Source organism: uncultured Cetobacterium sp., assembly GCF_945952365.1.
Lineage (GTDB): Bacteria > Fusobacteriota > Fusobacteriia > Fusobacteriales > Fusobacteriaceae > Cetobacterium_A.
The window spans coordinates 1-104,451 of the sequence record NZ_CAMFHX010000006.1; the positions used below are offsets into that span (position 1 = coordinate 1).

Annotated in this window: 92 protein-coding genes, 1 pseudogene and 3 riboswitches; of the genes and pseudogenes, 57 read left to right on the forward strand and 36 right to left on the reverse strand. The window is 30.3% G+C overall.

Translation table 11 applies throughout. The annotated features are described in order from the left end of the window. Positions 1 to 180 precede the first annotated feature (180 nt). Entirely contained in the window at positions 181 to 426 is a 246-nt protein-coding gene (locus Q0O83_RS02965) for a hypothetical protein (protein ID WP_294094049.1), read from the forward strand. Between the two features lie 46 nt (positions 427 to 472). Here Q0O83_RS02965 and Q0O83_RS02970 read toward each other — a convergent pair whose 3' ends face one another. The 4 genes from Q0O83_RS02970 to Q0O83_RS02985 all read right to left on the reverse strand — a co-directional run bounded on the left by Q0O83_RS02970 (position 473) and on the right by Q0O83_RS02985 (position 4,405). Further along, entirely contained in the window at positions 473 to 1,348 is an 876-nt protein-coding gene (locus tag Q0O83_RS02970; RefSeq protein ID WP_294094050.1) for an alpha/beta hydrolase, read from the reverse strand. An 18-nt stretch (positions 1,349 to 1,366) separates the two neighbouring features. Further along, the gene (locus Q0O83_RS02975) at positions 1,367 to 2,287 is read right to left on the reverse strand and encodes a calcium/sodium antiporter (protein WP_294094052.1); all 921 of its coding nucleotides are present in this window, start codon (positions 2,285 to 2,287) and stop codon (positions 1,367 to 1,369) included. 13 nt (positions 2,288 to 2,300) lie between these two features. Next, on the reverse strand, positions 2,301 to 3,656 hold the full coding sequence (locus Q0O83_RS02980) for an MATE family efflux transporter (protein WP_294094053.1): 1,356 nt from the start codon (positions 3,654 to 3,656) through the stop codon (positions 2,301 to 2,303). A gap of 71 nt (positions 3,657 to 3,727) precedes the next feature. Beyond that, positions 3,728 to 4,405, reverse strand: coding sequence for a flavin reductase family protein (locus Q0O83_RS02985; RefSeq protein ID WP_294094055.1), 678 nt, complete (start codon positions 4,403 to 4,405; stop codon positions 3,728 to 3,730). A gap of 155 nt (positions 4,406 to 4,560) precedes the next feature. On the opposite strand from Q0O83_RS02985, the gene Q0O83_RS02990 reads away from it, so the two are divergent. The 17 genes from Q0O83_RS02990 (at position 4,561) to Q0O83_RS03070 (ending at position 17,933) form a co-directional block, all read left to right on the forward strand. Next, positions 4,561 to 4,719 carry a DUF6693 family protein gene (locus tag Q0O83_RS02990; RefSeq protein ID WP_294094057.1) on the forward strand — a complete coding sequence of 53 codons (159 nt, stop codon included), beginning with the start codon at positions 4,561 to 4,563 and terminating at the stop codon, positions 4,717 to 4,719. A gap of 27 nt (positions 4,720 to 4,746) precedes the next feature. Beyond that, positions 4,747 to 5,085, forward strand: coding sequence for a YMGG-like glycine zipper-containing protein (locus Q0O83_RS02995; protein ID WP_294094058.1), 339 nt, complete (start codon positions 4,747 to 4,749; stop codon positions 5,083 to 5,085). A gap of 147 nt (positions 5,086 to 5,232) precedes the next feature. Further along, positions 5,233 to 5,410, forward strand: a riboswitch (cobalamin riboswitch). Between the two features lie 124 nt (positions 5,411 to 5,534). Continuing rightward, positions 5,535 to 7,022 carry a cobyric acid synthase gene (locus tag Q0O83_RS03000; protein WP_294094059.1) on the forward strand — a complete coding sequence of 496 codons (1,488 nt, stop codon included), beginning with the start codon at positions 5,535 to 5,537 and terminating at the stop codon, positions 7,020 to 7,022. Then, positions 7,019 to 7,966 carry an adenosylcobinamide-phosphate synthase CbiB gene (gene cbiB / locus Q0O83_RS03005; RefSeq protein ID WP_294094061.1) on the forward strand — a complete coding sequence of 316 codons (948 nt, stop codon included), beginning with the start codon at positions 7,019 to 7,021 and terminating at the stop codon, positions 7,964 to 7,966. Before Q0O83_RS03000 ends, cbiB begins: the two co-directional genes overlap by 4 nt. A 14-nt stretch (positions 7,967 to 7,980) precedes the next feature. Next, positions 7,981 to 9,036 (forward strand): threonine-phosphate decarboxylase CobD, encoded by a 1,056-nt coding sequence (cobD, locus tag Q0O83_RS03010; RefSeq protein WP_294094062.1) that lies wholly within the window; start codon positions 7,981 to 7,983, stop codon positions 9,034 to 9,036. Further along, positions 9,033 to 10,361 carry a cobyrinate a,c-diamide synthase gene (locus Q0O83_RS03015; protein WP_294094063.1) on the forward strand — a complete coding sequence of 443 codons (1,329 nt, stop codon included), beginning with the start codon at positions 9,033 to 9,035 and terminating at the stop codon, positions 10,359 to 10,361. Before cobD ends, Q0O83_RS03015 begins: the two co-directional genes overlap by 4 nt. Further along, the gene (locus Q0O83_RS03020; protein WP_294094065.1) at positions 10,349 to 10,993 is read left to right on the forward strand and encodes a precorrin-8X methylmutase; all 645 of its coding nucleotides are present in this window, start codon (positions 10,349 to 10,351) and stop codon (positions 10,991 to 10,993) included. Before Q0O83_RS03015 ends, Q0O83_RS03020 begins: the two co-directional genes overlap by 13 nt. Beyond that, positions 10,993 to 12,126: a cobalt-precorrin-5B (C(1))-methyltransferase CbiD gene (cbiD, locus tag Q0O83_RS03025; RefSeq protein WP_294094067.1), complete on the forward strand. Its 1,134-nt coding sequence runs from the start codon at positions 10,993 to 10,995 to the stop codon at positions 12,124 to 12,126. Before Q0O83_RS03020 ends, cbiD begins: the two co-directional genes overlap by 1 nt. Continuing rightward, positions 12,119 to 12,748 (forward strand): precorrin-6y C5,15-methyltransferase (decarboxylating) subunit CbiE, encoded by a 630-nt coding sequence (gene cbiE, locus Q0O83_RS03030; protein ID WP_294094069.1) that lies wholly within the window; start codon positions 12,119 to 12,121, stop codon positions 12,746 to 12,748. The genes cbiD and cbiE overlap by 8 nt, the downstream gene beginning before the upstream one ends. Before the next feature lie 5 nt (positions 12,749 to 12,753). Further along, on the forward strand, positions 12,754 to 13,329 hold the full coding sequence (gene cbiT / locus Q0O83_RS03035; RefSeq protein ID WP_294094070.1) for a precorrin-6Y C5,15-methyltransferase (decarboxylating) subunit CbiT: 576 nt from the start codon (positions 12,754 to 12,756) through the stop codon (positions 13,327 to 13,329). After that, on the forward strand, positions 13,329 to 14,054 hold the full coding sequence (gene cobI / locus Q0O83_RS03040; RefSeq protein ID WP_294094072.1) for a precorrin-2 C(20)-methyltransferase: 726 nt from the start codon (positions 13,329 to 13,331) through the stop codon (positions 14,052 to 14,054). The genes cbiT and cobI overlap by 1 nt, the downstream gene beginning before the upstream one ends. Then, positions 14,033 to 14,794, forward strand: a complete 762-nt coding sequence (cobM, locus tag Q0O83_RS03045; RefSeq protein ID WP_294094074.1) for a precorrin-4 C(11)-methyltransferase — start codon at positions 14,033 to 14,035, stop codon at positions 14,792 to 14,794. Before cobI ends, cobM begins: the two co-directional genes overlap by 22 nt. Beyond that, positions 14,794 to 15,780, forward strand: a complete 987-nt coding sequence (cbiG, locus tag Q0O83_RS03050; RefSeq protein WP_294094075.1) for a cobalt-precorrin 5A hydrolase — start codon at positions 14,794 to 14,796, stop codon at positions 15,778 to 15,780. The genes cobM and cbiG overlap by 1 nt, the downstream gene beginning before the upstream one ends. Further along, entirely contained in the window at positions 15,767 to 16,498 is a 732-nt protein-coding gene (cobJ, locus tag Q0O83_RS03055) for a precorrin-3B C(17)-methyltransferase (RefSeq protein WP_294094077.1), read from the forward strand. The genes cbiG and cobJ overlap by 14 nt, the downstream gene beginning before the upstream one ends. Continuing rightward, entirely contained in the window at positions 16,495 to 17,235 is a 741-nt protein-coding gene (gene cobK, locus Q0O83_RS03060; protein ID WP_294094079.1) for a precorrin-6A reductase, read from the forward strand. The genes cobJ and cobK overlap by 4 nt, the downstream gene beginning before the upstream one ends. 20 nt (positions 17,236 to 17,255) lie before the next feature. Further along, positions 17,256 to 17,537: a zinc-ribbon domain-containing protein gene (locus tag Q0O83_RS03065; RefSeq protein ID WP_294094080.1), complete on the forward strand. Its 282-nt coding sequence runs from the start codon at positions 17,256 to 17,258 to the stop codon at positions 17,535 to 17,537. Positions 17,538 to 17,696: 159 nt separating this feature from the next. Then, positions 17,697 to 17,933 carry a hypothetical protein gene (locus tag Q0O83_RS03070; RefSeq protein WP_294094082.1) on the forward strand — a complete coding sequence of 79 codons (237 nt, stop codon included), beginning with the start codon at positions 17,697 to 17,699 and terminating at the stop codon, positions 17,931 to 17,933. Between the two features lie 69 nt (positions 17,934 to 18,002). On the opposite strand, the gene Q0O83_RS03075 is transcribed toward Q0O83_RS03070, so the two are convergent. The 4 genes from Q0O83_RS03075 to glyA form a co-directional block, all read right to left on the reverse strand. Beyond that, positions 18,003 to 19,031, reverse strand: coding sequence for an aminotransferase class I/II-fold pyridoxal phosphate-dependent enzyme (locus Q0O83_RS03075; RefSeq protein WP_294094084.1), 1,029 nt, complete (start codon positions 19,029 to 19,031; stop codon positions 18,003 to 18,005). 69 nt (positions 19,032 to 19,100) lie between these two features. Continuing rightward, complete coding sequence (locus tag Q0O83_RS03080; RefSeq protein WP_294094085.1) at positions 19,101 to 20,030, reverse strand: DUF523 domain-containing protein; 930 nt, start codon at positions 20,028 to 20,030, stop codon at positions 19,101 to 19,103. A 131-nt stretch (positions 20,031 to 20,161) separates the two neighbouring features. Continuing rightward, positions 20,162 to 20,503: a zinc ribbon domain-containing protein YjdM gene (locus Q0O83_RS03085; protein ID WP_294094087.1), complete on the reverse strand. Its 342-nt coding sequence runs from the start codon at positions 20,501 to 20,503 to the stop codon at positions 20,162 to 20,164. A gap of 91 nt (positions 20,504 to 20,594) precedes the next feature. After that, complete coding sequence (glyA, locus tag Q0O83_RS03090) at positions 20,595 to 21,839, reverse strand: serine hydroxymethyltransferase (RefSeq protein WP_294094089.1); 1,245 nt, start codon at positions 21,837 to 21,839, stop codon at positions 20,595 to 20,597. Positions 21,840 to 21,963: 124 nt separating this feature from the next. After that, a riboswitch (purine riboswitch) is annotated at positions 21,964 to 22,061 on the forward strand. 57 nt (positions 22,062 to 22,118) lie between these two features. Between glyA and Q0O83_RS03095 the strand changes: the two genes are divergently transcribed. The 4 genes from Q0O83_RS03095 to thiM all read left to right on the forward strand — a co-directional run bounded on the left by Q0O83_RS03095 (position 22,119) and on the right by thiM (position 26,049). Beyond that, positions 22,119 to 23,513 (forward strand): amidohydrolase, encoded by a 1,395-nt coding sequence (locus Q0O83_RS03095; RefSeq protein ID WP_294094090.1) that lies wholly within the window; start codon positions 22,119 to 22,121, stop codon positions 23,511 to 23,513. 86 nt (positions 23,514 to 23,599) lie between these two features. Further along, complete coding sequence (locus Q0O83_RS03100) at positions 23,600 to 24,214, forward strand: hypothetical protein (protein WP_294094091.1); 615 nt, start codon at positions 23,600 to 23,602, stop codon at positions 24,212 to 24,214. Positions 24,215 to 24,236: 22 nt separating this feature from the next. Continuing rightward, positions 24,237 to 24,333, forward strand: a riboswitch (TPP riboswitch). Between the two features lie 92 nt (positions 24,334 to 24,425). Continuing rightward, positions 24,426 to 25,232 (forward strand): bifunctional hydroxymethylpyrimidine kinase/phosphomethylpyrimidine kinase, encoded by an 807-nt coding sequence (thiD, locus tag Q0O83_RS03105; RefSeq protein ID WP_294094093.1) that lies wholly within the window; start codon positions 24,426 to 24,428, stop codon positions 25,230 to 25,232. Further along, a complete protein-coding gene (gene thiM, locus Q0O83_RS03110) occupies positions 25,225 to 26,049 on the forward strand; it encodes a hydroxyethylthiazole kinase (protein ID WP_294094095.1) in 825 nt (274 codons plus the stop codon). The genes thiD and thiM overlap by 8 nt, the downstream gene beginning before the upstream one ends. A 19-nt stretch (positions 26,050 to 26,068) precedes the next feature. On the opposite strand, the gene Q0O83_RS03115 is transcribed toward thiM, so the two are convergent. Then, positions 26,069 to 26,854, reverse strand: coding sequence for an ABC transporter permease (locus tag Q0O83_RS03115; RefSeq protein ID WP_294094097.1), 786 nt, complete (start codon positions 26,852 to 26,854; stop codon positions 26,069 to 26,071). After that, positions 26,854 to 27,465: an ATP-binding cassette domain-containing protein gene (locus Q0O83_RS03120; protein ID WP_294094098.1), complete on the reverse strand. Its 612-nt coding sequence runs from the start codon at positions 27,463 to 27,465 to the stop codon at positions 26,854 to 26,856. Before Q0O83_RS03120 ends, Q0O83_RS03115 begins: the two co-directional genes overlap by 1 nt. A gap of 114 nt (positions 27,466 to 27,579) precedes the next feature. Here Q0O83_RS03120 and Q0O83_RS03125 point away from each other — a divergent pair, with 114 nt between their 5' ends. Further along, positions 27,580 to 28,092: a hypothetical protein gene (locus Q0O83_RS03125; protein ID WP_294094099.1), complete on the forward strand. Its 513-nt coding sequence runs from the start codon at positions 27,580 to 27,582 to the stop codon at positions 28,090 to 28,092. A gap of 28 nt (positions 28,093 to 28,120) precedes the next feature. Here Q0O83_RS03125 and malQ read toward each other — a convergent pair whose 3' ends face one another. Together malQ and Q0O83_RS03135 are read right to left on the reverse strand one after the other, a co-directional pair. After that, a complete protein-coding gene (gene malQ, locus Q0O83_RS03130) occupies positions 28,121 to 29,620 on the reverse strand; it encodes a 4-alpha-glucanotransferase (RefSeq protein ID WP_294094101.1) in 1,500 nt (499 codons plus the stop codon). Between the two features lie 81 nt (positions 29,621 to 29,701). Beyond that, positions 29,702 to 31,069, reverse strand: coding sequence for a carbohydrate porin (locus Q0O83_RS03135; RefSeq protein WP_294094103.1), 1,368 nt, complete (start codon positions 31,067 to 31,069; stop codon positions 29,702 to 29,704). Positions 31,070 to 31,304: 235 nt separating this feature from the next. On the opposite strand from Q0O83_RS03135, the gene Q0O83_RS03140 reads away from it, so the two are divergent. The 8 genes from Q0O83_RS03140 (at position 31,305) to Q0O83_RS03175 (ending at position 40,734) form a co-directional block, all read left to right on the forward strand. Next, positions 31,305 to 32,543 carry an extracellular solute-binding protein gene (locus Q0O83_RS03140; protein WP_294094104.1) on the forward strand — a complete coding sequence of 413 codons (1,239 nt, stop codon included), beginning with the start codon at positions 31,305 to 31,307 and terminating at the stop codon, positions 32,541 to 32,543. Positions 32,544 to 32,596: 53 nt separating this feature from the next. Continuing rightward, positions 32,597 to 33,487 (forward strand): sugar ABC transporter permease, encoded by an 891-nt coding sequence (locus Q0O83_RS03145; protein WP_294094105.1) that lies wholly within the window; start codon positions 32,597 to 32,599, stop codon positions 33,485 to 33,487. Next, on the forward strand, positions 33,484 to 34,341 hold the full coding sequence (locus Q0O83_RS03150; RefSeq protein ID WP_294094107.1) for a sugar ABC transporter permease: 858 nt from the start codon (positions 33,484 to 33,486) through the stop codon (positions 34,339 to 34,341). The genes Q0O83_RS03145 and Q0O83_RS03150 overlap by 4 nt, the downstream gene beginning before the upstream one ends. A gap of 12 nt (positions 34,342 to 34,353) precedes the next feature. After that, the gene (locus tag Q0O83_RS03155; protein WP_294094108.1) at positions 34,354 to 35,124 is read left to right on the forward strand and encodes a TrmB family transcriptional regulator; all 771 of its coding nucleotides are present in this window, start codon (positions 34,354 to 34,356) and stop codon (positions 35,122 to 35,124) included. A 19-nt stretch (positions 35,125 to 35,143) separates the two neighbouring features. Continuing rightward, positions 35,144 to 35,974, forward strand: a complete 831-nt coding sequence (locus Q0O83_RS03160; protein ID WP_294094111.1) for a hypothetical protein — start codon at positions 35,144 to 35,146, stop codon at positions 35,972 to 35,974. A gap of 19 nt (positions 35,975 to 35,993) precedes the next feature. Then, complete coding sequence (locus Q0O83_RS03165; protein WP_294094112.1) at positions 35,994 to 38,375, forward strand: glycogen/starch/alpha-glucan phosphorylase; 2,382 nt, start codon at positions 35,994 to 35,996, stop codon at positions 38,373 to 38,375. Between the two features lie 63 nt (positions 38,376 to 38,438). Then, a complete protein-coding gene (locus tag Q0O83_RS03170; protein WP_294094113.1) occupies positions 38,439 to 39,035 on the forward strand; it encodes a metallophosphoesterase in 597 nt (198 codons plus the stop codon). Positions 39,036 to 39,045: 10 nt separating this feature from the next. After that, entirely contained in the window at positions 39,046 to 40,734 is a 1,689-nt protein-coding gene (locus Q0O83_RS03175) for a hypothetical protein (protein ID WP_294094114.1), read from the forward strand. Between the two features lie 40 nt (positions 40,735 to 40,774). Here the strand turns inward: Q0O83_RS03175 and Q0O83_RS03180 are convergent, their stop codons facing one another. The 4 genes from Q0O83_RS03180 to Q0O83_RS03195 form a co-directional block, all read right to left on the reverse strand. Next, positions 40,775 to 42,190, reverse strand: a complete 1,416-nt coding sequence (locus Q0O83_RS03180) for a diguanylate cyclase (protein WP_294094123.1) — start codon at positions 42,188 to 42,190, stop codon at positions 40,775 to 40,777. Between the two features lie 98 nt (positions 42,191 to 42,288). Beyond that, complete coding sequence (gene mobB, locus Q0O83_RS03185; protein WP_294094125.1) at positions 42,289 to 43,374, reverse strand: molybdopterin-guanine dinucleotide biosynthesis protein B; 1,086 nt, start codon at positions 43,372 to 43,374, stop codon at positions 42,289 to 42,291. Then, positions 43,367 to 44,581, reverse strand: coding sequence for a molybdopterin molybdotransferase MoeA (locus tag Q0O83_RS03190; protein WP_294094127.1), 1,215 nt, complete (start codon positions 44,579 to 44,581; stop codon positions 43,367 to 43,369). The genes mobB and Q0O83_RS03190 overlap by 8 nt, the downstream gene beginning before the upstream one ends. A 120-nt stretch (positions 44,582 to 44,701) precedes the next feature. Continuing rightward, on the reverse strand, positions 44,702 to 45,802 hold the full coding sequence (locus Q0O83_RS03195) for a hypothetical protein (protein WP_294094129.1): 1,101 nt from the start codon (positions 45,800 to 45,802) through the stop codon (positions 44,702 to 44,704). Positions 45,803 to 46,401: 599 nt separating this feature from the next. Between Q0O83_RS03195 and Q0O83_RS03200 the strand changes: the two genes are divergently transcribed. From Q0O83_RS03200 to Q0O83_RS03225, 6 genes are all read left to right on the forward strand, one after another. After that, positions 46,402 to 47,757 (forward strand): AAA family ATPase, encoded by a 1,356-nt coding sequence (locus Q0O83_RS03200; protein ID WP_294094131.1) that lies wholly within the window; start codon positions 46,402 to 46,404, stop codon positions 47,755 to 47,757. Between the two features lie 2 nt (positions 47,758 to 47,759). Further along, entirely contained in the window at positions 47,760 to 48,425 is a 666-nt protein-coding gene (locus Q0O83_RS03205; RefSeq protein ID WP_294094132.1) for a hypothetical protein, read from the forward strand. Between the two features lie 34 nt (positions 48,426 to 48,459). Beyond that, positions 48,460 to 49,536 carry an FtsX-like permease family protein gene (locus Q0O83_RS03210; protein WP_294094134.1) on the forward strand — a complete coding sequence of 359 codons (1,077 nt, stop codon included), beginning with the start codon at positions 48,460 to 48,462 and terminating at the stop codon, positions 49,534 to 49,536. Between the two features lie 103 nt (positions 49,537 to 49,639). Next, positions 49,640 to 51,289 (forward strand): AAA family ATPase, encoded by a 1,650-nt coding sequence (locus Q0O83_RS03215; protein WP_294094136.1) that lies wholly within the window; start codon positions 49,640 to 49,642, stop codon positions 51,287 to 51,289. A gap of 25 nt (positions 51,290 to 51,314) precedes the next feature. Then, positions 51,315 to 51,992: a CpsB/CapC family capsule biosynthesis tyrosine phosphatase gene (locus Q0O83_RS03220; RefSeq protein ID WP_294094138.1), complete on the forward strand. Its 678-nt coding sequence runs from the start codon at positions 51,315 to 51,317 to the stop codon at positions 51,990 to 51,992. 21 nt (positions 51,993 to 52,013) lie between these two features. Beyond that, the gene (locus tag Q0O83_RS03225; protein WP_294094140.1) at positions 52,014 to 52,730 is read left to right on the forward strand and encodes a MurR/RpiR family transcriptional regulator; all 717 of its coding nucleotides are present in this window, start codon (positions 52,014 to 52,016) and stop codon (positions 52,728 to 52,730) included. Between the two features lie 12 nt (positions 52,731 to 52,742). On the opposite strand, the gene Q0O83_RS03230 is transcribed toward Q0O83_RS03225, so the two are convergent. The 3 genes from Q0O83_RS03230 to Q0O83_RS03240 all read right to left on the reverse strand — a co-directional run bounded on the left by Q0O83_RS03230 (position 52,743) and on the right by Q0O83_RS03240 (position 56,722). After that, positions 52,743 to 53,585 (reverse strand): sensor domain-containing diguanylate cyclase, encoded by an 843-nt coding sequence (locus Q0O83_RS03230; protein ID WP_294094141.1) that lies wholly within the window; start codon positions 53,583 to 53,585, stop codon positions 52,743 to 52,745. A 183-nt stretch (positions 53,586 to 53,768) separates the two neighbouring features. Then, a complete protein-coding gene (locus Q0O83_RS03235; RefSeq protein ID WP_294094143.1) occupies positions 53,769 to 55,094 on the reverse strand; it encodes a 6-phospho-alpha-glucosidase in 1,326 nt (441 codons plus the stop codon). 11 nt (positions 55,095 to 55,105) lie between these two features. Continuing rightward, positions 55,106 to 56,722, reverse strand: a complete 1,617-nt coding sequence (locus Q0O83_RS03240; RefSeq protein ID WP_294094145.1) for an alpha-glucoside-specific PTS transporter subunit IIBC — start codon at positions 56,720 to 56,722, stop codon at positions 55,106 to 55,108. Positions 56,723 to 56,922: 200 nt separating this feature from the next. Between Q0O83_RS03240 and Q0O83_RS03245 the strand changes: the two genes are divergently transcribed. From Q0O83_RS03245 to Q0O83_RS03260, 4 genes are all read left to right on the forward strand, one after another. Next, positions 56,923 to 57,906: a LacI family DNA-binding transcriptional regulator gene (locus Q0O83_RS03245; RefSeq protein WP_294094147.1), complete on the forward strand. Its 984-nt coding sequence runs from the start codon at positions 56,923 to 56,925 to the stop codon at positions 57,904 to 57,906. Between the two features lie 139 nt (positions 57,907 to 58,045). Then, positions 58,046 to 59,695: an alpha-glucosidase gene (locus Q0O83_RS03250; RefSeq protein ID WP_294094148.1), complete on the forward strand. Its 1,650-nt coding sequence runs from the start codon at positions 58,046 to 58,048 to the stop codon at positions 59,693 to 59,695. Positions 59,696 to 59,711: 16 nt separating this feature from the next. Next, a complete protein-coding gene (locus tag Q0O83_RS03255) occupies positions 59,712 to 61,346 on the forward strand; it encodes a PTS transporter subunit IIBC (RefSeq protein ID WP_294094150.1) in 1,635 nt (544 codons plus the stop codon). A gap of 3 nt (positions 61,347 to 61,349) precedes the next feature. After that, positions 61,350 to 62,141: an endonuclease/exonuclease/phosphatase family protein gene (locus Q0O83_RS03260; RefSeq protein ID WP_294094151.1), complete on the forward strand. Its 792-nt coding sequence runs from the start codon at positions 61,350 to 61,352 to the stop codon at positions 62,139 to 62,141. Here the strand turns inward: Q0O83_RS03260 and Q0O83_RS03265 are convergent. The 11 genes from Q0O83_RS03265 to Q0O83_RS11850 form a co-directional block, all read right to left on the reverse strand. After that, a complete protein-coding gene (locus Q0O83_RS03265; RefSeq protein WP_294094153.1) occupies positions 62,138 to 63,445 on the reverse strand; it encodes a bifunctional diguanylate cyclase/phosphodiesterase in 1,308 nt (435 codons plus the stop codon). The two genes, Q0O83_RS03260 and Q0O83_RS03265, sit on opposite strands and share 4 nt — an antisense overlap. 197 nt (positions 63,446 to 63,642) lie before the next feature. Next, complete coding sequence (locus tag Q0O83_RS03270) at positions 63,643 to 64,584, reverse strand: TDT family transporter (RefSeq protein WP_294094154.1); 942 nt, start codon at positions 64,582 to 64,584, stop codon at positions 63,643 to 63,645. A 22-nt stretch (positions 64,585 to 64,606) separates the two neighbouring features. Next, entirely contained in the window at positions 64,607 to 65,881 is a 1,275-nt protein-coding gene (locus Q0O83_RS03275; RefSeq protein WP_294094158.1) for an FAD-dependent oxidoreductase, read from the reverse strand. Between the two features lies 1 nt (position 65,882). After that, entirely contained in the window at positions 65,883 to 66,287 is a 405-nt protein-coding gene (locus Q0O83_RS03280) for a 4Fe-4S dicluster domain-containing protein (protein WP_294094161.1), read from the reverse strand. A gap of 11 nt (positions 66,288 to 66,298) precedes the next feature. Continuing rightward, on the reverse strand, positions 66,299 to 68,371 hold the full coding sequence (locus tag Q0O83_RS03285) for a molybdopterin oxidoreductase family protein (RefSeq protein WP_294094163.1): 2,073 nt from the start codon (positions 68,369 to 68,371) through the stop codon (positions 66,299 to 66,301). Positions 68,372 to 68,495: 124 nt separating this feature from the next. Next, positions 68,496 to 69,374 (reverse strand): ribose ABC transporter substrate-binding protein RbsB, encoded by an 879-nt coding sequence (gene rbsB / locus Q0O83_RS03290; RefSeq protein WP_294094165.1) that lies wholly within the window; start codon positions 69,372 to 69,374, stop codon positions 68,496 to 68,498. 33 nt (positions 69,375 to 69,407) lie between these two features. Beyond that, complete coding sequence (gene rbsC, locus Q0O83_RS03295; RefSeq protein ID WP_294094166.1) at positions 69,408 to 70,334, reverse strand: ribose ABC transporter permease; 927 nt, start codon at positions 70,332 to 70,334, stop codon at positions 69,408 to 69,410. Continuing rightward, complete coding sequence (gene rbsA, locus Q0O83_RS03300; protein WP_294094168.1) at positions 70,334 to 71,830, reverse strand: ribose ABC transporter ATP-binding protein RbsA; 1,497 nt, start codon at positions 71,828 to 71,830, stop codon at positions 70,334 to 70,336. Before rbsA ends, rbsC begins: the two co-directional genes overlap by 1 nt. A 1-nt stretch (position 71,831) precedes the next feature. Beyond that, positions 71,832 to 72,239, reverse strand: coding sequence for a D-ribose pyranase (gene rbsD / locus Q0O83_RS03305; protein ID WP_294094169.1), 408 nt, complete (start codon positions 72,237 to 72,239; stop codon positions 71,832 to 71,834). A 2-nt stretch (positions 72,240 to 72,241) separates the two neighbouring features. Further along, the gene (gene rbsK, locus Q0O83_RS03310; RefSeq protein ID WP_294094171.1) at positions 72,242 to 73,153 is read right to left on the reverse strand and encodes a ribokinase; all 912 of its coding nucleotides are present in this window, start codon (positions 73,151 to 73,153) and stop codon (positions 72,242 to 72,244) included. Between the two features lie 146 nt (positions 73,154 to 73,299). Further along, positions 73,300 to 73,476 (reverse strand): DUF1622 domain-containing protein, encoded by a 177-nt coding sequence (locus Q0O83_RS11850; RefSeq protein ID WP_366515947.1) that lies wholly within the window; start codon positions 73,474 to 73,476, stop codon positions 73,300 to 73,302. Between the two features lie 142 nt (positions 73,477 to 73,618). On the opposite strand from Q0O83_RS11850, the gene Q0O83_RS03315 reads away from it, so the two are divergent. The 3 genes from Q0O83_RS03315 to melB are packed head-to-tail and all read left to right on the forward strand — an operon-like array spanning position 73,619 to position 78,239. Continuing rightward, positions 73,619 to 74,644 (forward strand): LacI family DNA-binding transcriptional regulator, encoded by a 1,026-nt coding sequence (locus Q0O83_RS03315; RefSeq protein ID WP_294094172.1) that lies wholly within the window; start codon positions 73,619 to 73,621, stop codon positions 74,642 to 74,644. A gap of 12 nt (positions 74,645 to 74,656) precedes the next feature. Further along, positions 74,657 to 76,852 carry an alpha-galactosidase gene (locus tag Q0O83_RS03320; RefSeq protein WP_294094174.1) on the forward strand — a complete coding sequence of 732 codons (2,196 nt, stop codon included), beginning with the start codon at positions 74,657 to 74,659 and terminating at the stop codon, positions 76,850 to 76,852. 31 nt (positions 76,853 to 76,883) lie between these two features. Beyond that, a complete protein-coding gene (gene melB, locus Q0O83_RS03325; RefSeq protein WP_294094175.1) occupies positions 76,884 to 78,239 on the forward strand; it encodes a melibiose:sodium transporter MelB in 1,356 nt (451 codons plus the stop codon). A 39-nt stretch (positions 78,240 to 78,278) separates the two neighbouring features. Here melB and Q0O83_RS03330 read toward each other — a convergent pair whose 3' ends face one another. From Q0O83_RS03330 to Q0O83_RS03340, 3 genes are read right to left on the reverse strand one after another with little or no spacing between them, the layout of a single operon-like run. Then, the gene (locus Q0O83_RS03330; RefSeq protein ID WP_294094176.1) at positions 78,279 to 79,040 is read right to left on the reverse strand and encodes a hypothetical protein; all 762 of its coding nucleotides are present in this window, start codon (positions 79,038 to 79,040) and stop codon (positions 78,279 to 78,281) included. Between the two features lie 27 nt (positions 79,041 to 79,067). Then, positions 79,068 to 80,516: a polyphosphate:AMP phosphotransferase gene (pap, locus tag Q0O83_RS03335; protein WP_294094178.1), complete on the reverse strand. Its 1,449-nt coding sequence runs from the start codon at positions 80,514 to 80,516 to the stop codon at positions 79,068 to 79,070. Between the two features lie 20 nt (positions 80,517 to 80,536). After that, on the reverse strand, positions 80,537 to 81,451 hold the full coding sequence (locus tag Q0O83_RS03340; RefSeq protein ID WP_294094179.1) for a hypothetical protein: 915 nt from the start codon (positions 81,449 to 81,451) through the stop codon (positions 80,537 to 80,539). Between the two features lie 348 nt (positions 81,452 to 81,799). On the opposite strand from Q0O83_RS03340, the gene Q0O83_RS03345 reads away from it, so the two are divergent. The 3 genes from Q0O83_RS03345 to Q0O83_RS03355 all read left to right on the forward strand — a co-directional run bounded on the left by Q0O83_RS03345 (position 81,800) and on the right by Q0O83_RS03355 (position 86,231). Next, positions 81,800 to 83,113 (forward strand): sodium-dependent transporter, encoded by a 1,314-nt coding sequence (locus Q0O83_RS03345; RefSeq protein ID WP_294094181.1) that lies wholly within the window; start codon positions 81,800 to 81,802, stop codon positions 83,111 to 83,113. Between the two features lie 137 nt (positions 83,114 to 83,250). Further along, positions 83,251 to 84,594, forward strand: a complete 1,344-nt coding sequence (locus tag Q0O83_RS03350; protein ID WP_294094183.1) for an MATE family efflux transporter — start codon at positions 83,251 to 83,253, stop codon at positions 84,592 to 84,594. Positions 84,595 to 84,626: 32 nt separating this feature from the next. After that, a complete protein-coding gene (locus Q0O83_RS03355) occupies positions 84,627 to 86,231 on the forward strand; it encodes an AAA family ATPase (protein WP_294094184.1) in 1,605 nt (534 codons plus the stop codon). A 53-nt stretch (positions 86,232 to 86,284) separates the two neighbouring features. Here Q0O83_RS03355 and Q0O83_RS03360 read toward each other — a convergent pair whose 3' ends face one another. After that, entirely contained in the window at positions 86,285 to 87,577 is a 1,293-nt protein-coding gene (locus Q0O83_RS03360; RefSeq protein WP_294094188.1) for an AAA family ATPase, read from the reverse strand. 132 nt (positions 87,578 to 87,709) lie between these two features. Beyond that, entirely contained in the window at positions 87,710 to 89,140 is a 1,431-nt protein-coding gene (locus Q0O83_RS03365) for an amino acid permease (protein ID WP_294094190.1), read from the reverse strand. Positions 89,141 to 89,368: 228 nt separating this feature from the next. Between Q0O83_RS03365 and malX the strand changes: the two genes are divergently transcribed. From malX to Q0O83_RS03380, 3 genes are read left to right on the forward strand one after another with little or no spacing between them, the layout of a single operon-like run. After that, the gene (gene malX / locus Q0O83_RS03370; RefSeq protein ID WP_294094192.1) at positions 89,369 to 90,907 is read left to right on the forward strand and encodes a maltose/glucose-specific PTS transporter subunit IIBC; all 1,539 of its coding nucleotides are present in this window, start codon (positions 89,369 to 89,371) and stop codon (positions 90,905 to 90,907) included. A gap of 48 nt (positions 90,908 to 90,955) precedes the next feature. Then, positions 90,956 to 92,113: an aminotransferase class I/II-fold pyridoxal phosphate-dependent enzyme gene (locus Q0O83_RS03375; RefSeq protein WP_294094194.1), complete on the forward strand. Its 1,158-nt coding sequence runs from the start codon at positions 90,956 to 90,958 to the stop codon at positions 92,111 to 92,113. A 25-nt stretch (positions 92,114 to 92,138) separates the two neighbouring features. Then, on the forward strand, positions 92,139 to 93,413 hold the full coding sequence (locus Q0O83_RS03380) for a helix-turn-helix domain-containing protein (RefSeq protein WP_294094196.1): 1,275 nt from the start codon (positions 92,139 to 92,141) through the stop codon (positions 93,411 to 93,413). Positions 93,414 to 93,490: 77 nt separating this feature from the next. Here the strand turns inward: Q0O83_RS03380 and Q0O83_RS03385 are convergent, their stop codons facing one another. Further along, entirely contained in the window at positions 93,491 to 94,924 is a 1,434-nt protein-coding gene (locus tag Q0O83_RS03385; protein ID WP_294094197.1) for an HTH domain-containing protein, read from the reverse strand. A gap of 219 nt (positions 94,925 to 95,143) precedes the next feature. Between Q0O83_RS03385 and Q0O83_RS03390 the strand changes: the two genes are divergently transcribed. The 7 genes and pseudogenes from Q0O83_RS03390 to Q0O83_RS03420 all read left to right on the forward strand — a co-directional run bounded on the left by Q0O83_RS03390 (position 95,144) and on the right by Q0O83_RS03420 (position 104,391). Further along, complete coding sequence (locus tag Q0O83_RS03390) at positions 95,144 to 95,524, forward strand: hypothetical protein (protein ID WP_294094199.1); 381 nt, start codon at positions 95,144 to 95,146, stop codon at positions 95,522 to 95,524. A gap of 473 nt (positions 95,525 to 95,997) precedes the next feature. Beyond that, positions 95,998 to 96,924 carry a hypothetical protein gene (locus Q0O83_RS03395; RefSeq protein ID WP_294094201.1) on the forward strand — a complete coding sequence of 309 codons (927 nt, stop codon included), beginning with the start codon at positions 95,998 to 96,000 and terminating at the stop codon, positions 96,922 to 96,924. Between the two features lie 176 nt (positions 96,925 to 97,100). After that, positions 97,101 to 98,504 (forward strand): IS66 family transposase, encoded by a 1,404-nt coding sequence (locus tag Q0O83_RS03400; protein WP_294094203.1) that lies wholly within the window; start codon positions 97,101 to 97,103, stop codon positions 98,502 to 98,504. Positions 98,505 to 98,875: 371 nt separating this feature from the next. Beyond that, positions 98,876 to 99,346, forward strand: coding sequence for a VanZ family protein (locus tag Q0O83_RS03405; protein WP_294094205.1), 471 nt, complete (start codon positions 98,876 to 98,878; stop codon positions 99,344 to 99,346). A gap of 769 nt (positions 99,347 to 100,115) precedes the next feature. After that, a complete protein-coding gene (gene ltrA, locus Q0O83_RS03410) occupies positions 100,116 to 101,762 on the forward strand; it encodes a group II intron reverse transcriptase/maturase (RefSeq protein ID WP_294094207.1) in 1,647 nt (548 codons plus the stop codon). A gap of 102 nt (positions 101,763 to 101,864) precedes the next feature. Then, positions 101,865 to 102,653, forward strand: a pseudogene (locus tag Q0O83_RS03415) (UTP--glucose-1-phosphate uridylyltransferase); the annotation flags it as partial. A gap of 88 nt (positions 102,654 to 102,741) precedes the next feature. Beyond that, complete coding sequence (locus Q0O83_RS03420; protein ID WP_294094208.1) at positions 102,742 to 104,391, forward strand: AAA family ATPase; 1,650 nt, start codon at positions 102,742 to 102,744, stop codon at positions 104,389 to 104,391. Positions 104,392 to 104,451: the final 60 nt, after the last annotated feature.

The following is a 104,451-nucleotide window of genomic DNA, read 5'->3' on the forward strand; positions in this document are numbered from 1 at the left end:
CAAATTTTTGCTTAAGGTAAGAGGGAAGCTGTCTTAAATTGTTAACCCATTATAATAGTCCCTAAAGGTGATCTATTATTTAAAAAAATAGCGATTCTAATTATTGGAATATTAATATTTAGTTATGGTTGTTATGTCTATATATCAACTGGGTTAGGTTGTGGTCCAAGAGATGGATTGATGGTGGTTTTAACAAAAAAATCAAAATATCCACTGTGGAAAATTAAAACTTGCATAGAGGTAGTTGTTCTTTCAATAGGATATTTCTTAGGTGGAACAGTAGGAGTAGGAACGATAATATCCTCGATTTGTGTGGGACCATTGATACAATATTTCTTTAAGATGAATAATCAAGATATAAAGCTTTTAGAACATAGAAGTGTTATTAGAGAGTTTCAATTCTTAAAGAGGAAAGTTTTAAAATAAAAAAGGTTTGAGTTATCGAAAGATAATTCAAACCTTTTTTTTGTTTTTATGTCTGTTTCTTTATCCAATCTAAAATATCTTGATAAACCTCTTTTTTGTTTAATTCATTCAGAATTTCATGCCTACAATTTTTATAAAGTTTTAGAGATATATTTTTAAAACTAAGTGAGTTATAAAAACTGTAAAGTGATTTCACACCTTTTCCATATAATCCTATAGGGTCGCTATCACCAGATATGATTAAAATAGGAGTTTTTCTATTTACAAAATCAAAAGATTTTCTTTCGTATAATTGGGATAAAAAATCTAAAAAATTATAGTAAAACTTTGGGGTGTAACTAAATCCACAGCACGGATCATTTAAAAAATCTTGAACTACTTTTTTATCGCGGCTAAGCCATGAAGAACTATTTTTAGAAGATTCATTTATTTTTGAGTTAGCTCCAAGAAAAATGATATCATTAAAAATTTTTCTTGGATTTTTTGTAAGTAATGAGATCGATTTAAAAATGAATTTTCCTAAAAATGTAATCCCTTTTCTTTCAAAACAACTTCCCATGAAGATATAGGCGAATTTCTCTTTTGAATAAACCTTCATATGTTTTTGTGCTATAAAGGATCCCATGCTATGGCCCAAAATAAAAGTGGGTAGATTAGGATAAAGAGTTTTAATCTGTTCACTAATATTTACTTGATCAAAGGCCAAGGTGTCGAAAGATCCTGTAAACAATCCAAGAGAATTATTTTTTAAAGCTTTCTCACCATGGCCTCTATGATCAGATAAAATGACAATAAATCTATTTGCATTTAAAAATTCAGCAAATTCCAAGTATCTTTTAGAGTGCTCGCTCATTCCGTGAATTATTTGTACAACTCCGAGAGCAGAATTTTTATTATTATAGATTATTTGAATTTTAATCACTTCCTTTTTTTCAAAATTTTATTTGAAAAGTGAATATAAGTAAGTTGCGTAAACTGTTAAGAACAGTAAACCATGAATTCTATTTAGTCTATATTTTCTTAAAACAAAAAGTAATAATAAAAGCGAAGCAACTATGTTTAGAGTTAAATCGATAATAGCTCCAGAGCTGATATCAATAGGTGATATTACAGCAGAAACTCCTAAAATAAGGAATGTATTAAAGATGTTTGACCCCACAACATTTCCGATAGCAATATCTGTATTTTTTTTGAATGCAGCTATTACAGAAGTAGCTAACTCGGGAAGAGAAGTCCCTAATGAAACAACTGTTATTGAGATTACCCTTTCTGAGATTCCGAAATTTCTAGCTAAGTCTACGGCTGAATCAACAATAAATTTCCCACCGAAAACTAAAAGAACAAATCCAAGAATTGTAACAATAATAGAAATCGGTAAAGTGTAATTTTTTACTTCTAGTTCACTTTCCTCTTTATTTGTAACTGTTAAGTAAGTATTGTATAAAAGGAATAGAATGAAACATCCTAATAAGATGAAACCGTCAGCCTTACTTAAAACTCCATTCTTAGATAAAACATAAGTTAAAACAGCTGCAAAAAGAGCGATTGGAATCTCATATTTGACAGTGTTTCTAGCAACTGTAAGTGGATATATCAGAGCTGTAACTCCTAAAATAACAAGAACATTGATGATGTTACTTCCGATAACGTTCCCCAGTGTAATCGCTGATTTTCCATTTAAAGCAGAGATAACATTTACAACTAGCTCTGGTGCAGAAGTACCAAAGGCTACGATAGTCAAACCGATAACAATATTTGGAATGTTAAATCTTTTAGCAATCACAGAAGCACCATCGACTAAGAAGTTAGCTCCGAAAACTAAAAATGTAACACCCACAAGCAGAATAAATAATGATAACATGAACCCTCCTAAATTATACTAAGCTTTTAATCCATTTATACGAAGTTACACGAGGATATGACATAGCACATTTAACGATTTCTTCTAAACAGATTATAAAGTATAGTGTCGTTATAGATAATCCAGGGATAAAGTATATTGCAGCAAAAGCTAGTGGAATTCCAATAAACCAGATTCCAATCATCTCTACAGCGATTGCGTAAACAACATCTCCTCCACCTCTTAAAGTACCTATTACTTGTATAATAGCATAAAATCTTGCAGGAATAAAGAAAGCCATAGTTTTTAATACTACATTTACATTTCTAGCTGTTTCTGGAGTTATTTTGAAAATTCCAACAATAGATGGAGATATAAAGTAGAAAACAAAACCGATAACAATACCAAGTAAAACTCCAAATTGAGAGATTTTTCTAGAAATATCATAAGCTTCTTGTTTTTCGCCAGCTCCAATTTTATTTCCAATAAGTATTGCTGAGGCTGCACCGATACCGATACCGAAAATATTAAACATATTATTTATCGTGATAGCTATCTGCATAGTCGCAGTTGCATTTACTCCAAGTTGTGCATATGCTATAGAGAAAGTTGAAATCCCTAAAATCCACATAATATCGTTGAAGATAACAGGTGAAGCTATTTTGAAAAACTCTTTGAATTTTTCAACCGAAAGATTTCTGTAACTATTGAATTTTGTAGCAATAACATTGTCAAACTTATAGATAGCAAACAAAATAAACAGTAACTCCATAGTTCTAGAGATTGTAGTTCCGAGAGCTGCACCAGTAACTCCAAGTTTTGGTGCTCCAAATTTTCCAAATATAAATAGATAATTTAAAATTCCATTGAATACAATACCGACAATACTTCCATACATAGGTAGTTTTGTTTGTGCTGTACTTCTAAGAGCCATAGAGAAAGCTAAAGTTATAGATGAAAGAACATAACTTATAGCAACAGTTCTAAGATAGCTAACTCCAAGTTGTGTAACTGTTGGATCCTTTAGAAATATGTGTATTATTTTTTCTGGGAATAAAACAGCTATACTTGCAAAAAATATTGAAACAACTACAGATATAAGAAGAGATAAATCTAAAAATTCATGTATTTTCTTAACATCTTTTTTACCCCAAAGTTGTGACATAAAGATAGATGCACCCATTCCGATACCAGCAACTGAGTAGAAGAAAATCATATAAAATTGATTTGATAAACCAACAGCAGCTATTTCGCTTTCTCCAAGCTTTCCAACCATAATATTATCTAATAGGTTTAGAGAAGCTGTGATTAAACTTTGTAAAATGATGGGAATGGCTAAAGCCATTAACATTTTGATAAAACTTTTTTCGAACTTAAATTTTTGAATCATAAAAACACTCCTTTGTAAATTAAAGAGCAGATGGGTTATAAGCTGCCCATCTGCTCTTTTTATTTTAATTATTATTTTTTCTTTTTTACTTTAGTTTTAACTTTTTTCTTTGGTTTTTTTACACTTCTCTCATCTTTGTATTCAATATAAGATTTGATATGTTTATATTTCTCTATTAAAAGAGGGTTTTTAGCTACCGAGAATCCAAATTGTCCAATAGGTTTTTTAGACATTGGGAAGTATTCTCCGTGGCAGTAATTTATTAGGTTAGCCCATTCGAAATGTATCTTACCTTTTTCATCAATTATATTTTTATTGATATGAGATCCGACAACTTCTGCTAAGAATAGATCATGAGTTCCTAAAGGTATAATTTGCTTTACCTTACATTCAATATTTATAGGGAAATCCTCTATATAAGGTGAACTTACATGATGTCCTGGCTTTGAAGTTAAACCAAGGTGCTTTATTTTATCGATATCTCTTCCAGAGATAACACCGCAGTAATCAGTTTCTCTAACTTGGAAAGTGTTTGGAAGATTAACTGTAAACTCCATACTCTCTTTTATATATTCGTATGACAATCTTTCAGGTCTAATTGAGATTGAAAGCATAGGTGGATTTGTACAAATAGTACCAGTCCATGCAACTGTAAAAGCGTTTTCTTTACCATCTTTGTTTTTAGATGTAATAACTACAGCTGGAACAGGATTTAAAACTACACTTCCTTTAAATAGTTCTTTAGTCATTTTATTCCTCTTTCTTTAAATATTTTATTTTATCTTTTTATTATACAGTAATAATTATTCGCTGTCTAGTTTCTAGAAGTAAAAAAAAGCTTGTAAAATTAAAAGAAACGTTATATTAATATAGAATACTAAAAATAAAAAATGAGGTGATAAAAATGAAAAGATTAAGATGTGATGTTAGCTTTGGAGATAGTTTATTGTTTTTACTTGGATGGACGTTATTGGTTGTAATAACATTTGGATTAGCTTCGCCGTTCTTTTTATTCTCACTTATAAAGTTTATGATAAATAGAACTGTTGTAGTGGAAGAGTAGTTGTAGATGATAAAAGGAGTGAATGATATGAAAAAAGTATTGATGATATCGATATTTTCGATGTTAGTTTTATCGGGGTGCTCAAACGTGGGTTCTAATACGATAGGATCAACAACAGTTGGAGCGGGAGCAGGGGCATTATTGGGTCAGGCGATTGGTGGAGACAGTAAAGCTACTCTTTTAGGAGCTGGAATTGGAGCAGCAGCAGGAGCATTGGTAGGCTCAGTTCAAGATCAGACTCAAACAATAAAAGATGTAAATCAACAGCCAAATTATCAATATCAACCACAGTATACTCAGCCTCAATATAATAATCAGTATAACAACCAGCAGTCAACAAAGCCGTATTATAGTCAACCTTACTAAAAAAACCTCCAACTGGAGGTTTTTTTATATTATCTTAGGTTTTTTTGCATTGTTATAGATTTAAATGTATTTTTTTCAGTTTTATTTTTAAACATTAAATTTTAAAAATGATTGACTTGTACATTATCATTATGTATAATTATGATAAATATGTATAATATTAATGGTTCAAGAAGTTGATTAAAAGGAAAGATGAGTGAAAATCTCACACGGTCCCGCCACTGTAAGGAGGACGAAATTAGACTAAGCCACTGTAATTTTATGGGAAGGCCTAAGAGTAGGATGAATCTGAGTCAGGATATCTGCCATCAATATTTAAAAAATATAAAATCTGCGGTGAACAGATTTGTATTTAGATTTGTTTACATTCAATTCTAATTATAAAATTCTATTCATTTTCAAATATTTATATTTTCATAAAACTTCAATTAAAGTTAGGAGAAAGATATATGAAACATAAGAATATAATGGTTGTTGGGACATCTTCAGGAGCAGGGAAGAGTATAACAGTAACAGGCTTATGTAGAGCATTTTTTAAAGATGGACACACTGTTCTACCTTTTAAATCTCAAAATATGGCATTAAATTCGTATATAACAAAAGATGGGCATGAGATGGGAAGAGCTCAGGCAGTTCAAGCAGTAGCTTGTGAAGTAGAAGCTCACTATAGCATGAACCCAATTTTACTAAAACCTACAGGTGATAGAAGAATTCAGGTTATTGTAAATGGAAAATCTATTGGAAATATGGGTGGCTTAGAGTATGGAAGTTATAAAGCAGAGTTAAAAAAAGATATAATGCATGCTTACAATCATATAAAAAATAACAGTCAAATTGCTGTTGTTGAGGGAGCTGGAAGTCCTGTTGAATTGAATATAAAGCAGGATGATATAGTTAATATGGGGTTAGCAGAGATGATAGATGCACCTGTTATTTTAGTTGCAGATATTGATAGAGGTGGAGTATTTGCTTCAATCTACGGAACAATTTGCTTGATGGAGCCAGAAGAGAGAGCTAGAGTAAAAGGTGTGATTATAAATAAATTTAGGGGAAATGTTGATATATTAAAACCAGGTTTGAGTAAGATTGAAGAGCTTACAGGGGTTCCGATTTTAGGAGTTATGCCATACTTTGAACTAGACATAGAGGATGAGGATGGTGTCACAGAGAAATTTAACAAAATAAAAAATAAAAAAGGTGAGATAAATATTTCAGTTATAAAATTGAAACATATATCAAACTTTACAGATATAGATGCTCTTTCAATAAATGAGGATGTAAATATAAATTATGTTACGTCAGCTCATGAATTAGGAGATGAAGATTTAATAGTAATTCCAGGTTCGAAAAATACAATAGATGATTTGAAAGATATAAAAGAGAAAGGAATAGCTCAAGAGATTATAAAACTTTCTAGAAAAGGCGTTCCTATTATTGGAATATGTGGTGGCTTTCAAATTTTAGGAGAAAAAGTTTTGGATCCATATGGGATAGAGGGAGATATAAAAGAGCTACCTGGATTGGGTCTCTTAGATATAGAAACTGTTATGGAGAAGGAGAAGCTAACAACTCAATACTCTGGAGTATTAAAAGATAGTGGTGGCTTATTAGAGAATCTAGGAGATATTGCAATAAAAGGATATGAGATTCATCAAGGTGTTACTTCCGGAAAAGAGATTTCATGCACAGAGGATGATAGATTGGTTGCAACAGTAAAAGAAAATATTTTTGGAACATATCTACATGGAATTTTTGATAATACAGAGTTTTCTGATTTTATCTTAAATAAAATTAGAGAGAAAAAAGGTCTTCAAAGAAAAGAATCTGAAATAGATTTTGAGCAGTATAGGCTTCGTGAGTTAGATAAATTAGAGAAAATATTCAGAGAAAATGTGGATATGAAAGCTATCTATAAAATTTTGGAGGGTGAGCTATGAGCTTTCTATTAAAATTTTGGATAGCATATCTGTTAGATTTGATATTTGGAGATCCATATTGGTTTCCACATCCAGTTAGATTGATTGGTGGATATATAAATCTGTTGGAAAAAAATATTTATAAATTTAAAAACAAAAAATTCTGGGGAGCTTTTTTAGCTTTAGTTGTGATAGGAACTACTGCAGTAATCTCTTACTATATAGCTAAAACATCACAATATTTAGAGGTATTTTTCCTTTATACGACTTTAGCAACAAAAAGTTTAGGAGCAGAGGGAATAAAAGTTTATAAAATTTTGAAAAGTGGAGATTTAGAAAAAGCTCAAAAAGAGTTATCATATCTTGTAAGCAGAGATACAGGAGAGATGGATGAAGTACAAGTTGTAAGAAGTACTATGGAAACTATAGCTGAAAACTCAGTCGATGGGATAATAGCACCGATGTTCTATGCTTTTTTAGGAAGTTTAATAGTGATTGATGGAATCTCTTTAGCACTGCCTTTAGCTATGGGCTATAAAGCTGTAAATACTTTAGATTCAATGGTTGGTTATAAAAATGAAAAGTATATCGATTTTGGAATGGTATCTGCAAAAATAGATGACCTATTTAATCTTATACCAGCTAGGTTATCTGGTATTTTAATTATTCCAATAGCAACTTTTATTTTAGGAATGGGAATAAAAAAACCTTTGAAAATATTTTTTAGAGATAGAAAAAATCATTCGAGTCCAAATTCTGGTCATCCAGAAGCTGCTTTTGCAGGAGCTATTGGGGTTCAATTTGGTGGAAAAACAAGATATTTTGGAAAAGTTTACGAGAAGCCAACAATTGGAGATAAGTTAAAAGAGTTTGAGAAAGAGGATATAAAAAAGTGTTATAAAATTATGTTTATGACATCTTTGGTAGGGGTAACTTTATTTAGTGGTTTAATTTATTTAGTATAAGAGGAAGTGAGAGTATGGATTTACATGGTGGGAATATTTATAAATTGAAAAGAGAAAATGGAGTAGAGCTATTAGATTATAGTTCGAATATAAATCCCTTAGGAGTTCCAGAAAGTTTTAAAAAAGCTGTTATAGAAAATTTTGAAACTTTAGAGAAATATCCAGATATAGATTATGTAGAGTTGAGGCAATCTATAGCAGATTATAATGGTTGTTCAATAGAAAATGTAGTTGTAGGAAATGGAGCGACAGAGGTTCTATTTTTATATATGAAGGCTGTAAAAGCTAAAAAGGTACTTATAATAGCTCCTACATTTGCTGAGTATGAAAGAGCGGCAAAAGCAGCAGGAAGAGATGTTAAATTTTTTCCACTGAGTAAAGATTTCTCACTGAATGAAAATCTATTGATGGATTTTATAACGGATGAAGATATAGTTGTAATGTGTAATCCAAATAATCCAACAGGAAAATTCCAAGATTTGGAAAAAATAGAGAGAATAGCTGATTTTTTAGAAAATAGAAACAAAAAATTATTTATAGATGAGGCTTTTATAGAGTTTGTGGATGGTTGGAAAGAAAAAACTGCATTTTTATTGAAGCATAAAAATATTTTTATTTTAAGAGCACTCACTAAATTTTTTGCTCTTCCTGGAGTAAGATTAGGTTATGGTTTAACTTTTGATGAAGTTATTTTGAATGAAATAAGAGATATAAGAGAGCCTTGGAGTGTAAATGGTGTTGCAGAGATTGCAGGGAAAACTATGTTACTGGACAATTTATATATTCATGAGACAGAGGCTTGGATAAAAAAAGAAAAGATTCAATTTTATGAAGAGTTAAAATCTTTAAAAGGAATTGAGGTTACACCGACAGAAACAAATTTTATTTTAATTAAGTTATTAAATGATGATGCTAAAAGTTTTAGAAAAAAAATGATAGAGAATGGTGTGCTTGTTCGTGATGCGTCTAACTTTATGTTTTTAGATGAAAGTTACATTAGACTTGCCATAAAAGATAGAAAGAAAAATGAGCAAGTACTAAAAGCTTTGAAGAAGGTGTTGCCAGAATGAAAGGATTCGTTTTAGCTGGAACAAGAAGTGGAATAGGAAAGACAACGGTTTCGATGGCTCTTATGTCAGCCTTTTCAGATGTTTCTCCTTTTAAAGTTGGTCCTGATTATATTGACCCAAGCTTTCATAAGTTCATAACTGGAAATAGTAGTTACAATTTAGACCTTTTTCTAATGGGAGAAGAGGGAGTAAAATATAGTTTTCTAAAACATAGAAAAGAAATCTCTATTGTTGAGGGTGTGATGGGGCTTTATGATGGACTTGGAAACTCTTTAGATAACTATAGTACTGCACATCTTTCGAGAGTTTTAAATCTTCCAGTTATTTTAGTGGTTGATGCAGTAGGAAAAAGTACTAGTATCGCAGCAGAGGTGCTGGGATATAAAATGCTAGATACAAGAGTAAGAATTGCTGGAGTTATGATAAATAGAGTTAGCAGTGAAAAGTTGTATTTTATGTTGAAAGAAGCAATTGAAAGTTATACGGATATTCCTTGTATAGGTTATTTGAAAAAAGATGAAAGATTAGGAATTAGTAGCAGGCATTTAGGATTACTTCAAGCTGATGAGATTAAAGACTTAAATGAGAAAAAAGAGTTATTAAAATCTGAAATAAAAAAAACTGTAGATTTTGAAAAGTTGGAAAAACTTATTGAAGTAGAAACTGATTTTGAATTTGAAGATATTTTTAAAAAATTTGAAAATAGATTCTCAGGAATAAAAATTGGAGTAGCAAAGGACAAAGCATTTTCATTTTATTATGAAGATAATCTAGAACTTCTGAAAAGAATGGGAGCTGAGCTTGTAGATTTTTCACCGATAGAGGATGAAAAAATTCCAAAAGTTGATCTTTTATATTTTGGTGGAGGATATCCAGAAAATTATTTAGAAAAATTATCATCTAACGAATCGTTTAGAACCTCTTTGAAAGAGGTTCATGAAAATGGAGGTTATATCTACGGAGAGTGCGGTGGATTTATGTATCTGAGTAAAGGAATAAAAACTTTGGATGAAAAGTTTTATCCGTTAGCTGGATTGATAGATTGTAGCACGAAGATGACTGGTAGATTATTCATAAGTCGATTTGGATATGTGGATGTTGAATATAAAGATTTGAAAGGTAAAGCTCATGAGTTTCATTACTCGACAATTGATGAAGTTGGAGAGGATGAAAGAGCATTTAAGTTAAAAAAGTTAGATGGAAGAGAGTGGTTATGTGGGTATAGAAATAAAAATTTAATCGCAGGGTATCCTCATCTACACTTTTTTAAAAATTTAGAGATACTAATTGAAATTTTAGAAGGAGCAAAAAAATGTCATATATAAAAAAACCACAAGATATAGAGATTAGAAGTTTTGAGATAATAGAAGAGGAGTTAGGAAAAAAAGCTAATGAGTTTTCAGCCCAACATTTACCAGTTGTAAAAAGGGTTATTCATACAACAGCAGATTTTGAATATGCTGATTTGATAGAGTTTTCTGAAGATGCTGTGGAATCATGTTTGAGAGCTTTGGAAAAAGGTGGAAAAATATATTGTGATACGAATATGATAGTAAATGGACTTAGCAAAATTACATTGGATAAATTTAATTACTCTGCGTATTCATTGGTATCTGATAAAGATGTTGCAGTAGAGGCTAAAGAGAGAGGCGTTACAAGATCGATTGTAGGAATAGAGCATGCAGCAAAAGATTCAAATACAAATATATATCTAATTGGAAATGCACCGACAGCACTATTTAGACTAAAAGAGTTAATAGATTCTGGAGAGGTTGAAAAGCCGGCACTGATTGTAGGAGTTCCAGTAGGATTTGTAGGAGCAGCTGAATCAAAGGAGATTTTACCTGGAAGTGGAATTCCTTATATAATTGTAAAAGGAAGAAAGGGAGGAAGCCCAGTAGCAGTATCAATTCTTCATGGTATTTTATATCAGTTACATAAGAGAGAAGGATTTTAATGAGTAAAGAGTTAAAATCGGGATATACAACAGGGACATGCGCTACAGTCGCAGCCTTAGTAGCTTTGGATTTACTTTTAAAAAAAGAACTTGAAGACAGTTGTATACTTACAACTTTGAATGGAACAACTATAGAGGTTCCTATAAAATCTAAAAAAAGATTGGGAAGTTGGGCAAGAGGTGTTGTTATAAAAGATGCTGGAGATGACCCAGATGTAACAAACGGTATAGAGATTTGTGCTAAAGTAAAAATTATAGATGAGTTACCAGATATTAAAAAAGCTCATAGATTTAATAATATACTTTTAGTTGGTGGAAGAGGCGTAGGTGTTGTCACTAAGAAAGGTTTAAAAGTTGAACCGGGTAAGTCAGCAATAAATCCAGGTCCTCAAGAGATGATAGTAAAAGCATTAACTGAACTTTTGGAAAAATATGGGATGAATCATACAAAACTACTTGTATATATATATGTTCCGAAAGGCCGTGAAAAAGCTTTAAAAACTTTTAATGGAAAGTTAGGGATTTTAGGTGGAATATCTATTTTGGGTTCAACAGGGATTGTAAAGCCGATGAGTGAAGAAGCTCTACAAAATTCGATGTTTGCAGAGCTGAAAGTTTTGAAAGAAAATAGTGATAGAGATTGGGTGCTATTTTTATTTGGAAACCATGGAAAACAGTTTTGTATAGATAATAATATAGATATTGAGCAGAGTGTTGTAACAAGTAACTTTATTGGGTTTATGATAGATAGTGCTGTAAAGTTAGGTTTTAAAAAGATTATGCTAATAGGGCACATAGGAAAAGCTATAAAAGTAGCTGGAGGAATATTTAATACCCATAGTAGAGTCGCAGATGCACGACTAGAGATAATAGCAGCAAATGCTGTCTTAATAGATGAACCTAGAGAAAACATACTAAAAGTTTTAGAATCGAATACAGCTGAAGAGGCGTGTGAGTATATCTCTAAAAAATCCGAGTTATTTAATCTTGTTGGTAATAAGGTTGCTAAAAGATCTTCGGAATTTTCTAGAGATACTATAGAGTTTGAAGCTGTATTGTTTAATTATAAAGGTGATATTTTAGGTTCGAGTGACGGATTTTATAAGATGGTAGAGGAGTTAAGAGGTGAATAAAAAATTATCAGTTTTAGGTCTTGGGCCAGGGAATCTGGATTACTTAACAAGAGCTGGATTTAAGGTGATTACAGATTCAGAGATAGTTATTGGTGGTGAGAGACAGCTAGAAGAGATAGGCGAACTTTTAACAAATCAAGAGAGATATGTTATGAAAAAGTTGGATTCTATGAAAAAATTTGTTTCTGAAAATTTAAATAAAAATATAGTTTTTATAGTTTCGGGAGATACAGGTTACTATAGTTTACTTACATATTTGAAAAAAAGTTTTCCAACAGAGAGCTTTAATGTAATTCCAGGAATATCATCATTTCAATATCTTTTTTCAAAGTTGGAGATGACTTGGGAACACTACGAACTTTCTAGTGTTCATGGAAGAGAAAACGACTATATCAAAACATTAATTGAAAGCAAAGCTGGAGTTGTACTATTGACAGATGAGAGTAATAATCCAATAGAGATAAGTAAAAATCTAGTTCAAAATGGAATTGATAATATTGAAGTGATAGTCGGAGAGAGACTATCATATTTAGATGAAAAAATAAGCAGATTTTTAGTAGAAGACTATGAAAAAAATATAAGAAAATATGAGATGAATGTAACAATTTTAAGAAAGGTATGATGAGTATGGGACATATTTACGACAAAGAGTTTATTCAAAGAGAGTTACCTATGACAAAGCAAGAGATTAGAGCAATCTCTGTGGCAAAGTTACAATTACAAGATAATTCTATTTTAATAGATGTTGGAGCTGGAACAGGAACAATAGGGATAGAAGCAGCAACGTATTTAAGAAATGGCAAAGTTTTCGCAATTGAAAAAGAGGAAAAGGGAATTGAAACTCTGAAAGAGAATATTCAAAAGTTCAGATTAGATAATATAGAAGTTTTAGTGGGAAGAGCTCCTGAAGTGATTCCAAATATTGAATACGATAGAATGTTTATTGGTGGTTCAACAGGCTCAATGAAGAGTATATTAGAGCATTTTTTAAAGTATTCTAAAAGTGATGCAAGAATAGTTATAAACGCAATAACTTTAGAAACTTTAGCGGATGCTACAAAACTATTAAAAGAGTTAAATTTTAAAAATATAGAGGTTGTAAATGTTGTTGTATCTAGAGGGAAAAATATAGGGCCTTACACAATGATGTACGGTGAAAATCCAATATATATAATAACAGCAAATAAGGAGGAAACAGAGTAATGTCAACAGCAAGATTTTATGGAATTGGAGTAGGAGTAGGAGATCCTGAGATGATAACTTTAAAAGCTATAAAAGCGTTTAAAGAGTTGGATGTAGTGGTTTTACCTGAAGCTAAAAAAGCAGAGGGAAGTACAGCTTACGAGATAGCTAAAGAATATCTAAAGGAATCGGCAGAAACTATGTTTGTTGAGTTTCCTATGCTAAAAAGTGTAGAAGCAAGAAAAGAGTTTAGAAAAAAGAATGCGGATATGATTTTAGAGCATTTAAAAGCTGGTAAAAAGGTTGGGTTTTTAACAATTGGAGATCCGATGACATATAGTACATATGTTTATATTCTAGAGTATTTAGATGGAGAGATTCCTGTAGAAACAATCCCGGGAATATCATCATTCTCAGATATGTCTTCAAGATTTAATTTACCATTAGTTATGGGAGAGGAATCGTTAAAGGTAATTTCTTTAAACTGTGACACAGATGTGATTCATGAGATTAATTCAGCAGATAATATTGTATTTATGAAAGTTTCAAGAAATTTTGATAAATTAAGAGCTGGATTAGAGGCTACAGGAAATTTAGAAAATGTAATTATGGTTTCAAATTGTGGAAAAGAAACTCAAGCTATAAATTTTGATTTAACAAAATTAGAGGAAGCGGATATTCCTTATTTCACAACATTAATACTTAAAAAGGGCGGTATCAATCAATGGAAAAAGTTTATTTCATAGGAGCGGGACCAGGGGATCCTGAGTTAATAACAGTAAAAGGTCAAAGATTAGTAAAGGAAGCAGATGTAATTATATATGCTGGGTCATTAGTACCAAGACAAGTTATAGAGTGCCATAAAGAGGGAGCTGAAATTCATAACTCTGCTTCAATGACTCTAGAAGATGTTATAGATGTTACAGTGAAAGCTGTAAAGGCTGGAAAAAAAGTTGCGAGAGTTCATACAGGGGATCCTGCAATTTTTGGAGCACATAGAGAGCAGATGGATATGTTAGATGAGCATGGAATAGAGTATGAAGTTATTCCAGGAGTAAGTTCGTTTTTAGCTTCTGCAGCAGCGGTGAAAAAAGAGTTTACACTACCAAGTATTTCTCAAACAGTAATATGTACAAGATTAGAGGGAAGAACTCCAGTTCCTGAAAAAGAGAGTTTAGAGTCTTTAGCATCACATAGAGCATCGATGGCTATATTCTTATCTGTTCATATGATAGGCGATGTAGTAAAAAGATTAGCAGTACATTATCCAATGACGACTCCTATAGCTGTAGTTCAAAGGGCAACTTGGGAGGATCAAAAGGTTGTAATGGGAACTTTAGAAACGATAGAAGAAAAAGTAAAAGAAGCCAATATAACTAAGACAGCTCAAATTTTAGTTGGAGATTTCTTAGGAGATAAATATGAAAAGTCTCTTCTTTATGATAAACATTTTACACATGAGTTTAGAAAAGGGATAGAGAAGTAATGAAAATAGCTATTTGGACTGTGACAAGAGGAGCGGTTAGATCAGCTTTAAAAATAAAAGAAAAAAATTCATCAGCAGATGTGTATTCGTTGAAAAAATTTCAGTCAGAAGAAACTTTACAGATGGATAATTTTACAGAAACTTTAAACACTAATTTTAAAAAATATGATGTGCATATTTTTATAATGGCTACAGGAATAGTTGTAAGAAAAATAGCGAATTTGTTAGAGACAAAAGATGTTGATCCAGCTGTCTTGGTCATAGATGAGGGAATGAGATTTGTAATATCACTACTATCAGGACATCTTGGAGGAGCAAATGATTTTGCAGAAGTTTTAAAAGGGCAATTAGGATTAGTGCCTATTATAACAACAAGTTCAGATGTTACTGGAAAAATAGCTGTGGATACTCTTTCACAAAAATTAAATTCAGATTTGGAATCTTTAGAAGCAGCTAAAAAAGTTACTGCACTTATTGTGGATGGAAAAAATGTTGAGTTACAACTGCCTAAAAACATATGTCCAGAGAATCCAGAAGGAGTTGTAATAGTTTCAAACAGAGAGAAAATAGAAACTGTGCAGATTTATCCTAGGAATTTAGTGATTGGATTGGGTTGTAGAAGAGGTATATTAAAAGAGCAAGTGTATGAATTTTTAATAGAAACTTTAAAAAAACATAATCTTTCATATAAAAGCATAAAGCATTTTGCTACAGTTGATTTAAAAGCAGATGAAGCTGGATTGATTGAACTAGCAAAAGAGTTAGGTAAAGATTTGAAAATAATCAGTAGAGATGAGATATTGAAAGTAGAAAATATGTTCGAAGGCTCAGATTTTGTAAAAAAAGAGATTGGTGTCAGAGCTGTATCTGAGCCTTGTGCATATCTATCTTCTAGTAAAGATGGAAAATTTATAGAGATGAAAGCAAAAAAAGATGGAATGACAATTTCTATTTATGAGGAGAGATTTATATATGAAAAAAGGTAAGATATATGTAGTTGGAATTGGTCCGGGGAACATGGAAGATATAACAATAAGAGCTTACAGAACTCTTAAAGAGGTAGATGTAATAGCTGGATATATCACATATGTGGATTTAGTAAGAGATGAGTTCTCTGATAAAGAGTTCTATGTATCTGGAATGAAAAAAGAGGTTGCTAGATGCGAGGGAGTTTTAGAGATAGCTAAATCTGGAAAAGATGTTGCTCTTATAAGTAGTGGAGATGCTGGAATTTATGGAATGGCTGGAATAATGATTGAGGTTGCTCAAAAAGAGGGGTTCGAAGTTGAAATAGTTCCAGGAGTAACATCTTCAGTAGCTGGAGCAGCGATAGTTGGAGCACCACTTATGCATGACCATGCAACAATAAGTTTAAGTGACCTTTTAACTGATTGGGATGTAATTACAAAAAGAGTAGATGCAGCTGCATCAGGTGATTTTATAATCTCTCTTTACAATCCTAAAAGTAAGGGAAGAACTACTCAGATAGTTGAAGCAAGAGAGATTATGTTAAGACACAAAAAGCCAGAAACACCAGTAGCTTTATTAAGACATGTTGGAAGAGAAGATGAAAACTACACACTGACAAATCTAGGAGATTTTTTAAATCACGAAATAGATATGTTTACTGTTGTAATAATAGGAAATTCAAAGACATATGTATCTAATGGTAGAATGATAACACCAAGAGGATACCATATATGATTTGGGTTATAGGTGGAACAAAGGACTCTAGAGATTTTATAGAGTCCTTTCCTTTTAAAGAAAAGTTAGTAGTTACGACAGCAACAGAGTATGGTGGAAAACTTTTAGAAGGTGTTAGAGATATAAAGGTATTTTGCAAAAGAATGGATTCTATAGAGATGGGAAGATTTATAGATGAGAATACGATAGATAAAATAGTTGATTTATCTCATCCTTATGCTGAGGAGGTATCTAGAAATGCTATCTCTATTTCAGAGGAGAAAAAAATAGATTATATAAGGTTTGAAAGAGAAAATTTAGTTTCAGAAGAAGGGGTTATAGAGTTTTCAGAGATTGAAAGCATGATGAGATATTTAGAAGATCTTTCGGGAAAAATTTTAGTGACATTAGGAAGTAATAATCTACATAGATTTGAAAATTTAAAAAATAAAAGCGAAATTTATTTTAGAATTCTTCCGAAGTGGGAGATGATAAAAAAAGCTGAAGACTTTGGAATACTTCCCAAGAATATAATTGCTATGCAAGGACCATTTTCTAAAGAATTAAATCTTGCAATGATGAGGGGGCTTAATATAGAATATATGGTAAGTAAAAAAGGTGGAGATACAGGTGGAGAAAGAGAAAAAATAGAGAGTGCAAAAGAGATTGGGGTGAAATCTATTCTTTTATCTAGACCAAATGTTGATTATCCAGTCGTTTTTTCTGATATAAATGATCTTATACAATATATTATATAAATAGAAAAGGGGGAGTTTTTATGGTGTTTGTAGGAATATTTGGAGTAAAGAGTTCAGAGGAAAAATTGAGAGATGTTGATTTTGAGTGTACAGGGTGCTTGTCGGATAAGATGGAGTTGTTTGCTTTTAGAAAGGTATTTGAGTTCTTTTTTTTACCGGTGCTTACTCTTAGAAAAAGTCATGTAATAGCTTGTAGCTCTTGTAAAAGTAGCTATAAACTAAAAGAGGACAAAATGGAAGAGATACTTCTTAAAGGTAAAGTTAAGTATGAGGATGTAGAAAAAATAGTGAAAGAGTATTAAAAAAATATTAAATGATAGTTTACTAAACATTTAAAATAAGAATGAGAATTATATATTATGTATATAATTCTATCATTTAATATTTATATAATGAGATTGACATTTTAGATGAAAAACTGTATATTTAGATTATATGAAATATGTGGAGGCAGATTTAAAATGGATAAAAAAATTGTATATATTGTGCTAGGATTATTGTTAGCAATTAATATATATGCAAAAGGTTTGAAAAAAGATAACGGCTATTATTCAACTTTGGAAAATTCTGTGATTAGTAAAACAACAGAGATATTTAACTACGGAAATCAGATATCAACTGTAAAAGCTATTAGTGAGAAAAATCTTACGGATGTAAGTGAGCAAAATGTAAATTTTGTTATAAATAAAATGAGATAAACTTTTTTTGATGATGTGGAATAGATGAAAAAGGAGGCTGAGTAGACATGGCCTCCTTTTTCTATGGTTTTAATTTTTTAATTCTTTTAAAGCTTTAATAAATTTTGTGACTTCTGTTTCTAGAGTGGCCCAAGAAGTAACTAATCTGATAGCTGAGTTATTTTCATCAACTTTTGTCCATCTATAGAAAGAGTAATCTTGTTCAAGTTTTTCAATAATTTTATTTGGAAGGATTGGAAATAGTTGATTAGTAGGAGAATTAATTAAGAAATTAAATCCTAACTCTTTGATTCCATTATGTAAAACCTCTGCCATTATATTTGCGTGAGTAGAAACTTCAAGATAAAGATCATTTTTGAAGAGTTCAGAGAATTGAATTCCAAGGGCTCTTCCTTTAGCTAAAAGTCCACCTTTTTGTTTTATATTAAATCTAAAATTACTTTTTAATAGATTGTTTGAGATGATTAATGCTTCTCCAAATAAGGCTCCATGTTTTGTTCCACCAATATAGAATGAATCTAAAAGAGTAGCAAAATCTAAAAGAGTTAGATCATTCTCTTTAGCAACTAGAGCTGATCCCAATCTAGCTCCATCCATATAAAACAGTAAATCATTTTCTTTACAGAATTGACTTAGTTCTTCTAATTCATTTTTTTGATAAATAGTACCAATTTCTGTAGGGTTTGAAATATAAACCAGTTTAGGTTTAACAGCATGTTCACTAGAGTGAGCTTCAATAACAGGTTTGATATCTTCAACTCTTAATTTACCATCATTTACATTTACGGCAATAACTTTATGTCCAGTTGCTTCAATTGCACCAGTTTCATTTACAAAAATATGTCCAGTATTAGCAGAGATAACGGCTTCATAAGGTCTTAAAAAAGCGGATATAGCAATCAAATTTGTTTGTGTTCCACCAACAAGAAGGTGAATATCAATATCCTCCTTATTAATTTTATTTTTTAAAATACAGATAGCTTCGTTAGTGAACTCATCTTCACCATATCCAGCTTGTTGAATTAAATTTGTTTCAACTAAGGTTTTTAATATATTAGGATGAACTCCTTCACTATAATCATTTTTAAAGCTGTACATAAAATCCTCCTATTAAATTTATTTATTGAATCTATTTTAAAGATAAAAGGATTAAATGTCAAAGTTTTTCTATCTGTCGGGTTTATAGTTTATAGGTGAACTTCTAAATAGATAATTTTTTTTACGTGCTTCAATCTCTATACCTAATAATTCTTGAGCAATATGAGTCATATTTCTTAAAGCTTCTGGTTCTAAAACATCTTCAATTTCAATTCCCTCTTTTTTCTTTAAATCAACATAGTTATCCCACAGATGTTTTTTGATATTTTCAAGTTCTGCTGGTTTTCTTAAAAGAGTTAGCATCTCTAATTTGATTTTATCATACAGCTCAGATGATGGTTCTGTATCTGATTTTAAAATATCTCTGATTTCATCTCTTATAGCAGTTCCTTCCTCTTCGTGTAGTTCATAAAGAACATATTTAATTTTATCCCAAATATCTTTTAAAATCTCTTTAGAATTAACTTCTTGTTCTTTTATCCAAACAAAAGCGACTAATCTTCTTTTCCAATCCCACCATCTGATTGGACTTTGTAAATCAATAGAGCTAATTAAAAAAACATCTCTTTGTAAAAGAAGGGCTCCAAAAACCCCAGGAGGATTTCCAAGACGTTGATTTTTTAAAGTGGTTCTTTTAACACCACAAGAAGGGCTTCCTTCCATATAGATATATGCATCTATTTTTGCTCGCTCAAGAGTCTCAAGACAAGCTAGAGCACCTTGCTTTATCATATCATTTTTAATTTTTCCCTCTTTATCTTTAACATTAGCGTTACCTTCCCAGAAATCAAAACCATTTCCACCAGAAAGTTTAATAGTTAATCTAGGAACACCCATACCACTCATAACTTCTGGACAAACAGGTGTCCAAATAAATTGTCCACGATCTCTACCTAAATATTGAGTTAAATCTATCCCTTTTCCATTATATCTAAATTTTGCTCCAAATTGACAAGCTGCAATTCCTAAATTTAATTTTCTTTTTAAAAGATTTTCCATAAATTTCCCTCCGTATAAATTTGACAAATGTCTATGTAAAGATTATACTCAAATTAAAAGTGAATCCTTTAATGGTTCATCTTCAAAACTTACATTTTAAATAAAAAAATAAGGTCGTGCATTGCACGACCTTAGATTTTTTTAACAAACTCAGACTTTAATTTCATAGCTCCAATACCGTCGATTCTACAATCGATATTGTGATCTCCTTCAACTAATCTGATATTTTTTACTTTAGTTCCAATTTTAACAACTGATGAACTTCCTTTGATTTTTAAATCTTTAATAACAGAAACTGTATCTCCATCAACTAAAAGAGTTCCGTTAGCATCCTTTACTATAAGAGAGTCATCTGAATCTTCAGTAGCAGCCTCTGCTGACCACTCGTAAGCACACTCTGGGCAAACAAATAGGTTTCCATCCTCGTAAGTGTATTCTGAATTACACTTTGGGCAATTAGGTAAATTAGTCATAATATTTTCTCCATTCTATATAATAATATTTATATTATAAAACAAAATTAATAAAAATTCAAGAAAACAAAATTTTAGCTAAAGAATTATATTAGCTTTTATATAAAGGGAACTTATTACAAAGGGTCTTAACCTCATTTTTAACTTCAGTTAAAATACCATCATCCTCAATATTTTTTAATGTTTTAACAATTAGATTACCGACTATTTTCATCTCTTCCACTCCCATTCCTCTAGAAGTTAAAGCTGGAGTACCAATTCTTATACCACTTGTAATAAATGGACTTTTAGTGTCATAAGGGATTCCATTTTTATTTACAGTTATATGAACTTTTTCAAGTGCTTTTTCAGCATCTTTTCCTGTTATATTAAGAGTTGTTAAATCTACTAAAATAAGGTGATTATCAGTTCCACCGCTTACAACTCTAACTCCATTTTCTATAAGAGTTGCCGCAAGAGTTGAAGCATTTTTTATAACATTTTCTCCATAAGCTTTGAATTCAGGAGATAAAGCTTCTTTAAAAGCTACAGCTTTTCCAGCAATAACATGAACTAAGGGGCCGCCTTGAATTCCAGGGAAAATTATTTTATCAATTCTTTTTGCAATCTCTTCATCGTTTGTCAAAATAAGTCCACCTCTAGGACCTCTAAGAGTTTTATGTGTAGTACTTGTAGTAATATGTGCATATTCTATAGGTGATGGATGAAGTCCAACTGCAACTAAACCAGCAATATGTGCCATATCGACAACTAAGAAAGCTCCGATTTCGTCAGCAATCTCTCTAAATTTTTTAAAATCTATAGTTCTTGGGTAAGCACTTGCTCCAGCTATAATAAGTTTAGGTTTATGCTCTAAAGCAAGAGTTCTTATTTCGTTATAATCTATTCTTTCATCATCTTTTTTTACACTGTACGAGATAACATTGTAGTCACTTCCTGAAAAGTTAACATTTTTTCCATGAGTAAGATGACCACCGTGATCAAGTCTCATACCAAGAATGGTATCTCCTAAATCTATTAGAGCTCTATAAGCAGCCATATTTGCTCCAGATCCAGAGTGAGGCTGAACATTAGCAAATTTAGCTACGAAAAGTTCTTTTGCTCTTTCTATTGCAAGAGCTTCTACAACATCAACAAATTCACACCCTCCATAGTAACGCTTTGCAGGATATCCCTCTGCATATTTATTAGTTAAAACTGATCCAACAGCTTCCATAACACTTTTTGAAACAAAATTTTCTGAGGCGATAAGTTCTAAACCATATTCTTGTCTATGTAACTCATTTTCAATAGCATTGTAAATCTCAATATCTTTATCTTTTAAAAAATCTAACATAATGAATCCTCCTCATAAGTTTAGTATAAAATGATTATATACTAAAAAAGGAGAATATTCTAGTACATAATTATATAAAAAGAAAAAAGTTTGACTTTGTATTTAAATATGTTAAAATTATTTCGTGAAATATTTATTTAATACTTATATAAATTTGGGATATGGCCAAAAGTTTCTACACCAAACCGTAAATTTGGTACTATGAGTAAAAGTGTATTGGGATTATTTAACCCAGTGAGCTTTTGCTTACTGGGATTTTTTTATTGCGGAGGATTAAGAATGAAAAGTTATTTAAAAGGTGCTTTATTATTAGGAAGTTTATTTATTGTAGGGTGTAGTTCTTTAGTTGAAAAAAAAGAATCAGCTAATATAATTATAAAAAATGGAACTGTTTTAACAATGAATGAAAAAAGAGATATTATTGAAAATGGGGTTATTGTTATAAAAAACAATAAAATAATATCAGTAGGAACTGAGGATCTATTAAAAAAATATAGTGCAAATAAAGTTATAGATGCAGAGGATGGAATTGTAATGCCAGGGATGATAAATACTCATACGCATGCGTCGATGACAGTATTTAGATCATTAGCGGATGATGTTCCTGACAGATTAAATAGATATATATTCCCTTTAGAAAATAAAATGGTAAGTCCAGAAATGGTTTATTTAGGAGCAAGACACGGAGCTACAGAGATGGCTTTAGGTGGAGTAACAACTATGGTTGATATGTATCTATTTGAAGATGATGCAGCAAGAGCAGTGAAAGAAGTTGGATTAAGAGGAATTATGACTCAAAATATAATTAAATATCCAACAGCTGATGGTCAGAAAAAAGGAGAAACTTTAGAAAGAGCAATAGCTTTTGTTGAGAAATATAAAAATGATGAATTAATAACTCCAGGTTTTGGGCCACATGGACCACATACAGTTACTAAAGAGGAACTTTTAAAAATAAAAGAGTTATCAGAAAAGTATAATGTACCAGTATCGATGCACGTTGCAGAAACAGATGTAGAGTTTGATAGAATAAAGAAAGATTTTAAAATGACACCAGTAGAATATTTAGATTCATTAGGGTTATTAAATGAAAGATTTATTGCAGCTCATAATATTTTCGTAACTGATAGTGATATTGAATTAATGAAAAAAAGAGATATAGGAATCGCTCACAATATGGTTGCTAATATAAAATCTGCTAAAGGGATATCACCAGCTTTAAAAATGCATGATATGGGAATGAGAGTAGGATTAGGAACAGATGGACCTATGAGTGGAAATACTTTAGATATAATAGGACAAATGGGATATGTAGCTAAATTACACAAGTTAGATACAAAAGATAGATCAGCATTACCACCTAAAAAAGCTGTGGAGATGGCAACGATTGGTGGTGCAAGAGCAATTCATAGAGAGAATGAATTAGGAAGTTTAGAAATTGGAAAGTTAGCAGACGTAGTTGTAATAGAAACAAAATCTGTAAATATGAATCCAATATTTGATCCATACTCAGCTTTAGTTTATTCAGCTAACGCAAGTAATGTAGATACAGTTATCGTAAATGGTAAGGTAATTGTAGAAGATAAGAAAATAAAAACAGTGGATTTAGAAAAAAATTCAAAAGAATTAAACAATTTTAAAGGAAAAGTTCAAAAAATAGCAGAAACTCTATAAAATTAGTAAAATTTATGATATAATATATCCCTGCTTAAAAAAGTTATGAAACTATTTTAATATACAGGGAGGAAACAGATTTAAGTATGCTAGAAAAATTTGTTATTTTAATCACGTTATTGTATTCAACAACAATTTTTGGATATGATGATACTAGAGTTAGGGAGATTATTATAAGTGAAGTATTATCTCATGAAGGGGATAAACTTGTTAGAACTCAAAAGGAACTTTCAAAATATGGAATAAGAAATTTTTTATTGTTGGATTATAATAAAAAATTTCAAAAAGATTACGAGATAAAAACTCTTACAGAAGAACAAGCAAGAGAGATTGCAGAGCATTTGCTAATCGATTATAGATTGGATGAGATTAAGCACTCTTATTCACAGATGATGATCTTCGATATATTCTTCAATGGAGGATATAATGCAGGAGCAGTTGTAACTCAAAGAGCATTAAAAAGATATAAACCATCAGAAGAGATAGTTGTAGATGGAATATTAGGAAGTAAAACTATAAAAGTTATAAACTCAGTTGAAGATCATGAGAAATTTATTGATCTTATAACAGAGGAAAGAATAGCTTATTATAAAAGTTTGAACAGCTGGGAGATATATGGAAAAGGCTGGGAAAAGAGAATCAATGCCTATAAAGTAAAGTTAAAAGAGATGGCAATGGTTGACAATGGAAATAGAATATAGTATAGTGTGACTAAAGAATAAAAAAGTTTACTAGGGGAGCCATTTGGCTGAGAAGTTTAGACTGACCCTTTGAACCTGATACGGTTAATACCGACGTAGGGAAGTAGCGAAAGCAGTGTGACTGATAATCTTAGTTATAACTATAATTCGAGAGACTACCCTTAGGGTAGTCTTTTTTTATACAGATTTATATACAAAATAGGAGGTTAGAATGAAAAATATTTTAACAATTGCAGGATCCGATTCATGTGGAGGAGCAGGAATACAAGCTGATTTAAAAGCTATGAGTGCTCAAGGAACTTATGGAATGAGTGTTATAACAGCTATCACAGCTCAGAATACAAAGGGAGTTTTTGCAGTTCAAGAGATTGATATAGATATTATAAAAAAGCAAATTGAAGTTCTTTATGAAGATATAGATATAAGCTCTGTAAAAATTGGAATGCTTTCAAGTAGCGATATAATTAAAACAGTTCATGAAACTTTAAAAAATGTAAAAGCTAAAAATATAGTTATCGATCCAGTTATGATTTCTAAAAGTGGGTATTACTTACTAAAAGATGAGGCAGTTAAAGCTTTAAAGCAATTTTTAGAAATTGGGACTTTAGTGACACCAAATATACCAGAAGCTGAGGTTTTATCTGAAATGAAAATAAAAAATGAAGATGATATGATTGCCGCTGGAAAAAAAATAAAATCTTTAGGAGCAAAAAATGTTTTAGTAAAAGGTGGACATAGAGAGGATAATTGTACAGATATTTTGATAACAGAAAATAATGAGATTATTAGATTTGAAGGAGTTAGATTTGAAACTAAAAATACTCATGGAACAGGATGCACTTTATCTTCGACAATAGCATCGTATATTGGAAAAGGTTTAAGTATTGAAGAATCTGTTAGATTAGGAAAAGGATATATAAGCGAAGCTATAAAAAATTCATTTTCAATAGGAAAGGGAGTAGGTCCTGTAGGTCATTTTATAGATTTATATAAAAAGGCGGGTGTTGATTTTGAATAAACCAGAGTTAAAAGAAGGTATTATTAATGAAGTTGTTTTAGCTTTAAAAAATGTAAAAGAAAAAACTCCATTAGTTTATCATTTGACAAATACAGTGACAATAAATGACTGTGCAAATATAACTTTAGGAATAGGGGCTTCTCCACTTATGTCGTTTTGTCTAGATGAAATTGAAGAGATAATTAGTTTCTCTTCAAGTGTTGTTTTGAATATAGGAACAATGGATAAAAGTATGAGAGAGATGGCTGTAGAAGTTGGTAAAATAGCTAACAGATTAAATAAGCCTATAGTTTTAGATCCTGTAGGAGTAGGAGCGACTCGAGCAAGAAAAGAGCTGGTTCAAGAATTACTTCAAGAGGTAAAGTTTTCTGTAATAAAAGGAAATATGGCAGAGATAAAATGCCTTTTAGGTATGGATGTTATAAGTAGAGGAGTGGACTCTTTAGAAAATGAAGAGAGTGGTGAAGAGATAGCTAAGTTAGCTGCTAAAAAACTCTCAACAACAATCGCTATAACGGGAAAAGTTGATTATATAGCGGATGAGAATGAAGTGATTAAAGTTTTAAATGGGGATAGTGCTATGAGTTTGGTTACAGGAACAGGATGTATGATTTCATCGTTAATTGGATCATTTTTAGGAGCGGAAAACAGCTGTTTTATAAGTGCTTTAGGTGGAGTTTTAAGTATGGGAATAGCAGGAGAATTAGCTGCTAAAAATTATAAAGGAACAGGGGAATTAAAAGTTTCAATTTTAAATAATATTTCAAATATGAATCAGGATATGTTGGAGATAGAGAGTAAAGTAGCTACCAATTAAATTTGGTAGCTGCTTTATTTTAGATATGTTTTTTATTTTGAGTAAATAAAGAGTAACCGTTAAAAAATTGTATTGAGCAGAAAATCATTAGTAAAAATGATGATAAAAATCTAGAAACAAAAAGAGCTGTCATAATAGCGATTTGATATTTGATAGCTACGATAGGTAGTGAGCCTCCTAAAATTTGACCTGTCATCATACCTGGAAGAGAGACTAATCCAACATTACCCATATTTGCAACTGAGGGTTTAAACGCCAATGAGACAGCACTTGATACAAAAGGTTTAAGTGCTTCAAACTTAGTTGCTCCGAAAGATAGTGAGAGAAGGTAGCTTTCTTCGTTAACTCTCATACTTTTTAGAAAGTCGTTAATTGTTACAATCATACCATTAACAGTATTTCCTAAAATCATTCCCGAAAGAGGAATAAGATACATAGCATTGAATTTATCCTCTAATTTTAAAAGAAGTACAGAGAAAAGAGTAAGATTTAAAATTAATGGAGTAATTATTGCAAGAGCTGTTGTTAGGAAAAATTTTATATTATGAATCTTCACATCTCTAACAACTGTTATAGTAGCAGCACTACTCATAAAAATAAGATATGCAATATTGATAAAAGGATTATTTAAAACTAAAATATAGTGTAAGTATCCTCCAACAAGCATAAGTTGTATAAACATTCTCGATAATGATTTCATGACTTTAGATATTTGATGAATCTCTAGGTAGTTCATAATAAAGAAAATAGGGATTAGAAAAAATCCAAAATAAAGTAAATTAGGTAGAAAAATATCTTGTGCCATTAAAGTGTTACCCTCCTAAATTTTTGTAGTGATTCGGTTTGGTCGTGAGAAACTAAAACTACTGTTTTATCACTATTTAAAATATAGTGAGTTACTTTTTCTTTCATATCTTGATCAAGGGATGAAGTTATCTCATCTAAAATCCAAACTTCTCTATCAAGTAAAATTGTTATTATAAATGCAAAACGCTGTTTTTCTCCACCTGAAAGTTCATTTATGTGCTTAGTTAAAATATTTTTATCAAGATTAAAAAGGTTAAAATAGTAAAAAAGTTTATCATAATCCAATTTTTTTTTCGAATTTAACTTGTAGTTGAAAATAGTATTTATTATTTTTTCAACATTATCATTTAGAAAAGGTGTTGATTGAGGCATATACCCTAAATATTTTCTGATATTATCAATATTTTTTTCGTTTAGTTGTATATTTTGAAACAGAACTTCACCAGAATCTGGAGAGTTGAAGCCAAGTAAAATTTTTAAAAGAGTACTTTTTCCCTTACCAGATTTTCCTGCTATTAAAACTTTTTCCCCTTTATTGATAGTTAGATTGAAATCTTTTAAAATAATTTTGTCGTTAAATTTCAAATCAATATTTTTAAATTTAATCATATTTTCCTCCTGTTAGTAAAAAACTTCATACGGATTTTAACATATAAAGGCAGGAAAGAACAATAGAATTTTGTATATAAAATCAGGGAGAGTTAAAAAATAAGGAGGTTTCTTATGGATAAGACAGAAATAAAAATACAGCAATTAAATAAATTTGAAAACAGATTAATGAAGCATGGAAAAGTTTTAACTTTGAAGCCTAAAGAGGATTTTCTAGATGATTTCTTTAGAAAAAAAGGGCATAATATAGAGTATTTAAAAGTAGAAAATACTCGACTTCATTTTGCAGATGAAAATTATGAGGGGATAGTAAAAGAAAGCGTTATAAAGCTTATGAATAGTTTGAAACAAACAGAAAGGTTTATAGGAATCTGGGGACTAGATACACTTTTAAATTTAGATAGATTAGATATCTATTATGTTTTGAATAGATTATATTCAGTTTTAGTTGAGAAAGGATTGTTGTATTTATCTTTCAGAACAGGAAATGAAGATTGTTTTGAAAATGGGAAATGGTATACTTGTTTTACAGAAAATGAATTGGTAGATTTAATTGGATTTACAGACTTTAGTATTGTTGAGATGGAAAATTCGGATAATCATATAAACTTAATATTAAAAAAGTGAGGCCACGGGTTTGCCTCACTTTTTTAACTTAACGTTTATGTTTTATCGTTAGCACCGATAATTTGTTTTCTAAATCTTTTGTTAAAAGAGATTTATCTACTCTCCAAATCCAATTGCCACCAAGAGTTGAAGGTGTATTAATACGAGCTTCATCATCTAAATCTAAAAAATCTTGTAGTGGAGCTATAGTAAGATTTGAATTTGAGCTCCAAAGAGCTTCAATAAACTTCCAACTTATAGAATTCTCTTTATCTATTTTAGAAGATAAGAAATTATCTAGATATTTGTCACAGAAATCTTTATCTTTTTTATTTGTAGTTTTATACCACCCTGTAACAGTTTGGTTATCATGGGTTCCAGTATAAGCGACACTTTTTTTAGGATATTTATGAGGAAGGTAATCACTTTCCTCTCTTGAGTCAAAAGCAAATTGTAAAATTTTCATACCAGGATATCCAGAATCTTTTAAAAGTTTATAAACTTTCGGAGTTAAAAAACCTAAATCTTCTGCGATAATATCCAAATCACCAAGAGATTTTTTAATTGCATAGAAAAGTTTCATACCAGGTCCTTTTTCCCACTTACCAAATTGAGCAGTTTTAGCTTTTGCTGGAATAGCCCAATAAGATTCAAAACCTCTAAAGTGATCAATTCTAACTTTATCATAAAGTTTAAAACAGCTTTTAACTCTTTTAATCCACCAATTGAAATTAGTTTCCTCAATATATTTCCAGTTGTAAAGAACATTTCCCCAAAGTTGACCATATTTACTAAAAGCATCAGGGGGACATCCAGCAACTTTTTTAGGCTGTAGCTTTTTATCGAATTCAAACATTTTAGGATTTTCCCAAGTATCAGCACTATCCGTAGCTACAAATATTGGAATATCTCCAATTATTTTTATACTGTTATCATTTGCATATTTTTTTAAATCATCCCATTGTTTATAGAAGAAAAATTGTAAAAATATTTGAAAATCAATCTCATCTTTAAATTTCTCTTTGGCATTTTTTAAAGTTTTTTTATATCTAAAACGATATTCTCGTGGCCACTCTAACCATGATTTTCCATTGAAATTATTTTTTATAGCCATAAAAAGTGAATAGTTATCCAACCACCAAGAGTTTTTATTTTTAAAACTTTTTAGTAAAGTAAAAGAGGTATGACTTTTAAAGTTTTCAAAAGCCAATCTCAAAACTGAATATCTTTCTGTGTATAATTTATCATATTGAATTTCAGAAATAGAGTTTAACTCTTTTAAAGTTTTTAAATCTTTATCTTTTAAAATATTCATCTCAACAAAGGAATCTAAATCTATAAAATATGGATTTCCAGCGAAAGCTGAAAAAGATTGATAGGGAGAGTCTCCATATCCTGTTACTCCCATTGGAAGAATCTGCCAATATTTTTGATTACTATTTTTTAAAAAGTCAACAAACTCATAGGCACACTTTCCAAAATCACCTATTCCATATTTTCCAGATAAAGATGTTATATGTAAAAGGATACCACTAGATCTTTCGTTCATAAAAATACCTCACTTTTAGATTTAATAGCTCTGGGTATCTACGGGAAAAATACCCAGAGCAATAAAGAATTTAATTAAGTATTAGAACCAAACTTCAGCTTGAACTCCAACTCTTATGTTATCATCATTATATTTTTCTTTTGTTTTTGATCTATCTTCAGTCTCTCCACCAACATAAGTAACAAAAGCTCTAATTTCAGGTCTTGCCCAGAATTGGTTAGAGTCCATTTTTAATGTTGGAGCAAAAGTTAGTTTGTAGAATGTTCCATTAGAATCTGTATCATCAGAGAATTTAGATTCAGTATATCCTATTCCCCCTTCAAATTGAAGTTCGAAGTTATTATTTATTTTGTAAACAGGTCTAACTACGAAAGCAGTTTCAAAACCATTCTTTTTATATAAATCAAGATCTCTATCTTCAGGTTTATTGTCGTATTGACCATATAAAGTTGTAAATAGATCCCATTTTTCATTTAAATTAGTAAGTCCCCAAGTTCCAAGTCTATATGAAGTAGCTTTTTTGTAGTTTCCAGTAGCATTTCCAAGAGAACCAAGTCCCCAAGTAGCTCCAATTCCAGAACCAATTTGACCATAGAATTTAGAAAAACCATTTAATCCATAGTAGCTGTTTAAATTATATTGAGCAAATCCTTGGAATCCAGTTTTAGCTAAATTAGAATTTTCATCTTCATTATCTTGAGATTTTGCTCCAACTAAATCAAATTCGAAATTACCAATAGAGTATTTTGTAACTAAACCAACTATATCTTGGTCATCCCCTACACTAGAGTTTCTTGCAACTGTTGCAAATCCTAATTTACCTTCTCCAAGAGCAATGTTGTCAACTCCTAATCCAGTACCAGATAAATCTGTATAGTAGTAGTCAGTTATATGAATATCTCTTCTATTATAGTATCTTTTACCAGCCCAAACTGTAGAATCCTTAAACGCTCCTGTAAAAGTTGGAAGATTTCCCATCTCTACATAAACTTGTCTAGCTTGGATAGATGAGTCTCCCCAACCATCATTTCCAGAACCAGAGTTATCTGAGTAGCTACCAGAATCAGAAACTAACATTGCATGGAATTTAGCCCAAGCTCCATTTTCCATATAGAAGCTCTTTACAAATTCTAATTCAGCATATGTATTATCTTCATTTCCAAGTCTACCAACATATTTTTTATCAAAAGGCCCTGGGAATGTTGATGCTTTTTTTAATCCTCTTTCAGCATTTAATAGTAATCCAGTACGTGCATATCCATGGAATTCAAAATCAGGGTGTTGATCGTTGTACTCTAACTTAGCAATTCTGTCTTCTAATGCTGTAACATCATAAGAGTTAGAAATAATTTCTGGTGTTTGAACAACTTCTTTGGCGAAAATATTTTGTGAAGCTGCTCCAGATATAATAATTGCAGATAAAAGCGTAAACATTTTTTGAATCTTCATAAGTTTTACTCCCCCTGTTTAATTTTATTTTGTTGTAAAATAATTACAACTTTCATGATAATATATTTATAACATTTTTTTAAATTTGTCAATAATAAAACTAAAATTTCTTAAAAAAAACATTTTTTTTTGAATAAACACAATTTTATTTAAAAAAGTGTTGACTATTTCAAAAAAATGAGGTAATAATAGTGTTGTATTTAAAGTACAACATTTAATCAGGAGGGGTAATATTATGAGAAACATGTTAAAAAAACCTATGTTAATTTTGGCAGCAGGGATGTTACTATCAACAATGGCTTCAGCAAAAACAACAGAGATAACTCTGTGGGAACAGATGGAACCGGCAGTTAGACCTACTTATTTAAAATTGGTTGATGAATTTATGAAAAAGAATCCAGATGTAAAAGTAAATGTAGTTCATTATTCAGTTGAAGATTTGAGAACGCAGTTTCAAAATGCTTCTTTAGCAGGACAAGGACCAGATATTGTTTATGGACCAAATGATAACATTGGAATATTTATGGTTTCAGATTTAATTAAACCGATTGGAAAAGTTGTATCAAAAGATTTAATAGAAAAATTTAATGATGGTGCTTTAAAAAGTGGAATGTATAACGGAGAAGTTTATTTATTACCTGAATTTTTAGGAAATCAGATAGCTCTTTTATACAATAAAAAATTAGTTAAAGATGCTCCAAAAACTTGGGATGAATTTTTAACGATTGCAAAAGCAAATACAGCTGTTGATGCAAAAGATAAAGCGAACTCAAAATATGGATTCCTATATAATGAGAAAGAACCATTCTGGTTTATTGGATTTTATGCTGGATTTGGTGGTGAAATTTTTGATGCAAAAGATAATCCAACTCTAGATAATGAAGCTATGGTAAATGCTTTAACATTTGTTAGAGATGTGAGAGTTAAACATGGATTAGGAGAAGCAGGAATGGATTATGATATAGCTTCTCAACTATTTAAACAAGAGAAAGCGGCTATGATTTTAAATGGAGCTTGGTCTTGGAAAGAGTATGAAGATGCAGGAATTGATTTAGGGGTTGCTCCAATGCCAATACCTTCAAAACATGGTTATGCACTGTTTACAAATGCTTCTAAAGGATATTCGTTATCTGAAAATACTGCGGATAATAAAGGAGAGGCTTTAAATAAATTCTTTGACTATATATTCTCACCAGAGGTAAATGCTGAGATTGCAATAAATCAATCTCAAGCCCCAGGAATAGAAGCTGCTAGAAATTTATCAGCAGTTAAAAATGATAAACTTATGCAAGATTCAATAGCAACTATAGAGCATACAGTTCCTATGCCTGTAATTCCAGAGATGAGAGCTATTTGGGATGCGATAAGACCAAATTTAGAAGCTGTTATAAATGGAAAGATGACTCCAGAAGATGCAGCTAAGAAGATGCAAAAAGATGCAGTAGATGGAATAAAAACTATAAAAGGTGAATAAAAAAATATGGAGGTTGGATTATTCCAACCTCCAAAATTGAAAGGAGAATGATTATGAGTGGAAAAGGAAGATTAGTGGGTAAAAATACGCCATATTTATTTATAGCGCCAGCTTTTATTGTAATGGCAATTATGGTATTTTATCCTTTGGGATATGGATTTTGGTTATCTTTAACTAATATGAGTTTAAGAACATTTAAAAATCCTGGATTTATTGGGTTGCAAAATTATATTAGAGTATTTCAAGATCCTGATGTATTAGCAACATTTATAAGAACTATAATTTGGACTTTTGTAAACGTATTTTTTCATGTGACTATAGGATTATCTTTAGCTCTTTTACTAAATAGAAAACTGCCCGGAAAATCTATTCTGAGAGTATTTCTTATAATTCCATGGGCGATGCCACAATATATAGCAGCTCTTACTTGGAAAGGTATGTTTAATCAAAATTTTGGAGCTATAAATTTGATGTTAGGATGGTTTGGAGTCGGAAATCTACCTTGGCTAAGCGACCCTAAATTAACTTTTTATGCTGCAATAATAACTAATATATGGTTAGGTTTTCCATTCATGATGATGATAACATTGGGTGGACTTCAATCAATCCCAGCAGAACTTTATGAAGCTGCAGATATAGATGGTGCAGGTGCTTGGAATAAGTTTAAAGATATAACACTACCATTATTAAAACCAACGCTAACTCCAGCAATAATTTTAGGAACAATTTGGACATTCAATATGTTAAATATAATAATAATTTTAGCTGGTGGGTATGGAAATAAAGAAACTCAAATTTTAGTAACAGATGTTTATAGATTGGCATTTAATTTTTATAGATATGGATTTGCAGCCGCTTACTCTGTATTGATATTCTTATTCTTGTTAGTTTTCTCTGTTATCTATGTAAAGAAAAGTAATATATTTAAGGAGGAAATCAGATGATAGATAAAAATATATATTTTGAAAAAAATGATAGTTGGAAAAAAATAATTGGAATATATTTTATATTAATCATATTTTGTTGCATAACTCTTTATCCTTTATTGAATGTTTTATCAGTAGCTTTAAGACCTGGAAATCAGTTGTTTTCAACAAGTTTAAGAATAATTCCAGCAGATGCTACACTAGATAACTTTAGAAAGGCTTTGTTTGAAACAGATTTATTAATATGGTTAAAAAATTCATTGATTATATCTTTATTGACAGCAATAATAGGAGTTTTTATATCAATAACAGCTGGATATGCTTTTTCAAGATTTTCATTTTGGGGAAGAAAAGTTGGGATGATGACATTTTTGGTAACTCAGATGTTCCCAGCTCCAATGCTATTACTTCCAATGTTTATAATTTTAGTAAAATTAAAACTGATGAATAGTTTTTTAGGGCTTTTAATCCCTTATGTAGCGGTGTCAGTTCCATTTTCTGTATGGATGTTGAAGGGGTATTTTGATACGATTCCAAAATCATTAGAAGAGAGTGCCTATATTGATGGTTGCAAAGTATGGCAGGTTATGTATAAAATAGTATTACCTATTTCAACACCGGCACTTGCAATAACAGGATTATTTTCTTTTATGACAGCTTGGTCGGAGTTTGTAATAGCAAGAATAATATTAACATCAGCAGATAAATTAACTCTTCCGGTTGGATTAGTAAATCTTCAAGGATCATTTAGCGCAGAGTGGGGAACATATTCAGCAGCAGCATTGATAACAAGCATACCAGTAGTAATACTATTTGTTAGTCTATCAAGATATCTTGTGGGAGGTTTAACTGTAGGAGGAGTTAAAGAATAGGAGGATATTTTGGTGGAAAATGAAAAGATTTTAGAAAATTTAGAAAAGGTTGGTTTTGGAAGAAAAGAAGCAGAGGTTTTTTTAGAGTTGATAAAAAACCCTGGTGCGAATGGATCTCAAATAGCAAAAACTTTAGGTTATCCAAGAACAACAGTTTATCAAAATTTAGATATTTTACAAAAGAAGGGGTATATAAATTCATATTTAGATAAAGAGATAACATTTTATGAAACCATGGATTTAAATGAGATATTTGAAAATTATAAAAAAAATGTAGATTCTGCTACAAAATTTTTAAAAGATGAATTAAATAAAGTAAATGTTAGTGGAAAGCAAAAGCAGTTTTATAATTTAAACTCTTTTGATGATATAAAAGATAGGTTTAAATCTATTTTAAAAAAAGCTGAGAATTTAGTTTATATAAACACAAATTTAGATTTATTTGAATTTGAAAAAGATTTTAAAAGTTTAAAAGAAAGGGGAGTTAGAGTCGTAATATTTAGCTTTAATAAAACAGAATATAAGACTTTAGAAGTAGAAACATATATAAGAGATAGTTTTAATAAGAATATTACAGATTCAGAAAAAAGATTGATGGTAGCAATAGATTCTACTGCTGCAATAATAGGTAGTAACTATGAAGGCGAGTTTTGTGGAACATACTCGGAAAATAGATTGCTTGTAAATATAGTTACAGAACATATAAAAAATGATATCCATTTAATGAAATTAGAAAATAGATTTGGAAAGGATATCAATAAAATAATAACTTTAGATTTTTAAAATAAAATGGGGTGATTAAATGAAAAATCTATTTTTTTTAGGAGCTTTTTTGTCGGTGGTTTTAATATCAGGATGTAGTTCAAGTGGGATTAAGAGCTCTAATAACATATCTACAACAAAGAATCAGGTATTAGTTTATGGAGCGAAAGATACTACTTTAAGAGACTATCCTTTGATTACTAAAGGGGATAAGATTTCATCAGATAAATTTAATATGGATATAAACTTTTCAGAAAAAACAATAGATTTAACTTTTGAAAATATATCTAAAAATGTGATTTTTTTAAATTGGGCTGATGCTAAATATGTGGGCTTTGATGGGAAGGAACAAAGATTATTTAATCTAAATCAAAAAGATAATGGATTTTATGTAAAGCCGATAGATTCAGGAGTTAGACCAGGAGAAAAGATAGAGGTTAAACTAATTCCAGTTAATAACTTAAGAGTTTTATTTGGAAACTCAACAACTTCTCAGGAGATATTGATAGATAAATCTTTATTTTCTAGTGAAGAAGAATCTAAGAAATATGGTCAAATTGTAATTCCTATAAATTTAGATTCTAAAAAAGGACCTATTATTCAAAGCAATATATATTTTGGAAAAGATATTGTACCAAAAGAGGTTTCAATAATTTTAGATACAAAACCTTCTAAAAAAGTAGTTCATTCTACCCCAGAAGTAGGATTAGAATTAAAAAATATAAAAAATGAAAATACCAAGCTCAATAGTGAGATTCAAAATAAAGAGGAAATATTAAAACAGTTGAGAGAAAAAGCTAGATTAAAAGCTGAGTTAGAGAAAAAAGAGTTAGAAATCGCAGAACTTATGAAAAAATTAAATGAAAATTAATAAATAAGGAGTGTATAGAATGCTAATTGAAAAAGGTCTTTTAAAAAGTGAGATAGAAACTAAAGTAGGAGTTTTATTTAATAAGAGCATTGATGAAGCTAACTCTTTTGAAATCTATCAGAGTTTAAGTAAAGTACTTCTAGATAATATCTCAAAGAAGTGGTTAGAAACTAGAAAAAAATATGAAAATGAAAAACAAGCATTTTATTTCTCGGCAGAGTTTCTTATGGGAAGAGCTCTTGGAAATAATCTAATAAATTTAGGGATTTATCAAGAGGTAAGTGAAATTCTATCAGAGATAGGATTAGAGATAAACACAATCGAAGCTGCTGAAGAGGATGCAGGGCTTGGAAATGGTGGGCTTGGAAGATTAGCTGCTTGTTTTATGGATTCTCTTGTAACATTGAATCTACCTGGGACAGGTTATGGAATTAAATATAAAAATGGAATCTTCAAACAGAAAATAGTTGATGGTTTTCAAGTGGAAACTCCTGAATCTTGGCTTAGATATGGTGATGTTTGGACAGTAGCTAGACCATTTGATGAAGTTATTGTAGAGTTTGGAGATTCTAAAGTTAGAGCAGTGCCTTATGATATGCCTATAATAGGTTATGGAACAGATAACGTAAATACTTTAAGACTTTGGGAAGCTAAAGCAATTGAAGAGTTAGATTTAAAAGAGTTCAATGACCAAAATTATGAAAAAGCTTTAGAAAATGTAAATAGAGCAGAGGATATCACAAGAATTCTTTATCCAAATGATTCAACAAATGAGGGGAAAAAGTTAAGATTGAAGCAACAATATTTCTTTACCTCAGCATCATTACAGGATATAGTTAGAAAGTTTAAAAAACTTCATGGAGATGATTTTAAAAGACTTCCAGAGTTTGTGTCAATACAATTAAATGATACTCATCCTGTTATAGCTATCCCAGAACTTATGAGAATTCTTACAGATGTAGAGGGATTGTTATGGAAAGACGCTTGGGCAATAGTTGAAAAAACTTTTGCTTATACTAACCACACAATACTTTCAGAAGCTCTAGAAAAATGGTGGATTGGATTATATGAAGAGGTTGTTCCAAGAATATCTGCAATCACAGAGAGAATTCACTATCAATTTTTAAATCTTTTAGAGGAGAAATATCCAGAGGATAAAGCTAGAAGAGAGAGAATGAGTATTATCCAAGGTGACCTTATTCATATGGCTTGGTTAGCAATCTATGGATCATCTAAAACAAATGGAGTTGCTGCTCTTCATACAGATATATTAAAGCATATAGAATTGAAAGAGTGGTATGAACTTTTCCCAGATAGATTCTTAAACAAAACAAATGGGATAACCCAAAGAAGATGGATGTTACAATGTAATCCACAACTTTCAAATCTTATAACAGAACTTATAGGTGATAAATGGATTACAGACTTCTCAGAAATGAAAAATTTAGAGAGATATTCTACTGATAAAAATATAATAAAGAGATTCTTAAATATAAAATCTGAAAAGAAAAAAGAGTTAGCAGATTACATAGAAAAAACTTCTGGAATTAAAATAAATCCAGATTCAATCTTTGATATTCAGATAAAAAGACTTCATGAATATAAAAGACAACTACTAAATATACTACATATTTTAGATTTGTATTATAGATTAAAAGAGAATCCAGAGATGAAAATTCATCCAGTGACATATATATTTGGTGCTAAATCAGCTCCAGGATATATGAGAGCAAAAGGAACTATTAGATTGATAAATGAAGTAGCTTCTATTATTAATAATGATTTGAATATAAAAGATATGATAAAAGTTGTCTTTATAGAAAACTATAACGTTTCAGCAGCTCAATATCTATTCCCAGCAGCAGATATTTCAGAACAGATATCTACAGCTGGAAAAGAAGCTTCGGGAACGGGAAATATGAAGTTTATGATAAATGGAGCTTTAACATTTGGAACTTTGGATGGAGCGAATGTAGAGATTGTTGAAGAAGCTGGAGTAGAGAACAACTATATCTTCGGATTAAAAGTTGAAGAGATTGAAAAAATGAAAAAAGAGGGATATGACCCATATATTCCTTATAATAATACACCTGGATTAAAAAGAGTTGTAGATGCTCTTATCAATGGAACGTTAGATGATGGTGGAACAGGGTATTACAAAGAGCTGTATGATTCATTGATGAAGGGGGCTTCATGGCATAAAGCAGATCAATACTTTGTGTTAGAAGATTTTGCTGAATTTAGAAGAGTTCAAGGAAAAATTAATAATGAGTTTTCAGATAGAGATAATTGGGGAAGAAAAGCTTGGATAAATATATCTAATGGTGGAAAGTTTTCATCAGATAGAACAATAGCTGAATATGCAAAAGAGATTTGGAATATAAACCCTCAAAAAATTTAAAAAAATAGGAACTACCACATTTATGTGGTAGTTTTTGTCATAGTTAAAATTAGGAGTTGAGAGATGAAAATACTTGCAGTTAGTGATGAGGCAACATTGGAAAGATATTCTCCAGAGACTTTAAAAGAGATGTTTAAAGATATTGAGTTGATAGTTTCATGTGGGGATGTGAGCAATAGATATTTAGATTATCTATTTACGGTTTTAAATAAAGAGTGTATATACGTGAATGGAAACCATATATATGCTCAAGATCATGATATAAGCTTTTGTAAAAATTTAGACTTTGGTGAAAATTATACTGTGAAAGGTATAAAAATAGTTGGGTTTGATGGAAGCCATATATATTCAAGAGGAAACCATCAATATAGTGAGAAAGATGTATTTTTTATGGTGATGAAAAGTTATCTGAAAACAATGTTTAAAACAGTTGATTTAGTGATTAGTCATTCACCTGTTGGTGGAATAAACGAAGGAGATGACCCGATTCATAAGGGTTTTAATAGTTATAGAAAAGCGATAGATCTATTAAAACCAAAATATTGGTTGCATGGACATGTACATTTGAAAAGTCATCATGAGATAAAAGAAGCAGAGTTAGAAAATACAAAAATAATAAATGTATTTGGGTATAAGGTTTTAGACTTGGATTTTTCTTAAAGGAGGTAGAATGAAGGAGATTATAGAAAAAGAGGAAGCAGAGTTGGCTTTTAGAAAGGCTTTAAGGAAAACTAGGTTTAATTTCTTTGATAGAGAGGGAAAAAGAATAAAAGAATTTTCTACAGTGGAGAAAGAGGAGCAGTTATCAAATCGTATTTACTTAGGGATACGTGAAGTATTACTTTCGAAAGTAGTTGGAACAGTAGAAAAAGCTCAGGACTTTGATAAAGATTTTAATCCTGTGAGAGATGAATCTCGAGTTAGGTGGGTAAATGTATATTTGAAAACTTTAGAAGATGGAAGTCTTCCACCTGTGATTCTTTATAAAGTAAAAGAGGAGTATTTTGTGTATGATGGAAATCATAGAGTTTCCGTAGCTAAAACTTTAAATTTTCATTCGATTGAAGCAGAGGTTTATGAGTTTTTTTCTGAGAAAAATGAGGAATCTGATATTTTATCAAGAGAAAGATTTAGTTTTGAGAAAGAAACTGGATTGAGCGGAATCGAGTGCTCTAAGAGTGAGAGGTATAAAGAGTTAAGAAGTGAAGTAAGAAAGTTTTTAGAGTTATATTCTTTAGGAGAAGAGGGATTTGAACCTTCAACTGCTTGGCATCAAAGAATATTTATACCGGTAGTAAACATTTTACTCTCTAATTTTAAAGATTTAGAATCTAAACTTAATGGGGATATATTTGTTGAATATTTAAGATATAAAAATAGTTATAAATTAGGAAATAAATATGAAAAAGGTTATACGAATACCTTAGTAGATTATTTAAATAGAAATAAAATTTTATTAGTAAAAAAAATAGAAACAGATATAAAGTTAGATAGCTTTTTAATAGATGATTTTAGAAAACTTTACTATATAGATAGAATTATATTTTATACTGATGATACAAAAGGAAAGATAAAAGCCATTAGAGAATATTCTAAAAAGCAGTTTAGAAGAGAGACATTAGTTATAGGAGAGATTGCACTTTTCAGCTTAAATAATGATATACCAGGTTTTATTGTGGGAATGCAAAGATGGTTTGAAGGAGTTTATAATTTTTATAGAGATGAGTTAGTACTTAAATCAAGACAACTAAATATTGATACAAAGGATTTAAATTTACATTCGGTTGTAGAGGATTGCATAAGATACTCAAGATATTATAGAAAAAAAGCAAATAAACTTTTAACAAGAAAAGAGTTGGTTTATAGCTATTTATTAGATATATTCTTACCTATTTTTATACTATTTCAAGAGAATGGAATTGAGGATGATTTGAATAAGCAGTATTTAAAAATTAGTCAAAGTTATCTATATTATACTCGTTATGGGGGAGAGGATAATTTAAGAGTATTTCTTCAAAAAAATATTTTAAATAAAGAGGAGTATAAAATTGGAGACTTTATTCTTAGTAAAAATATTAAATTAGATTATAATTTAGATAAAGAGATGGAAAATTTTAGTATATTAAAAGAGTATGGTGGAACACAGAATTATGAGACTATTTACAGATTAAAGGAGTATATTAAATTCTTAAAAATAGAAGATTCAGAAGAGAAAAATAAGAAATTTAAAGATGATATAGAAAAAATCCTTAAAAATCGTGAAATTTTAGTACAGTATAACAATAATAGAGTTTTAAATCTTATAAAAGGAAAGTGGGAACAGTACACTTTTGTGGATTACTATGGAACTTTAGTTTAAAAGAAAAGCTATCGAATTTTAAAACTCGATAGCTTTTTACTTAAATAGAATTTTTATTTACTTTTATGAGTTGATTATCAATTTCATTGGATACGTATGCACAATTTTTTCCAGCTTTCTTTGCTTTATATAAAGCACTATCAGCTTCGTTGTATAGATTGATGAAATTATAGTACTCATCTCCTATAAATGTTATTCCAATACTAGCAGATATAACTATATTTTTTTCATTTCTACCATAAGTTGTATTCATAAGAGTTAATAAAGTTTTAATTTTATTAATAACAGTTTTCTCATTATCAATACTTTCGACAAAAATTATGAATTCGTCTCCACCAATTCTAGAAATTACAGAGTTATCATAAAAAATATCTTTAATTTTATTTGCTGATTCTCGAATAACATAATCTCCTGTAGTATGGCCAAGTTCATCGTTTATAGCTTTAAAATTATCAATATCTAAAATTATAAAAGCAGATTTAAAGCTTTTTAAAGACTCTTTTTTAAAGTAGTTTTTAATATAGTCCTCTAAATATTTTCTGTTATAAACTCCAGATAGATAATCTTGATTTAAAGAATCTAGAAGTGGCTGAATTTCTATTTTTTTATTGATATCAAAGCTTTTAAAAATCATCAGAAACAGTATAGTAAAAACAAAAATTATAATTAGTGTACTAGCCCAAGTTCCGAAAAAATATTTTGAAATATTCAAATCTGTAATTATATACCAATTAGAAAGGTGCTTTTTGTTAAAAGCTATAAAATGTAAATCACCATTTCTTTTTTTAAAGAAAACACCAGTTGGTTCACATGAGATAAGATCATCTTTAAGTTGTAGAAAATTAGCCTTAAAATCACCGGCAATGACATTCATTTCATCATCTAAGATAGTTGTTGTGTATCCTTGGCTAGAAGCTCCATAAGTATTTTTTAGATTGATTAAATCTGTTAGACGAATAGAGATGAATACAGCACCATTAAAGTCATCATTTATATCTAATATTGGATGCACAATTACAATATTTTCTTCACCAGTTGTTCTACTTATAATAACATCACTGATAACATTTTGTTTTGTTTTTTTTACTTTTTGAAAATATGCTCTATCTGAAAGATCGGCAAGTCCTCCTTCAAGAGAACTTGAGGTATTTCCATCTTTATCCATAAGAGCAATCATAAGGAAATCATATTTCTCTTGGAAAGGTCTCAGAGAAAGAGCTCTTTCTTGAATTGGAATTGATTCATCTTTTATATATTTTAAATTTGCTATAGATTCCAATAATAAGATTTTATCATTTATTTTACTACTTATATCAATAAAAGCACCTTTATTAATTAATACTGTAATTTCTTGACCTCTAGATAAAATCTGTTTTGTAGATAAAAAAAGTGTAATCATAATAATAAGACTCATTAAGAAGATAATTAATTTATTTTTTTTAGTGTATTGATTCATTTACAACTCCTATATATTTACTGCATTATAAAAATGCCACAACTTATGTTATATAGTTTTTGTAGAAAATAGTCAACTGTAATTTTTTAAAATTTTTTTTAAAAAATAACTGTTTTAATTTCTTTAAAAATACTACCAATGTCATTAATATCTAGTATTTTTATATCATTAACATTAGAGATAACTTCAAGATCACTTACAATAAATTTGAGATTGTTTAAATTACAAACACTTTTATTTGAAATATTCTTTCGAATTATCTCTAGCTTTGGATGATTGCTACCTTTAAAACCTTCTAAAATAATGATATCATAATCTTTGAAAAAATTTAAATAAAACTCGATTTCTGTTTCGGGTGTTTGTTCTAAGAACATAAATTTGTTTTTAGAAAAAATAAGTGTTCCATGTGCTCCAGATTTGATATGTTTATCAGTATCAGAGTTAAGATTATCCATTTGAAAATCATGTCCATCATGTTTTATTGTTCCAACTTTATAACCTTCATCTTTAAATTTTTTTAAAAGTTTAGTAATTAAAGTTGTTTTACCAGAGTTTTTAATTCCAGATACAGCAAAAAATTTAGTTTTATTTTCTGAAGAAGAAGTTAAGTTTTTATAATCTTCAGGTGTATTTATATTTTTTAAAATTTCTAAATCATCAAAATTAGTATATTTTAAATCGATGTATTTAACATTTAAATTTTTTACAAGATTCATAATTTTATAGTCTTCTGAATTAATTGCAATTTTTATTTTTTCGAGTGCAGATTTGTTGTAAACTCCCATAAGTGGATGAATAAATCCATGCTTATCTTTGACAATAAAAGCATCATAATCAGAAGAGATAAAATTAGTTATATATTCTAAAAAGTCTGCTGTTAAATTTGGAACATCACAAGGTGCTACAAAAAGATATGAACTTTCACACTTTGAAAGCCCATTATATAATCCAGATATAGGACCAATCTCGTTGTACTCATCATCTATTCTAATAAAAGAGTTACTAGAGATATTTTGTGATGAATTCAATGAGATATATTTTCTATTAAAGTTAGAAAATAGAACCTCCAAATTTTCTAAAAATGTTTTATTACCAATTTTTAAAAGAGCCTTATCAGAAAAGTTCATACGACTACTTTTACCCCCAGCTAAAACTAAAGCATCAATGTTATAAAATTTAGTCAATTAAAATCACCTTCACCTTATCACCATCTTTTAAAGAACTTGTTCCAGGTGAGATTTCAACGATACAGTTTTTTCCAATGAGAGATGAGATTGTTCCAGAAGAGTGTTTTTTATCATTTAAAAAGACTTCACCATTTTGGAAAAACCCTCTGATGAAACGTCTTTTAGAAGATGATTTACTGAATCCACCTCGAACTACTGCTTCAATTGTTCCAGTAGTTTTTATACCATTTGAACTCATTTTAGAAATAACAGCTCTTCCTAAAAGTTCAAAGTTAACAAGAGCAGCAAATGGGTTTCCAGAAAGAGATAAAATAAGTTTATCATCCTTTTCAGCAGCTAAAACAGGTGTTCCTGGTTGAATATCTATTTTCCAGAATAATCTATTTGCTTTTAATTCTTTTATTACATCATGCATAATATCTTTTTTTCCAACAGAGACTCCGCCTGTAGTAATAAGCAGATCAACATTTTTTAACTCTTTTTCAATGAACTGTGAAACTAAAGTTGGGTCATCAGACATAGGTGGATACATAACGCCATCAATTCCTAAAAATTTTAGCTTGCTTATCAATGTAAAAAGATTACTGTTATATATCTTTCCGTTTTCTAGTAATTCCCCAGGCATTAAAAGCTCACTTCCTAAACTCAGCACTCCAATTTTAGGTTTTCTTAGAACTTTAACTTTATCAATACCTAAAGAAGCAAAAACTCCGATATGGTTGTATGTAATAACTTCTCCTTTTTTTACAACCAGTTCACCAATTTTTAAATCTTCACCTTCAAAACAGAAATTTTCATGGTTTTTTAATTCTCTATATATTTTTAAAGTATTTGTTTTTTCATCGAAATGAACCTCTTCTTGTTTTATAACACAGTTGCAGCTAGATGGAATAGGAGCACCAGTCATAATTCTAAAAGCTTCATTTTTATTTATTTTATCGTCACAATAACCTCCTGCAAAAATTTCAGATTTAACCAAAAAAATTGCAGGATTATCTTTAGATGCTCCAATTGTGTCAAAGCTATTAAATGTAAATCCATCTAAAGGCGAACGATTAAATGGAGGATTATTTAAAGGAGATAGAATATCTTCACCCAATACAAATCCAAGACTATCTAAAATATTTTTTTCTTCGAATTCTTTTAATATATTAACTTTATTAAGTAGAGTTTCTAGAGCAAGCTCTAAACTGATTTTTTCCATAATAGCACCTCATATAATTTAATTTTTCTACAATTAATATATCATATAAATAAAAAAAAGGTAGGTTAAATTTAACCTACCTTAAATAGTTTTAAAAAAATAAAGCTATCTATCAGACTTTTAGAAGATGAATAAATCAGATAAAGATACTTTGATATGATTTATATTTAAAGCTTTTAAGTCAAACTCTTCTATGGAGTAGACAGCCGTTGGAGTGTTATATTTCACGTAATTTTTTAGGTCGTTAAATTTAACAACATCTTTAAATTTTATGGAATAAAGTTTTTCTAGTTTTTTTATAATCATATTTGCAAGAGAGCTAGGGATATTTCTATATACAAAAATATATTTATTTAAAGATAGCTTTTCCTGCTTTGAAAGATTGATGATATTTATCATAAAGAAGTATATAATGAAGCCTTCGTATATAGTTACCGATGGAATTTTATTTTTTATTTTACTAGTTAATTTAAAGATTTTTTCAGGAAAATCATCAATTAGTATGTTCATAAAATAGTTGTCTCTTATTTCGAAAATCTCTTTAACAAGTAGAAATATAATCCATTTTTTTAAAGGAACTTTATCATAGATAGCTTTGTTAAAATTTAAATCAAAAAACTTACTTAAAATTACTTCTAAATTAAGAATATAATCATTAAGTTTATCTGGATAAAAATCAAGGGTATAATATCTATTTTTTAAAATTTCTGTAAAATAATCAGAAAGTTCTTCTAAAATATTAACCTCAAAAGAGGGTGAAATTTTGAAAGAATGTATTTTTTTATCTATAAGATTTGTTGAAAAAGCCATTATAGAGCTATTTAAAATAATTTCATTGTAGTAAAAGTTATCATCTACTTTGGATTCGATGTAAGAAGTTGCTTTAGATATATTTTTAAAATTGTTTTGTTTTAAAAATGCTCCAAACTGAGTTCTCATTATTTTAGGAAGAAAATCTTTTTCAATAAAATATTTTATAATATATCCTAGAAACATTCTTCTAATATATACTTCATCTCCTGAAAGAACTAATCCTAAGTTTTTATACCCATCTAACTGTAAATTATATGTTGAAATTTTTATTTTTATTTTTATTTTCGCAAGGTCATAACTTAATGTTCTTCGAGTGACATTTAATTGTTCAGCAACCTTTGAGATATTTATAAACCTTTCATTTAAAAGTTTAAAAATAATAAAAACAATTCTTTCATCTTTTGTCAAAGACTGTACTTTTTTAATTTTGTATATAAGATTACTATCTTTTCTAAAAATTTTTATTAGAATTTTTATATCAATATTAGATTCGTTATATATAATTTTTTCGAGATTTACTTTAAGAAATTAGTATATTCACCAAAATACCCAATTTTAATATATATTTGGTTAATTATCTTGTGTTTGCCCTTCTCTTATTTAATCGAAAAAATAGAAGAAAATACCAAAAATATAGCCTTAAACTATAAAAATACCAAATTAAGAATACATAAACTTGAATTTACTATTTTACATACAAAAGTCCACAAAAATGACGCTCTTATTTCGATTTTAACAGCCTTTATTTTTTTAGCTCTTATGAATACTAGTATTCGTAAAAAATAGCCTCAAAAGTTACAAAACTTAAAATAAGGCCTTTTGAATATATGTAATACAATTATAATCAAAATGGTCAGAATTACTAAGAATCGAGGGTCGTTTCTCTCGATTTTTACATTTTTAAGATATTTTATCTTAAAAAAATAAAAAAATAGCGAAATATATTGAATTTATGAATTTATAATGTTAAAATTAACTAAAAATAAAAATGTATGGAGTGAGTAAAAATGAAGATTTTATCATTACAAATGGAAAATTTTAAAAACATAAAAAATAGTAAAATAGATTTTAAAAATAATCTTTCTGGGATATATGGACCAAATGGAACAGGGAAAACTGCTGTAATAGAAGCAATTGATGTTATAAGATTATATTTTAATTCTTTGAAGAGTAAAGAACAAAGTGAAGAGTTAAAAAATAAAATTGCTAAATTAATAAATATAGATTCAAACACAATGTTTCTTGAAATTATTTTTACAAATGAAGACTTTCAATATAAATTAAAATTAGGTTTTCAAAAGGATAGATTAAATAGTGAAAATATTTATGTAACTAATGAAGAATTTTTATATAGAGAAATTGTCAAGAAAAGTGTATTTAAGAATATAGTTACAATTGATAATAGTGTAGAAACGATAATTCCACAAATTAATTTCAAAGGTAAATTTAATGCTAAAAATAATAAAGAGATAGAGGAGATTTTAAAATCTAAAGAAATATCATTAAAAAGTTTATATTTTGAATTTGATAAGTTAAATAGCCTATTTTCTTTAGTATATGAACAGATAAAAAAAGTTGAAAAAGAGAAATTAAATTCAGAGATCAATCTATTTATGACTCATTGGGAAAAAATAAAAACTACAATCATGACAATGTTTGTAGTAACCTTAAAAGAGCAAGCGTTATATAATTTGGAAATTTTATTACCTTTAAAGGCTCATACAGAAAATGCTCATGGAACACTTCCTATAAATTTTGGAAAGAATAGAGGTAATATCTATGAAGAGAAAATAGTTCAGGATTTAGAAAAAGTAATAGAACAGATAGGAGATATATTCTCTGTTATTATTCCTGATTCTAAACTTATACTGGAGAAAAAAGATGATAGAATAGAGAATGAGAGCAAAAAAATTGCAGTAAGTCTGTATGTAGAAAAAAATGGCAATAAAATATGTGTGGAAAATGAATCTACAGGAATAATAAAACTAATTTCACTATTATCTGCATTAGTTTATTATGTGCAGGATGAGAGAGCTATTGTACTTATAGATGAGCTAGATATTCATATTTTTGAATATCTGTTAGCAATAATGTTAGAAAAGCTCTCAAAGTATGCAAAGGGACAATTAATTTTTACTGCTCATAATTTACTACCATTAGAGAAATTAAATAGAAACTCTATTATAATTTCTACGATAGAAAAAGAGCGTACAGCTTATGTATATTTTAAAGGAACTTCAGGAACAACAAATCTTAGACAGAAGTATTTAAGATCTCAAACTTTATGGAGTGAATCAAATATAAGCCCATTATTATTGAATGAATATGCTTTGGAACTATATTTGAGAAAGTTGGTGAAGTAAAAATGAGAGAAAAAGTTTTTTTATTTATAGTTGAAGGACCTAGTGATCAAGATGCACTAATACCTTGGATAGCAAATGAGTTGAGAAAATTAAAAATAAAGGTGACTGTAAAAGTTGTTTATGGAGATTTATTAACTGAATATGTCCAAAATAGTAAGGGAATTTTCAACATTACCTCATCTAATGTAAAAGGAAAAATTAAAAATATTGTAGATGAATTTATAAAAAGTCCAATAATTAAGGCGGATCAAATAAAACTTAAGGATATACAAAAGATTTACTATGTCACAGATACGGATAATTGTTTTTTCAATCAAAAAGATAGTTCAATTAATAAGAGGAATTGTTTGTCTAAAATGTTTAATTTTAAGATGATAGAAGTAAATACTACGAAAAATATAGAATTTGAAGTTATATTTTTTAGTCAAAATTTAGAAGATGTACTTTGTTCTAAAAAAGATGCAACAGATGATGAAAAAGAAAGAATCTCTATTGAATTTGGGATGAAAACTCTAAAGGATAGGGATTTATTTATAAAAACTTTTACAGAGGAAAATTTAAAGACATGGAACAGTTATTCTGATAGTTATGAAGGGATAAAAAATTATACAGACAGAGCTTGTAATATGAATAATTTGATTGATGAAATAGAAAATTTTAATAGTTAAGTTGCCAATTAGATTATAAAATAAAGGAGTAAAAATGAAATTTGAGAACTGGATGGCATTAAAGTTCATCTCAGAAAACAAAAAAAAGATTATATTACCATTTTTAGCTATAGTAGCCTCAACAGTTCTTATTTTTCTATCAATAACTTTGAAAGCGAGTATAACTAAAACAGTAGAAAAAGATCTAAGAACTATGGGAAAAAATAGCATCCTAATAGGTGGAGATAGCATAACCTCAAAAGATATAGCTTTCATAAATAGTATTCCAGATGTAGATTACTATCTTTATCCCGATAGTTTTAAAGAGGACGATGAGATTTTATTTAAAGGTTATCCAAATGAACTTTTAAAAAAGATGAATCTACCAGAATTAAGAGATAGTGACATCATCTTAGATAAAACCCAATTCTCAGATAGAAAAATAGGAGATAGAATCCTACTTTCTATAAATGGCGAAAGAAAAGAGTTTTTCATAAGAGAATTTTATGAAGAGTTAAATCCTCTTGAAACTATGAAAGTAGGAAAAAGAGCTATTCTAAGTCAATTGGGCTTCGATTCTAATGTTGTAAAATATGATTATAAAAGAGTCTTGATTGTCTTTAAAGAGAGTGCTGATTCAAATGATTATATACCTATGATTATAAGCAGTTTAAACATAGGAAGAGAGAATAAAATAAAGCTTTTAGAAACACCAGATCTGTTTAAAAAGATAAATAAAATAATCTCATTTTTAAATAAAGCACTATTTTTAATGCTAGCTCTTGGAGTTGGAATAGCAGGATTTTTCACTTTTAATATAACTATGACCTCTTTACTCGAAAAGAAAAGCAGCATAGGGATATTAAGTGCTGTCGGAATGAGTAAAAGTAGAGTGTTCAGAATATTCTTAATTCAAAATATCTATATACTACTTTCGGGACTTTTTTTAGGAGTAGTTTTAGGGTATTCTATTTTAAAAGTTATAGAGTTGGTTTTAAATATATCTATATACTTAGATGGTTTAAAAGTGTTTAGTTTTATTTTTACAATAATAACACTAGGGATGCTATTAGGTATAGTTCCAATAAAAAAGATTCAGAAGTTATCGATTATAGAGTTATTAAAAGTATAGGGGATGTATTGAAGCTAGGTTCGTGAGAATCTAGCTTTTTTTGATACCTAATATGAAATATGGTATAATAATCTAAATGTTAAAAGAGAAAGGGTGTGAAAGCATGAATAAAAAAAAATTACCAATTGGTAAAAGTGACTTTAAAGAAATCATAGGTGGAAATTACTACTATGTTGATAAAACTGGATTTATAGAAGAGGTTTTAGAAAAAAATTATGAGGTAACCTTAATTTGTAGACCACGACGTTTTGGAAAAACTTTGAACATGAGTGCCTTAAAATACTTTTTAGATATGAAAGATGCTGAAGAGAATAGAAAACTTTTTAAGGGATTAAAGATAGAAAAAACAGAGTACATAAAAAGAGCAGGAAAATATCCGGTTATATTCTTAACCTTAAAAGATTTATCTGGAAAAAATTATCAAGATTTCTTTTCAGAGTTTAAAAAACTAATTAGTAGACTATTCAAAGAGCATAAACACCTTTTAAAACTTTTAGATGAATATGATTTTGAAAATTTTGATAAAATTTTAAGAAGAAAAGATGAAGCTGATTATGATACTGCATTACAGTTTTTGTCAGAACTTTATAAAGAGTATGTAGGTGTTAAACCGGTGTTATTGATAGACGAGTATGATTCACCAATGATAATAGCTAATGAAAAAGGTTATTATGAAGATGTAAAAGAGCTTATGAGTACTTTCTATGGAAGCTCTTTAAAGGATGCACCAATATCTTTTGCAGTTGTAACAGGAATTTTAAGAGTGGCGAAAGAATCTATTTTTTCGAGTTTAAATAATTTGAAAGTAAGCACTTTATTAAAAGGTGATTACAATCATTTTGGTATGAATGAAACCGAAGTAGAAGAGATTTTGAAGCATTATAATTTAGAAACAACTATGGAGTGTGCTAAAAGTTGGTATAACGGTTATACTTTTAATAATCAGAAAATCTATAATCCTTGGAGTATTATAAATCATTGTGATTCTGGTAAATTGGAGAGTTATTGGGTAAATACTAGTGCTAATACTTTAATTATGGAACTTTTAAAAGAAGCAGATTTGGATATAAAGGATATCTTTTATAATCTATTAAACGGTGGAAGTGCAAGAACTATTCTAGATGACAATATGATTTTTGGAGAAAAATATAGCCACAGTACAATTTTATACTTAATGTTTTCAGCTGGCTATTTGACTATAGATAGATATGGAGAAGAGGATGATGAGTACTATCTGAGAATTCCTAACCTTGAAGTTAAGAAATATTTTAAAAAAACGTTTTTAAATATATTAACTAACAGTAATAGAGATAGTTTTTCTAAATTGAAAGATGCTTTATTAATTGGAAAAATCTATGGGAATGACTCAATAGAGGAAAAGATAAACTCGATGTTTTTGGCGAGTATGAGCTATTTAGATGGTTCCAAAGAGGAGAAGTTTTATCATAATTTAATTTTAGGAATGATAATAGGACTCGATAGTACTTTTTATATTCATTCAAATAGAGAGGAAGGTCTAGGGCGTTATGATTTAGCTTTAGAACCAAAAGATAAAAATAGAATTGGATATATTTTTGAGTTTAAAGTGGCAAGTTCAACTTCAGAAAGTGATTTTGATGCAGCTGGAAAAGATGCTTTAAATCAGATAGATAAGAAAATATATGAAAACGGATTGAAAGAGCGTGGAATAACTAAAATAGTTAAGATAGGTTTGGTATTTTCAAGTAAATCGATGAAAATATATTCAAAGTAAGATAAGAGATAGATGGGGGAGAAAAATGGTTGATATACACAGTCATATTCTGTTTGGGGTTGATGATGGAGCAGAAACACTAGAGGAGTCTTTACAGCTTTGTAGAGAGGCTGTTAAGCTTGGATATAAAGATATTGTTTGTAGCTCACACTATAAAAAAGGAAAGTATGAAAATAAAAACTATGCTGAAAATTTTAAGCTGTTAAAGATAGCGTTGAAAGAGAAGCGTATAGACATAAATATTCATCCAGGAAATGAGATCTATTTGGATATGGACACATTTTTTAGTTTAGATGAGAAAAAATTTAATACTTTAGGGGATAGTAACTATATATTGGTAGAGTTTCCAAGAGGACTACTTTTCAAAGTAAAATACAGCATGATCTCTTCACTCATAAATAAAGGGTATAAAATTATTATAGCTCATATAGAAAGATACCCAGAGCTATCAAAAGAGGAGATTTTAAAGTTTAAGGAGCTAGGGGTTAAAATACAAAGTAATATAAGTGCTATTCCTGGATTGTTGAAAAAAGATAACTTGCTTTACTCTGAAAATATAGTAGATATTTTAGCGTCTGATGCTCATAACTTAGAGTACAGAAACTACTCTTTTCATAGAGAGTTTATTTTATTTAAAACTTTTATTGGAGAGGGAAAATTAAAAATTTTAACAGAGGATTCACCTCGTGAGATTTTAAAATAAAGTAAGTGAAAGTGGGGAAATATGGAGATAGATATCTATAAGTTAGGTGAAAGATATAATTTGACAGAATCAGAGGAGTTAGCCTTAAGCTATATTGTAAACAACATTGATAAGGCTTTGGAAGTTGGGGTTAGAGGTGTTGCAAGAGAGTGTTTTGCATCGACATCAGTTGTTATGAATCTTTCTAAAAAGTTAGGATACAAAGGTTTTATAGATATGGTTTATAGATTGGAGCTGAGTTTAAAATCTAATTCAGCAGCGAAAGATTTAAATAGCAGTTATTGTCAGGATTTTACTTTACAAAAAGGTATGAAATTTAGAAATCTTTTAAAAGCAAGAAAAAGAGGCGCTATATTTGTTCATGGAGTTGGATTTTCAGCTCATATAGCAAGATATATAAATGATAAACTTATGATTTTAGGGTATTTTTCAATGATGTCAGAATATATGGAGAATATGGAAAGAGATTATGAGGAAAAGCCACTCTTAATTGTTGTTTCAAAATCAGGAGAAACAGCAGCTATACTTAATCTTTGTAATAAAGCAAAGGCGAATGACGTTCCTATAGTGGTGATAACAGGAATAGCTGGAAGTAGTATGGAAAAAATTTCTGAAGTGACATTTGTAGTGAAAAATAGCAATCTATTAGATGATAGAAACTTAGAGAAAAATGATTTTTTTGGTAATAGTATTCTTTTCTTTGAAGAGTTAGTAGATGGGTATTTAAAAGGGAGCTAGTAAATAGCTCCCTTAAAATGTTTTTAATATATATTTCCCTTTTTGTGTATTTTTAGTTTCATAAAGATTGATGTCTGAAAGATTGTAGAGCTCCTCAAAACTAAACTTTTTGGTTGTGTCGTAGATAGCTCCGATAGATGCTTCGACTACTACATTGTCCGAATTAAATTTAAGATTATTTAAAATTTTTTCAGCATAGTGATGTAAAATGTTTTCAGAAGAGGGATTTTCTAAGTAAACTAAAAATTCATCTCCGCCAAGTCGACCAAGAATAAACTCTTTACCAAAAATTAGCTTCAACTTTTCTCCAACAATTTTTATAATTTCATCTCCAACCTGATGACCTTTAGTGTCGTTAAGTTGTTTGAAATTATCTAAATCAATTAAAAACATAGCTTGCGATTCAATTTTTTTATTTGAGATTTTCTTTTTAATTTTTTTTTCTAGAGCCCCTCTATTTAAGAGTTGAGATAAAGAGTCTATCTCTGAAAATTTTGAGATATTTTTCAAAATTTTCTCTCGATAAGTAACATCCATTATCACAACATAAAAAAGATCATCTTCAGGATTATAGGTTGCAATATCATGAATCCAAAGAATATCCCCTTTTTTATTTCTAATTCTAAATTCATAATCTAAAACATTTTTAGTTTTCACAGCATTACTAACTTTTTTTAATATTTCGTTTAGGTCATCTATAACCAAAGCTGAAAATTTATTGTCAAAAACTTCGGACATCTCTTCTTTTGTATAACCGATGAGATTGTAAAAAGCATTATTTGCTTCAATAATTGTAGAATAAGGGTCATTTTTACATATTAATGCACCACAACTTATTTTTTCAAAAAAACTCATACTTTGCATTTTATTTTTTAATTCCTCCAGCTATTATATAAAAATGAAACAGTATTATATTATACTATGAAATCTAAAAAAAGCATATTAGAAATTTTTTATATAAAATACATAAAAATAAAAACAAAAATTAAAATAACTTCTATATAAACTTTTATATAGAAGTTATTTTAATATTATAATTTATTTTAAATTTGGCCAGTAATCTTTGTTTGCAACGATTAAATCATCTAGTATCGCTTTAGCTACAGTTGCACTAGGAACAGTTTTTGACATAGTTAGAGCTTGCCATAATTTTTGGTATGATCCTTCTATCCAAGCTTCAACAGTTAGTTTTTCAACTGAAACTTGTTGTTCCATAAGTCCTTTTTGGAACTGAGGAATAGCTCCTACAACTAAAGGTTCAGGTCCAGCATTTCCAACTATACATGGAATCTCTACCATAGCAGTAGAATCAAAGTTTACAATAGCTCCGTTATTTTCTACAATCAGTAACATCTTCTCTTTTGTGTTAAAAGCAATTGCTCTAGCTAAATCAACTATATATGAAGCATGCTCATCTATGTGTAGGGCGGTATCTTTAGATGTGTTGTTTTTAACTATTTTAGCACACTCTCCAAATACAAACTTCTCTCTTCCATCCATAACCTCGTTTGCTCTTGTATACTCTTTATCTGAGTGTTCAACAACATAATCAGGGAATAGGTAGTATTTTAAGTATGTATTAGGTAAAGTTGTAGGGTCAATTGCATAGACATCTTTTGCTTTAGCAAAGGTATCATTCCAACTAGCATCTGTATGCTGATTATCTCCTTTATCTTCCACGTATCCAAATTTAGCAACATGCTCTTTAATTTTTGGCATTAAATCATTTCCAGCTTTATCTTTTATAGATTTCCACCAACCAAAATGATTTAATCCATAATACATGATATCCATATCTTTTCTAGAATCTAATCCAAGAATCTCAGCCATTCTAACTTCAATTCCAATTGGCATATCACATATGTTAAGTACTTTTGAATTTGGTTTTAATCTTCTAGTAGCTTCAGCAACGATAGCAGCTGGGTTTGAGTAGTTTAACATCCAAGCGTTTGGAGAGTATTTTTCCATGTGGTCAATCAGTTCAATAACTCCTCCTATAGATCTCATACCGTAAGCTACTCCACCTGGTCCACAAGTTTCTTGACCTACAACACCATGTTTTAAAGGTATTTTTTCATCTAGCTCTCTCATAGGATATTTTCCAACTCTTATATGAGCCATAACGAAATCTATATCTGTGAAAGCTTCTTCTGGTTTAGTACTGTAGCTAAACTCTATTTCTGGAGCTTTTTCTTTTAAAAGAATTGCACAAGCGTCACCTATTTTAGCTTGTCTTTCAGCATCATTATCAAACATCTTAATCTGTCTTATTGGGAACTTGTCTAAGTTGTCTAATAACATTAAAATTATTCCTGGAGTAAATGTACTTCCTCCACCTGCGATTAAAATTGAAAACTTTTTCATAATAAACCCTCCTATGCGTTAACTAAATTTTTTGTATTTTCTAACTCTTTATTCATTAAATCTTCAAAACAATCTCTAACTTGTGGTACAGATAAACCCACAATAATTTGGAATGATTTTCCTTTTCTAACAACGCCATGAGCACCAACAGCTCTAAACGTTGAATCTGTAGCTACTAGAGTTTCATCTAAAACAGTAACTCTAAGTCTAGTTGCACAGTTATTTACAACCTCTATATTATTTGCTCCACCCAAAGCTTCTAAGAAAGTGTAAGCTTGATCAAAGTAAGCATTTTCAACAACAATATTTCCATTTTTAGCATCTTTTTTATTTTTGAAATCCTGTTTTGTATAAAGTTTAATCTCTTCCTCTTCATCCTCTCTTCCAGGAGTTTTTAATTTAAACTTTTCGATGAAGAATGAGAAAACAAAGTAATAAACTGGAATAAAAGCAATTCCAACAGCTAGCTGAGTGAACATAACAGAACTATGGTTTTTGAAAAGTGGTATCCAGTTTATAGCAGCAATTTCAATAAGTCCTGATCCCATATTTCCAACAACTCCAAAGGCATACATAACAGCAGCCATAGTGGCAGCTAGAACAGCATGTATTGCAAATAGGAATGGAGCAACAAATAGGAATGTAAATTCTAAAGGCTCAGTTATTCCAACTAAAACAGCTGTAAGTGTAGCTGGGATTAAAAGTCCAGCAACAATTTTTTTCTTTTCAGGACGAGCGGTTTTATACATTGCTAGAGCGATTCCGATAGCAGCAAACATCTTACTGTTTCCGTGTAGTGCGAATCCACCAGCTGGGAAAAGCTCTTTTAGCGGCAGTGTCGAGTTTGCAAAATTAGATAAATTTTGTGCCCAAGCTACTTGGATACCACCGTCGATTACAGCTGGTCCAAATATAAATGGACCATAAATAAAGTGGTGAAGTCCAGTAGGTATAAGTATTCTTTCAAGTAGAGTGTACAACCAAACACCAAAAGTTCCAGAAGATGTCATTAGTAGTTGTAGTGATGATATCCCCATCTGAATTTTTGGCCATACCAAACATGTTACATATGATGCTGGAATCATAGCTAAAAAAGCGATCATACCAACAAGAGCACTTCCTTGGAATATACCCAAAAAGTCAGGTAGTTTTGTATCGAAAAATTTATTGTGGATATAGATTGTTAAACCAGAGATAGCAATAGCTCCAACGATACTTGTATCTAAAGTTTTTATTCCAGCTATTGTAGTTAATCCACTAACACCACCTATAGTTTGAGTAAAGTCTACTCCGAAACTGTTACCCCAAAAAGTTAGAATAGCATTTATAAAGTAGTTGTAAGTCATGTAAGTTACCAAAACTGATAAGCAAGCTCTCGGATGAGCTTTTTTAGCTAACCCAATAGGTAAACCAACAGCGAAAATTAGTGGAAGTTGTCTAAATACTGTCCAACCACCCTCTTCAATTATGTAAACAAGTTTGTAGAAAGTACCATTTGGATCTGCAAGAGAACCAACGAAATCTGGATTTTTTAAAATGATTGTTAAAGCGACTGTTAACCCTGCAAATGGGAAAAGTAGCACGGGTGCAAAAAGTGCCCCACCTAATCTTTGAAAGAATTTTAACATTTTGTACCTCCTAATTTTTTTCTAGGATCCTTTGTTAATCTGAGTATACAACAAAAAAAGTTCATAATCAATACTTGAAGGTTTAAAAACACACATTACAACAAACGTAACATGTTACGTTGCAAATATAAATATATAAAATATTTTGAAAAATGAGTAAAAGTTCGCTATAATGTAGAAAAAAGATAGGAGCTACAGAAATGAAAATAACAATAAAAGAGATTGCTATAGATGCAGGAGTTTCTGTTTCAACAGTTTCAAGAGTGATATCAGATAGCTCTAAAATAAGTGAGAGCACAAAAGAAAAGGTTAGAGAGTCGATAAAAAGATTAAACTATAAACCTAATATTATGGCTAGAGGTTTGGTAAAAAAGAAAACTGGAGTACTAGGAGTTATAATGCCTGAAGAGGCTATAAAGTTATTTTCAAGTCCGTTTTTTATAGAGGTTATGCAAGGTATAAGTTTAAAAGCGAAAGAAAGAGATTACTATATTATGTATGACTTTTGTAAAAGTGAAAAAGAGGAGTATGAAAGTACAAAAAAGCTTGTAGAAAGTGGATTTGTAGATGGGATTTGCTTGATGTCAACTAGAAAAAAAGATAAAAGTATAGAGTTTTTAAAAGAGTTATCATTTCCATTTGTAATAATAGGCGAACCAGAAAAAAAAGAGCATACTTTATGGGTGGATAATAATAATTCTAAAGCAACTTATGAAGCAGTAAAAAAAATTATAGTTGCTAAGAGCGAATATTCAGAAAATTCTAAAATAGTTTTTATTGGTGGTGATAAAAACTTAACAGTGACAAGTAATCGTATAGAGGGGTTTGAAAAAGCTAGAAAAGAATTAGGTTTAGATGGAGAGATATATTTAGGAGAAAGTTTTTCAAGAGAAGAGGGGTATCGTTTAGCTAAGAAAATTTTTGAAAAAGAGAATCCTAAAAATTTTATAATTTCTGAAGATAATCTATTAGAAGGTGTTTTAGAATATTGTGAAAAAAATAGAGTTGTAGATGTAAATATAGCTAGTTTTAATAAAACAAATTTGAAAGAGATGTGGCGTGAAAAAGTTTTTTTAATAGATATAAAACCAGAAAAATTAGGAATTGAAGCTGTGGATATTTTAGTTCAAAGTATAGAAATAGGAATAGAAGAGAGCAGTAGAGTTGTAGATATAGAGGTTTAAAGAAAAATAAAAGTTGTAAAAATGCATGTAGTATCATTTTTACAACTTTTTTGTTTTATATCTAGACAAAAATATAATTTAATGCTAGAATAATTTTAACAAGAAAGGCAAACGTTTGCATAAAATTGGAGGAGATAAAATGTGGTGGAAAGAGTTAATAGGTTATCAAATCTATCCAAGAAGTTTTAAAGATTCAAATGGGGATGGAATTGGAGATTTAAATGGTATAATTGAAAAATTGGATTATTTAAAAGAGCTGGGAATAGATTTAATTTGGGTATCGCCATTTTTTAAAAGTCCAAACGACGATAATGGTTATGACATAAGTGACTATAAAGATATTTTAGAAGAGTTTGGAAATATGTCAGATTTTGATAAATTGTTAGCTGAAACTCATAAAAGAGGTATGAAGCTTATAATTGATCTCGTTATAAATCATACAAGTGATGAACACCCTTGGTTTATAGAAGCTAGAGAGTCAAAGGATAGTCCAAAACGTGATTGGTATATTTGGAAAGAGGGGAAAGATGAAGCTGAACCAAATAACTGGGAGAGTATATTTAAAGGATCAGTTTGGGAAAAATGCTCAAAAACAGATGAATACTATCTACACCTTTTCTCTAAAAAGCAACCAGATTTAAACTGGGAAAATGAAGAGATGAGAAAAGCAATCTATAAAATGATGAATTGGTGGCTAGATAAAGGGATTGATGGATTTAGAGTAGATGCAATAAGTCATATAAAAAAAGCTGATGGATTCCCAGATATGCCTAATCCTTTGGGAAAGAGATATGTTGATTCTTTTGATATGCATATGAATGTGGATGGAATCCAAAAATACCTAAAAGAACTAAAGGAATCAACTTTTGATAACTATGATATAGTTACAGTTGGAGAAGCTAATGGAGTAGATGCTGAAAATTCTGATGAGTGGGTTTGTAGTGAAAAGGGGAAATTCAATATGATATTCCAGTTTGAGCATCTAAAGTTATGGGATTATGAGGAGAAAACAGAGTTTTGTCCAAAAGCATATAAAGATGTTTTAAATAAATGGCAAGTAGCTTTAAAAGATAAAGGGTGGAACGCTCTTTTTATAGAAAACCATGATATACCGAGAAGTACATCGACGTGGGGTAACGATGAAGAGTATTGGATGGAGTCAGCAAAATCATTTGCAACAGCATATTTTTTACAAAAAGGAACCCCTTTCATATATCAAGGACAAGAGATAGGTATGACTAATACAATTTTTAATTCATTATCAGAGTTTAAAGATGTAAAGAGTTTAAACGAGGGAAGAGAGAAGCTTGAATCTGGAGTACCTGAGAAAGAGGTTTTAGAGATATTGTCAAACACATCTAGAGATAACTCTAGAACACCTATGCAATGGGATGATTCAAAAAATGCTGGATTTAGTAGTGGGAAACCTTGGTTAAAAGTAAATGGAAATTATAAAAAGATAAATGTAAAAAATCAACTTCATGAAGAAAACTCTATTTACAACTACTATAAAAGTTTGATAAAGTTAAAAAAAGAGAGTAAAACTTTAACATATGGAGATTTCAAACTACTTTTAGAAAATGATGAGCATGTGTTTGCGTATTTAAGAGAGTTTGAAAATGAAAAATATTTGGTTTTAGCTAATTTAAGTAAAAATGAAAAAAAATTAGATTTGTCAGAATTTAATTTAAAAGATAAGAATATAGTTTTAGCTAACTATGAAAAAATAAATAGAAAATCTGAAGAGTTTCAAATTAGGGCTTATGAAAGTATAGTTTATAAAATTTAAATAGGGGAGTGTTAAAATGAAAAAGAACAGTTTAGTATCATTTGATTTTTGGCAAAAATTAGGAAAAGCTTTGATTGTAGTAATAGCGGTTATGCCTGCGGCAGGGCTTATGGTTTCTATTGGTAAACTTCTTGGAACGAGTGGTCTTTCAATGATTGGAAGAATTATAGAGGATATGGGATGGGGAGTTATTGTAAATCTGAATATTCTATTTGCTGCTGCGATCGGGGGATCGTGGGCAAAGGAGAAAGCTGGTGGAGCGTTTGCAGGAGTTATGGCATTTATACTTACAAATAGAATTACAGGAGCAATATTTGGAATAAATAGTGCTATTTTAAACAATCCAGATGCTGTTGTAAATTCATTAACAGGACAAGAACTGTTAGTTAAAAATTATTTTACTAGCGTTATGGGAGCTCCAGCTTTAAATATGGGAGTTTTCGTAGGAATACTATCAGGGTTTCTAGGAGCGGTACTATTTAACAAATATCAAAATTTTGATAAACTACCAAAATCTTTAACATTTTTCAATGGAAAAAGATTTGTGCCATTCACAGTTATATTCGGATCTTTTGTTATGGCAACAGTGCTTTCATTGATATGGCCATTTGCTCAATGGGGACTAAATAGTTTTGGAGAGTGGATAGCAACTTCAAGAAATACAGCTCCAGTTTTAGCACCGTTTGTATATGGAGCTTTAGAAAGATTGTTGTTACCATTTGGATTACATCATATGCTAACAATTCCAATGAACTACACAGAGCTTGGGGGAACTTATACAGTTCTAACGGGAGCAGCAGCGGGAAGCGTTATGGCTGGTCAAGACCCTATTTGGTTAGCTTGGATAACTGATTTAAATAATTTCAAATCTATGGGAGATACAGCTGGGTATCAAAATTTATTAGAAACAGTTGTACCTGCAAGGTTTAAAGCTGGTCAAGTTATTTTATCCACAGCATCACTTTTAGGAATAGGTCTTGCTATGCTAAATAATGTGGATAGTGATAAAAAAACTCAATACAAAACGATATTTTTATCATCGATGTTAGCTGTATTTTTAACAGGAGTAACTGAACCTATAGAATTTATGTTTATGTTTGTAGCTCCAATTTTATATGTTGCATATGCAATTCTAACAGGAATAGCTTTTGCTCTTGTAGATATAATCTCTTTAAGAGTTCACTCGTTTGGTTCTCTTGAGTTATTATCTCGTTTACCGCTAATGATAAAAGCTGGATTATATAGAGATTTGATAAACTTTGTAATAGCTTCGACTAGTTTTTTCTTCTTGAACTATTCGTTATTTAATATAATTATTAAAAAATATGATTTGCCAACACCTGGAAGAAAAGGGAATTATATTGATGATGAGGAAACAACTTCAGAAAGAAAAGAGGTCTCTGAAGCTGGAGATGCTATTCCTGTTAAAATAATAGAACTTTTAGGTGGAAGTGAAAATATAGTTGAAGTGGATGCGTGTATGACTAGGCTTAGAGTTACAGTTAAAAATTCAGAGGCTGTTGGAGATAAAGGGCTTTGGAAAAAAACAGGTTCAATTGGTCTTATAGTAAAAGATTGTGGAGTTCAAGCTATATATGGACCAAAAGCAGATATATTAAAATGTAAAATAATAGATATACTAGGGAGATAAAAAATGAAACTACTTACTTTGAACTGTCACTCTTGGCAGGAGGAAAATCAAATAGACAAAATGAAGTGCCTCGCCGAAGTTATTGTTCAAGAGGGGTATGATATAATAGCCTTACAAGAGGTAAACCAATTAATAGAGGATAAGATTATATATAATGATATAAGAGAAAGTAACTTTGCTTATCTTATCTGTGAAGAGTTGAAAAAAAGAGAGGTCATTTATAACTTTGTTTGGGATTATCATCACATAGGTTATGATGTTTTTCATGAAGGCACTGCAATTTTATATAAAGGTAAAATAGAAGAGCATATAAGTCATTTTGTAGGAGCATTAAAAGATACTAACTTTTGGAAAAGTAGAAAATTTACTATGATATCTCAGACTTTAGGGGAAGAGGTTGTAGATTTTTATAACTGTCATCTTGGATGGTGGAATGATTCTGAGAATTCATTTCAGCAACAAGTAGATAATCTGTTAGAGTTTGCCAACAAAAGAGGAAATAGATATTTTCTTATGGGAGATTTTAATAATGACGCCAATATAAGAGGAGAGGGATATGATTATCTAATCCAAAAGGGATTAAAAGATACGTACTCTCATGCTTTAGAAAAAGATGATGGAATAACAGTTTTGGGTGTCATAGCTGGATGGGAAGGGAAGTGTAGTGCTTCAAAAAGAATAGACTTTATTTTAACCAATAGAGAGTTAGAGATAAAGTCTAGTAATGTGATATTTAATTCTAAAAATAAAGATATAATTTCTGATCATTTTGGAGTAGCTGTAGAGACTTTCTAAATTAGAAAGTCTCTTTGAGGCTTTCCTAAAAGGAACCCCTGACCATATTCTACAGAGTTTTGAATAAGGAATTCTAAATCTTCCTCTTTTTCAATACCTTCAGCAACAATTTTTAAACCTAAACTTTTCATAATTTTAACTAACCCTTTATAGATAACCTTTCCTTTTTGATCATCTTCATTCATAGCCAAAATTAGAGATCTATCAAATTTAACAATATCTACTGGAAGTGTTGCAAGAAGTCCAACAGTTGAATATCCAGCAGTAAAATCATCCATAGATATAAGTATATCTTTTTCTTTTAATTTTTCTAATCTTTCAATTGTAGTTTTTGAATTGTTTAAAATCATAGTTTCTGTTATTTCAATCTCAATATTTTTTCCGTCAACTTTATAAAAATCTAAAAGATCAAAAATATATGGAACCATATCCTCTCTCATAAAAGTTTCAGAGGACATATTGAATGAAAGTCTAAAATCTTTTGTAACAGATTTTTTTTCCAAAAGTACTGCAACTTTTTTTATAGCTTCTTCAGCGATTTTATAATCAATTTTATAAACGATACCCATTTTTTCAGCTAGTGGAATAAATTCAGCAGGGCTAATAAATTTTAAATCGTTATTTTCCCAACGAGCAAGAGCTTCAGCTCCACTCAGTGAGTTGTCACTAAGGTTATATTTAGGTTGAAATACTGCATAAAATTCACTGTTTATTGAATTTTCAAGAAGAGATTTTATTTTTTCATTTCTTCGAGCCCTTTCAATAAAATTATTTGTAGCTTCTTTATACCAAAGTTCATTATTTTTTTTAATTGCAGACATAGCCATATCAGAACACTTAAAAGATTCGTGTAATGAGATGCAACTAGATTTTTTATGATACCCTAAGGTAAATGAAGTATTATATTTTTTCATTAAAAAAGAATCAGAAAACAACTCTTTTAATTTTTCTATTTTGTCTGTTGGGGTTTTATTGGAGTGTGAAAAGATATAGAACTCATCCCCTGAGATTCTGAAGATTTCATCTTTTTTGAAAACTTTTTTTAAAAATAAGCTAGTTTGATATAAAACAAGATCTCCCTCTTCGTGACCGTATAGATCATTAACTTTTTTAAAGTTATTAAGATTTAATAAAAAAGTGACCCCTTCACTAGAGTTTTTTGATTTACAAAACTCGTTGTATGTTTTTCTACTATAAAGTTTTGTTAAATCATCTCTTGTTAATTGTTTTTTTACTTGTAAATATTTGAATAAAATTGCTAATTGAAATACGATGAAAATAAAAAGCATAAAATTAATGCCCACTGTTCCTCCCCTTGAAATAAAATCATAAATAAAATGAAATGCCTCATAAATATATCATTAAAATTAAGAAAAAGCAACAGAATTTTTCAGAAAAAATACACTTTTTTTAAGTGATATGCAACAAATGGTTTTTTGTAGTTGTGTTTGTTTAGAAATGAGAAAAATATTCTTATTTGCGTATTAAAAAAAACCACTTCTTATTTAGAAGTGGTTTTAATTTTTTTTAAGAAATTATAAAAAACAAATGAAATTATTCCAGTAGTGATATAAAGTTGAATTCCAGCTATATCTCTAAGTATATTTGAATATTCCACAAGATTTATGCTGTTTAAATAAGCACTCATTCTGAATGTTGCAACTGTTCCAACAGCCATTGGGAAGGTAGTTCCTGCAAATCCTGGATGGAAGTTGAAGCTAAAGAACTTTGGAATACTCAATAGAATAGAGATCAGAGTAATGAAAACTATTCCATAAAGGAAAATAGCAACTTTAAGATTTGGGTCTTTCATAACATTTAAATAACTTATAGCACAAAGACTTGATGGTGCTAGAAGAATAGCTTTTGTATGGTAAACCATATCTGGTAATGGTTTTGTAATAAGTCTTCTAATCATAAACGGTATTATCGAGAAGAAAGCTATTAAACCATAGATTGTAACCCATTTTAATATTACAGGTTCATTCATAGCTCCACCTACAACAACCGAAACCATTATTCCATTATATGTAACAAACCAGCTAGGAACAAAAATTTCAATTTTGAAGTTTTTAATTACATTTCTATATGTAAATATACAGATAGCAAATGCATGGAAGAAAACTCCAAATAACCATAGATTTTTACCTAAGAAAGGACTATATGGAAGTAAGAATGCTCCTATGATCATTGCTAGCATAGAGTATGTTCCATATAAACTAGCAGGAATTGTATTGCTATACTCTGCTAAAAAAGCCTCTTTGTGTCTAAAAATTTTAATTGTTGCTAAAATAAATACTACTATTCCAATAATCATAAAAATACTTCTAAGAAGAGTAAAGTTTAGTAGTAGATAAGCATTTGCAAGAGTACATGCACCAACTGTTGTGGCGATAGCTCCTACAGGAAAACGTTCAAGCCTATCAAGTGTTGTTTTAATCATTTTGATCTCCTTTTATTAATTTTTAGTCTTTGTATTCAAATTGTTGCTCTGCATCTATATTGAAGAAGTCAGAGTAATCAATGTTAAATATTGATTTTTTTATTTTTGAAATATCGATATATAGTCTTATAAGTTGAGCCAATACTCCTGTATAAGCTAAATCTCCTTGAACGATAGCTCCATAGATATGTCCATCCTTATGAGCAATTTTTTTATAAACACCATTTTTTTCTCTAATACTTTCAATAGTCAGTCCTTCAATTTTATCAAATGCACTATGACATCCTAAAGATAGAGTAGGAATATCAAAGAAGTTCATAGTTGATTTAGCATAGAAGAAGTCATCCATATCTCTTTCTACTCCAGCCATATTTGATGTGGCTGCAATTCCCTCTTTTACAGCTACTGACCAGATAGTTCCTCTACCACTTACGTCACCAGCACCATAAACATCCTTTACATTAGTTTCACCTTTTGGATTGAAAAGTAATCCCAATCTATCAGTGTTAATAGATGTATTTTCTAAAAATTGAATATTTGGACGAACACCTGCACAAACTATAACTAAATCTGCTGGAATATGTTCAATGTCAGTTCTATCCTCTCTAGTAGTTTCAAAATATAATCCATTTATAAGTGAATCATTTTCAGGATTTACATCAAGCCCAGTTACTTTTGAAGTGAAGTGTAAATCTACTCCATGTTCAATCATTTTTGCTTCATAGGCTAATGAAGCTTCTTTATCTAATTGAAGTGGAAGTAATCTATCAGCCATTTCAATTAGCGAAATTTTAGCATTTACATTTTCGTTGTGTAATAATCCAACAACAGCATCCATACCGATAAGTCCAGCACCAACGACAACGATATTTTTGCTAGTTTTAGAAAGTTCTAAAATTGTATTGCAGTCATCTAAAGATTTTAATCCAACAACATTTGTTTTCCCATGAATATTTTCAAGAGGTGGGAAAAATGGTCTAGACCCAGATGCTATTAAAACTTTATCATAAGTTACAACTTCGTTGTTATCAAGTGTAATAGTTTTATTAACTTCATCTAAAGAGGTAACCTCTCTACCTTTCATCCAATTTATATTATTCTTTTCAAAAAAATCTTTATCTACGAAGTTAATCCCTTCAACATCTCTCATATTTCCAATATAGTGATGAAGAATACATCTAGAGTAAATCTCTGTATCTTTTGAGATTAAAGTAATCTCTGCATTTTTATCAAGAGCTCTTAGATTTTCAGCTCCATTTATTCCAGCAGCCGAAGCTCCAATTATAACATATTTCATTTTAAACCTCCTCAAGAGTGATAGCAGCCATTGGGCATTTAGCCACGCATTGTGGTCCATCTGGATTATGTGTACACATATTACATTTCATAATCTCTTTTTTAGTAGCTTTATCCTCTTTTAAAGTTCCATACGGGCAGGCCATAATACACATATAGCAACTAGCACACTTGTTTTTATCGTAAGTAACATAACCAGTTTCATTGTCTTTTCTCATAGCTCCACTCATACATGTGTAAACACACTCTGGTAAATTACAATTTCTACAGAATATTGGCGAAAATTTAAAATCACTGCTCAGTACGACTCTATTTCTAGAGTCGGCAGAGTTGTGTGAAACTAAGCAAGCACTAACACAAGTTAGGCATCCAATACATTTACTTCTATCTATTTTTATTCTTTTCAAGTGAATCCCTCCTAATTAATCTTCTCTATAGAGACAGGTGCATATTTATATGATGGCTCTTTAGAGTAAGGGTCGTATATAGAAAGTGTAAGATTATTTGTTTCTATATAGTGAATAGGTGCGTATAAAATATCATGAGGTAGATTTTCTGTAAGTAAAGCCCAGAATTTACTACTTCTACCGTTGATAGAGTGAACTAAAATCTCTTCTTGATTTTCAATTCCTAATTTCTCTCCTAAGCTTTTAGAGATATAGATGTATGATTTATTAGATGTAGAATCATTTACATAAGTTATCTCTTTTGTTCTAGTTTGAGTATGCCATTGTCCAACAGTTCCTCTTCCAGTGTTTAAAACATATGGAAACTCTGCATTTGTTGGAACAGGATTTTCTGTGATATCTTCAAACATGAATTTCACTTTTTTGCTAGGAGTATAGTATTCGTTATTTTCATAAAGTCTTCTCTCGTGATCAACTAAAACTTCACCTTCACGGAATGGCCATTGAACACCATATCCCTCTTCTAAAAGTTTGTAACTAACTCCAGTCATATCACAAGGAGTTCCTTTAGTAACAGCTTTCATTTTATTGAAAACTAATTCAGGAGTTTCCCATCCGTTTAGTAAATCTCCCATTCCTAAAGCTTTTCCTAAATTGTATATAACTTCGAAATCAGTGAATCTTCCCTCTGGTTTTGGTAATACTGGGTTTAGTTTAGAGATTCTTCTCTCTGTGTTGATAAGAGTTCCCTCTTTTTGAATTCCAGATACAACTGGCAAGAATAGATCTGCTAACTCTGAACTATCAGTATTAGGATATAAATCTTGAACAACAAAAAGTTCTAGCTTTTCAATCGCTTTTTGGAATTCGTAGTTGTTTATCCAAGAGTGTCTAGGGTTTGTACAAAGAATCCAAAGAGCTTTAATCTCACCAGATATTATTTTCTCTATAATAACATTGTAAGGTAGAGTTGGCTTTGTTGGGAATATAGCAGGGTCTAATCCAAGAGCTTCTCCAACAAACTTTCTTTTAGCTTCATCAGCATACTCTCCGCCACCATAAAGTCCAGTAGTGTTACTGAATAAACGAGAACCCATAGCGTTACATTGTCCAGTTATAGAGTTAGCACCAGTTCCAGGTCTTCCGATATTTCCAGTCATAACAGCTAAGTTTATTATTCCTTGAGCAGTTCTAACAGCTTGGTAACTTTGGTTGATTCCCATCGTCCACCAGAAAGAAACAGCATCTCCTTCATGGATAAGTGTTGCTAGAGTTATAAACTCCTCTTTAGTGATTCCAACAGTTTCTTCGATATCATCTATAGAGAATTTGCTTACATGGTTTTTGAAATCTTCAAAGTTTTCAGAGAAGTTTTCTATATATGAGTTATCAATCCAATTTTTTTCGATTAAGTAGTTAGCTATAGTATAGTAAAGAACAAGATCACTTTTTGGTTTTATGCAGAAGAAATAATCTGCATTTATAGCTGTTTCACTTCTTCTAATATCGATAACGATAACTTTTTTGTTTTTATTTTTTCTTACTCTATCCCAGATGATAGGGTGAGCTACAACAGGGTTAGCTCCAGTGAAAATAATTGTGTCAGAAAGTTCGAAATCATTTAAAGTATAAGGGGGAGCATCAAAACCAAAACTTTGCTTGTGAGCTACAACCGAAGTTGCCATACAAAGTCTTGTATTTCCATCTAATTGTCCACCTACGTAGTTTCTAAAAACATGACCAACTAAAGCCATCTCTTCTAAAGCAAGTTGACCAGTACTTATAGCAGCTACACTCTCTTTACCATATTTGTCTGTAATATCTTTCAATTTTTGACTAAAAAGTGAGTAAGCAGAATCCCAAGATATCTCCTCTCTTCCGTTTGGTGTTTTCAGTATAGGATTTTTTGGAAAATCATCAGAAGTAAGTTGCTTATCTAAGTTAAGCCCCTTGATACAGCTGAATCCTTTATTAACAGGATATTTTTCAGAAGGAACAACCTTTTTTATAGATTCGTTCTCCACATAAAAATCCATGTTACAAGCTAGTGAACAATAGTTGCAAGTCGTTTGAATTTTATTCATAACACATCTCCTCCTTGGTATACAAGTATTTTATCTATTATAATACTTTTAAATAAAAAAAAGTAGTGTGATTAAAGTCACACTACGATAAAAAAGCTCAAAATTTATTCTAAATCTGTTTAAACTATTGTGTTACTAGCTCTAAATCAACAGGAATGAACTCTGGAATACTTTCTTTTTTTATTATTTTATCAGCAGCATAAACACCCTCTGCACCAATTTCAGCAGGTTTTTGTGCTACAGTTGCAGCTAGTTTTCCATCTTTCACGGCTTTAACAGCATCTTCAGTCGCATCAAATCCAACTATTAAAATATCTTTATTACCAGCAGCTTCAATAGCTCTTAAAGCTCCAAGAGCCATCTCGTCGTTATGAGCGAAAACAGCACTAATTTCAGATTGTCCTTGAAGTATATTTTCCATAACATTAAGTCCCTTTGTTCTATCAAAATCAGCAGCTTGTTTAGCTACGATATCTAATTTCTCAGCAGCAGCTTTATTGAAACCCTTTCCTCTATCACGAGCAGCAGTCGTACCAGGAATTCCTTCAAGTTCAACAACTTTAACTGATTTTCCTTCTAATTTTTCAATAATAAAGTTTCCAGCTAACTCTCCACCAGCAACGTTATCAGATGCAATGTGAGCCACTACTTTTCCACCATTAGAAGCTCTATCTAAAGTTATTACAGGTACTTTACGACGGTTAGCAGCTTTAACTGATGATATAACAGCATCAGAATCTGTTGGGTTTATAAGTAAAACATCAATTTTATTTATAAGTAAATCCTCAACATTTCCTAACTCTTTAGAAGGATCGTTTTGAGAGTCTAAAACTACAATTTCATGTCCCATCTCTTTAGCAGCAGAAACAGCACCCTCTTTAAGAGTAACAAAGAAAGGATTATCTTGTGTTGAAACAACAAATCCAATTTTTGCAGCTTCTACAAGAGTAGTCATTCCTAAAACTAAAGTCATAAATCCTAAGTACCTAAATCTATTTTTCATATTCAACCACCTATTTTTTTATTTTAAATACTACTATTTTGAAGATTTTCTATCTATTAAAACTGCGATAAGAATTACAGCAGCTTTTACCATCATTTGATAGTATGATGATACATTTAAAAGATTTAAAGCATTACCTAAAACTCCGATGATAACTGCACCAAGAGCAGTTCCAGCAATTGTTCCAACTCCACCAGCTAATGATGTTCCTCCTAGAACAACAGCAGCAATAGCGTCTAATTCATAACCAGATCCAGCAGTAGGTTGAGCAGAACCAAGTCTAGATGTGATAATAACACCAGCTAATGCAGAAAGAGCTCCACAAACTCCATACACAAGAGTTTTATATTTAGAAGTGTTTACTCCTGAAAGTTTAGTTGCTTCTTCATTTCCACCAATAGCATATATATATCTACCAAATTTCAGATTGTTTAAAATGTAGTATCCAGCTATGAAAAGAGCAATCATAATATAGATAGGAATAGGAATATCAAGGATATATCCTCCTCCAATGTTATCAAAGAAATCTCCACCATCTCTAACAGGGATTGGCTTTCCATCTGTGAAAACAAGAGTTGCTCCTCTTAAAAGAGTCATAGTAACAAGAGTTACGATGAAAGGTTGAAGTTTTGCATAAGATATTAATAATCCATTAAAAATACCAAATATAGCACCAAGAACAATAGCTATAAAAATAGCTAATACAGGATTTACACCGTTAGCTATTAAACTTGCGCCCATAGCTCCAGTTAAAGCTAGAATAGAACCAACAGATAGATCGATTCCACCTGTTAAAATTACAAGAGTCATCCCGATTGCGATAACTGAATTTATAGATGTTTGTCTTAATACATTTAAAATATTTCCCATAGATAAAAATCTTGGATTTAAGAATGAAACTATTATAGAGAAAACAATTAACCCGATTAAAGGTTTATTGTTGTATATTTTTTTTAACATTATTTATTTTCAACTCCTACTGCATATCTCATTATTTTTTCTTGAGTGAATTCATCTTTTGAAAGTGTTCCACTGATTTTATGTTCATGAATAACCATGATTTTGTCGCTTAGTCCCATAACTTCAGGCATCTCTGATGAAATCATAATAATACTTAAACCTTTTGCTTTAAGTTCATTTATAACATCATAGATCTCTTTTTTAGCTCCAACATCGACTCCCCTAGTTGGCTCATCTAAAATAAGAATTTTAGGGTTTGTTAAAAGAGCTTTTGCTATAGCAACTTTTTGTTGGTTTCCACCACTTAAGTTTTTAATAATTGCATTCTCTGAAGGAGTTTTTACACTGAATTTCTCAATATATTCTTGAACAGAGTTATTTTCTAGCTTTTTATTTAATCCTAATTTTTTAGAGAAGAATTTTAAAGATGAAAGTGTCATATTTTCTTTTACACTTAATCCTAAAACTAAACCGTCTCCTTTTCTATCTTCAGAAACATAAGCGATACCGTTATTTACTCCAGATTCTGGAGAAGTTATATTAACTTCTTTTCCATCTACTAAAACTTTTCCAGACGATTTTTTATAATAACCGTATATAGTTTTTACAAGTTCACTTCTTCCAGCCCCCATAAGACCGGCAATTCCAAGAATCTCTCCTTTTCTTAAAGTGAATGATGCATTTTTAACATATTCACCACAAAGGTTTTCAACTTTTAAAACTTCATCACCAGGTGTTACAGCAACATTGGGGAACTGCTCATCTAGAGTTCTTCCAACCATGCTTTGAATGATGTAGTTCTCATCGATATCTTTAACTTCAGCTTCAGAGATAAATTTACCATCTCTTAAAACTGTGATATCATCACAGATAGCAGGAATCTCTTTCAATCTATGAGATATGTATATAATAGCTCTTCCCTCAGAAGTAAGCTCTCTTATAACGTTGAAAAGACTTTCAGTTTCTTTATCAGTTAGAGCATCAGTAGGCTCATCCATAACGATAAGTTTAGCATTTTGAGAAAGAGCTTTTGCAATCTCAATCATTTGCATCTTACCAATAGTTAAATCTTTAATAAGAGTTTTTTCACTGTCTTCAACATTTAAAAGGTCTAGTAAAGTTCTAGCTTCTCTATGCATAAGAGCCCAATCAATTTTTCCAAATCTATTAGTAAGCTCTCTTCCTAAGAAGATGTTTTCAGTTATACTCATATGTGCAATCAAATTTAACTCTTGGTGAATTATAGCTATTCCAGCTTCTTGTGAATCTTTTGTTCCTTTGAAGGCAACCTCTTTTCCTTTGAAGGAAACAGTCCCAGCATCTTTAGTGTATATACCAGTCATTATTTTCATAAGAGTGGATTTACCAGCACCATTTTCTCCCATTAAAGCCATAACTCTTCCTTTATAAGCGTTTAATGAAGCTCCATCTAAAGCTTTAACACCGGGGAAAGATTTATGTATACCTTCCATTTTTAAAATAATCTCTTTATTCATTTTAGAAAACTACTCCTGACTTTAAAATTATATTTGCATAAGGAGTACACTCTCCAGTTCTAACAATCGCTTCACTATCTTTTGTAATCTCTTTGAACTCTGTATGAGTTACAAAACTGATTTTAGGGTTCATTCCATTTTTTTGGAAAGTTTCAATAATTTCATTATAAACAGTAGGATTTATAGTTTTAATCTCTTCTGCTAAAACCATCTCTTCTACCATCATTTCACTAAGAATAGCATCAAGAGTTTTTATAAAACTTGGGAATCCAGCTTCGATAGCTAAATCGATTCTTTTAACTCCTTTTGGAAATGGAAGTCCAGCATCACAAACAGTTATGTGTGATGTGTGTCCAATTTTTGATATTTCATAAGATAATTCGCTATTTAAAAGTCTTCCTCTTTTCATTACTATTCTCCTTTAAAATTTAATACTTCTTCTAGAGTTGGTATAGAAGTTTGTGCTCCGATTCTAGTTACAGAGATTGCTGCAACACGAGTTCCTCTGTCGATTGCCTCTTCGAAAGTTAATCCAGCAGCTAATCCATTTACAAATCCACCAATGAAGCTATCTCCAGCAGCAGTTGTATCAACAGCTTTAACTTTATAAGCAGGGAAAGATTTTTTAATATCTTTACTTATAAACATACACCCTTTACTTCCTAAAGTTACGATTAACCCTTTAACACCTTTATCTAAAAGTATATGAGCAGCTTTCTCAACACTCGCTTCATCTGTTACAGATATTCCAGATAAAATCTCTAATTCAGTTTCATTTGGAATGATGTAATCAGAGTTACTGATAATTTCAGAATCTAACTCTCTAGCAGGAGCTGGATTTAAAATTGTAGTTTTCCCTAACTCTTTAGCTAATTTTAAAGAATATTTTACAGTTTCAACTGGAATCTCTAGTTGAGCAACAACTATGTCACAGTTTTTTATAGTTTCAATATGTCTATCAATATAATCATTGTCTACAGAGTAGTTTGCACCAGGAACAACAATTATTCTATTTTGTCCATTCTCTTCAACGATAATTTTTGCAATACCTGTAGCTTCATCACAATATTCAATGTTAGAAACGTCTACTCCATCATTTTTCATAGAGTTTAAAAGAATATCTCCCATACCCTCTTTTCCAATTTTTCCTAGCATAGCTACTGAGCTATTCATTTTTCCAATAGCAACAGCTTGGTTGGCTCCTTTTCCGCCAGGAATCTGCATGAATTTTTTTCCTAGAAGAGTTTCTCCACCACGAGGTGCTCTTTCGCAGATTGTAACTAAATCCATGTTAATGCTTCCAACAACAACAATTTTTTTCATTTAATATCTCCTTAAATAATATATTGAAACAATATATTGTGATTAATTAGTGTACACAATTACACCTAAAAATAGTTAATACCTTTAATGTAGCACACTAAAAAAATATTGTCAATAGCATAAAAGCTGAAACCTTGTGAAAAGTTTCAGCTTTTATGCTTCTCAATCTCCCAACTCATGATGGTTCTTATCACTACGATAAGTAAAACTAAAATTATATTTTGAAGATCTCTTAAAATTATTGTGTCAATAATATCGGCTATAATCAGAAATTGTAGACCGACTAAAATATATTTATCAAAAAAGAAAAAGAATAAAAATATACTTTTTTTACTGAAGTAAAGAAACTAAAAGATTAAAAATATAAAAGTATTGTAAAAGTGTTCAAAATACAATATAATCGTTTTATAAAAACAATAAACACGTGTTCACAACACAAAAAAGTTAAGATGAAGGTGGAGAAAAATGAAAATAAATAGTACGAAGGTAGCTCAGTTAGCAGGAGTCTCAAGAAGTACAGTTTCGAGAGTTATAAACAATTACTCAAATGTTCCTCCTGAGACAAAAGAGATAGTTTTAAAAGCTATAAAAGAGTTAGGGTATATTCCAAACAGCAGTGCTCAAGTTTTAGCAGGGAAAAAAAGTAAAACGATTGGACTTTTTATCTATGGAGATAATAGTGATAAAAATAGAATACTAGATAACGGCTTATCTTTTGGTTATTATCTTGATTTTATAAATAGAGCGTTGAAAGAATCTTTAAAGTTAGAGTATCAACTGCTAGTAGATGTGATAAATGATGACAGTTTTCATAAAGTTGAATCTCTATATATTAATAGAAGCATTGTAGGAGGAATTTTTATTGGATTTAAAGAGGATGATAAAAATCTAGAAAATCTTTTGAAGAAATTCTCACCATTGGTTTTAATAGATTATACTTTAAAGCCAAAATGTTTAAATGATGGAGTTTATTATATAAATACAGAGGATTTTACAGGAGCTTTTACAGCAACTAGACATTTAATAGAGCTTGGAAAAAGAAAAATTATTCATATCTCAGGAGACAAAGAGAAAATTTCAGGAAAAGAAAGAGAACGTGGATATTTAGAGGCTGTTCAAAACTTTGGAATAGCTCCGATGATTTATAATGGAAACTACTCTGATGAAAAGGCAACAGAGATTGTAAAAAATATTTTAAAAGAGAAAATAGAGTTTGATGCAGTATTTTGTGCAAACGATAATATGAGTTATTGTGTAAATAGGATTTTAAAAGAGAATGGAATAGATACAGTATCAATAGTTGGATTTGACAACTTAAGAAACACAATTCCACTTGGAATAATGTCTGTGGCACCAGATATAAACAGTTTAGCAAAGATGGCAGTAGAATTACTAATCAATGTAGAAAAAGATAAAACAAAAATAAATTTTGTTAAAACTAGACTTATAAAGAGTTTAGAGGAATACATAAAAGAAAGTTATCTAGATTAATTTGGAGGAAAGATGATACACATAAATAAAGAGAATAGAGAGTTTCATTTACAGGGGCTAAATGTAAGTTATATATTCAATGTTATGAAAAATGAGCAGTTAGGGAATCTGTATTTTGGAAAAAAAATAAGACACAGAGATAACTTTAAACATTTTTTCTATCAGCCAGAGGTAGGAATCGGAATAATAGCTCATCATGAGGATGATCCAGGGTTTTCACTTGAATACTATAAGCAAGAGTATCCCTCTTATGGAACGACAGATTTTAGAAAACCAGCTTTCGAGTTAGAGTCAGAGGATGGAAGTAGAGTTAGTGACTTTGTCTATAAAGGTTATAGAGTATATAAAGGAAAAGAAAAGTTAGCTGGACTGCCTTCAACTTATGTTGAGAGTGAAGATGAAGCTACAACTTTAGAGATAGAGTTAAAAGATGAGGTTTTAAATTGTAAACTATATCTGACATACACGGTTTATGAAAATAGAGATGTTATAACTAGAAACGCTAGATTCGTAAATCACGGAATAGAGAAAATTGATATAAACAGAGCTATGAGTTTTGCTCTTGATCTACCTGATTATAACTACGAGATGATACATCTATCAGGAGCTTGGGCAAGAGAGAGATTCATCAAAACTAGAAAGTTAGAAGTTGGATCACAATATATAGATAGTACTAGAGGAGCAAGCAGTGCTCATCAAAATCCATTCGTAATATTAAAGCGTCCTAATACAAATGAAGACGCTGGAGAGTGTATCGGATTCTCACTAGTTTACTCTGGTAACTTCTTAGCTCATGTTGAGGTAGATCACTTTGATGCGACAAGAGTTACTATGGGAATAAATCCATTTGACTTTAAATGGGAGTTAAAACCAGGAGAGAGCTTTATTACACCAGAAGGAATAATAGTTTACAGTGAAAGTGGAATGAACGATATGAGTAAAACTTTCCATAAGCTATTCCGTGAGAGAGTTGCTAGAGGTGAGTGGAGAGATAAAGAGAGGCCAATCTTAGTTAATAACTGGGAAGCGACATATTTTGACTTTGATGAGGATAAAATTGTATCGATGGCTTCAAAGGCGAAAGATTTAGGGTTTGAGCTTTTCGTTTTAGATGATGGATGGTTTGGAAAGAGAAATGATGATAAAACATCTTTAGGGGATTGGTTCCCGAATTTAGATAAGTTACCTAATGGAATTAAAGGTTTAGGAGAGAGAGTCGTAAATGAAGGAATAAGATTTGGTCTTTGGTTTGAACCAGAGATGATCAGTAAAAACAGTAAACTTTATGAAGAGCATCCAGATTGGATACTTGGTGTGAAAGATAGAAGATTATCTATGGGAAGAAATCAGTATATCTTAGATTTATCAAAACCAGAGGTTAGAAAGTATATTGTGGATATTTTATCAGAAAGATTCTCAGAAGCTCCAATATCTTATGTAAAGTGGGATATGAATAGAAATATGACAGAGGTTACCTATAGAGATTTACCTCATAAGTATATCTTGGGACTTTATGAAATATTAGAAGAGTTGACTACAAAGTTCCCACATATTCTATTTGAATCTTGTGCATCAGGAGGGGGAAGATTTGATGCAGGGATGCTCCACTATATGCCACAAGTTTGGACAAGTGATGACACAGATGCAATTGTGAGATTAAACATTCAGCATGGAACATCACTAGCTTATCCACTTATAAGTATGGGAGCTCATGTTTCAGATATACCAAACCACCAAACAGCTAGAAAAACTAGTTTAGAAACTAGAAATAATGTTGCAGCTTTTGGAAACTTTGGATATGAATTAGATCTTTTAAAGTTCGATGAAGAGACTGGTGCGAATGTAAGTAAATATCTAGATTTTTATAAAAACAACAGAAAGTTAATACAGTTCGGAGATTTCTATAGATTAGAAAGTCCGTTTGAGGGAAATACCGCATCTTGGATGGTTGTGGATAAGGAGAAAGCCGAGGCCTTAGTTGGACACTTCACAATCTTAGCATCACCAAATCCAGGATACAATGCAAAAGTGATATTAAAGGGGTTAAATCCAGATAAAAAATACTCGATCAATGGTGAATTCGAAGCTTATGGGGATGAGCTGATGAATGTTGGAATTGTATTTCCACAACCAGATAGATATTTTTCAAAGGATTCAGAAACACAAGATTTCAAAAGTAAAATTTTTAAGTTAAAAGAAGTTAAATAGTAATTTAAAGATATTCACGGGAGGAGTAACAATGGTTAGTTTAAAAATGAAGTTATCATACGGTTTAGGTGCTCTTGGAAAAGATTATGCTTGTGCAATAGTTTATATATTTTTAATGTATTACTTTACAGATGTTTTAGGGTTAGCTCCAGCATTTGTAGGAACACTGTTTTTAGTTGCTAGAATGTGGGATGCTGTAAACGATCCTGCTATGGGGATGCTTGTAGATAATACAAGAAGTAAGTGGGGAAAATTTAGACCTTGGATTATGATAGGAACGATTTTAAATGCTATCACAGTTGTTGGAATGTTTACAAAGCCAGAGGCTTTTGCAGGGAAAAGTTTATATATCTATATCTCAATAATGTATATACTTTGGGGAATGACTTATACAATTATGGATATACCTTTCTGGTCAATGATTCCATCTCTTTCAAGTGATAAAAAAGAGAGAGAAGAGATTGCTGTTGTTCCAAGAATATTTGCAAGTTTAGCTTGGTTATCACTAGGAAGTTTTGGATTACCACTTATTGCTTTTTTAGGAAAAGGTAACGAGGGAAGAGGGTTCTCACTATTATCTTTAGGAATAGCAGCTGTATTTATCTTAACTTCAATTATAACTGTAATGAACGTTAAAGAGCAAGTTGTGAGTAAAAAAGCTAGTGAAAAGATAAATCTTAAAGAGGCTTTTAGACTAATCTTAAAAAATGATCAATTAGTGGCGTTAATAGGAACAGTTTTAATGTTTAACTTAATGGCTCAAATATCTGGTGGAGTTGCAATATACTACTTTAAATATGCTGTTGGAATTGAAAAACTGTTCTCTGTGTTCACAGGGTTCTCTGGTCTTGCAGAGATTGGATCACTACTGATGTTCCCTATTCTTTCTACTAAAATTGGAAGAAAAAAGGTGTTCTTCTTGGCTTGTGCTCTTCCAGTAATAGGATTCTTAATGCTATTCTTCTCTGGAGTAATAGCTCCAGGAAACGCTACTTTAATAGCAATATCTGGAATTGTAGCAAAGTTAGGTTCTGGATTAACACTTGGAATTTCAACTGTAATGTTAGCAGATGTTGTTGACTATGGAGAGTTCAAATTTGGTTCGAGAAACGAAAGTGTAATCTTCTCAGTTCAAACTTTACTTGTAAAATCAGCTTCAGCTGTAAGTGGATGGTTAATTGGTATGGGTCTATCAATGGTTGGATATGTACCAAATGTAACTCAAACAGCATCAGCGATTCTAGGAATAAAATATTTAATGATAGTGTTCCCAATTTTACTTTCAATTTGTGGATATGTAATCTACAGAAAGTACTATAAATTGAATGGTGAATACTATGATGAAATTGTTGAGACAATAAGAGTGAAAAGAGAGATAGAGATTTAAAAAAAGCCCTCGGTTTTATATAAAACCGAGGGCTTTTTTCTATCCTATGAAAATAGGTGTATTTAGATTTTCTAAAAGATTTAATCCTGTTCTATTTGTTATTTTTTCCATAAAGAATGAACGGCTCAGATTTCCCATTATAATAAGGTCGTATTTGTTGCCAACAAAGTAAAAATCTTCAAGAGATTCATGTTTAGAAGAGAAAGGTATTATTTCTCCACAGTAACCCTTATTTTTTAAAAGTTCTAGCAGATGATGTTTTTCATAATGACAGTTCCAAGTCAAAATTGGGAAACAATCTGAATCTAAATTTGGAAATAGATTTAAAAAATTATATACACTTTTATTAACTTTAACACCATCATTTGAAATTATTGCTAAATTTTCAAAGTTTACAGGCTTTCCTCTTAAAACAATTATAGATCTAAATGAAATTTTTAAAAGCTCTAAAAATAGATCATTTAGATATGAACTTTGCTCTAACATTAGAAGATCAGCAGTTTTCAATAAAGTTTTAACTTCATCAACACCAACTTTTGATTGAATTAAAAGCTCAGTATTTATGTTGTGTTTTTTGAACTCAGCTTTGATTTTAGCTATAAATTCATCTTCCATACCATTTAAAACATGTGCAGCTTCTCCAGAATTTAGTAGAGATTCACTGATAGGAGCTCGATACGCTATATCTCTAATATAAACTGGTATAATTTGGAATCCAAAATGAGTTTTTAGATTTTGATAACTTTTTAAAATTAAATCCAAATTGTTTCCATTTTTAAATAATACAACTACTTTTTTCATAAGACATCCCTCCTAATATATTGAAAATTATTTTTTACCATAAAGTCTTTTTTCGATAGCATCAATAAATCTTTTTAAAACAAAGATTCTAGCATAATATTTATCATTAGCAGGTACTATATGCCAAGGAGCTACAGTCGTTGAAGTTCGAGATATCATATCCTCAATTGCAGAGTTATAATCTTTCCATTTTTCACGATTTCTCCAATCCTCCTCTGTGATTTTCCATTTTTTTTCAGGTGTATCTTCCCGCTCTTTAAAACGTTTTAGTTGCTCATCCTTAGAGATTTGCAACCAGAATTTTAAAACGATAGCTCCATCATCTGTCCACTGCTTTTCCATATCGTTTATCTCTGCATATGAACGCTTCCATTCATAGTTTGTAGCAAACTTTTCAATACGTTCAACAAGAACTCTTCCATACCAAGTTCTATCAAAGATAGAGATATGCCCATTTCTAGGAATGGCTTTCCAGAATCTCCATAAGTAGTGATGGTTTTTTTCAATAGTACTTGGTGCAGCGATAGGAATAACATCATATCCACGAGGATCCATACGCCCAACCAACCGTTTAATATTTCCACCTTTTCCAGCAGCATCCCAACCTTCGTAAGCTATGATTACAGGTATACGTCTAGTGTAAATTTCATGATGAAGATTATAAATTTTCTTTTGAAGCTTTTCTAGCTCTTTTTTATATTCTTTTTTATCTAAGGCTTTCTCTAAATTTATTTTATCTAAAGAGAATGGTTTTTTATAAGGTAAAAGAACATCATCAGGTCTAGCTTCCTTTGCATTTAATTGACTCTCTATTTTTTCAACAATAATTCTAAAAATCTCTGATTTTGCTCCGTAAATACTATCTGAAGAGATTACATTCCAACCACAGTCAAAGTTATTTGTACGTTCTAAAATATCTTCCCAAGTCCCAGCTATATTTTTATAATCGAAATTTTGTTGCCAAGCATATGGAGTTACTTTCCATGATTGAGCTGGATTTTTTTTCGCTTTTATATATCTTTTTTTCTGAGTTTTTTTAGATACATGTAGAAAGAACTTTATAATAAGCATTCCACTTCTAAGAAGAGATCGTTCTATTTTATTTATCTCTTTACATCTTCTTGTAAGGTTGCTTTCTTCTGCAAAAGCAAAGTCATACCAAGATCTATCAAAGATATGAAAATCTCCTTTTCCAGGAATATTTTCGATATAGGGTTTTAAAGGTAATGAGTTACTTTCTAAAGGGTGGTTATGACTCACAACTTTATACCCTCTTGGGTCTAAGGTAAGTAAAATGTCGTTTATAACGGCACCTTTTCCTGAAGCCTCAAGTCCTTCGAAGATAATCAGAATAGGGAGTCCCTTTTCTTTGGCCATCCTTTGCAGTTCACCAAGTTTTAATTTTAAAGGTTCGATAGTTTTTTCAAACTCTTTTCTTTTCATTTTAAGACAACTTTCATTAGTTAAAATACCCATAAAAAATCCTCCTTAAACTATTATTGATTCAACTTTTCTCTGTAATCTAAAAGATGTTTAATCATAAGATCATAACGAGCTGGAAACTTTTTGCTATTGTTTCCAAAATATTTTTGCATAATTTCTAAATCCTCTATTTTTACAAAATCTTCTAAGGTATTTATCTCTTTTTCATGAAGAAGGTTGATAATCTTTGGACTTATACCTTGAGAGAAGTTTATATTAAATTTATTGTTCAGATATTTTCTAAGAGAGGTTGAGTTGATTTCAATCTCATGAAGAGTATTCCCCTCTATTGTGGTAACAACTTTCTTTTCATATTCACTTATCTCTTTTGAGATACTTTCAAACTCTCTGTCGGCAATCTCTAAGAAACCAGCTAGAAGTTTAAAACGTCTTTTTATATCTGGTGGAAGATGACCACTAAATTTATAGTTTTTATCATGTTCAACCTCAGCCCAAGCATGTTGTAGAATTGTTCTTACTTGAATTTCAAATTTCAAATCACGAAATCTTTCAAATTCAGGTAAAATTAAGAGATTTTCAGGAAGAGTTGCCACAAGATGTATAGTTTTATATCCAACTTTATCTTCACCGAGATTATCACTTTTATCTTCACTGTTACTCTCGTCGATTGAAAAAACTGTTCTTAAATAATTTTCAACAATTTTTGTTTCACTCTCTAAGAAAGTTATAACACGCAAACCGCAAAGATCAGTTGCTAAATCGATAGAGGTATACCCTTTACGTTCTAATTTCTTTTGAAAGCTCTCACGTGTTTTAGCACGACTAGTAATTGAATGATATACAATTTTCTCTTTTTCAAAGGAGTGTTTAAGAAAACGTTCTAATCTTTTCCCCATTTTTCTGTAGAGCTCTCTATTTTTTTTATAATAATTTAAAATTTGAAGTTGATTAAAATTAATATTTTCCATAGTTCCCATCCTTTAAATAAAAATATATACTATAGTTATATCATAAAAATTAAAAAATCCTTGTTTTTTTTATTTTATAATGCTACAATAGCTCAAATAATAAATCTAGGGAGGTGTATTAAAAGTGGTAAACAAAATAGATATCAAAAAAATTAATACATCTTTAACAGCGACAATTTTATTTTGGTGGTGGCCATAGTCAGTTTGTAACCTAGAAAGAGGATACAAACTTATTTTAGCTTGGTAAAAACTAAAAAAGATTGTATCTGATAGATAAAAATGATAAAACATTTATTCCACAGGTATAGTCTGTGGATTTTTTTTATTTAAAATTTAGGAGGTGCGTGAATGAACGACAAAAGAGAGAAGTTTAGTAACAGAATTGGATTTATTTTATCATGTGTAGGAGCAGCTATAGGGCTTGGAAATATTTGGCTTTTCTCTTGGAAGCTAGGAACATATGGAGGAGGAGCATTTTTAATTCCATATTTCATATTTATGGCGTTATTTGCATATATAGGGTTAGTTGGAGAGATATCATTTGGTAGAATGATGAAAAAGGGTGTTTTAGGTGTAGGAGAGTTGATGCAAAAGAGAGGTGTTCCTCTTGCTAAAATTTTACCGATTTTACCGATAGCATCTGTAGCAGGAATATTTACATTTTATGTTATAGTTTTTGGATGGATAATAAAATATTTTGTGACATATTTGACACTTGATGTTGCAACAATAAATTTTGAACAATATTTTGGTAGTTTTGCTGGAAATGCTGAATCTATAGTTTGGCACTTTATTGCAGTATTAATTAGTATTGGAGTTATATCGTTAGGTGTTATAAAAGGTATTGAAAAGATAAATAAAGTTGTAATGCCATTGATGTTTTTAATATTTTTCGGTCTTATGATAAGATCGTTAACTCTTCCTGGAGCTATGGAGGGAGTGAAGTATCTTTTAAATCCAGATTGGGATAAACTTTTAAGTCCAGTAACTTGGGTTATGGCTTTAGGACAAGCTTTCTTCACAGTTGGTGTGAGTGGATCAGCACTTCTTGTATATGGAAGTTATTTAGATAAGGATGTAAATATATCTACAAGTGTTATTCAAACATGTATTTTAGATACTTTAGCTGCACTTATGGCAGGGTTTATAATAATACCAGCAGCTTTTGCTTTTGGATTTAACCCAGGAGCTGGTCCAAGTTTACTGTTTATAACTTTACCTGCTGTTTTTAATAATATTCCAGGTGGAAAGTTTTTAGGAATAATATTCTTTTTAAGTGTTATTTTTGCAGCGGTTTCTTCAGCTATAAATCAGTTAGAAGTTCCAGTAGAAGCAGCTATGCAAAAGTTTGGGATTTCAAGAGTTAAAGCGAGTGTTATTGTTGGATTAGGGCTTTTCTGCTTAGGACTACCACTTGATTTAGATATGAATATGTTTGGAAAATTTGCTGATTTAATGACGATATATCTAATACCTCTAGGTGCACTTTTAGTTTTAGGGTTCTATTTCTATGGTGTAAAAGCTGAGGCTATAGAGTATGAGATAGATTCTGGTTCAAATTATAAGATAGGAAAATATGTTGTTAAAATAGGAAAATATATATTTGTCCCTGGAGTTATAATAATACTGATTTTAGGTGTTTTATATGGTGGCATAGGATAGAAAGTTAAATTATAAAAAGTGGATTGAGATTTCAATCCACTTTTTCAATTTTAAATTTTTGTAAAACAGATGAAACTATGGTATATTTTAGTAAATAAGAATAACTATGAATTAATTTCAATTAGAGGGGTGAGTTTATGAAAAAAGAGGTTTTTATAAATCGATCTAAAGAGATTATAAAGTTAGCTATTCCAGCGGTTGGAGAGATGATACTCTATATGCTTATCTGGGTTTTAGATACTCTTATGGTTGGAAAGTATGGAGGGGGAACAGCTGTTTCAGCTGTGGGATTTAGCTCTGAGATTATGTATACTTTTATAAATATATTGATAGGTATGGGGCTATCGATATCTATAACATCTATAGTGGCTCGAGCTCTTGGTGGAGGAGATGAAGAAAAAGCTAAGAGTATAGCTAATCTTGGAGTGAAAATTGGTATTTTGATAGCTTTTGTTATGTTTTCTATCTTTTTTATATTTTCAAAAGAGATTTTGAGTTTGGGTGGAGCAAAAGGTGAAGTATTAGAGCTGAGCTATAAGTATATGAGAATATGTTCTATTGGATTGTTATTTAATATGATTACAAATGTTTTAAACGGCGTTTTTAGAGGAACTAAAAATACAAAAATTCCTCTTTATGCTGCTGCAATACTTAATATAGTTAATTTATCACTCGACTATGTTCTTATTTTTGGAAAATTTGGTTTTCCAGAGCTTGGGATTGCCGGGGCAGCAATAGCAACTACAACTGGAAATATACTTGCCTTTATATTTATTTTGACAAAATTAAAAGAGTTACCTTTTAAGCTGACTTTAAAAGGTAGAATTGATTATTCCAATTTAAAAGAGCTAGTAGAGTTGTCTATTCCTTCGGCTCTTAGTGAAGGAGCTTTTAGCATAGTGAGACTTTTGAGTGTAATGATGGTGATGAGGCTCGGAAGTTTGGCATTTTCAGCAAACCAAATAACAGTGACTATAGAGAGTATTTCGTTTATGCCAGGATGGGGATTTGCTATCTCGGCTGTTTCTTTAGTTGGATATAGTATAGGAAAAAAAGATTTAAAAGAAGCTCGAGAGTATGCTAATGTATCCCTGCTTTTAGCTGTTATGGTCATGGGATTTTTCTCGATAATATTTTTGATTTTTTCAAAAGATCTGATACGAATTTTTATTAAAAGTGATGAGGTTGAAATCATAGCTCTTGGAGCGACATGTTTGACAATAGCTTCAATTCAACAAATCCCGACAGCTATAGATATGGTATTATCAGCAGCCCTAAAGGGAATGGGAGATACGAAGACACCGTTTAGAATAGTATTATTTTGTAATTGGTGCATAAGATTGCCGTTGATGTACTACTTTATATATTTAAAAAAGATGCCAGTGACATACTTCTGGTGGATTACTTCACTTCAGTGGACAGTAGAAGCTGCAATTTTTGTAAAGTTTTATCGGGATAAGTTTTATAGAAATGTGATATAATATAATGAAAGATTCTTAAAGAGAGGTGGAGAATGATTAAGAAAAATTTACCTTTAGGAGTGGACGATTTTAAAGAGATAAGAGAAAATGATTTTTATTTAGTTGATAAATCTATGTTTATAGATGAGTTATTGGAAAAGAAATCTAAGGTGATTCTATTACCGAGACCGAGAAGGTTTGGTAAAACTTTGAATATGTCGATGCTAAAATATTTTTTTGATATAGAAAATAAAGAATCTAATAAAACTTTATTCAATAATTTGGCAATAACTGCCACAGATAAAATGAGATATTTTGGAGAGTATCCTGTTATATATATAAGTTTAAAAGATATAAAAGTTGATAATTGGGAGCTTTGTTTAAATAAACTCGGATTGTTACTCAAAAGCGAAGCAGCTAAACATGGTTTGAGTTTAAGTGAAGAAAGAGCAGAACAAGAAAATGCTCTGTTGACATTATCTGCAGCTCTTTATAAAAAATATGGTAAAAAAGTTATTATTTTAATAGATGAATATGATACACCCCTGGTTACAGCTCATTCAGAAGGTTATTATAATGATGCGATATTTTTCTTCCGTAATTTTTTAAGTGCGGGATTAAAAGGGAATCCGTATTTAGAGTTTTCGGTACTTACAGGAATATTGAGAATAGCAAAAGAAAGTATATTTTCAGGATTGAACAATTTAACTGTTTCGAGTCTTTTAGATAGTGATTTTAATCATTTTGGGTTGACTGAAGATGAAGTTGTAGAGCTGTTGAGATATTACGAGTTAGAGTATGAAATAGAGGATGTAAAAAAATGGTATAATGGCTATAAGTTTGGAAAAAGCTGCGTGTACAATCCGTGGTCTATAATTAATTTTGCAAGTAAAAATGAACTGAACTCATATTGGGTAAATACGAGCGATAATAGCTTAATAAAAGAGCTATTAAATAAAAATGATAGCAAAGTTTTAGATGATTTGAAAACTGTATTCAGTGGAAACGAAATAGAAGAGGTTGTAACAGAAAATATAGTTTTTTCTGATTTAGATGACGCTGATACAATATGGTCGTTAATGTTGTTTTCAGGATATTTAACATATAGCCGTACTCAAATTTCAGATATAACTGGTGCCAAAACGTATTTTTTAAAAATACCAAACTATGAAGTGAGGTCTTTTTTCAAAAATAGTTTTATAAAAGAATATAGTCATGGAAAAACAGCGATGTATTTTAAAATGTTAGAAGATTTATATAGAGGTGAGATGGAAAAATTTAAATATAAATTTAAAGATCTCTATTTATCAGCAATCAGTTATCACGATCGTACAGATAGTGAAAAATACTATCATCACTTTATGCTAGGGCTTCTTTTAACCTTAGGAGATAAATATATAATAACTTCAAACAGAGAGAGTGGATATGGGAGATATGATATCGCTTTAGAGCCAAAAGATAAAAGAAATTATGGACTTATATTTGAGTTTAAAACGAGTGATAAAAACTCTATCGAAGAAAAAGCTAAAGAAGCTTTAGCTCAAATAAATGAAAAAAAATATGATGTATCTATGAAAAATAATGGAGTGTTGAAAATCATAAAAATAGGAATGGCTTTCAGCGGAAAAGATGTCGCTATTGAGAGTCAAGTTGATTAAAGTAAAAAAGTAAAAAAGCTTAGAGGCCAGTAAAACCAGCTTCTAAGCTTTTCTTATATACAAAATACAGCATAAAGAGGAACACTTTTTATATTGTTTTCAAATCCAAAATTCTTACTAGATATTCTTATAGAATAAAGTGGGTCATATAATCTGATAAAACTATTTAAACTATTAGCTTTAACATTTTCTCCAGCTTTGACCTCAATAGGAATTATATTTCCTTCTTTATCCTGAATGATGAAATCAATCTCCATATTACTATTTCTTTCTAAATAGTAAAGTGAGTGATTATTACTAGAAAGAGCATTACAAACATAGTTTTCAGTTAAAGCTCCTCGAAACTCATTAAATTTTGGATTACCATTTATTATTAAATTAGCAGGAATCTCTAATTTTGAACAAAGTAATCCCGAATCACCTAGATATAATTTAAAAGATGATGGTTCGCAATAAGCTTTTAAAGGTAATTTTCCTTCGTTTACTTTTATACATCTATTAACAATCCCTGATGAAATAAGCCACTCGATAGGAACTTCATACTCATGTGCTCTTGCCCCTGATTTGATAAGTTTATATTGAAACTTTTTATTCTCTTTAGCTAACTGACTAGGAATTGTATTAAATGCATTTAATATTCTTATAGTTTCCATAGGAGAGGCATACTTTGCCATATCAGCTATATATGAATCATTAATTGTTTTTTGAGAAGCTAAGACAAAATTGAAATCTTCGGTTTCTAAAAAATCTAAAATAACTCGAGGCATCCCACCGATAACCAGATATTTTTTATAATATTCTATAGCGATTTCATGAAGACTAAACATCTCGTCAGATTTAAAATGATTTCGAATACTTTCTGATAAATCTTTTCTATTCAAAGCCCAAAGGAACTCTTCAAAATCTAATGGGAACATCTTCATCATATCTACTTTTCCAACTGGAAATGAATATTTCTCTCTATTTAAAGCTACTCCCAATAAACTACCAGCAGCTATGATTTGATAATCAGGCTCATTTTCATAAAAATATTTTAGTGATGTAAGTGCTCTTTCGCAAGATTGAATCTCATCAAAAATAATAAGGGTATCATTTTTGAAAATACTTTGGCCACTAAAAATAGAGAGTTCTTTAACTATTCTTTCTGGTTCTAAATCTTTATCAAATATTTTTTGAAGCTCTTTTGAATTTTCAAAATTAAAGTAAACTGTATTTTTGTAAAATTCTTTTCCAAAAGATAAAGCAATATAAGTTTTTCCAACTTGTCTAGCTCCATCTATGATTAAAGGTTTACGATTTTTATTTTGCTTCCAATTTATAAGAGAGCTTTTTATTTTTCTTTCCATAATTACCTCCAGTGAAAAAGTGTGTTCTTAATACATTATTATATAATAAAAAGTGTGTTTTGAATACACTTTTTCAAAAAATAAAAAATATAATATAAAAAAGAAGCGAAAATTAATTCGCTTCTAATTTTTTTACTTATTATGTTTTCTAGCTATCTTAGGGAAGATAAGTCCAAGTCCAACTAAAACTATTGGAGTCATAATGTTAAGAGTAATTTGGAAGAACCACTCTGAGCTGAATGTCTCAATATTTTTAGGGAAGATTCCCATTAAACAAGCAAACGATGTAAAGGCGAAACACCAAACTCCGATTGCAGTTGCTATCTTATCGTTTTTAACAAATTTAAATCCAGAGTTAGAGTGTAAGTTTTTATTTCTAACAAACCCTCTAAGCCCTATGTATGCTAAGAATACCCAAAGATATCTAAGTGGCATAACGATAGAGTTTAAATCAAGTAACCAGTTGTAAAGGTTGTTCATATCTCCGATACCAATTGCAGGTATGATGATTAAGATTCCAACTAATACAGCTGTCAACTTATAACCATTTATTGGTGCACCATTTTCATTAACTTTAGTGAAAGCAGCTGGTATAAAGTTTCTATCTCCTTCTCCGATTAATATTTTAAGTGGAGCATCTATCGAGAACATAAGTGCTGATATTTGAGATAAAGTATTAGCTACAGCATATAAAACCATAAGAGCATTTCCAACTCCATAGTATTCACCAAGAAGTTTGAATGCGTAGTATTGTCCATTCATTTTTAAGTCAGCAGGGATATTACCACTATTGAACATGATTCCCATAGCGAACGATCCAAGTAGTGCTGACATTCCAACCATAGCCGCAAGAGCTAACATTCCTTTAGGGAAGTTCTTATTAGGATTAGCTACATCTTTAACATATGGAGATATCTTTTCACATCCTCCAACAGCAAATACTAACATAGATATAGTAGTAAAGTATGTAAAGTCAAACTTAGGTAAAAATGTTGATAGAGTCCAAACCTCAGTAGCAGATTTTGCATCTACAAGAGATGGAGCAGCTACAGTTAGTAGGATATATAAGATACCCATAAAGAACATAGATGTTCCAGCAAGGGCTCCAATTTTCTTTAATGAGTTCATTCCTTTAGATGATAACCAAAGGAATAGGATAAATATTCCTAAAACGATACTTTGTAAAAGTAACGGATTAAATGTTTTTATAATATCTCCATTTTGGAAGAAAACCCAGCTTAATGCAACTAGTGCACTTTGTGGTTTTTGTGCTAGATATGGGATGTGTACAACCCAGTAAGTCCATCCAGCAAGATAAGCTATCATAGGACCGTAAGTTGAGCCAACCCAACCTGAAACTCCTCCAGCTTTTTGTTCAAATACAGATCCCATCTCTCCTACCATAAGTGCATAAGGTAAGAAATAAAGAGAAAGGATTAAAATCCAAGATACAACAACTGTAAGTCCTTGGTTTGCGTAGTTATTAACAACGTTTCCAAACCCCCAAACAATTGTGAATCCCATCATCGCTAGCATACGCCAGTTTAATTTTTTTGATTCCATTGTTACAGTACTCCTTTTTTTTGTTAATTTTTTCACTTTGAATAAGTACAATTGTACAATAAAAGAGTACATAAATCAAATATTTTTTATATATAAAAAAATGAAAAATCATTTTCAAAAAATATATACTATAAATTTGTTTCAAAAAAATATGAAAAAGATTAACAATTGAACAAAACAAATTTTAAATATACAATTTGATATAGAAAAAATTAAGGGGAGTGTATGATGACGACTAAAAACAGAATAAGTGCATGGGAATTTTTCCAAAGCTTAGGAAAAACATTTATGTTACCAGTGTCTTTATTGGCGGCAATGGGAATACTTTTAGGGATAGGAGCAGCATTTACAGGTGGAACAACAATTGAGATGTTTCCATTTTTAGGAAATGGTTTTTTACAAGGTATATTTAACTTTATGATAAAGGTAAGTTTGGTTGCGTTTTCATTTTTACCATTGATGTTTGCTGTTGCAATACCTTTAGGAATGGCAAGAGAAAATAAAGAGATTGCCGCATTTGCAGGGCTTATGGGATATATCTCTATGCAACTTGGAACAAATTTCTATCTGAGTGAAAGAGGATTGTTAGATGTTGTAGATACAAGAATGGTTATGGGAATTCAAAGTATTGATACAGGAGCTTTAGGTGCTTTAATTTGTGGAGTTATGGTGTTCTTTATTCATGAAAAATTCCAAAATATAGAGTTACCAGATGCATTTTCATTCTTTGGTGGAACAAGATTCGTAGCAGTAGCTACAGTTTTAATAATGTCGGTTGTAGGACTATTTGTCCCTATGGTATGGCCATTCTTTGCAGCTGGAATAAATAAAGTTGGAGCTGTTATTGCGGGTGCAGGACCATTTGGACCATTCCTTTTCGGAGCTGGTGAGAGATTGCTACTTCCATTTGGATTACACCATATCTTAGTAGCGACAATTAGATTTACTGAAGCTGGAGGAACTTATGTGACAGCAGCTGGAGAAACAATTCACGGAGCTTTAAATATATTTTATAATCAGTTTGCAGCGGGACCAGAGTTTGTATCACCAGATGTTACAAAGTTTTTATCTCAAGGTAAGATGCCAACATTTATGTTTGGATTAGCAGGAGCAGCATTAGCAATATATAAATCAGCGTATTTAAAAAATAGAAATAAAATAAAAGGGCTTCTTTTATCAGCGGTTGTTGCATCAGCAGTTGGAGGAATAACAGAGCCGATTGAATTTATATTCTTATTTATAGCACCAGTTCTTTATGTGTTCCATGCTATTATGACAGGACTTGGATTTATGGTTATGGGATTATTAAAAGTAGTTATCGGAAATACAGATGGAAATATAATAGATTTATTAGTGTTTGGAGTATTCCAAGGTTTATGGACAAAGTGGTACTTAGTTATTCCTGTAGGAATAGTTTGGTTCTTTATTTACTACTTCGTATTTAAATGGTATATTGAAAAGTATGATATTCCTACTCCAGGAAGAGATAACTCAGAGGGAGCTCAAGAAGCTGTTGAAAGTGGAGATATAGCTGGATATACGGCAAAAATTATGTTAGAAGCTTTAGGTGGAAAAGATAATATAGTAAACTTAGATAACTGCATAACTAGACTTAGATTAGTTGTTAAAGATGCAAACTTAATAGATGTAGAGGCTGTTAAAAATGCAGGAGCAGTAAATGTTGTAAAACTTAGTGATACAAATGTTCAAGTTATAATTGGACCAAAAGTGCAAGTGTTAAAAAAGCAATTGCAAAAATTGATGTAAGATGGAGAGGGAGTAATCTCTCTCTTTCTTTATAAGAAGGAGGATATTATGAGATTTGATGAGGTTATAGATAGAAAAGGAACTTACTGTACACAGTGGGATTATATAGAGGATAGATTTGGAGAGGGCACAAAAGATTTAACTCCATTTTCAATATCGGATACAGATTTCAGATGTCCTGATGAGATTTTGAATGCTATTTTAGAAAGAACAAAGCATGGTATTTTTGGATACTCTCGTTGGAATCACGAAGACTATAAGGGTAGTATAAAAAGTTGGTACAACAGAAGGTATAAAACTGAAATAGAATCAGAGTGGGTTGTCTATGCTCCAAGTGTGATATATACAATCTCTATTTTGGTAGATAAACTTGTAGGAAAAGGTGGAAAGGTTATGACTCATACACCTAAGTATGATGGATTTACTAAGATTTTAAAACCCTATGAAGTTTTTGAGATTGAATTAAAAGAAAAAGTTAAAGGAAGCTATGAAACAGATTTTTTAAAAATCGAAGAGGGGTTTAAAGCGGGAGTAAAACTATTTTTACTTTGTAATCCTGAAAATCCAGTTGGAAAAGTTTGGACTTATGATGAGTTAAAAAAACTTATAAAGCTTTGTAAAAAGTACTCTGTAATCTTGATTTCAGATGACATTCATATGGATATAGCGAGAAAAGAGGTAACCCCAGTTTTAAAAATAGATTCTGAAAACTGTATTGTTGTAAGTTCAGCTTCAAAAACATTCAATACACCAGCTTTAGGTGGCTCTTATGCTTTAATTCCACAAAAGAAGCTGAGAGAGGAGTTTATAACTCATTTAAAAGAGGTGGATTCAGTGTCGTCACCGACAATATTTGGAGTTCTTTCTACTATGGTTGCTTATAATAGTTGTGAATATTGGGTGAATGAGTTAAATGAGTATCTGACAAAAAATTGTGAGTATGTAGTGAGTGAATTAGATGGATATTACGGGATAGATGTAGCTATTCCCGAGGGAACATATCTTATGTGGATCGATTTAAAGAATTGTGAGATAGATATGGCTGAATTTAAAAAGGCCCTTATAGAGGTGGGTAAAGTTGCTATTATGTCTGGAGAAGCATATGGGGATAGTAATAGAATTCGTTTAAATGTAGGATGTCCACTATCAAAAGTGAAAATAGGAGTAGAAGGTATCAAAAGAGCTATTGAAAAACTTAAAAAGTAGAGTATAATAGTTTTAGGTGATGGTAATGAGTCTGAAAAGAAAAGAGTTAGAAATTTTAAGATTGGTTATAGATGGTAAAACATTTGTAGAGATTTTATCTAAGTTAGATACGAGTGAAAGAAATTTAAGGTATATGCTTCAAAATTTAAATTTTTATCTTAGAAAGATTTTAAATAAAGTTATAGAAAAAGATAAGGAAAAGTTATTAATCTCTTTAGATGAGAGAGAGATTAATAGCTTTTTTTCAACTGTATATAAAAATTACTATATATTAGATAACTTTGAGAGATCTGAATATATAATTATGGGATTTTTGTATTTAAAGGATATGAATTTAACAACATTAGAAAGTAGATTGGGAATAACTAGGGCAACATTGAAAAAAGATATAGAGATGGTTAATTTTAAATTAGAGAAGCATGGGCTTAGATTGGATTCAGAGAAAAATAGATTTAGAATTATAGGAAATGAGAAAAAGTTAAGACATTTAAAAGCTTTAAAATATATAGAATACACTCAGGAAGAGTTAGGATGGCTTCATAAAGATTATATTTTTTCAGAGATTGATAAAAAACAGTTGGAAAGATTGAAAGAGTTAGTTTTGAAGATTGAAAATCAGTTTTCTCTGACATTTGATATAGAGTTTGTGAATCTGATGATTATTTTTTTATATGTAACATTAGAACGAATTAAACTTGGGTATATAATAGATAGAAAGGCAAACTATAAATTTCTTATAAATACAGAACATTATACGATTATAGAAAGTGTTTTAGAAGCAGTTATTTCAAAAGATATGAGTTATGAATTTGTACATTTGACAGAATATTTTATTAGTGGTGGGGTAAAAGATAATATCTCAGAATTAAAAAGTAGTGTGGAAAAATATATAGAAGGTCTTGAAGAGAAGTGTATGGCTGTAATATCTTCAACTATAGAGGAGTTTAGATTTTCAGAAGAGTTGAAAATAAAGTTGATGGGATATTTGATACCAGCTATATATCGATTGAGAAATAACTTTAGCATAGGAAAGATTGGAGAGAGAGGTCATCTTTATGAAACCATTTTCCTTTACTCTACTGAAGAAAAGTTTTTACCTGAAAAGTTGACAGAGTTTGAAATATACTATATTTCGTGTGAGGTTGAAAAAGAGATTGGGCAAGAGAGTCAAAAAGTGATGAAGCTAAGTCATCTTTTGAATATTATAGAAAAAAATAGTCTTGAAATAGATAGAGAGAATATAATAAAGGAATTGATAGACAACTATGGAAAACTAATTAAAATAGATATTTTTGATTAGGAAGTTATTTTTTTTTAATAGTTAAATGTAAAAAAATAGGAGACTTAAATTAAGTCTCCTGTTTTAGTTATAAAAAATTAAACTTTTAGATTGAGATGAAGAATATCAAATTTTTTTAAGTTTTCATCTAAATCTTTAAAGAGTTTTAGGTCACCTAGAATACCGATTGTTGAAAGTTTATTATTTTTACAGTAATCTTCAAAAAAATATGCATTTACAAATTCTTTAATAGTAACGTTATACTTATATTGTAATTTTTCTTTCATATTTTCAAGTATATATACTGGAATATTTTTATATACAACTGTAATTTCTTTACTAGAAGTAGTTTGTTGTGTATTTAATATAAAGTATATAGCTAAAACATCGGTAAATGAGATATTCCAATAAGATTTTCTGAACTCTTTAAAAAGAGAGATGCATCTAGTTGATGTGTAATTATCTAAGTTCAGATTTAAGAAGTAAAATTCATAGATAGAAAGATAGTGCTTTTGTTTACTACAAAAGATAACTCTTTGGATGAAATTTTTTAAAAGTTCCTTTTTATCATCGGAAACATCTATATTTAAAGAGGTTTTTATAATTTTTTTCCAAATTAAAAAATGATCTTTCAGATAGATGCTTTCCTCTGGAAAAGTACCACGACATATTTTTAATATATTTAAAAATCCTCTAATATAATCAATCGAGATATTTTTAAAGAGTGAGCTATGTAAAAAATTATAGAATTTAGGTAGTTCTTCATTTGAAAAAGCTTTAGAAAAGTATGTTTCAAACATAAATTTATCTTTTAAAATGATTTCTAAAGTATTAGTATTATTATACAGATCGTTATCAAATCTTATATATTTAAAACTTATATAGAATGAACTTAAAAGAATTCTATTATAGAAAAACATATCAAATTTAAAGTCAACCATAATTTTTTCAATATCACTATTTAGTTGTGAACTGATTTCGTAATCCTCTTTAATATACTTAAAGTTCTCTGAAAAAATTATTGGAAGATATTCTTCTTCAACTAAATATTTATAAATATAACAACAAAGAGCGTTCCTTTTATTAACAACTTCTCCATCTAAAAATATTCCCTTTCCTGTATGGCTTTCAATTTTTAACTCAAAAATATTTAATTCTTCTTTTATAGAAACTAAATCCATATTTAGTGTTCTACGAGAAACATTTAAAATTTCAGCTAAATAGTATAAATTTAAGTTTCCTTCAATTAAAAGTTTTAAAATTAGAAAAAATACCCTATCCTCTTTAGAAATAGTTTGTTTTTCTTGTAAAGATGAATAGAGATCTTTTTTCTCAATTATGTCTGTGATTATCAAATCCATTTTCCCTGTTTTTTCATTGCTTGAAATATTTTTATGAATATCTTTTAAATAATTATTTAAATTAGGTTTAGAAATATTCATCAATGTTTTAATGAATTCTAGGTCTTTTCCATCTGTAAATTTTAAAAGATTCAATACTCTTAAGTGTTTTGTACTCATATCTAATTTCATAGATTCGTTCCCCCTTGAAAAAATAAAAGTAGTATTTCTGTGTTTAATTATAGAGACTAAAAATTCAAAAGTCAAACACTATTGAAGAAATTTTAAAAAAAAATAAAAAAATTTCAAATAGAAAAAAATTTAAACTATTAGTATACTAATTGATATGATATCCATATAGGGCACACATATATTATCAACATTTAATAAAAATATGAAAGTTGGTAGTATATGAATAAAAGAGTTAAATTTACAGCTGAGGAAAAAATGTTTTTTGTTTTAAAATTTAGAGAATTAAATATTTCATTATCTGCATTTTGTAGATTGTATAATATTGAAAGAACAGCTATTCATAGATGGTCTATTAAATATGATCATGGTGGATTAGAAGCACTCCAAGAAGTAAAAGTTAAAATTACTTATTCTTCACATATATTGATTAATTCTGTAGAAGATTATTTAATTGGAAAATTTTCAATGCTTCAAATTGTTAAAAAATATAATCTTTGTGGGGATAGTCTTTTAAGGAAATGGCTGAAGTGGTATAATACTCCTAAATGGAATGTTAAAATAGGAGTATTTATGGCTAGAGATAAAATTTCAAATAGATAAAAAAAATAGATGTCATTTTTATACTGATAGAAAAATCATATTTGCTTCAATCTTATGTTTCAGAGTCTGATAGTAGAGAAGGGAAGAGTTGAAAAAGATAATTTGAAAGATTATTTAGCAATGTATATTTCAAAATATTTTGAAATATATTGTGATTAAAAACTATTTTCAGATTATGAGTACCCTGATGAATCAATAAATTTATTGAAAAACATAAAAAAATAATAAAAAAAATTTAGATTAATACAAAAAAGATTCTAAAATTTATGCCAAGTATAAGTGGTGTGCAGAGTATCATAATTATTTCTGTAGTCAATTTGTTTCGGGTATAAATAACAGTTTAAATATTAATATTTATAATTCGGAGTTTAAATTTATGACTTTAGAAAATTTTTTTAAAAGTAATTAAAAAATTTGGAATAGATAATCTAAGAGACTTAGAATTCAAAATTTTTATTTCAGAGGAGTGTTTTATGGCAGAAGAACTATTGGTAAGTAAGAATAATAAAAAAATATTTACTTTTGGAGTTACAGATGCAGGTAAAAGAGCTTCTGTAGAAGGTGAAGTAGATATAGTTATTAGATCAGGAAGTAAAGAAAGCTTTGATATAGTTCAATATATTGATGAGTTAGAAAGAAAATCATACACTGATATTTCAGGAATATCGTGGCATGGGTTTTATCAGAAGGTACAAAGTGAAATAAAAATGCCTTTAATAAGACTAAAAAGAAAAGCAGAAGAAGAAATAGAGATAGATCAAATAAGGCACAAAGTTGCTATAGGAAGAAATACACCATATTTTACAATGATTTGTAACTTATATGTTCCAAAAATAAAAGAATTTAAAGAATGTAAGAATATAACGCCTAACAATAGAAAAACTAAATCTGTTTTTGATATAGATAATGAAACAACTAGATTAGATTTTTTTATTCTTCCAAAATTTATAGATTTAGTTAAGTTTATGAATACTGCAGTTGGTATGCTATATTATTTTGGAGATATAACTACTTTTGATCCAACAAAAAATGGAGATTTTAAAACTATTATGACAAAAAATTTAGAATATAAAACTTTTAAGTTGGGTGAATGGAGTATTTTGGTAAAAGAGGTAGTAGAGGAAAATATGAAAAAAAGAGAGCCTGAACTGGCAAATAAATTTTCACTATTATTACATTATCCGAATCAATATGAATATGTTTTTAATAGATCATTTGCTTATCCAAATCAAAAGCCTATGACTCTAGGTGAAAAATTTGGAGAGGATTATTATGGTTTTTCAATAAGGAAGTCTTTTGAAACTCCTGTTGATAGATATAAACAAAAATTAGAGAAGAAGATATTTGGGGATATATATCCATATTTATTAATAGGAGCATATAAAAAGAAGGTAAATTAACTGTAGAGAGCTATAATTATAATCTTACGTTAAATGTAACTACTCAGCTAGTAACCAATAAAATTTAATAGATAAAGATACTTTCTTCATTGATTTGAAAAAAGTATCTTTTTTTGTATTCAAAATTATGATAAAATACTTTTAGAAAATAAATTGTCGGAGGTGAAACTAAAATCATGGAATCTAGAATTAAAGAGTTAGAAAAAGAAAATAATGAGTTAAAGCTAATTATTCAACTTTTAACAAAAGAAATTGAAGCGTTAAAAGCCAAGCTTAATATGAACAGCTCAAACAGTAGCTTACCACCATCTTCTGATAGATTTAAAAAAAAAGATAAAAAACAAAGGTTTCTTAGACAAAAGAGTGAAAAATCTTCTGGTGGACAAATTGGACATAAAGGTAGCACTCTTCAAAAAGTTCAAACTCCTGATTTTGTAGTTGAACTTCCGAATGATACTTGCACTAACTGCTCGCATGATTTGACAGATATTAAAGCTAACGCGATTAAATCACGTCAGGTTTTTGATATTCCTGAAATTAAAATTAATGTTACTGAGTTTAGAGCTCACTCTAAAATTTGTCCTCACTGTAATGCAAAAACAACTTCAGAATTTCCTAAAAATGTAAGTCATAGTGCTCAATATGGGGCTAATATCAGAGCGTTAATTTTAAACTTAAATATCTATCAAAGTTTGCCATATAAACGTTTACAAGAGTTGCTTAATGATGTTTTTAATTTGAAACTTAGTCAAGGAACAATATATAACACTCTTAAATCGGGATACACTAAATTAGAAGCTGTTGAAGATTTCTTTAAAGAGCAATTAGCTAAGTCCTCTGTTGCTCATGCTGATGAAACAGGAACAAAAGTTAACGGTATAAATCGTTGGATTCATTCGTTTTCTAATGATTCATTTACTGTGTTAAGTGCTCATAAAAATAGAGGTAAAAAAGCGCTAGTTGAAGCTGGGATTATCGAAAAGTTTTATGGTATTCTTGCTCATGATTGTTGGTATGCTTATGATTCATTTAATAATCTAACGCACGCTTTATGCTGGGCTCACTTTTTAAGAGAACTTCAAAGTATTCAAGATAATACAAGCTTAAAGTTCCCAGAAAATATTAAAAATTCAATTTTTAAATTGAAAGATATTGTTGATAAAGGTGAAAGCATAAATGAAGCTGAAGAGTTATCTTTGTATTTAGGGTATATGAATGCAGTTGAGGAGGGGATAGTCGAAGAAAGAAAACATTATCCTTTTGATCCAACTTCAGAAGGGAAACCAAAAAGGAGTAAAGCATACAATTTACTTAAACGATTATCTCGATATGAGGATGTGTTAAGATTCTTTACAGAAAGAAACGCTGAAATTTTTACAAATAATGCAGCAGAAAGAGAAATTCGAAATGTAAAGGTCAAAAGTAAAATACAAGGTACTTTTAGAAGTGATTTAGGACCTGAAATGTTTTGTAGAATAAGAGGCTACATTGCGACAATGAAGAAGCAGGGATTAAATCAGTTCGATGCTTTAAAAAGAATATTTAAACTTGAAGAGATTATTTCATTAATAGCTAAATAGAAAAGGAGACTACTACATCTAACGATATAGAAATCTCCTATTATTTAGCTATTTTTTATTTTTTGTAATCTACCAGCTGAGTAGTTACCGTTAAATAGTTTTATTGAGGTATAAGGCTTATTATTTGAACTACATTGAAAATAGTACCATATAAATAGTATCAGAAAAATTTTAAAGTTACTTTTACCATTTTACAAACAAAAATCCAAAAAAATGACTCTCTTATTCTGGTTTTAAGGTATTTTGAAAAATTATGGTTTGTATTTGTATAGGCGAGTTTAAAATCTATTTAAAAGCTGTAAAAAGCTTATAGAAGTAGAGTAAAAAAGTGTAATACAAAGAAGGAAAAAATATGGAAATTGAGGTGAAAAATGAAAACTAGAAGGATATTTAAGTTTTTAACACTCTGCATAATGATACTTATCTTCTGGTTTTCTCACCAAGATGCGAGTAGGTCTATAAAGCAATCTGGTTTTGTAGAAAAGGTAGTAGAGGTAGTTTTAGGAGAACATAAAGATAAAATCAATGTAAGAAAGAATGCTCACTTCTTTATATACCTAGCTCTTGGGAGTTCGGCTTTTCTGAGTCGTTCTAAGCAGGGTAAAAAAGAGATGTTAGAGGTGTTAGGATTTGTAGTGCTATATGCAATGAGTGATGAGTATCATCAAAGTTTTATACCGGGAAGAGGACCATCTATCTATGATGTGGGTATAGATGGGTGTGGAGGAGCTCTTGGGATATTGTTAGTAAAAACAAAATTAGAAATATTTAAAAATAGGGGAGAAAAGAGATATGAGAAAAGTAACAAAAGCAGTTATACCAGCAGCGGGATTAGGAACTAGAGTTTTACCTGCAACAAAGTCGCAGCCGAAGGAAATGGTGCGACACGTTGCATAGTGAAAAGCTATGCCACACCTAGAGTTTAGCGATAAACACAAGGTGGAGAACTATATGACTGAGAGGTGGAATGACGGAGTAACGCCCTGAAACGCCTCCCCTAATACTCCGATATGCGATGCAATTCTAACTAAGTTGCATGGTATAAAGCTCGGTGAAGTCGGTTGAGAACTACTCCTAACATGTTATGATGAGGAAATGCGAACCAGAGGTGGTCGAGGTAGTGATAGACCGGGGGTCGAACTATATGGTGAGAATGCACAGTGGTGCTGACAAAGTTGCGAATGTACAGGCCTAGAATCGGATACGCCAGAAATGGGGTACTTGGAAAAATCCAAGGTAAGTGGTGATGAGTAAGTATCATTTCTATGAAAGTCGCTATATTGTTAAAGGCAATATCAAGCTTACAGGTCTAGAGTAACCACCTAAGTAGTTTCTATGATAAGTTATATGGAACGTGGAAAGCAAAGCACAACAAAACAGCTTAGTTAGAGCGTTGGTGAATATAAGTTAAATACTATTTAACGAAATTTCTTTAGCTTTGTGAGAGTAGGGGCACAGTACCGATGAAACCATGATAATAAGTGGTGGAGGGATAGCCCCAAGTCAATATTATAAATTTATTTTAAATCAGAATTAATAAGTCAATGATAAGAAATCGAGGAAATAAAGTTAATAACAACTACCTAAAAGAGTTGTAATAACGCACAACTTATGATATTAATAGATAGAATTACATCAATTGAAAATATAGAATTAGCCATAGATAAATTAAAAAGAAATAAAGGTAGTAAAACTCCTGGAGTTGATGGAGTCCGTTTAAAAGATATTTTAGAAGATAAAGCTAAAATTATTATGCGAGTCCAGAAAACTTTGAGAAGTAACAACTACAAGCCTTTACCAGTTAGAAGGATTGAGATACCCAAAGAAAATGGAAAAACGAGACCATTAGGAATTCCTACAATTTTCGATAGAATTATTCAACAGAGTATAAAGCAAGTTATTGAACCTCTAATAGATAAAAAGTTTTATCCAAACTCATTTGGATTTAGACCAAAAAGGAGCGCAGAGCATGCAATGGCATTAAACTGCAACCTAATAAATAGAGCGGGATTGCACTTTGTAGTCGATGTAGATATAAAAAGTTTCTTTGATAACATAAATCACAAGAAGTTAATAAAACAACTTATAAAGATAGGTATCAAGGATAAGAAAATTATATCAATTATAAAAGCGATGTTGAAAACTGAGATTGTTCTTCCTAATGGAGAAATGGTCAAACCAGAAAAAGGTACCCCTCAAGGTGGGATCTTATCCCCACTTCTAGCAAATGTAGTACTTAATGAATTAAATTGGTGGATAGATAGCCAATGGTTTGGAAAGCGATTAGATAGAGAGTATAAAAAGCAGAAATATAAAAAGTGCGCTTTAAAAAGATGTGGTTTAACAGAAGTAAGAATTATCAGATATGCTGATGACTTCAAACTTCTATGTAGAACGCGAGAAGGGGCAGACAAAATCTTTAAGCTAGTTAAAATATTTTTAAAAGAAAGATTAAAATTAGAAGTTTCCAAAGAAAAATCTAAAATAATCAATCTAAAGAAAAAATCCAGTAACTTTTTAGGCTTTAGAATAAAAGCTATAAAAAGAAGAAATATTAGAACTGCCAGAACCTTCATAGGAGATAAAGCCAAAAAGAACATACTGCTAAAAATTAGAGCGCAAATAAAAACTCTTGCTAGAATACCTACCGCAACCGAGGCAATGAAATTCAACTCCATCATAAGAGGTATTCAAAACTATTACAGAATCGCAACTATGGTTAATATTGATTTAAATAGAATTGGATATATAATCAGCAAAAACCTATATATTCAATTTGGAAAAGGCTCGGAAAAAAAGGATACTATGTATCGAATAAGGTTCCCAAACTATAACTACAAGGTTTGGAATATAGATAACGTAACCTTATTTACACTAGAAGCTATTATCTTTAAAATTCCAAAACACTACTCAAATAAGAACTATAAATCGAGAGTAGAAGAATTAAAAGAGACTATAGAGGAACAACTTTATGCAAATGAGCATAAAGGGAGTCCAAAGTGGGATATACTGAGAGCAGAAGTACGATTTAAATCGAATTCGAAATGTGCAGTTACAGGAGAATATATTTCTGGGAATAATAGATATGACGTACATCACATAACTCCAAAGAAAAATGGTGGAAAAGATGCGATAGAAAATCTAGTGTTATTAAAACCAGAAGTTCATAGATTACTTCATAGTAATAAAGCGCGTGAATTCTATAAAGAAAATAAGATGTATCAAAAATTATTAAAATCACTTTCTGAGAAAAAATAAATAATAGAATATTGATGGAACGCCGTGTGCGGTGAAAGTCGCACGCACGGTGTGGGACGGGGGAAAACTTAGAGATAACTTCAAAGAGTTACCTATCGTCATCTTGTGATCGTTGACAAGCCGTCACTACAATATATCGTAGAGGAGCTTGTAGAATCAGGGATAGAGGATATACTTATTGTAACTGGAAGAAATAAAAATTCGATAGAGGATCACTTTGATCACTCGTTTGAGTTGGAAAATACTCTGGCTAGACATGGGAAAGATGAACTGTTGGAAAAGGTAGAGACAATACATGGAATGGCAAATATCTACTATATAAGACAAAACCATCCGTTGGGATTAGGACATGCTATTTTAAAGGCTAAGAGTTTTGTGGGAGAGGACCCGTTTCTGATAGCTCTTGGGGATGACATAATGTATAACCCAGAGAAAGAGGTGAGTGCTCAGCTTATAGAAAACTATAACCAGTATGGACACTCTGTAATAGGAGTGCAAGAGGTAAATCCAAAGGATGTATCTAAGTATGGAGTTATAAAGCCAGTGGAGGATTTAGATTCTAAAACTGTGTTGATGTCTGACTTTGTGGAAAAACCAAAGCTAGAGGAAGCACCATCTCTTAAAGCGTGTCTGGGGAGATATCTATTAACTGCTGATATATTTAGATATTTAGAGAATACAGCACCAGGCAAAGGTGGAGAGATTCAACTTACAGATGGAATCTTAGCTATGATGAACGATGGAGAAAAGGTTTTAGCATATAACTTTGATGGAGTTCGTTATGATATAGGAACGAAGAGTGGGTTGTTAAAAGCTAATATAGAGTTTGGTCTACGTAATCCCGAAACAAGCGAGGATCTAAAGGAGTATTTAAAAAGTATAAAAGGATAATGTGAAAAGCAGGAGAAATTTCTCCTGCTTTTTTTGATGCAACTTGCAGAATGTGGTATAATAGACTAAAGAAAAGGTGGTGGAAAGTGTGGAGAGAAAAAAATTACCAGTTGGTGTGAGTGATTTTAAAAAGTTAATAAGGGAAAATTACTACTATGTTGATAAAACAGGATTTATAGAAGAGATTTTAGAAAAAAGAGCAGAAGTTACATTGATATGTAGACCAAGAAGATTTGGTAAAACTCTAAATATGAGTACCTTAAAGTATTTTTTAACTAGAGAGAACGCCTCAGAAAATATTGAGCTTTTCAGAGGCTTAAATATAGAAAAGAGTAAATATATAGCTGAAGCAGGGAAATATCCGGTTATATTTTTGACACTGAAAGGATTGGATGGAGATAATTATCCAGAATTTCTAAGAAAGTTTAAAAGATTGTTGAGTAAACTCTTTAAAGAACACAAACATTTAAAAGAGTTTTTAGATGAAGATGATCTGATGAATTTTGAAAAAATTATCAGCAGAAAAGATGATGGAGATTATGATATAGCCTTGCAATTTTTATCAGAGCTTTATGAAGAGTATGTCGGAATAAAACCAGTGCTACTAATAGATGAATATGATTCGCCAATGATAGTCGCTCATGAAAAAGGATACTATGAAGAGACAAAAGATTTAATGGGTTCTTTCTATGGAAGTGCTTTAAAGGATGCACCGATCTCTTTTGCAGTTGTAACAGGGATTCTTAGAGTAGCGAAAGAGTCTATATTTTCAAGTCTTAACAACTTGAAGGTTTCTACGCTACTGACCAATAACTACAATCATTTTGGAATGACTGAAAGTGAAGTAGAAGAGATTTTGAAATATTATAATTTAGAAACGACTATGGAGAGTGCTAAAAGTTGGTATAACGGATATACCTTTGGAGATGAAAAAGTGTATAACCCTTGGAGTATATTAAATCATTGTGAAAATGGAGAGTTGATATCTTACTGGGTAAATACAAGTGCAAATACTTTAATTATGAAGCTATTAAAAGAAGCTGACGAGGATATAAAAGATACTTTCTATGAGCTTTTAAATGGTGGGAGTGCTAGAACTATATTAGATGACAATATGATATTCGGTGAAAAGTATAGTGATAGTACAATTTTATATTTAATGTTTTCAGCGGGGTATTTAACTATAGATAGGCCTGGAGAGGAAGAGGATCAGTACTATTTAAGAATACCGAATTTAGAGGTTAAAAAATATTTTAGAAAAACATTTATATCAATTTTGACTCCAAAAAGTAAAGATAGTTTTTCTAAGTTGAAAGAGGCTTTAGTGATTGGAAAAATTCGTGGAAATGATTCAGTTGAGGAAAAGATAAATGGATTTTTCATGGCTAGTATGAGCTATTTAGATGGAGCGAGGCAAGAAAAGTTTTATCATAACTTAATTCTTGGAATGATGATAGGCTTGGATGATAAGTTCTATATACACTCTAATCGAGAAGAGGGGTTGGGGCGTTATGATTTAGCTTTAGAGCCACGTGATAAAAGTGGCTTTGGATATATATTTGAATTTAAAGTAGCGACATCTTCGTCAGAATCTGACTTCCATATAGCAGGAGAAGAGGCTTTAGCTCAGATAGATAAAAAAATTTATGAAACAGGACTGCGTGAGCGTGGAATAGAAAAGATTATTAAAATTGGGATGGTATTTTCTGGTAAAGAGTTAAAGTTTTATACAAAATAGAGGCTTTTAACAGTTGAAATAAATTTATAAAATTCAAAAATAAGTTTTGACTTTTATAGA

What these genes read in the sequence shown, in the direction of transcription:
- Q0O83_RS02965 (WP_294094049.1), top strand. Translation starts at nt 181, where the DNA reads ATGGTGGTTTTAACAAAAAAATCAAAATATCCACTGTGGAAAATTAAA.
- Q0O83_RS02975 (WP_294094052.1), bottom strand. Translation starts at nt 2,287, where the DNA reads ATGTTATCATTATTTATTCTGCTTGTGGGTGTTACATTTTTAGTTTTC.
- Q0O83_RS02980 (WP_294094053.1), bottom strand. Translation starts at nt 3,656, where the DNA reads ATGATTCAAAAATTTAAGTTCGAAAAAAGTTTTATCAAAATGTTAATG.
- Q0O83_RS02985 (WP_294094055.1), bottom strand. Translation starts at nt 4,405, where the DNA reads ATGACTAAAGAACTATTTAAAGGAAGTGTAGTTTTAAATCCTGTTCCA.
- Q0O83_RS02990 (WP_294094057.1), top strand. Translation starts at nt 4,561, where the DNA reads ATGAAAAGATTAAGATGTGATGTTAGCTTTGGAGATAGTTTATTGTTT.
- Q0O83_RS02995 (WP_294094058.1), top strand. Translation starts at nt 4,747, where the DNA reads ATGAAAAAAGTATTGATGATATCGATATTTTCGATGTTAGTTTTATCG.
- Q0O83_RS03000 (WP_294094059.1), top strand. Translation starts at nt 5,535, where the DNA reads ATGAAACATAAGAATATAATGGTTGTTGGGACATCTTCAGGAGCAGGG.
- cbiB (WP_294094061.1), top strand. Translation starts at nt 7,019, where the DNA reads ATGAGCTTTCTATTAAAATTTTGGATAGCATATCTGTTAGATTTGATA.
- cobD (WP_294094062.1), top strand. Translation starts at nt 7,981, where the DNA reads ATGGATTTACATGGTGGGAATATTTATAAATTGAAAAGAGAAAATGGA.
- Q0O83_RS03015 (WP_294094063.1), top strand. Translation starts at nt 9,033, where the DNA reads ATGAAAGGATTCGTTTTAGCTGGAACAAGAAGTGGAATAGGAAAGACA.
- Q0O83_RS03020 (WP_294094065.1), top strand. Translation starts at nt 10,349, where the DNA reads ATGTCATATATAAAAAAACCACAAGATATAGAGATTAGAAGTTTTGAG.
- cbiD (WP_294094067.1), top strand. Translation starts at nt 10,993, where the DNA reads ATGAGTAAAGAGTTAAAATCGGGATATACAACAGGGACATGCGCTACA.
- cbiT (WP_294094070.1), top strand. Translation starts at nt 12,754, where the DNA reads ATGGGACATATTTACGACAAAGAGTTTATTCAAAGAGAGTTACCTATG.
- cobI (WP_294094072.1), top strand. Translation starts at nt 13,329, where the DNA reads ATGTCAACAGCAAGATTTTATGGAATTGGAGTAGGAGTAGGAGATCCT.
- cobM (WP_294094074.1), top strand. Translation starts at nt 14,033, where the DNA reads ATGGAAAAAGTTTATTTCATAGGAGCGGGACCAGGGGATCCTGAGTTA.
- cbiG (WP_294094075.1), top strand. Translation starts at nt 14,794, where the DNA reads ATGAAAATAGCTATTTGGACTGTGACAAGAGGAGCGGTTAGATCAGCT.
- cobJ (WP_294094077.1), top strand. Translation starts at nt 15,767, where the DNA reads ATGAAAAAAGGTAAGATATATGTAGTTGGAATTGGTCCGGGGAACATG.
- cobK (WP_294094079.1), top strand. Translation starts at nt 16,495, where the DNA reads ATGATTTGGGTTATAGGTGGAACAAAGGACTCTAGAGATTTTATAGAG.
- Q0O83_RS03065 (WP_294094080.1), top strand. Translation starts at nt 17,256, where the DNA reads ATGGTGTTTGTAGGAATATTTGGAGTAAAGAGTTCAGAGGAAAAATTG.
- Q0O83_RS03070 (WP_294094082.1), top strand. Translation starts at nt 17,697, where the DNA reads ATGGATAAAAAAATTGTATATATTGTGCTAGGATTATTGTTAGCAATT.
- Q0O83_RS03075 (WP_294094084.1), bottom strand. Translation starts at nt 19,031, where the DNA reads ATGTACAGCTTTAAAAATGATTATAGTGAAGGAGTTCATCCTAATATA.
- Q0O83_RS03080 (WP_294094085.1), bottom strand. Translation starts at nt 20,030, where the DNA reads ATGGAAAATCTTTTAAAAAGAAAATTAAATTTAGGAATTGCAGCTTGT.
- Q0O83_RS03085 (WP_294094087.1), bottom strand. Translation starts at nt 20,503, where the DNA reads ATGACTAATTTACCTAATTGCCCAAAGTGTAATTCAGAATACACTTAC.
- glyA (WP_294094089.1), bottom strand. Translation starts at nt 21,839, where the DNA reads ATGTTAGATTTTTTAAAAGATAAAGATATTGAGATTTACAATGCTATT.
- Q0O83_RS03095 (WP_294094090.1), top strand. Translation starts at nt 22,119, where the DNA reads ATGAAAAGTTATTTAAAAGGTGCTTTATTATTAGGAAGTTTATTTATT.
- Q0O83_RS03100 (WP_294094091.1), top strand. Translation starts at nt 23,600, where the DNA reads ATGCTAGAAAAATTTGTTATTTTAATCACGTTATTGTATTCAACAACA.
- thiD (WP_294094093.1), top strand. Translation starts at nt 24,426, where the DNA reads ATGAAAAATATTTTAACAATTGCAGGATCCGATTCATGTGGAGGAGCA.
- Q0O83_RS03115 (WP_294094097.1), bottom strand. Translation starts at nt 26,854, where the DNA reads ATGGCACAAGATATTTTTCTACCTAATTTACTTTATTTTGGATTTTTT.
- Q0O83_RS03120 (WP_294094098.1), bottom strand. Translation starts at nt 27,465, where the DNA reads ATGATTAAATTTAAAAATATTGATTTGAAATTTAACGACAAAATTATT.
- Q0O83_RS03125 (WP_294094099.1), top strand. Translation starts at nt 27,580, where the DNA reads ATGGATAAGACAGAAATAAAAATACAGCAATTAAATAAATTTGAAAAC.
- malQ (WP_294094101.1), bottom strand. Translation starts at nt 29,620, where the DNA reads ATGAACGAAAGATCTAGTGGTATCCTTTTACATATAACATCTTTATCT.
- Q0O83_RS03135 (WP_294094103.1), bottom strand. Translation starts at nt 31,069, where the DNA reads ATGAAGATTCAAAAAATGTTTACGCTTTTATCTGCAATTATTATATCT.
- Q0O83_RS03140 (WP_294094104.1), top strand. Translation starts at nt 31,305, where the DNA reads ATGAGAAACATGTTAAAAAAACCTATGTTAATTTTGGCAGCAGGGATG.
- Q0O83_RS03145 (WP_294094105.1), top strand. Translation starts at nt 32,597, where the DNA reads ATGAGTGGAAAAGGAAGATTAGTGGGTAAAAATACGCCATATTTATTT.
- Q0O83_RS03150 (WP_294094107.1), top strand. Translation starts at nt 33,484, where the DNA reads ATGATAGATAAAAATATATATTTTGAAAAAAATGATAGTTGGAAAAAA.
- Q0O83_RS03160 (WP_294094111.1), top strand. Translation starts at nt 35,144, where the DNA reads ATGAAAAATCTATTTTTTTTAGGAGCTTTTTTGTCGGTGGTTTTAATA.
- Q0O83_RS03165 (WP_294094112.1), top strand. Translation starts at nt 35,994, where the DNA reads ATGCTAATTGAAAAAGGTCTTTTAAAAAGTGAGATAGAAACTAAAGTA.
- Q0O83_RS03170 (WP_294094113.1), top strand. Translation starts at nt 38,439, where the DNA reads ATGAAAATACTTGCAGTTAGTGATGAGGCAACATTGGAAAGATATTCT.
- Q0O83_RS03175 (WP_294094114.1), top strand. Translation starts at nt 39,046, where the DNA reads ATGAAGGAGATTATAGAAAAAGAGGAAGCAGAGTTGGCTTTTAGAAAG.
- Q0O83_RS03180 (WP_294094123.1), bottom strand. Translation starts at nt 42,190, where the DNA reads ATGAATCAATACACTAAAAAAAATAAATTAATTATCTTCTTAATGAGT.
- Q0O83_RS03190 (WP_294094127.1), bottom strand. Translation starts at nt 44,581, where the DNA reads ATGGAAAAAATCAGTTTAGAGCTTGCTCTAGAAACTCTACTTAATAAA.
- Q0O83_RS03200 (WP_294094131.1), top strand. Translation starts at nt 46,402, where the DNA reads ATGAAGATTTTATCATTACAAATGGAAAATTTTAAAAACATAAAAAAT.
- Q0O83_RS03205 (WP_294094132.1), top strand. Translation starts at nt 47,760, where the DNA reads ATGAGAGAAAAAGTTTTTTTATTTATAGTTGAAGGACCTAGTGATCAA.
- Q0O83_RS03210 (WP_294094134.1), top strand. Translation starts at nt 48,460, where the DNA reads ATGAAATTTGAGAACTGGATGGCATTAAAGTTCATCTCAGAAAACAAA.
- Q0O83_RS03215 (WP_294094136.1), top strand. Translation starts at nt 49,640, where the DNA reads ATGAATAAAAAAAAATTACCAATTGGTAAAAGTGACTTTAAAGAAATC.
- Q0O83_RS03220 (WP_294094138.1), top strand. Translation starts at nt 51,315, where the DNA reads ATGGTTGATATACACAGTCATATTCTGTTTGGGGTTGATGATGGAGCA.
- Q0O83_RS03225 (WP_294094140.1), top strand. Translation starts at nt 52,014, where the DNA reads ATGGAGATAGATATCTATAAGTTAGGTGAAAGATATAATTTGACAGAA.
- Q0O83_RS03230 (WP_294094141.1), bottom strand. Translation starts at nt 53,585, where the DNA reads ATGAGTTTTTTTGAAAAAATAAGTTGTGGTGCATTAATATGTAAAAAT.
- Q0O83_RS03235 (WP_294094143.1), bottom strand. Translation starts at nt 55,094, where the DNA reads ATGAAAAAGTTTTCAATTTTAATCGCAGGTGGAGGAAGTACATTTACT.
- Q0O83_RS03240 (WP_294094145.1), bottom strand. Translation starts at nt 56,722, where the DNA reads ATGTTAAAATTCTTTCAAAGATTAGGTGGGGCACTTTTTGCACCCGTG.
- Q0O83_RS03245 (WP_294094147.1), top strand. Translation starts at nt 56,923, where the DNA reads ATGAAAATAACAATAAAAGAGATTGCTATAGATGCAGGAGTTTCTGTT.
- Q0O83_RS03250 (WP_294094148.1), top strand. Translation starts at nt 58,046, where the DNA reads ATGTGGTGGAAAGAGTTAATAGGTTATCAAATCTATCCAAGAAGTTTT.
- Q0O83_RS03255 (WP_294094150.1), top strand. Translation starts at nt 59,712, where the DNA reads ATGAAAAAGAACAGTTTAGTATCATTTGATTTTTGGCAAAAATTAGGA.
- Q0O83_RS03260 (WP_294094151.1), top strand. Translation starts at nt 61,350, where the DNA reads ATGAAACTACTTACTTTGAACTGTCACTCTTGGCAGGAGGAAAATCAA.
- Q0O83_RS03270 (WP_294094154.1), bottom strand. Translation starts at nt 64,584, where the DNA reads ATGATTAAAACAACACTTGATAGGCTTGAACGTTTTCCTGTAGGAGCT.
- Q0O83_RS03275 (WP_294094158.1), bottom strand. Translation starts at nt 65,881, where the DNA reads ATGAAATATGTTATAATTGGAGCTTCGGCTGCTGGAATAAATGGAGCT.
- Q0O83_RS03285 (WP_294094163.1), bottom strand. Translation starts at nt 68,371, where the DNA reads ATGAATAAAATTCAAACGACTTGCAACTATTGTTCACTAGCTTGTAAC.
- rbsB (WP_294094165.1), bottom strand. Translation starts at nt 69,374, where the DNA reads ATGAAAAATAGATTTAGGTACTTAGGATTTATGACTTTAGTTTTAGGA.
- rbsC (WP_294094166.1), bottom strand. Translation starts at nt 70,334, where the DNA reads ATGTTAAAAAAAATATACAACAATAAACCTTTAATCGGGTTAATTGTT.
- rbsA (WP_294094168.1), bottom strand. Translation starts at nt 71,830, where the DNA reads ATGAATAAAGAGATTATTTTAAAAATGGAAGGTATACATAAATCTTTC.
- rbsD (WP_294094169.1), bottom strand. Translation starts at nt 72,239, where the DNA reads ATGAAAAGAGGAAGACTTTTAAATAGCGAATTATCTTATGAAATATCA.
- rbsK (WP_294094171.1), bottom strand. Translation starts at nt 73,153, where the DNA reads ATGAAAAAAATTGTTGTTGTTGGAAGCATTAACATGGATTTAGTTACA.
- Q0O83_RS03315 (WP_294094172.1), top strand. Translation starts at nt 73,619, where the DNA reads ATGAAAATAAATAGTACGAAGGTAGCTCAGTTAGCAGGAGTCTCAAGA.
- Q0O83_RS03320 (WP_294094174.1), top strand. Translation starts at nt 74,657, where the DNA reads ATGATACACATAAATAAAGAGAATAGAGAGTTTCATTTACAGGGGCTA.
- melB (WP_294094175.1), top strand. Translation starts at nt 76,884, where the DNA reads ATGGTTAGTTTAAAAATGAAGTTATCATACGGTTTAGGTGCTCTTGGA.
- Q0O83_RS03330 (WP_294094176.1), bottom strand. Translation starts at nt 79,040, where the DNA reads ATGAAAAAAGTAGTTGTATTATTTAAAAATGGAAACAATTTGGATTTA.
- pap (WP_294094178.1), bottom strand. Translation starts at nt 80,516, where the DNA reads ATGGGTATTTTAACTAATGAAAGTTGTCTTAAAATGAAAAGAAAAGAG.
- Q0O83_RS03340 (WP_294094179.1), bottom strand. Translation starts at nt 81,451, where the DNA reads ATGGAAAATATTAATTTTAATCAACTTCAAATTTTAAATTATTATAAA.
- Q0O83_RS03345 (WP_294094181.1), top strand. Translation starts at nt 81,800, where the DNA reads ATGAACGACAAAAGAGAGAAGTTTAGTAACAGAATTGGATTTATTTTA.
- Q0O83_RS03350 (WP_294094183.1), top strand. Translation starts at nt 83,251, where the DNA reads ATGAAAAAAGAGGTTTTTATAAATCGATCTAAAGAGATTATAAAGTTA.
- Q0O83_RS03355 (WP_294094184.1), top strand. Translation starts at nt 84,627, where the DNA reads ATGATTAAGAAAAATTTACCTTTAGGAGTGGACGATTTTAAAGAGATA.
- Q0O83_RS03360 (WP_294094188.1), bottom strand. Translation starts at nt 87,577, where the DNA reads ATGGAAAGAAAAATAAAAAGCTCTCTTATAAATTGGAAGCAAAATAAA.
- Q0O83_RS03365 (WP_294094190.1), bottom strand. Translation starts at nt 89,140, where the DNA reads ATGGAATCAAAAAAATTAAACTGGCGTATGCTAGCGATGATGGGATTC.
- malX (WP_294094192.1), top strand. Translation starts at nt 89,369, where the DNA reads ATGACGACTAAAAACAGAATAAGTGCATGGGAATTTTTCCAAAGCTTA.
- Q0O83_RS03375 (WP_294094194.1), top strand. Translation starts at nt 90,956, where the DNA reads ATGAGATTTGATGAGGTTATAGATAGAAAAGGAACTTACTGTACACAG.
- Q0O83_RS03380 (WP_294094196.1), top strand. Translation starts at nt 92,139, where the DNA reads ATGAGTCTGAAAAGAAAAGAGTTAGAAATTTTAAGATTGGTTATAGAT.
- Q0O83_RS03385 (WP_294094197.1), bottom strand. Translation starts at nt 94,924, where the DNA reads ATGAAATTAGATATGAGTACAAAACACTTAAGAGTATTGAATCTTTTA.
- Q0O83_RS03390 (WP_294094199.1), top strand. Translation starts at nt 95,144, where the DNA reads ATGAATAAAAGAGTTAAATTTACAGCTGAGGAAAAAATGTTTTTTGTT.
- Q0O83_RS03395 (WP_294094201.1), top strand. Translation starts at nt 95,998, where the DNA reads ATGGCAGAAGAACTATTGGTAAGTAAGAATAATAAAAAAATATTTACT.
- Q0O83_RS03400 (WP_294094203.1), top strand. Translation starts at nt 97,101, where the DNA reads ATGGAATCTAGAATTAAAGAGTTAGAAAAAGAAAATAATGAGTTAAAG.
- Q0O83_RS03405 (WP_294094205.1), top strand. Translation starts at nt 98,876, where the DNA reads ATGAAAACTAGAAGGATATTTAAGTTTTTAACACTCTGCATAATGATA.
- ltrA (WP_294094207.1), top strand. Translation starts at nt 100,116, where the DNA reads ATGATATTAATAGATAGAATTACATCAATTGAAAATATAGAATTAGCC.